Source organism: Paenibacillus sp. LjRoot153 (genome assembly GCF_964253085.1).
In the GTDB taxonomy this organism is placed as follows: domain Bacteria; phylum Bacillota; class Bacilli; order Paenibacillales; family NBRC-103111; genus Paenibacillus_E.
This window is the reverse complement of the sequence record NZ_CAXUQH020000001.1, coordinates 2,017,501-2,132,843: the sequence shown is the minus strand read 5'-3', so window position 1 is coordinate 2,132,843 and position 115,343 is coordinate 2,017,501. Positions and strand designations below refer to the sequence as shown.

General features: G+C 45.8%; 100 protein-coding genes, 4 tRNA genes, 1 rRNA gene, 1 pseudogene, 1 riboswitch and 1 other annotated feature (2 of these 108 only partly in view). Of the genes and pseudogenes, 19 read left to right on the top strand and 87 right to left on the bottom strand.

The genetic code is table 11. The features are described from left to right. The 9 genes from minD to ACSQ8P_RS09350 all read right to left on the bottom strand — a co-directional run. On the bottom strand, positions 1 to 304 hold the 5' end (the start) of the coding sequence (minD, locus tag ACSQ8P_RS09390) for a septum site-determining protein MinD (protein WP_436234931.1). 491 nt of this gene lie to the left of the window's left edge; 304 of the gene's 795 nt are visible here — the first part of the coding sequence; the start codon lies at positions 302 to 304; its stop codon lies beyond the left edge, outside the window. A gap of 38 nt (positions 305 to 342) precedes the next feature. Next, positions 343 to 1,002, bottom strand: a complete 660-nt coding sequence (gene minC, locus ACSQ8P_RS09385; protein WP_436234930.1) for a septum site-determining protein MinC — start codon at positions 1,000 to 1,002, stop codon at positions 343 to 345. 72 nt (positions 1,003 to 1,074) lie between these two features. Continuing rightward, a complete protein-coding gene (mreD, locus tag ACSQ8P_RS09380) occupies positions 1,075 to 1,602 on the bottom strand; it encodes a rod shape-determining protein MreD (RefSeq protein WP_436234929.1) in 528 nt (175 codons plus the stop codon). A gap of 13 nt (positions 1,603 to 1,615) precedes the next feature. Then, complete coding sequence (gene mreC, locus ACSQ8P_RS09375; protein WP_436234928.1) at positions 1,616 to 2,467, bottom strand: rod shape-determining protein MreC; 852 nt, start codon at positions 2,465 to 2,467, stop codon at positions 1,616 to 1,618. Between the two features lie 33 nt (positions 2,468 to 2,500). Then, a complete protein-coding gene (locus ACSQ8P_RS09370; protein ID WP_057311626.1) occupies positions 2,501 to 3,535 on the bottom strand; it encodes a rod shape-determining protein in 1,035 nt (344 codons plus the stop codon). 36 nt (positions 3,536 to 3,571) lie between these two features. Next, positions 3,572 to 4,261, bottom strand: a complete 690-nt coding sequence (radC, locus tag ACSQ8P_RS09365; protein WP_436234927.1) for a RadC family protein — start codon at positions 4,259 to 4,261, stop codon at positions 3,572 to 3,574. A 110-nt stretch (positions 4,262 to 4,371) separates the two neighbouring features. Beyond that, positions 4,372 to 4,821 (bottom strand): RrF2 family transcriptional regulator, encoded by a 450-nt coding sequence (locus tag ACSQ8P_RS09360; protein ID WP_436234926.1) that lies wholly within the window; start codon positions 4,819 to 4,821, stop codon positions 4,372 to 4,374. A gap of 121 nt (positions 4,822 to 4,942) precedes the next feature. Beyond that, positions 4,943 to 5,545 (bottom strand): Maf family protein, encoded by a 603-nt coding sequence (locus tag ACSQ8P_RS09355; RefSeq protein WP_436234925.1) that lies wholly within the window; start codon positions 5,543 to 5,545, stop codon positions 4,943 to 4,945. Between the two features lie 51 nt (positions 5,546 to 5,596). Then, positions 5,597 to 5,839 (bottom strand): DUF4321 domain-containing protein, encoded by a 243-nt coding sequence (locus tag ACSQ8P_RS09350; protein WP_436234924.1) that lies wholly within the window; start codon positions 5,837 to 5,839, stop codon positions 5,597 to 5,599. A gap of 165 nt (positions 5,840 to 6,004) precedes the next feature. Between ACSQ8P_RS09350 and ACSQ8P_RS09345 the strand changes: the two genes are divergently transcribed. Next, positions 6,005 to 7,240, top strand: a complete 1,236-nt coding sequence (locus tag ACSQ8P_RS09345; protein WP_436234923.1) for an N-acetylmuramoyl-L-alanine amidase — start codon at positions 6,005 to 6,007, stop codon at positions 7,238 to 7,240. Between the two features lie 57 nt (positions 7,241 to 7,297). Here ACSQ8P_RS09345 and ACSQ8P_RS09340 read toward each other — a convergent pair whose 3' ends face one another. The 6 genes from ACSQ8P_RS09340 to ACSQ8P_RS09315 all read right to left on the bottom strand — a co-directional run bounded on the left by ACSQ8P_RS09340 (position 7,298) and on the right by ACSQ8P_RS09315 (position 16,916). Continuing rightward, on the bottom strand, positions 7,298 to 8,638 hold the full coding sequence (locus ACSQ8P_RS09340; RefSeq protein WP_436234922.1) for a hypothetical protein: 1,341 nt from the start codon (positions 8,636 to 8,638) through the stop codon (positions 7,298 to 7,300). A gap of 163 nt (positions 8,639 to 8,801) precedes the next feature. After that, positions 8,802 to 10,142 (bottom strand): UDP-N-acetylmuramate--L-alanine ligase, encoded by a 1,341-nt coding sequence (murC, locus tag ACSQ8P_RS09335; RefSeq protein WP_436239486.1) that lies wholly within the window; start codon positions 10,140 to 10,142, stop codon positions 8,802 to 8,804. Between the two features lie 55 nt (positions 10,143 to 10,197). Continuing rightward, the gene (locus tag ACSQ8P_RS09330) at positions 10,198 to 11,571 is read right to left on the bottom strand and encodes a bifunctional folylpolyglutamate synthase/dihydrofolate synthase (RefSeq protein WP_436234921.1); all 1,374 of its coding nucleotides are present in this window, start codon (positions 11,569 to 11,571) and stop codon (positions 10,198 to 10,200) included. A gap of 70 nt (positions 11,572 to 11,641) precedes the next feature. Then, complete coding sequence (locus ACSQ8P_RS09325) at positions 11,642 to 14,302, bottom strand: valine--tRNA ligase (protein ID WP_436234920.1); 2,661 nt, start codon at positions 14,300 to 14,302, stop codon at positions 11,642 to 11,644. Positions 14,303 to 14,358: 56 nt separating this feature from the next. Continuing rightward, positions 14,359 to 14,618: a binding site (T-box leader), on the bottom strand. Positions 14,619 to 14,804: 186 nt separating this feature from the next. After that, a complete protein-coding gene (locus ACSQ8P_RS09320; protein WP_436234919.1) occupies positions 14,805 to 15,911 on the bottom strand; it encodes a LysM peptidoglycan-binding domain-containing protein in 1,107 nt (368 codons plus the stop codon). A 117-nt stretch (positions 15,912 to 16,028) separates the two neighbouring features. Beyond that, positions 16,029 to 16,916 carry an RluA family pseudouridine synthase gene (locus tag ACSQ8P_RS09315; RefSeq protein WP_436234918.1) on the bottom strand — a complete coding sequence of 296 codons (888 nt, stop codon included), beginning with the start codon at positions 16,914 to 16,916 and terminating at the stop codon, positions 16,029 to 16,031. Positions 16,917 to 17,181: 265 nt separating this feature from the next. Between ACSQ8P_RS09315 and ACSQ8P_RS09310 the strand changes: the two genes are divergently transcribed. Beyond that, on the top strand, positions 17,182 to 18,654 hold the full coding sequence (locus ACSQ8P_RS09310) for a phosphodiester glycosidase family protein (RefSeq protein ID WP_436234917.1): 1,473 nt from the start codon (positions 17,182 to 17,184) through the stop codon (positions 18,652 to 18,654). Between the two features lie 60 nt (positions 18,655 to 18,714). On the opposite strand, the gene hemL is transcribed toward ACSQ8P_RS09310, so the two are convergent. Next, positions 18,715 to 20,013: a glutamate-1-semialdehyde 2,1-aminomutase gene (gene hemL, locus ACSQ8P_RS09305; protein WP_436234916.1), complete on the bottom strand. Its 1,299-nt coding sequence runs from the start codon at positions 20,011 to 20,013 to the stop codon at positions 18,715 to 18,717. An 80-nt stretch (positions 20,014 to 20,093) separates the two neighbouring features. Here hemL and ACSQ8P_RS09300 point away from each other — a divergent pair, with 80 nt between their 5' ends. After that, a complete protein-coding gene (locus ACSQ8P_RS09300; RefSeq protein ID WP_436234915.1) occupies positions 20,094 to 20,753 on the top strand; it encodes a Crp/Fnr family transcriptional regulator in 660 nt (219 codons plus the stop codon). Positions 20,754 to 20,775: 22 nt separating this feature from the next. Here the strand turns inward: ACSQ8P_RS09300 and hemG are convergent, their stop codons facing one another. The 15 genes from hemG to lonB form a co-directional block, all read right to left on the bottom strand. Next, complete coding sequence (gene hemG / locus ACSQ8P_RS09295; RefSeq protein WP_436239485.1) at positions 20,776 to 22,218, bottom strand: protoporphyrinogen oxidase; 1,443 nt, start codon at positions 22,216 to 22,218, stop codon at positions 20,776 to 20,778. Continuing rightward, a complete protein-coding gene (hemH, locus tag ACSQ8P_RS09290; protein WP_436234914.1) occupies positions 22,215 to 23,162 on the bottom strand; it encodes a ferrochelatase in 948 nt (315 codons plus the stop codon). Before hemH ends, hemG begins: the two co-directional genes overlap by 4 nt. Before the next feature lies 1 nt (position 23,163). Further along, positions 23,164 to 24,228: a uroporphyrinogen decarboxylase gene (hemE, locus tag ACSQ8P_RS09285; protein ID WP_436234913.1), complete on the bottom strand. Its 1,065-nt coding sequence runs from the start codon at positions 24,226 to 24,228 to the stop codon at positions 23,164 to 23,166. 159 nt (positions 24,229 to 24,387) lie between these two features. Beyond that, on the bottom strand, positions 24,388 to 25,380 hold the full coding sequence (hemB, locus tag ACSQ8P_RS09280; RefSeq protein WP_436234912.1) for a porphobilinogen synthase: 993 nt from the start codon (positions 25,378 to 25,380) through the stop codon (positions 24,388 to 24,390). Beyond that, on the bottom strand, positions 25,377 to 26,921 hold the full coding sequence (gene cobA, locus ACSQ8P_RS09275) for a uroporphyrinogen-III C-methyltransferase (protein ID WP_436234911.1): 1,545 nt from the start codon (positions 26,919 to 26,921) through the stop codon (positions 25,377 to 25,379). Before cobA ends, hemB begins: the two co-directional genes overlap by 4 nt. 5 nt (positions 26,922 to 26,926) lie before the next feature. Then, entirely contained in the window at positions 26,927 to 27,871 is a 945-nt protein-coding gene (gene hemC, locus ACSQ8P_RS09270) for a hydroxymethylbilane synthase (RefSeq protein ID WP_436234910.1), read from the bottom strand. Next, positions 27,868 to 28,593 carry a precorrin-2 dehydrogenase/sirohydrochlorin ferrochelatase family protein gene (locus ACSQ8P_RS09265; protein ID WP_436234909.1) on the bottom strand — a complete coding sequence of 242 codons (726 nt, stop codon included), beginning with the start codon at positions 28,591 to 28,593 and terminating at the stop codon, positions 27,868 to 27,870. Before ACSQ8P_RS09265 ends, hemC begins: the two co-directional genes overlap by 4 nt. 26 nt (positions 28,594 to 28,619) lie before the next feature. Then, positions 28,620 to 29,450 (bottom strand): cytochrome C assembly family protein, encoded by an 831-nt coding sequence (locus tag ACSQ8P_RS09260; protein WP_436234908.1) that lies wholly within the window; start codon positions 29,448 to 29,450, stop codon positions 28,620 to 28,622. Positions 29,451 to 29,482: 32 nt separating this feature from the next. Then, positions 29,483 to 30,886 (bottom strand): glutamyl-tRNA reductase, encoded by a 1,404-nt coding sequence (gene hemA, locus ACSQ8P_RS09255; protein ID WP_436234907.1) that lies wholly within the window; start codon positions 30,884 to 30,886, stop codon positions 29,483 to 29,485. Between the two features lie 153 nt (positions 30,887 to 31,039). Beyond that, positions 31,040 to 31,576 carry a hypothetical protein gene (locus tag ACSQ8P_RS09250; protein ID WP_436234906.1) on the bottom strand — a complete coding sequence of 179 codons (537 nt, stop codon included), beginning with the start codon at positions 31,574 to 31,576 and terminating at the stop codon, positions 31,040 to 31,042. A gap of 120 nt (positions 31,577 to 31,696) precedes the next feature. Continuing rightward, entirely contained in the window at positions 31,697 to 32,104 is a 408-nt protein-coding gene (gene speD / locus ACSQ8P_RS09245; protein WP_056610310.1) for an adenosylmethionine decarboxylase, read from the bottom strand. Between the two features lie 307 nt (positions 32,105 to 32,411). Continuing rightward, complete coding sequence (locus tag ACSQ8P_RS09240) at positions 32,412 to 32,999, bottom strand: non-ribosomal peptide synthetase module (RefSeq protein WP_436234905.1); 588 nt, start codon at positions 32,997 to 32,999, stop codon at positions 32,412 to 32,414. Positions 33,000 to 33,242: 243 nt separating this feature from the next. Beyond that, positions 33,243 to 33,893, bottom strand: coding sequence for a ribosome biogenesis GTP-binding protein YihA/YsxC (gene yihA / locus ACSQ8P_RS09235; RefSeq protein WP_436234904.1), 651 nt, complete (start codon positions 33,891 to 33,893; stop codon positions 33,243 to 33,245). Between the two features lie 17 nt (positions 33,894 to 33,910). After that, positions 33,911 to 36,262, bottom strand: coding sequence for an endopeptidase La (gene lon, locus ACSQ8P_RS09230; protein WP_436234903.1), 2,352 nt, complete (start codon positions 36,260 to 36,262; stop codon positions 33,911 to 33,913). 252 nt (positions 36,263 to 36,514) lie between these two features. Next, complete coding sequence (lonB, locus tag ACSQ8P_RS09225; RefSeq protein WP_436234902.1) at positions 36,515 to 38,233, bottom strand: ATP-dependent protease LonB; 1,719 nt, start codon at positions 38,231 to 38,233, stop codon at positions 36,515 to 36,517. 182 nt (positions 38,234 to 38,415) lie between these two features. Between lonB and ACSQ8P_RS09220 the strand changes: the two genes are divergently transcribed. After that, positions 38,416 to 39,108, top strand: coding sequence for an N-acetylmuramoyl-L-alanine amidase family protein (locus ACSQ8P_RS09220; protein ID WP_436234901.1), 693 nt, complete (start codon positions 38,416 to 38,418; stop codon positions 39,106 to 39,108). A 1-nt stretch (position 39,109) separates the two neighbouring features. Here the strand turns inward: ACSQ8P_RS09220 and ACSQ8P_RS09215 are convergent, their stop codons facing one another. The 6 genes from ACSQ8P_RS09215 to ACSQ8P_RS09190 all read right to left on the bottom strand — a co-directional run bounded on the left by ACSQ8P_RS09215 (position 39,110) and on the right by ACSQ8P_RS09190 (position 45,699). Next, complete coding sequence (locus tag ACSQ8P_RS09215) at positions 39,110 to 39,913, bottom strand: divergent polysaccharide deacetylase family protein (RefSeq protein WP_436234900.1); 804 nt, start codon at positions 39,911 to 39,913, stop codon at positions 39,110 to 39,112. Positions 39,914 to 40,110: 197 nt separating this feature from the next. After that, positions 40,111 to 41,211, bottom strand: coding sequence for a flavodoxin-dependent (E)-4-hydroxy-3-methylbut-2-enyl-diphosphate synthase (gene ispG / locus ACSQ8P_RS09210; RefSeq protein ID WP_068665415.1), 1,101 nt, complete (start codon positions 41,209 to 41,211; stop codon positions 40,111 to 40,113). A 97-nt stretch (positions 41,212 to 41,308) separates the two neighbouring features. Beyond that, positions 41,309 to 42,577 carry an ATP-dependent protease ATP-binding subunit ClpX gene (gene clpX, locus ACSQ8P_RS09205; RefSeq protein ID WP_056610294.1) on the bottom strand — a complete coding sequence of 423 codons (1,269 nt, stop codon included), beginning with the start codon at positions 42,575 to 42,577 and terminating at the stop codon, positions 41,309 to 41,311. 12 nt (positions 42,578 to 42,589) lie between these two features. After that, positions 42,590 to 43,180 (bottom strand): ATP-dependent Clp endopeptidase proteolytic subunit ClpP, encoded by a 591-nt coding sequence (gene clpP, locus ACSQ8P_RS09200; protein WP_056610292.1) that lies wholly within the window; start codon positions 43,178 to 43,180, stop codon positions 42,590 to 42,592. Positions 43,181 to 43,375: 195 nt separating this feature from the next. Next, positions 43,376 to 44,677: a trigger factor gene (gene tig, locus ACSQ8P_RS09195; protein ID WP_436234899.1), complete on the bottom strand. Its 1,302-nt coding sequence runs from the start codon at positions 44,675 to 44,677 to the stop codon at positions 43,376 to 43,378. A 110-nt stretch (positions 44,678 to 44,787) separates the two neighbouring features. Further along, positions 44,788 to 45,699, bottom strand: coding sequence for a hypothetical protein (locus ACSQ8P_RS09190; RefSeq protein WP_436234898.1), 912 nt, complete (start codon positions 45,697 to 45,699; stop codon positions 44,788 to 44,790). A 161-nt stretch (positions 45,700 to 45,860) separates the two neighbouring features. On the opposite strand from ACSQ8P_RS09190, the gene ACSQ8P_RS09185 reads away from it, so the two are divergent. Both ACSQ8P_RS09185 and metE read left to right on the top strand, forming a co-directional pair. Further along, positions 45,861 to 45,934: transfer RNA gene (locus ACSQ8P_RS09185), tRNA-Arg, on the top strand. Between the two features lie 200 nt (positions 45,935 to 46,134). Beyond that, positions 46,135 to 46,334: riboswitch (cobalamin riboswitch) on the top strand. Positions 46,335 to 46,484: 150 nt separating this feature from the next. Beyond that, positions 46,485 to 48,782: a 5-methyltetrahydropteroyltriglutamate--homocysteine S-methyltransferase gene (metE, locus tag ACSQ8P_RS09180; RefSeq protein ID WP_436234897.1), complete on the top strand. Its 2,298-nt coding sequence runs from the start codon at positions 46,485 to 46,487 to the stop codon at positions 48,780 to 48,782. A gap of 59 nt (positions 48,783 to 48,841) precedes the next feature. Here metE and ACSQ8P_RS09175 read toward each other — a convergent pair whose 3' ends face one another. The 3 genes from ACSQ8P_RS09175 to ACSQ8P_RS09165 all read right to left on the bottom strand — a co-directional run bounded on the left by ACSQ8P_RS09175 (position 48,842) and on the right by ACSQ8P_RS09165 (position 49,669). Continuing rightward, a complete protein-coding gene (locus ACSQ8P_RS09175) occupies positions 48,842 to 48,973 on the bottom strand; it encodes a hypothetical protein (protein WP_436234896.1) in 132 nt (43 codons plus the stop codon). A 179-nt stretch (positions 48,974 to 49,152) separates the two neighbouring features. Continuing rightward, positions 49,153 to 49,266, bottom strand: a complete 114-nt coding sequence (locus ACSQ8P_RS09170) for a DUF4023 family protein (protein ID WP_082595252.1) — start codon at positions 49,264 to 49,266, stop codon at positions 49,153 to 49,155. Positions 49,267 to 49,312: 46 nt separating this feature from the next. Next, positions 49,313 to 49,669, bottom strand: coding sequence for a hypothetical protein (locus ACSQ8P_RS09165; RefSeq protein WP_436234895.1), 357 nt, complete (start codon positions 49,667 to 49,669; stop codon positions 49,313 to 49,315). Between the two features lie 177 nt (positions 49,670 to 49,846). Here ACSQ8P_RS09165 and asnB point away from each other — a divergent pair, with 177 nt between their 5' ends. Continuing rightward, a complete protein-coding gene (asnB, locus tag ACSQ8P_RS09160) occupies positions 49,847 to 51,691 on the top strand; it encodes an asparagine synthase (glutamine-hydrolyzing) (RefSeq protein WP_436234894.1) in 1,845 nt (614 codons plus the stop codon). Positions 51,692 to 51,759: 68 nt separating this feature from the next. On the opposite strand, the gene ACSQ8P_RS09155 is transcribed toward asnB, so the two are convergent. The 3 genes from ACSQ8P_RS09155 to ACSQ8P_RS09145 all read right to left on the bottom strand — a co-directional run bounded on the left by ACSQ8P_RS09155 (position 51,760) and on the right by ACSQ8P_RS09145 (position 54,380). Beyond that, entirely contained in the window at positions 51,760 to 52,407 is a 648-nt protein-coding gene (locus ACSQ8P_RS09155) for an XTP/dITP diphosphatase (RefSeq protein ID WP_436234893.1), read from the bottom strand. Next, positions 52,391 to 53,149, bottom strand: a complete 759-nt coding sequence (gene rph / locus ACSQ8P_RS09150) for a ribonuclease PH (protein WP_436234892.1) — start codon at positions 53,147 to 53,149, stop codon at positions 52,391 to 52,393. The genes ACSQ8P_RS09155 and rph overlap by 17 nt, the downstream gene beginning before the upstream one ends. 181 nt (positions 53,150 to 53,330) lie before the next feature. Next, positions 53,331 to 54,380, bottom strand: coding sequence for a GerMN domain-containing protein (locus tag ACSQ8P_RS09145; RefSeq protein WP_436234891.1), 1,050 nt, complete (start codon positions 54,378 to 54,380; stop codon positions 53,331 to 53,333). Between the two features lie 248 nt (positions 54,381 to 54,628). Here ACSQ8P_RS09145 and ACSQ8P_RS09140 point away from each other — a divergent pair, with 248 nt between their 5' ends. After that, entirely contained in the window at positions 54,629 to 55,591 is a 963-nt protein-coding gene (locus ACSQ8P_RS09140; RefSeq protein WP_436234890.1) for a phosphatidylglycerophosphatase A family protein, read from the top strand. A gap of 87 nt (positions 55,592 to 55,678) precedes the next feature. Here the strand turns inward: ACSQ8P_RS09140 and ACSQ8P_RS09135 are convergent, their stop codons facing one another. From ACSQ8P_RS09135 to ACSQ8P_RS09100, 8 genes are all read right to left on the bottom strand, one after another. Beyond that, positions 55,679 to 56,656 (bottom strand): MBL fold metallo-hydrolase, encoded by a 978-nt coding sequence (locus tag ACSQ8P_RS09135; protein ID WP_436234889.1) that lies wholly within the window; start codon positions 56,654 to 56,656, stop codon positions 55,679 to 55,681. Positions 56,657 to 56,666: 10 nt separating this feature from the next. After that, the gene (locus tag ACSQ8P_RS09130) at positions 56,667 to 57,398 is read right to left on the bottom strand and encodes a class I SAM-dependent methyltransferase (protein ID WP_436234888.1); all 732 of its coding nucleotides are present in this window, start codon (positions 57,396 to 57,398) and stop codon (positions 56,667 to 56,669) included. 47 nt (positions 57,399 to 57,445) lie between these two features. Next, positions 57,446 to 58,120, bottom strand: coding sequence for a DUF6483 family protein (locus ACSQ8P_RS09125; RefSeq protein ID WP_436234887.1), 675 nt, complete (start codon positions 58,118 to 58,120; stop codon positions 57,446 to 57,448). 153 nt (positions 58,121 to 58,273) lie between these two features. Continuing rightward, entirely contained in the window at positions 58,274 to 58,495 is a 222-nt protein-coding gene (locus ACSQ8P_RS09120) for a helix-turn-helix domain-containing protein (protein ID WP_028556998.1), read from the bottom strand. Between the two features lie 745 nt (positions 58,496 to 59,240). After that, positions 59,241 to 61,349: a molybdopterin oxidoreductase family protein gene (locus ACSQ8P_RS09115; RefSeq protein WP_436234886.1), complete on the bottom strand. Its 2,109-nt coding sequence runs from the start codon at positions 61,347 to 61,349 to the stop codon at positions 59,241 to 59,243. 57 nt (positions 61,350 to 61,406) lie between these two features. Beyond that, on the bottom strand, positions 61,407 to 61,757 hold the full coding sequence (gene nirD, locus ACSQ8P_RS09110; protein ID WP_436234885.1) for a nitrite reductase small subunit NirD: 351 nt from the start codon (positions 61,755 to 61,757) through the stop codon (positions 61,407 to 61,409). Positions 61,758 to 61,790: 33 nt separating this feature from the next. Continuing rightward, positions 61,791 to 64,214 carry a nitrite reductase large subunit NirB gene (gene nirB / locus ACSQ8P_RS09105; protein WP_436234884.1) on the bottom strand — a complete coding sequence of 808 codons (2,424 nt, stop codon included), beginning with the start codon at positions 64,212 to 64,214 and terminating at the stop codon, positions 61,791 to 61,793. 274 nt (positions 64,215 to 64,488) lie between these two features. Next, entirely contained in the window at positions 64,489 to 65,730 is a 1,242-nt protein-coding gene (locus ACSQ8P_RS09100) for a nitrate/nitrite transporter (protein ID WP_436234883.1), read from the bottom strand. A 464-nt stretch (positions 65,731 to 66,194) separates the two neighbouring features. Here ACSQ8P_RS09100 and ACSQ8P_RS09095 point away from each other — a divergent pair, with 464 nt between their 5' ends. Together ACSQ8P_RS09095 and ACSQ8P_RS09090 are read left to right on the top strand one after the other, a co-directional pair. Then, on the top strand, positions 66,195 to 66,845 hold the full coding sequence (locus tag ACSQ8P_RS09095) for an ANTAR domain-containing response regulator (RefSeq protein WP_436234882.1): 651 nt from the start codon (positions 66,195 to 66,197) through the stop codon (positions 66,843 to 66,845). Next, complete coding sequence (locus tag ACSQ8P_RS09090) at positions 66,842 to 67,873, top strand: anthranilate phosphoribosyltransferase (protein WP_436234881.1); 1,032 nt, start codon at positions 66,842 to 66,844, stop codon at positions 67,871 to 67,873. Before ACSQ8P_RS09095 ends, ACSQ8P_RS09090 begins: the two co-directional genes overlap by 4 nt. Before the next feature lie 65 nt (positions 67,874 to 67,938). Here ACSQ8P_RS09090 and ACSQ8P_RS09085 read toward each other — a convergent pair whose 3' ends face one another. Further along, a complete protein-coding gene (locus tag ACSQ8P_RS09085; RefSeq protein ID WP_436234880.1) occupies positions 67,939 to 68,715 on the bottom strand; it encodes a peptidoglycan-binding protein in 777 nt (258 codons plus the stop codon). A gap of 238 nt (positions 68,716 to 68,953) precedes the next feature. Here ACSQ8P_RS09085 and ACSQ8P_RS09080 point away from each other — a divergent pair, with 238 nt between their 5' ends. Next, positions 68,954 to 71,950, top strand: a complete 2,997-nt coding sequence (locus ACSQ8P_RS09080; protein ID WP_436234879.1) for an efflux RND transporter permease subunit — start codon at positions 68,954 to 68,956, stop codon at positions 71,948 to 71,950. Between the two features lie 66 nt (positions 71,951 to 72,016). Here the strand turns inward: ACSQ8P_RS09080 and ACSQ8P_RS09075 are convergent, their stop codons facing one another. The 7 genes and pseudogenes from ACSQ8P_RS09075 to ACSQ8P_RS09045 form a co-directional block, all read right to left on the bottom strand. Beyond that, the gene (locus ACSQ8P_RS09075; protein ID WP_436234878.1) at positions 72,017 to 73,171 is read right to left on the bottom strand and encodes a sulfite reductase subunit alpha; all 1,155 of its coding nucleotides are present in this window, start codon (positions 73,169 to 73,171) and stop codon (positions 72,017 to 72,019) included. 284 nt (positions 73,172 to 73,455) lie between these two features. Continuing rightward, complete coding sequence (locus ACSQ8P_RS09070; protein WP_436234877.1) at positions 73,456 to 73,755, bottom strand: hypothetical protein; 300 nt, start codon at positions 73,753 to 73,755, stop codon at positions 73,456 to 73,458. A 205-nt stretch (positions 73,756 to 73,960) separates the two neighbouring features. Then, positions 73,961 to 74,452, bottom strand: a complete 492-nt coding sequence (locus tag ACSQ8P_RS09065; protein ID WP_436234876.1) for a hypothetical protein — start codon at positions 74,450 to 74,452, stop codon at positions 73,961 to 73,963. 225 nt (positions 74,453 to 74,677) lie between these two features. Beyond that, the gene (locus ACSQ8P_RS09060) at positions 74,678 to 75,664 is read right to left on the bottom strand and encodes a LacI family DNA-binding transcriptional regulator (protein WP_436234875.1); all 987 of its coding nucleotides are present in this window, start codon (positions 75,662 to 75,664) and stop codon (positions 74,678 to 74,680) included. Positions 75,665 to 75,946: 282 nt separating this feature from the next. Next, a pseudogene (locus ACSQ8P_RS09055) lies at positions 75,947 to 76,261 on the bottom strand (cadherin-like beta sandwich domain-containing protein); the annotation flags it as partial. Positions 76,262 to 76,277: 16 nt separating this feature from the next. Continuing rightward, a complete protein-coding gene (locus ACSQ8P_RS09050; protein ID WP_436234874.1) occupies positions 76,278 to 77,951 on the bottom strand; it encodes a ribulokinase in 1,674 nt (557 codons plus the stop codon). 19 nt (positions 77,952 to 77,970) lie between these two features. After that, positions 77,971 to 79,764: an L-fucose isomerase gene (locus ACSQ8P_RS09045; protein ID WP_436234873.1), complete on the bottom strand. Its 1,794-nt coding sequence runs from the start codon at positions 79,762 to 79,764 to the stop codon at positions 77,971 to 77,973. A gap of 539 nt (positions 79,765 to 80,303) precedes the next feature. Between ACSQ8P_RS09045 and ACSQ8P_RS09040 the strand changes: the two genes are divergently transcribed. Beyond that, on the top strand, positions 80,304 to 81,293 hold the full coding sequence (locus ACSQ8P_RS09040) for a ketoacyl-ACP synthase III (protein ID WP_436234872.1): 990 nt from the start codon (positions 80,304 to 80,306) through the stop codon (positions 81,291 to 81,293). Positions 81,294 to 81,329: 36 nt separating this feature from the next. On the opposite strand, the gene ACSQ8P_RS09035 is transcribed toward ACSQ8P_RS09040, so the two are convergent. The 13 genes from ACSQ8P_RS09035 to ACSQ8P_RS08975 form a co-directional block, all read right to left on the bottom strand. Continuing rightward, positions 81,330 to 81,587 (bottom strand): hypothetical protein, encoded by a 258-nt coding sequence (locus ACSQ8P_RS09035; RefSeq protein WP_436234871.1) that lies wholly within the window; start codon positions 81,585 to 81,587, stop codon positions 81,330 to 81,332. Further along, positions 81,584 to 81,946, bottom strand: coding sequence for a hypothetical protein (locus ACSQ8P_RS09030; RefSeq protein WP_436234870.1), 363 nt, complete (start codon positions 81,944 to 81,946; stop codon positions 81,584 to 81,586). Before ACSQ8P_RS09030 ends, ACSQ8P_RS09035 begins: the two co-directional genes overlap by 4 nt. A 5-nt stretch (positions 81,947 to 81,951) precedes the next feature. Continuing rightward, on the bottom strand, positions 81,952 to 82,239 hold the full coding sequence (locus ACSQ8P_RS09025; RefSeq protein ID WP_436234869.1) for a nucleoside-diphosphate sugar epimerase: 288 nt from the start codon (positions 82,237 to 82,239) through the stop codon (positions 81,952 to 81,954). Between the two features lie 59 nt (positions 82,240 to 82,298). After that, on the bottom strand, positions 82,299 to 83,033 hold the full coding sequence (locus ACSQ8P_RS09020; protein WP_436234868.1) for a glycosyltransferase family 2 protein: 735 nt from the start codon (positions 83,031 to 83,033) through the stop codon (positions 82,299 to 82,301). Further along, on the bottom strand, positions 82,993 to 83,397 hold the full coding sequence (locus ACSQ8P_RS09015) for a glycosyltransferase (RefSeq protein ID WP_436234867.1): 405 nt from the start codon (positions 83,395 to 83,397) through the stop codon (positions 82,993 to 82,995). The genes ACSQ8P_RS09020 and ACSQ8P_RS09015 overlap by 41 nt, the downstream gene beginning before the upstream one ends. 141 nt (positions 83,398 to 83,538) lie before the next feature. After that, on the bottom strand, positions 83,539 to 83,919 hold the full coding sequence (locus ACSQ8P_RS09010) for a hypothetical protein (RefSeq protein ID WP_436234866.1): 381 nt from the start codon (positions 83,917 to 83,919) through the stop codon (positions 83,539 to 83,541). 43 nt (positions 83,920 to 83,962) lie between these two features. Then, on the bottom strand, positions 83,963 to 85,108 hold the full coding sequence (locus ACSQ8P_RS09005; RefSeq protein WP_436234865.1) for a CgeB family protein: 1,146 nt from the start codon (positions 85,106 to 85,108) through the stop codon (positions 83,963 to 83,965). A gap of 15 nt (positions 85,109 to 85,123) precedes the next feature. Next, a complete protein-coding gene (locus tag ACSQ8P_RS09000; protein ID WP_436234864.1) occupies positions 85,124 to 86,215 on the bottom strand; it encodes a CgeB family protein in 1,092 nt (363 codons plus the stop codon). Beyond that, complete coding sequence (gene rfbD, locus ACSQ8P_RS08995; protein WP_436234863.1) at positions 86,209 to 87,096, bottom strand: dTDP-4-dehydrorhamnose reductase; 888 nt, start codon at positions 87,094 to 87,096, stop codon at positions 86,209 to 86,211. The genes ACSQ8P_RS09000 and rfbD overlap by 7 nt, the downstream gene beginning before the upstream one ends. Beyond that, complete coding sequence (rfbB, locus tag ACSQ8P_RS08990; RefSeq protein ID WP_436234862.1) at positions 87,093 to 88,094, bottom strand: dTDP-glucose 4,6-dehydratase; 1,002 nt, start codon at positions 88,092 to 88,094, stop codon at positions 87,093 to 87,095. Before rfbB ends, rfbD begins: the two co-directional genes overlap by 4 nt. After that, complete coding sequence (locus ACSQ8P_RS08985) at positions 88,094 to 88,813, bottom strand: sugar phosphate nucleotidyltransferase (RefSeq protein WP_436234861.1); 720 nt, start codon at positions 88,811 to 88,813, stop codon at positions 88,094 to 88,096. Before ACSQ8P_RS08985 ends, rfbB begins: the two co-directional genes overlap by 1 nt. A 234-nt stretch (positions 88,814 to 89,047) precedes the next feature. Further along, on the bottom strand, positions 89,048 to 92,422 hold the full coding sequence (locus ACSQ8P_RS08980) for a WIAG-tail domain (protein ID WP_436234860.1): 3,375 nt from the start codon (positions 92,420 to 92,422) through the stop codon (positions 89,048 to 89,050). A 91-nt stretch (positions 92,423 to 92,513) separates the two neighbouring features. Further along, positions 92,514 to 93,704: a glycosyltransferase family 4 protein gene (locus ACSQ8P_RS08975; protein WP_436234859.1), complete on the bottom strand. Its 1,191-nt coding sequence runs from the start codon at positions 93,702 to 93,704 to the stop codon at positions 92,514 to 92,516. A 216-nt stretch (positions 93,705 to 93,920) separates the two neighbouring features. On the opposite strand from ACSQ8P_RS08975, the gene ACSQ8P_RS08970 reads away from it, so the two are divergent. The 3 genes from ACSQ8P_RS08970 to ACSQ8P_RS08960 all read left to right on the top strand — a co-directional run bounded on the left by ACSQ8P_RS08970 (position 93,921) and on the right by ACSQ8P_RS08960 (position 96,722). Next, the gene (locus ACSQ8P_RS08970) at positions 93,921 to 95,021 is read left to right on the top strand and encodes a YheC/YheD family protein (protein WP_436234858.1); all 1,101 of its coding nucleotides are present in this window, start codon (positions 93,921 to 93,923) and stop codon (positions 95,019 to 95,021) included. A 448-nt stretch (positions 95,022 to 95,469) separates the two neighbouring features. Next, positions 95,470 to 95,790, top strand: a complete 321-nt coding sequence (locus ACSQ8P_RS08965; RefSeq protein WP_436233700.1) for a transposase — start codon at positions 95,470 to 95,472, stop codon at positions 95,788 to 95,790. An 11-nt stretch (positions 95,791 to 95,801) separates the two neighbouring features. After that, entirely contained in the window at positions 95,802 to 96,722 is a 921-nt protein-coding gene (locus ACSQ8P_RS08960) for an IS3 family transposase (protein WP_436239432.1), read from the top strand. 261 nt (positions 96,723 to 96,983) lie between these two features. Here ACSQ8P_RS08960 and nagZ read toward each other — a convergent pair whose 3' ends face one another. Continuing rightward, positions 96,984 to 98,261, bottom strand: a complete 1,278-nt coding sequence (gene nagZ / locus ACSQ8P_RS08955) for a beta-N-acetylhexosaminidase (protein ID WP_436234857.1) — start codon at positions 98,259 to 98,261, stop codon at positions 96,984 to 96,986. A gap of 100 nt (positions 98,262 to 98,361) precedes the next feature. Further along, complete coding sequence (locus ACSQ8P_RS08950) at positions 98,362 to 98,658, bottom strand: transposase (protein WP_436234856.1); 297 nt, start codon at positions 98,656 to 98,658, stop codon at positions 98,362 to 98,364. 203 nt (positions 98,659 to 98,861) lie between these two features. Here ACSQ8P_RS08950 and asd point away from each other — a divergent pair, with 203 nt between their 5' ends. Beyond that, on the top strand, positions 98,862 to 99,650 hold the full coding sequence (gene asd / locus ACSQ8P_RS08945; RefSeq protein ID WP_436234855.1) for an archaetidylserine decarboxylase: 789 nt from the start codon (positions 98,862 to 98,864) through the stop codon (positions 99,648 to 99,650). Positions 99,651 to 99,679: 29 nt separating this feature from the next. Further along, positions 99,680 to 100,939, top strand: a complete 1,260-nt coding sequence (locus ACSQ8P_RS08940; protein WP_436234854.1) for an MFS transporter — start codon at positions 99,680 to 99,682, stop codon at positions 100,937 to 100,939. A gap of 58 nt (positions 100,940 to 100,997) precedes the next feature. Here the strand turns inward: ACSQ8P_RS08940 and ACSQ8P_RS08935 are convergent, their stop codons facing one another. Then, the gene (locus tag ACSQ8P_RS08935) at positions 100,998 to 102,437 is read right to left on the bottom strand and encodes an NAD-dependent malic enzyme (RefSeq protein ID WP_436234853.1); all 1,440 of its coding nucleotides are present in this window, start codon (positions 102,435 to 102,437) and stop codon (positions 100,998 to 101,000) included. A 239-nt stretch (positions 102,438 to 102,676) separates the two neighbouring features. After that, positions 102,677 to 104,377 carry a PLP-dependent aminotransferase family protein gene (locus ACSQ8P_RS08930; RefSeq protein ID WP_436234852.1) on the bottom strand — a complete coding sequence of 567 codons (1,701 nt, stop codon included), beginning with the start codon at positions 104,375 to 104,377 and terminating at the stop codon, positions 102,677 to 102,679. Positions 104,378 to 104,397: 20 nt separating this feature from the next. On the opposite strand from ACSQ8P_RS08930, the gene ACSQ8P_RS08925 reads away from it, so the two are divergent. Then, the gene (locus tag ACSQ8P_RS08925; protein WP_436234851.1) at positions 104,398 to 104,979 is read left to right on the top strand and encodes a GNAT family N-acetyltransferase; all 582 of its coding nucleotides are present in this window, start codon (positions 104,398 to 104,400) and stop codon (positions 104,977 to 104,979) included. Positions 104,980 to 105,137: 158 nt separating this feature from the next. Continuing rightward, positions 105,138 to 106,448, top strand: coding sequence for an aminotransferase class I/II-fold pyridoxal phosphate-dependent enzyme (locus ACSQ8P_RS08920; protein WP_436234850.1), 1,311 nt, complete (start codon positions 105,138 to 105,140; stop codon positions 106,446 to 106,448). Positions 106,449 to 106,638: 190 nt separating this feature from the next. Here ACSQ8P_RS08920 and ACSQ8P_RS08915 read toward each other — a convergent pair whose 3' ends face one another. The 11 genes from ACSQ8P_RS08915 to ACSQ8P_RS08865 form a co-directional block, all read right to left on the bottom strand. Then, positions 106,639 to 106,845, bottom strand: a complete 207-nt coding sequence (locus ACSQ8P_RS08915) for a hypothetical protein (protein ID WP_436234849.1) — start codon at positions 106,843 to 106,845, stop codon at positions 106,639 to 106,641. A gap of 129 nt (positions 106,846 to 106,974) precedes the next feature. Next, on the bottom strand, positions 106,975 to 107,334 hold the full coding sequence (locus tag ACSQ8P_RS08910; protein ID WP_436234848.1) for a hypothetical protein: 360 nt from the start codon (positions 107,332 to 107,334) through the stop codon (positions 106,975 to 106,977). A gap of 29 nt (positions 107,335 to 107,363) precedes the next feature. After that, positions 107,364 to 108,734, bottom strand: coding sequence for an aldehyde dehydrogenase (locus tag ACSQ8P_RS08905; RefSeq protein WP_436234847.1), 1,371 nt, complete (start codon positions 108,732 to 108,734; stop codon positions 107,364 to 107,366). 335 nt (positions 108,735 to 109,069) lie between these two features. Further along, positions 109,070 to 110,179, bottom strand: coding sequence for a GerAB/ArcD/ProY family transporter (locus ACSQ8P_RS08900; protein WP_436234846.1), 1,110 nt, complete (start codon positions 110,177 to 110,179; stop codon positions 109,070 to 109,072). Positions 110,180 to 110,214: 35 nt separating this feature from the next. After that, positions 110,215 to 110,457, bottom strand: coding sequence for a hypothetical protein (locus tag ACSQ8P_RS08895; RefSeq protein WP_436234845.1), 243 nt, complete (start codon positions 110,455 to 110,457; stop codon positions 110,215 to 110,217). A 35-nt stretch (positions 110,458 to 110,492) separates the two neighbouring features. Next, a complete protein-coding gene (locus ACSQ8P_RS08890; RefSeq protein WP_436234844.1) occupies positions 110,493 to 111,668 on the bottom strand; it encodes a Ger(x)C family spore germination protein in 1,176 nt (391 codons plus the stop codon). After that, positions 111,662 to 113,257: a spore germination protein gene (locus ACSQ8P_RS08885; protein ID WP_436234843.1), complete on the bottom strand. Its 1,596-nt coding sequence runs from the start codon at positions 113,255 to 113,257 to the stop codon at positions 111,662 to 111,664. Before ACSQ8P_RS08885 ends, ACSQ8P_RS08890 begins: the two co-directional genes overlap by 7 nt. 266 nt (positions 113,258 to 113,523) lie before the next feature. After that, positions 113,524 to 113,605 (bottom strand) — tRNA-Leu (locus ACSQ8P_RS08880). Between the two features lie 13 nt (positions 113,606 to 113,618). Continuing rightward, positions 113,619 to 113,690, bottom strand: a tRNA-Gln gene (locus ACSQ8P_RS08875). 16 nt (positions 113,691 to 113,706) lie between these two features. Further along, a tRNA-His gene (locus tag ACSQ8P_RS08870) sits at positions 113,707 to 113,779 on the bottom strand. A gap of 69 nt (positions 113,780 to 113,848) precedes the next feature. After that, positions 113,849 to 115,343, bottom strand: a 23S ribosomal RNA gene (locus ACSQ8P_RS08865) (it continues 1,544 nt past the right edge of the window).

The following is a 115,343-nucleotide window of genomic DNA, read 5'->3' as shown; positions in this document are numbered from 1 at the left end:
CTTGATCCGGAGATACGGCGTGCTTGTCTTTCGTTTGAGCGGCTGGTAATAAATACAGCTCATCAAATCGTTTATCCTTAATTAGCGCCTGCGGCAATCGGCAGCGACCTTCCGCAACGTCCACAAGGTCGTAGATAATCCGATTTTCCAATCCCATCACGACATCCAGATTACGTAAACCAATATCCGTATCTACCATGCATACTTTCTTCCCAAGAAGTGCAAGTGCAGTCCCCAGATTAGCGGAAGTCGTCGTTTTACCAACGCCACCTTTACCTGAGGTGACAACGATAGCCTCTCCCATATTCCTCACCCCAGACACAGTTTATATGTTGAAAATAATTATTTAATTGGAGCATCCGGCCAAATCCGATGAAGCTGATGCAGCTTATCGATTTCCATTTTGCCTTCTTTGACATAAGCAAATTCCATGAAAGCCTCTTCGATTCCCCACTCATCTGGAGATCGACTGATAACTCCAGCAATTCGTAATTGTGTAGGCCGCATATGAGAAGCAGCAATGATTGCTTTCTCGTCTCCATCTGACCCCGCGTGAGCCATTCCGCGAAGTGAACCCATTATGTAAATGTTCCCTGTGGAGGTAATGATTCCGCCTGGGTTAACATCACCTAAATAAAGCAAATCACCTTCGTTGTGAAGGGTTTGTCCTGAACGAATCATTCCTCTTAGCGTTGTCATGGAAACCTTGGGCTCCGGTGGAGCCTCCACCTTAGGCGGTTCACTTTCGATCGATTGAATCAAGAGATTCCCCTTCTGCTTAATCACAGCTCGAATCTCTTCTTTCTGCTCATCGGTAGCCTCGCGGTTGCCTAATTTGACATTCACATGAATAATCGGACCTGTTAATATTTGTTGATGCGTTTTCTCGAGCTTATGTTGCAGCTCTTGCAACAGCTCTTGCCAATCGCATGCGTCATTAAGTAAAAAGACAAGGCCATCTTTGACCCCTTTAATCATAACATGGTGCTTCGCTACAGACATAATGGCATGACGACCTCCCAACCTATACATTTCGGCCCTTGTTCTAAATTCTCCTGCTTATCGCCTGGAAAATTAATCTTCCTTCGCTGAAGCTGCAAGTCGCTTGCCTTCAAGCAGTTTGCGGATGGGAACGTAGCAAATCAAGGCCATAAGTAAATTGAATAGAACACTTGGGAGCATGTAATGGGTGAGAGCAAAATTCATATCAATGGCAATCAGTTTGAATAAGCGGTTGATCCCATAGTTGAGAAACTCAAATATTAATAAGCCTAAACTTGTAATAAGCAAATTGTAAAAAATAAGATTGGGCTGCTTGCGCTGCGCAAGACCTGCCAAATAGCCTACGAGTCCCATGCTGAAAGAGTAAACGCCCAACATCGCTCCATAATAAGTGAAATCGTGTAATAATCCGAACAGAAGCCCGTAAAGCAGAGCCGCATGACGATGATGAAATAGTCCAATAAAAATAATGAATACCAAAGGTAAGTGAGGTGTTACATAGACGATAGATTGCCATGAGGCTGGCAGCAGCCATACCACTAAACTGCCTTGAAGGATAAACAGACCGAGCAGGATGAGCCATAACACATGTCTATTCATTTGTTGGCTCACCTCATTTCACTTCCGGAACTTCAACGACAAACACTTCACGGATTCGGTTAAAGGATGCTTTCGGCTTCACCATTACCTTATACGTAATGCCGAATTCCCCAGGTCCAATCGAAGAGATCGTCCCAACTTCTATCCCCTTTGGAAAAACCTGCCCTAATCCTGATGTAATAATCGTATCGCCGACTTTCATATCGTCAGCATGTTCTACCTTGTTCATTACTAGCTCCCCAAGCTTGGGATCATACGATTCAATCATCCCAAATGGCTGCGACTCATTCCCTTTGACTGTGACGGCAATTGCTTTGGAGTTGTTGTCGGTATCATTCGTCTCCGAAAGCAGTTGCACATTGGAGTGGAACCCAAACACTTTACTCACTCTTCCCACTAAGCCATCGACAGACATAACCGCCATATTCTCCTTAATCCCATCTTTATCACCCAAATTAATCGTTACGGTGCTATTGTACGGATCTGGATCTATCGTGACGACCTCAGCGATTCTGTACCTATAATTGTTTGCTTCACGTTGACGTTCTGTGAAGCCAAGCTCTTCCATGAGTCGTTTGTTCTGCGATTCAAGCTCATTCAACCGCTGCGTATCCCGAGCATATTGCGTGAGCGTCAACTTCAATGTCTTGTTTTCTTCATAAATGACACGCAGCTGTCTGATGTCTTCAAAGAAGCCCGCTACCTGCGCAGCGGGCTTGTACAAGAGTCCTTGCGTCCATGATATGGAGTCTTTGACGAATTTCTCAGGCCATGTCATCGGCCCTCGATTCCCAAGTGTTAGTCCCATTAAAATAAAGAAACAGACTAAACCGGACATAAGAAAAATAAGTCGTTTATTTCCCATGAATTTAAACAAATTAGCACCTTCTAACGATAATTAACCCTTATACCTTGAACCAGATCCTGATTTGTTTTTGAATAAGTGAATATTCTCTAATGCGCGTCCTGTTCCAATCGCAACGCAATCGAGCGGATTTTCAGCAACCATAACGGGCATCCCCGTTTCTCTAGCCAGAAGTCGGTCCAAATTACGAAGCAATCCGCCTCCGCCAGTCAGCACAATACCGCGATCCATAATATCCGCCGATAACTCTGGTGGACATTTCTCAAGCGTGACCTTTACGGCATCCACAATGGCACTTACCGTGTCGGACAACGATTCCGTGATCTCAACCGACGTTACACTCATGGTTTTCGGTAACCCGCTAACAAGATCACGACCACGAATTTCTAGCGTTTCTGCCTTATCCGTGTTAAGCGCCGAACCAATTTCGATCTTCAGCGTTTCCGCGGTGCGTTCCCCAATCATGAGGTTGTACGTACGTTTAATATATTGAATAATGGCCTCATCCATTTCATCACCAGCGATACGGATAGATCGACTGGTTACAATACCGCCAAGTGAGATAACAGCAACTTCTGTCGTACCTCCGCCAATATCAACAACCATACTCCCCGTCGGCTCCCAAACTGGAAGATCCGCTCCAATCGCAGCAGCGAAAGGCTCCTCGATCGTGTAGGCTTCTCTTGCTCCCGCTTGCTTGGTTGCATCTTCAACAGCACGCTTTTCTACAGCCGTAATCCCGGATGGCACACACACCATGACATTCGGATGACGCGGAAATAACCAACGCTGCTTCTGTGCTTGTCGAATAAAGTATCGAATCATCGTTGCAGTCGTGTCGAAATCGGCAATAACGCCATCCTTCATCGGACGAACTGCACGGATATTCCCAGGCGTACGACCAATCATCTTTTTGGCTGATTCACCGACTGCTTCAATTGTTTTTGTATCTGTACGAAGGGCAACCACCGAAGGCTCCCTAACGATAATTCCTCTGCCTTTCACATAAACCAATGTATTCGCTGTACCTAAATCAATTCCCAGATCTTTCGTAAAACCACCAAACATACAAACGGCTCCTTTCCTGTTGCGTGTTCTATTATATTACATAAAGCCTTGTTCCTTCAAACTTATAAATCTCTGATCTCCAATGATAACATGATCCAACACTTCAATACCAATTATTGCTCCAGCTTCTACTAATCGACCTGTCAGACTAATATCTTCCGGACTTGGGGTCGGATCTCCACTGGGATGGTTATGTACACAAATGATCGAGGCACTGCTTCGTTTAATCGCTGCACGAAACACTTCTCTTGGATGGACAATCGAAGCGTTCAAGCTGCCCATGGATAAGGTCTCTTGCGCAATGACATGATTTTTGGTGTTCAAGAACAAGCAAACAAAGTGCTCTTTCTGTAAATAGCGAAGATCCTCGCTCATTAAATTGGCGATATCCTTGGGTGAACGAATCGTTATCCGCTCCTCATATGAGCTTTTGGCTAACCTGCGTCCTAGCTCAATACCCGCAAGAATTTGAAGTGCCTTGGCATCGCCAATCCCCTTGATCTGAGTTAACTGATCCTTGCTCATATCAACAAGACTGCGCAGCCCCCCGCTTTCACTTAGAATCCGGCTTGCCAAATGGATGGCAGATTCCGCTACCGTACCTGTCCTTAATAAAATGGCAAGCAGTTCGGCATGACTTAACGCCCCTGCCCCCTGTTGAAGCATTCGCTCCCGCGGTCTCTCTTCGATCGGAACTTCTCGCAGCATTAAGCTTGAGCTTTCCATGTTTTCCCCTCTTCCGTAATGTAGGTTATGTTACTTATTGCTATCCCATGCATGCGGGTACAAGCCCTAAAAACAATATAAAACCCCCGGATTGTGAGATCCGAGGGCTTCTAGGATAGAGATTCAGTATTCGATTTCGGACATTCAAATGCCCTTATTTGATCTAGCATACTGCCAATTGTATGACCTTCAAAGTATTTTTCCATCTGCTTCTCAGCATCGTGGAAAACTTTACCCATCAATCTATCCATTTTGGATGATATCATACAAGGTTTGGACTCGTCACCAGAGCACCAGCTCGGCTTCAAAGTACCTTGGCACGTCAAACGGTAAATCTCCCCGAGTGTGACTTCCTCAGGTTTGCAACTCAGTATAAAACCGCCACCGATGCCTTCCTTCGTTGACACATACCCTGCTTTTCGAAGAAAGCCCATAACTTTACGGATACGGGCAGAATGCGTTGATACATTAGCTGCAATTTCTTCACTAGTTGCCATATGATCAGGCAAGTGGGCTAACAGAACTAGGCTGTGGACGGCAATTGTAAATTCGCTGTTCATGGCAGATACCTCCCAGAAGAATGCGAAGTCATGTCGCTTACTGTCATTGTAACCGTTACAGATTGCTCAGTCAATCTAATTACCCTATTTTGGACTAGAATGGATAGGGTTGGAAATGACACTACAGAACTTGAATATCGAACGTCAGCAGTAAATCACTCAACAAGGAAAGTGGAAGTCCCACAACCGTGAAATAATCCCCCTCGATCCCACTGATAATCGTTGCGCCTATTCCTTGAATTGCGTAAGACCCCGCTTTATCTTTGGGTTCCCCAGTAGCAATATAGCGCAAAATTTGTTCATCCGTCATCGGCTTCATCCGCACATGCGTCACGCTATGCGAGACTACTTGTTGACCCGTAGCTGCATCCACACAGGCAACACCACTGTAAACCTGATGTATATTCCCTTGCAGACCTTTAAGCATGCGGAAAGCATCTTGCTCATCAACAGGTTTGCCTAGAATTTCCTCGTTATACACAACAACCGTGTCTGATCCAATGATAATACCATGCTGATCTTGTACCTCTAGCATTTCCTTGACTGTTGATGCCTTGCGTAAAGAAAGAAGTTCAACGAGCTCAGATGGCGTTATTTTTTGTTCGACGGTCTCATCCGCGTCACTCACACGAATTATATAAGGTAGTCCGAAAGATTGGATAAGCTCCTGCCTCCGCGGCGACGATGAAGCAAGAATAAGTCTTTGATGTTCTTTGGTTGGCACGATCAACACCTCCTAAATAATAGTCCTACATTTATAGCGTTCAAAAACTCACTAGAGTTTCCGATATAGGAGATAAGCTCCTACTAATCCAATAATGCTGCACAGGTTTAGCTTCACCAAAAGGTCGAATTGATATTTCACAACTTGTAAATCCGCTTTAGGTTCCCAAGAAATTTCAACTGATTTGGTTAAAAATGCGAGAGCAGGAACGGGTGCCAGCAGCTGGCCGATAATAACCCCAGTAATTAACCCGACGATTAAAAAAATGATTAATGTAAATGTATTTTTTTTCATTCCTGTCATCCTCTCTATGTATGTACATGCACTATTATACGAGGAATCTCCTTTTTTTTCTATTCAAAATAAGCGGCAGGCCTGATGAATAAACCGATGGTGATTCTTACCTGCTTACAGCTTAGACCAATCCTAGTAAAATAGTCACCGGAGGTAAATTCAACTATGACTCTACTCAAAAGACTGATTCTGTTCACTTTATTACTCACAATTTCATTTCCTTATCATGCATTCGCTTACAAGGTCGTACTTGATCCCGGGCATGGGGGAAGTGATCCTGGTGCAATTGGTGTTGGTGGACTCCGTGAAACAGATGTCAATCTGGACATCACGTTAAAAGTACGAGAAGCTCTTCTTGAACGAGGTTACGAGGTTATCATGACACGCACCAACGACACCTTCTTATCACTCGCTCAAAGGGTTGACTTCACGAATGAACAGCAAGCTGATTTATTCGTATCCATTCATGCCAATGCACATTCGAGCAGCAAAGCTAACGGAACCATGGTGCTCTATTATGACAACGCGTACCCACAAGAAGACTATCCAGCAAGCAGTGCGATGACTAAATTAACACCTTACAGTAAAGATTTAGCACAGCGCGTGAAGGACGCATTACTCGCGCAATCCGGTACCAAAGATTTAGGGCTGACACCAAGTGCTGTCTACGTGGCCCGAATGGGAACCATTCCGAGTATTCTAGTAGAGACGGCTTTTCTTACGAATACTAGTGATGCAGCCTTGCTTGCTAGCAGCGCTATGCGTTCTAAGATGGCGATCAGCATCGCCAATGGGATTAGTAGCTATGAACCACCTCCTTTTACCGACGTGCTTGTTCACTGGTCCAGATCATCTGTTCTTCGCATGAAGAATAAAGGCATTGTCGAAGGCGTCGGCAACAATTACGAACCAGACCGCGCGCTTACGAGAGCGGAGTTCCTCACATTGATGGATCGCGTATTTACCTTCAGCAAGCTGCCGGCTGTCTGCAGCACGAACGGAAGTGTAACTTCCAATGTGTATGGCTGCGGGACTGGCGCATCAAAAAGCTATTCGGATTTATCTGCTTCCCACTGGGCAAGCGCCGTTTTTGCCAAAGCAGCCAAATTAAACTTACTACAAGGGTATGCCGACGGGACGATACGTCCTAATCAAGCGATTACACGCGGAGAAGTTGCTTATTTATTCAATCAGCTTCTACAGATGACTTCGCCAACTGCACAACCCACGTATACAGCAGCATTCGATGATGTACCGAAGTCCATGTGGAGTGCTTCAGCCATCCTAACCTTGAAGGATAAAGGCATCATTAATGGCATATCGGACACTTCCTTTAAGCCTGATCAAACCATGACAAGGGCTGAGATTGCCGCCATGCTCGATCGTTACATCACGAAATAATTAGAAAGAAAGCCGTGTATCCCAACTCCTTAGAGTTCAGGGTACACGGCTTTCTATTTATGCTACGCTAATTGCCTTAAGCAGATTTTTCTGAGCAATAATGTACTGCATCAAGGCGGATTGCGCTTGCCACATCAAGGCCTGAGATGGCGTTTTCTTGTATTCTTCCATTGATTGAACGGCACTATTGATCGACGTTGTCATCTTTGTCAGCAACTGTTTAACATCATCACCCGCTCCGTTAGTCAGTCCTGTACCGAGTGTGATTAGTGCCTGATGCGAAGTACGAATCGACTGTAATGAGACATCCGTTAGTGCCGTGGGCTTCGTCTCAGCCAAATGAATAAGTGTCAATCCACTCATCGTAGTCACAAGTTTGTCACCCTCAGCAATATAATTGGGCAGAGACTCGGCTTTTGCTCCAGACCAACGAATGCCCGTTACCGCTGGGAAATCCACATTTTTCATAAAAACCTCAATCGTTTTATCCGTAGCCTGCACACCTTGTCTCAAGGCAATGGCATCGTCCTTCGTCTTAGCAAAGCCTACAAACACAGTAAGCTTATCGGAATTATCCAACGCGGAAGCAAGCCCCTTCTTATTGAGCGAATCCTGAACAGCCTGAGCGCCCTGAAGCGAACTGAACACCCCATTTTGCAAAAAGGTATACGATTTAGCAGGAATTTGCACAGCAGTGACAGCTACTGTTGTTGCTGGTAGAGCTACATCTCCTGTACCCGTTTGTGTTTTGGTCGTGGAGGCAGCTGCTTGCGTATTAGGTGATGGCACCGTAATTTTAGTAGGATTCGATGTCGCTATACTCGTGCTTGTATCTCGATCCGAAGAGAACATGGAGAGCACGAAGAAACCGAATGCGATTCCCGTTACCACTGCACCCGCCACAGATGTGGCTATGCGAATCCACGGCGCACCGGACGACTTCGCATAACGAGTTCCAGACCCCGATTCCCGGTAAGGCTCTTTAGGTGTCCAATTGGACCATTCCTCTCGATTGTCAGCAGGCTCAGGCTCCCTCTCTTGTCGAATAACCGTTGTTGGAATTGGAGAATTCTGCTGCTCTCGAGATATTTGGGTTTCCCTAATGATACGTTCCACACGCTCTCCTTCTGATTCAATCTGGCTGTGCCAGCTTCCAAAATCAGTGGTAAACGTATTCAGCGCATGCGGTTCAAATAATGATTCTACTTGCTCTCTTTCTGCTTGTTCATATGGTGTTACTTCCTTCGGGCTGCGATCTATCTTCGGCTCTATAACTTTATACTCTTCTTGATAGAGCGGAATGATTTTCTCCTCTTGATCATGCACCCTGGCTGCTCTGCGTGTAGATTCTGCCCCTTCCTTGGGGTCGAAGCGATATGTAATTCTAGCTTTTTTCATTCTCTTCCCTCACTCCTCATCATATATATGGCCCGAAACGGGTACAATGCCGTATTATCTTGTCCCAATCTTCTGTTACTAGAGTATGAGAGAGAGAACCATATTATGATTTTTTCAAGAAAAAAAGACCGCCTCCAGCCCATCGGCGCAAGCGATCTTCTCTCTAGGTATGTGATTCGTATTTCTTGCGCAGCGATTTAGCTAACCCATCAGCTGCCTTCCAGATGTCTCCTGCGCCCATCGTGAGAACGAGGTCACCAGGTTGAACATGGTCTTCCAAATACGTCAGTACTTCTTCACGTGTGGCAATGTGCTGAACATTCGGGTTGCTGTTGCTGCGTATCAACTCAACTAGCTTGACAGAGTCAACACCTTCAATCCGTTGTTCGCCTGCCGGCGAATAAATATCAGTAATGATCACTTCATCCGCTTCTAGGAAGGAGCGGCTGAACTGCTCGAACAAATAGTAAGTTCGCGTATAGCGTTGCGGTTGGAACACAGCGATGATACGCTTTCCTGTTGCTTTCGCAGCGGAAATCGTCGCTTGAATCTCCGTAGGGTGATGCGCGTAATCATCAATGACCAAGATATTTTCAACTTCTCCGAGTACTTGAAATCTACGCTTTGCTCCACGAAACTCTTGAATCGCTTCCGCAATGTTCTCGAAAGATAGTCCTGCTTCTAAGCAAGTAATCAGTGTCGCAAGCGCATTGTACACATTATGTTTACCAGGCACTGACAGGCTGACTTGGCCAAGGGATGAACCCTTAAACTCTACCGTAAAGGTTACCTTACGATCACCTAGTGAGATGTCACGTGCGATATAATCCGCTTCCGTCTCAATCCCGTACGTAATCACTTGACTTTGAATTTCCGGTATCATTTCGCGTAGGAATTCATCATCCTGACATACAATCGCTTTTCCGCCAGGTCTTACTTGGCTCAAGAATTGTTTGTATGCTTTCTTCAAGTTTTCGAAATCGCCATTATAATTTTCCAAATGGTCAGCTTCGATATTGTTCACTAACGCAAGAGTTGGGTGATATTGCAGGAAGGTTCCATCGCTCTCATCAGCCTCCGCAACAACATACTCTCCTTTGCCAGCTTTGGCATTGCTGCCTACATTCATAATTTCTCCACCGATGATATACGTTGGATCCGTGCCGCAAATCTCCATCACCAAAGCAATCATGGAAGAAGTTGTTGTCTTCCCGTGGGCGCCTGCTACGGCAATCCCTTTGCGTTCGTTCATCAGCCTTCCCAGCATTTGTGATCGATGAATAATGGGAATGTTCAATTGCTCAGCTGCTTGCATTTCCACATTATCTTTGGCTAACGCCGTTGAATATACAACTAAATCGGCTCCTGATACGTTCGTTGCCTCATGGCCGATAAAGACTCTGGCACCCTTAGCTTTCAGCTTATCTGTAAGCTCCTGTTGTGCAAGATCTGACCCCGAAATGCGGTATCCCATTTCGAGCATGACTTTGGCAATGGCACTCATGCCGTATCCGCCGATTCCTATAAAATGTACGTGTTCTGCTTGACTCACGCCGTTCTCACCATCCTTTTTCAGAATCGGTTTGATAGGTTATCCAAGAACGAACATCAGAGATTAAATACAGCGTGCCGGATACGACCGCCAGATCATCCTGCTCAGTTCTATTTGTTAATAAGGTTAAAGCCTGCTTCCAATCACGTTCCACAACAATGTCAACCTCACGATTCATCTCTCGAAGAAGACCACTTGCGATTTCGGCGAGTAGGGAAGCATCCCCTTTTTTATGAAAATTTGCTTCTGTAATAATGAGCGTATCCACCAATGGTAGTATATGCCTTAAGTAGCCTGTATGATTCTTCGTGGCTAGCATTCCTATCATCATGTGAAGCTTCTTATAGCTATAGACATTCTGAAGTGCTGCTGCCAACGTTGCAGCCCCCTCAGGGTTATGAGCCCCGTCAATTAGGATGCGCGGCTCCTGTGAAACCATTTCCAATCGCCCTGGCCATTTCGTCCCCTCAAGCCCCTTCTGCAAATCTACGTCCTCCACGATGGTGGCGTAATATTGACGAAGAACCTCAAGTGTCATGACCGCTACGGCAGCATTCTTCAATTGATGTTCACCGTTCAATGTAATCGACAGATTCGGAATAGGCCGAAATGGTCCGTTAAATTGAAAGCTTTGATGATCTAGCTCACTCTTCACTTCGGTCAAGTTAAATTGATCACCAAGCGAATAAAGTGTAGCTTTCTTCGCCTTCGCCGTTTCTTCAATAACACTCCAAATCGCCGCAGGCTCCACCGCTGTAATGACAGGAACTCCTGCTTTAATAATTCCCGCTTTTTCAGCTGCTACAAGCTCTAGGGTATCCCCTAGAATATCCATGTGATCATGACCGACATTCGTAATAACGGTAACAATTGGATTCACGATATTCGTGCTATCCAGCCTTCCCCCGAGTCCGGTTTCCCATACTACATAATCGGGATAAGCCACTTTCCCAAAGTATAGAATCGCCAGTGCCGTTGAAATCTCAAACATCGTTGGCGAACCAACCTCTGTGGCTGCAATCTCATCCACAATTGGCTTCATCTCATTCACTAACCGAAGTAGAACGTCATCCTCGATGTCAGCGCCATTGACTTGTATACGGTTCGTATATCTCACCAAGTACGGCGACGTAAAGGTGCCCACATCATAGCCGCAAGCTTGAAGCACGGAAGCTAAGTAAGCACATGTAGAGCCCTTACCATTCGTTCCGGCCACATGAATGAACTTCAGCCTGCGTTCAGGGTGACCCAACTTCTCCATGAGTAGATGCATACGCTGGAGGCCCGGCTTCATGCCGAGCTTCTCCATGCGTCCAACGATCCAATCAATGGCTTCCTGTGCGGATTGGAATTCACCCGCAGTGTTCTTGATTTCATCCATTGTTCTCATCCTCTTTTACTATATGAATCACCATGTAGACGAACCTAGGCAATCGTATAATTTACGTTCCTTAAGCCTTTAACTCCGCTAATCGAGCGATAACTTTATCACGTTTGTCCGCATAATCAGCAAGCTTGGCTTTCTCTTCTTCGATGACTTTCGCTGGCGCCTTAGCTACAAAGCCTTCATTACCTAGCTTTTTCTCGATGCGCTCAACTTCACCATGTAAGGATTGCAGCTCTTTGTCCAAGCGTGCAAGCTCTTGCGTGATATCAATCAAGCCCGCTAATGGTAAGTAAAGTTCAGCCCCAGTGATAATCGCCGTCATTGCTTTGTCTGGTGCTGTCATTGTAAGGTCAATTTCAAGCAGGGACGTGTTACAGAAGCGTTTCAGGTATTCTTCATTTTTGCTGAGAATGTCCTGTGTCTCTGCACTAGCTGGTTTGATCAGTAGCTCGACTTTCTTACTCATCGGCACATTCACTTCAGCACGGATATTACGAACGGAACGAATTGCTTCCATCAAAAGCTCCATCTCACGAATCGCATCTGGCGCTTCGAAGGCGGCATTCTCTGTCGGCCAAGCCGCCAACGTAATCGTATCTCCCACATGCGGTAAATGCTGCCAGATCTCCTCTGAGATAAACGGCATGAACGGATGAATCAAACGTTGCGTTTGATCTAATACATAAGCTAGAACCGATTGTGTCTGCTTTTTCGCCGCTGCATCCGTTCCATATAAGCTCAGTTTACTGAACTCAATGTACCAGTCGCAGAGATCATCCCAGATGAAGTTATAGAGCAGACGCCCTGTTTCACCGAATTCGTAGCTGTCGATCAAACGAGTGACGTCACGAACCGTCTCGTTCAAACGATGCAAGATCCAACGATCCGCTGTCCCTAATGGACCTGTCAAATCAATATCCGCTGCGTTTACGCCTTCCAAATTCATCAGAGCAAATCGGGATGCGTTCCAAATCTTGTTGGCAAAATTACGAGCTTGCTCAACCCGCTCCCAACGGAAGCGCAAATCTTGACCCGGCGTGCTGCTCGTAGAAATCATATAGCGCATGGCATCCGCACCGTATTTCTCGATCACTTCCAACGGATCAACACCGTTTCCGAGAGATTTGGACATTTTACGTCCTTCGGAATCACGAACAAGACCATGCATGAGCACATCTTTAAATGGAATTTGGCCCGTAAATTCGAGTCCTTGGAAAATCATCCGAGAGACCCAGAAGTAAATGATATCGTAGCCAGTAACGAGTACACTTGTTGGGTAGAAACGCTTCATATCTTCAGAATCATTTGGCCAGCCTAATGTGGAGAAAGGCCATAGCGCTGAGCTGAACCATGTATCCAGAACATCGTTATCTTGATTAAGATTCGAGCTTTGACAATGGGAGCAGACAGTCGCATCTTCACGAGCAACGGTGATTTGACCGCAATCCGCACAGTGCCAAGCAGGAATCCGGTGCCCCCACCATAGTTGACGAGAAATACACCAGTCACGAACATTTTCAATCCAGTTCAAATACGTTTTCTCGAAGCGATCGGGTACAAAATTAACACCCTTGCCTGATTTTTGTGCTTCAATCGCTTGATTAGCAAGCGGCTGCATTTTCACGAACCATTGCGTGGACAAGTAAGGCTCAATAACTGCCCCACTGCGCTCGCTATGTCCAACTTGATGAACGTGCTCTTCGATTTTGATCAGAACACCTTGCTCTTTCAAGTCAGCCACGATTTGCTTACGGCACTCGAAACGGTCTTGCCCTTGGTACGGGCCGGCATTCGCGTTCATCGTTCCCGTTTCGTCCATAACAAGAATTTGCGGCAGATCGTGACGTTTACCTACTTCGAAATCGTTCGGATCATGAGCCGGTGTAATTTTTACCGCACCGCTTCCGAATTCTTTGTCAACATAATCGTCTGCAATAATCGGAATTTCACGGTTTACAATTGGCAGCAGCAAAGACTTCCCAATGAGGTGCTTATAGCGCTCATCTTTCGGATGAACAGCTACCGCTGTGTCTCCTAGCATCGTCTCCGGACGCGTTGTAGCGACGACGATCGAACCCGATCCGTCTGTTGTTTCATATTTCAAGTGGTACAGTGCACCTTGTACTTCTTTGTATTCTACTTCAATATCCGAAAGAGCAGTGCGTGCCGCTGGATCCCAGTTAATAATATAGTTGCCGCGATAGATGAGACCTTTTTCAAATAAGCTTACGAAAACTTCACGAACCGCTTGCGAAAGCCCTTCATCCAAGGTGAAGCGTTCACGCGAATAGTCCAGAGAGAAGCCCATTTTGGCCCATTGCTCACGAATCGTATCCGCATATAATTCTTTCCACTCCCATACCTTCTCCAAGAATTTCTCGCGCCCAAGATCATAACGCGTTTGTCCTTGCTCGCGAAGCTTCTGCTCTACACGTGTTTGTGTAGCAATACCAGCATGGTCAGAACCAGGCAGCCACAGTGTGTCAAAACCCTGCATCCGCTTCGTACGAATAAGAATATCTTGCAGTGTAAAATCAAGTGCATGCCCGATGTGCAGCATACCCGTTACGTTCGGAGGTGGTATCACAATCGTGTAGGTTTCCGCATCAGGACGGTTGCCTGCTTTGAAGAACTCATTTTTGATCCAGTAGTCGTACCACTTACGCTCCGCTTCTTTAGGGTCATACGTAGTAGGCATTTCCGTTTGTAATTTAGTTTCGGTCATCAATAGTACCTCCATATCTGGCTAGTTGTTATAAACACAAAAAAACCTTTCGCCCCAAAAAGGACGAAAGGTATAGCTTCCGTGGTACCACCTTCATTTCATGCGACCTGCCCCAATAGCAAATAACATGACACTTAAACAGATAACGGCTGCGACCGGAAAATGCTAATGCAGACGAGAAACGAAACTCGGCGATTGCACTCACATTTACTGCTCCAGGGCGACTTCGATCGGATGTATCCTGAGGAACCTCTCAGCGCTGCAGTTCCACTCTCTGAAGGGCGTTCCGACTACTACTCCCTATCTTTGCAATTCCATATGTTGGTTTGAAAATGATTTACACTATATGATATCGAATTATCGACACATAGTCAATAATTTCGACGCTAATTATCAGGATTATTTTCTAGTATTGGGTCAAACGGTGTAATTTATACTAGGTAAAACATAAGAGCCCCCAGCCGCTATTAGCAGCCAGAGGCTCTTGCCTATGTACAGGTATTTATTTGGGCAAATAAATAACTTGACCCACTACGATATCCTGATCGCCTAGACGATTCATCAATTGAAGCTCACGCGTCGTCAGCTGATAGCGCTTCGCTATGGATTCTAAGGTGTCGTCCTTCTGGACGATACATAGTTTGAGCTTCCTGAACTCTTGCGACTCCGATCTGCTCTGAAGGAATAATCGCCGCCACTCTACCGCATCTATCCGCGATTCCGCCTCAAGAGCCGCTTGCGCCTCAGCTTCCGCAAGCCGCTTGTCGGAAAGATACGTGCCTGCCTTAGATAATAGCGATTTAATACCATACGGGTTAACCTCCACGGCGTCCGTTGCTTTTTTGCCAAAAGCAACTTTAAGCTCCTTTTTCTCCTCCGTAACGACGGTGCTATCAGCATGCGGAGTCACCTTCAGCTCGATTTGTTCCACTTCGATACCTACCGTGTCATCGCCCGAATAAGTTTCCGGCTGAGCCGCAACAATCGTTGGTTCAGGTACAGCTGCAATCAACGTTGGTGTTGGCGTAGGTAATGGGGGAGGAAGAACTGGCGCTGGCGGTGGTTGGATCACTTGTTGAACTTGTGGAACTTGTGGAACCTGTTGAACCTGTGGCTCTTGAGCAAACGGCGCCGGTGTAGGTACAGGTTCTGAAACGTAAGGCATGACGGGCTCAGAGCGTGGGTACTCAATTTGATGGACAAAAGTAACCTCTTCTTCCTCCCGCCAGCTTTCTTGTGGCACAGAAACCATTTCTACACCTTGCAAGGAAAGTACACCTGTTACATTTAGGCTTCGTGCTGATAACAGGTCGATATCAAAATTCTCGATTTCCACCTGAATATCTTCTACACGATGAATGCGATTCAAGGGCAGCGTAATTTCGACAGGAATCAAATGCTCAAGCGTGCGAGGGCTGCCGCCTTCTTCACTAGAGTAGTTACCTGTAAGTAGGAGATTCCCCTTTAAGATCGCCTGATCATCCAGCGTTAGTACTTGAATATGCGGAAGCAATTCTACTTCATTTAATTCTTGTATTGCCGCCAAATTCTCCTGCAAATGCACACGTTCATAAATATCAAATCGTAACCCAGGTTGTTGTTCAGACACCGAATGAATCCTCCCTTCCGTTAATTCGAAACATTAAAGCAGCTCCGAATTGTTGGGTGATATACTTGATTGTCTCTAAAAGTATATGGGTGGATGAGTCCAGGCATGACTACATTTTTAATTCATTGACATTTGATCCAACAACGTCTTGAAATCAAGTGGATACGGAGCGTGTACAACGACCTCATTTTGCGTAATCGGATGCTTAAAGAGAAGTCTTTCTCCATGAAGGGCTTGTCGCTGAAACAAACGTGAAGAACCTCCATATAAAGTATCACCTACTAGTGGATGACCTAAATGGCTGAGATGGACACGAATTTGATGTGTTCTACCCGTCTCCAACTCCACTTCCACGAGTGCTCCAGCTTTCATTTGTTGAAGAACACGATAACACGTAATTGCCTGATCCCCGTTGGGAGCTACTCTTCGTTTCCCCGGCTGATGCCGGTCCTTACCGATCGGTTCATCAATTCGTCCTTCCTTCTCTTTGAAAATCCCCTGAGCTATCGCAACATAGCGTCTATCAATTTGTTTCTCCCGCATAGCTTCATCCAATAGGACATGCGCCCACTCATTTTTGGCATAAAGTATTACGCCTGTCGTATCTTGATCTAGACGGTGAATATGACGAATCCCGCAGGCTTGCCCAGTCGCTTCGTAATAATGAGCCACTGCGGAAGCCAGTGTTCCACCTTGACCAACTTCGGCCGGATGAACTGACATGCCAGCTGGCTTATTTACTACTAAAGTGAACTCATCCTCAAATAAAACGTCTAATGCATAAGACTCAGGTTTAATCGCCGCCTTTTCCTGAGGAAAGACCTTTAGCCGAATCGTATTATTTTCTATGCGAATAAGTCCCTGGGAAGCTAATCGCAGGAAAAATTTGCGAGGCACCGGCAGATACGCCGCTAATTCTTCAACAGCGCCAGGTTTAAGCGGTTTCCACTGAGCATTCGGAAGCGGCAGCTCCAACCATTCTCCATTGCGCGACCAAGTGATCATGATTTCATGCCTTTACGAAATGATAGGAAGATTGCTAGCAGAATTAGTAGAAATACAAAAACAATCGCCATAAGGTCGATTGGGAAATCAAAAAAGTAATAACGTTTCATAATTAGAACGAGCTCCTTAAGGAAGAGGGATTATGTACACTTTATTTTAACAATTACCATTACCATTTGCATGCAAAAATATGATACTATAATTCTTGTATTGTTTTTTTTCGACATTTTCTATCAATTTATTAATAGAGCAGGAGAGGTTTACCTTGGGTAGTTCAATTGCAAATCATTTTCGAAATTATAGTTGGATGAAGCGGACTTTACTCGTTATAGCAGTATGTATATTTTTAAGTTCTAGCTTTCTATTTCTAACCCCGCCAGGGACATTCATTCGTGAGTATTTGGCCAAAACAGTCATAACAACGCAGCATCGCGACTGGGCTTGGATCTTTGTAGGAGCACAGCGCCGAGATCAAATGGTTCTTGAAATGCAGAATCTAACAGAAGTTAACTCGATCGAGAAACAAGATATTGATGCTGTTCAGTTTAATACAAACCGCCCTATTGAGAGTCTCGTCAAAGTAGAAGACATTTCAGGCACCCTATGGAAGGGTAAGCGGATGTATGTATATGATCCACGTTCTATCCGTGTTGTCGTTCCTGCCAAACAAGGTGAAGGTGAACGAATCACAGCCATGGTTGAAAGAACGGGAGCTGTCGCAGGTGTCAATGGCGGAGGATTTAATGATCCTGACGGCCTTGGAAACGGATTTGCCCCAATCGGTGCTATTATGTCCGGTGGTGAAATTCTTTATACCGACCAAGAAGGAAGCAATCCTCAACAAATCGTCGGTTTCACTAAAGAAGGAACACTCATTATCGGTAAGTATACGATTAATGATTTATTGAAACTAGGTGTCTCAGAAGCTGTTTCCTTCTATCCGCGAGTTATCGCGAACGGTAAACCGCTAATCACAAGCGGTGATGGCGGATGGGGACGTGCACCGCGTACAGCGGTTGGCCAAAAAGCAGACGGTACGGTTATCTTTATCGTCATTGATGGCCGTCAAACTTCAAGTGTTGGAGCTACATTGAAAGAAGTACAGGATCTATTCTTAGAAGACGACGTAATCAACGCTGGATTCCTTGATGGTGGAGCATCTTCTGAAATGGTTTATAATAATGCACTCATTACAAAACCATCTAGCCGTTATGGCGAGCGACGTTTGCCGTCAGCTTTCTTAGTATTTGATCATCCTGAGAAAGTAGAAGTGAAGAACGTGTGGGCTGGTTTGACGACGATTGATGCAGGCGGTGCTTCTACTCACCCTGAATTCTTGAAAGAACAAGCAGAACTAAGGGCACAAGGTAAATTACCTACACCAACGCCGAAAGCAACACCAACACCAAAACCAGAACATACAGCTGAATCAGGCAAAGCTGGCGGGTCATCTTCGCCTTCAAGTACCGACTCGACTAAACCGAACTCGACGGATAAGCCGTCATCCGCATCACCAACGAACACAACTAGCCCTACACCAACATCTACAGGCAACCCAACACCAACTCCTACGCCAACGCCAAATAATGGGAATAATACGGGTGGCAACACAGGTAGTACGAAGCCAACGACAACAACGTTGCCAACGCCGAGTCCCACACCGAAGCCTGCAACGATTGGAACGGAGACTTCACCAAACACATCTACATCCACTTCTCCAACTAATAAACCTAACTAATACGAAATAGGGGCTGCACTCACGTAGAACATTCTACGGAGGGCAGCCCCTTTCTTGATTTTATAGTCGTTTCAAGGCTTCGCGATGAGCCTCGATCGTCATTTCAATATCCGCATCGGAATGCACTGTAGATACAAACATGCCCTCAAACTGCGAAGGTGCAACGGAAACACCCAAATCTAACAGGTTACCGAAATAGGCATTAAATCGAGCAAGATCGGATGTTTTGGCCGTGTCGTAGTTGGTGACAGCCGTCTCCGTGAAAAACGGACAAACCATGGATCCTACGCGATTAATCGTGCTGGCAATGCCGAACTCAGCAGCATTCGCAGCAAAGCCCGCTTCTAGTCTAGCTGACTTGCGTTCCAGTTCCTCATAAACATTCGGCTCGCCTAGTAAGGACAACGTTGCGAAACCTGCTGCCATGGCAAGTGGGTTTCCAGATAACGTACCTGCTTGGTAAATTGGTCCGGCAGGAGCAATCTGCTCCATAATGTCTAAGCGGCCGCCATAAGCACCTACAGGAAGCCCGCCGCCGATAACTTTACCTAGGCAAGTTAAATCTGGTGTTACGCTGTATAAACCCTGAGCACAGTTCTTATGTACGCGGAATCCGGTCATAACCTCATCGAAAATCAGCAAGGAGCCATATTGTTTGGTAATGTCACGAAGTCCTTGCAAGAAGCCTGCTGCTGGAGGAACAACCCCCATATTCCCTGCAATAGGTTCAACGATTAGCGCGGCAATTTCTTCTCCGAACTTTTCAAATACAAGCTTCACGGAATCCAAATCATTATAAGGTACCGTAATTGTATTGGACGCAACGCTGCTTGGCACACCAGGACTATCTGGTAATCCAAGTGTTGCAACCCCAGAACCAGCCTTGATCAACAAAGCATCCGCATGCCCATGATAGCTTCCTTCGAATTTCACGATCTTGTCGCGCTTCGTGAATCCACGTGCTAGGCGCAACGCACTCATGGTGGCTTCTGTCCCCGAATTAACCATGCGAACCATATCAATGGACGGTACGCGTTCAATGACAAGCTTCGCCATTTCGGTTTCGAGCAACGTCGGAGCACCAAAGCTTGTACCTTTTACTGCTGTAGCCTGAATCGCTTCCAAAACCTTCGGATGCGCATGACCTACGATGAGTGGCCCCCATGAACCTACATAATCAATAAAGGTATTCCCATCAATATCCGTTACTCGCGAGCCGGACCCACTCTCCATGAATAAAGGTGTTAAGCCCACCGATTTAAACGCACGAACTGGACTGTTCACCCCTCCAGGAATCAGCTTTCTTGATTCTTGAAAAGCAGCCGCTGACTGTTTGTCGATTCTGCTCGAATTTCCCATTATGTAGCCCCCAATAACGTGATCTTGTGATAAAATGAGGTCATATCCTACCAATAACTACCTTAAAGGCGGTACAACCTATGCTAGAGCTAATCAAGAAAGTTCCTTTATTTGCCCAACTGGGCGAACATCAATTGAACGCCCTTATTGAAATTTGTACAAGACGTACTTATAAAGCAGGCACGATCCTATTTCAAGAAAAAGAACTCGGTTCCGTATTCTATATGGTTCTCAGCGGTTCCGTTAAGATCTTCACAACGAGTACTTCAGGTGAGGAAAAAATTCTGACGATTTGCAAAAGCAGCGAAAGCTTCGGTGAGCTTTCTCTCATAGATGGCAAACCTCGTTCTGCCTCAGCTCAAACCTTGGAAGAATGCACACTTCTTACGATTACTGGCCAAAGCTTCCTTGATCTGCTTCGTAATCATTTTGACATTAGCCTTGGAATCATGCAAGAGCTCAGTAATCGTCTGCGCGATACGAATCAGCAAGTCTATGATCTGACCTTCGTAGATGCAAGAACACGGGTCATCAAAAGCTTAATCAAAATGGCAAACTCGCATGGCCTGCGTAAAGGCACCACAATCGTCATTAAACTTGTTCTGAACTTTGACGAAATTTCCCAGCTAGCTGGTGTTCAGAAATCGACACTCATGCAAGTCATTCGTGATCTCGAAGAGAAGAAAATCTTGACCATCTCTGCCAATGAATTCACTTTGGAGTTGACCAAGCTCCGTTAATACGATTTGATTTATTTCGCCACTAGGTTCGTGTAAGAACAAGATCAGCAAGCTGATTTGCGGCTTCTTTTCCTTGCCGTATACAATCGGGAAGTCCAACACCATGAAACCCTGCACCAGTTACCAGTACTCGCGGCATGGCTGCCGTTAGTTCTTTCTTGAAATCCGCTATCGCCTCTAAATGGCCAACAGGGTATTGCGGCATAGAATGCATCAACCTCGTCACTTCAACAAAACCAGGTTCAGCCGTAATCCCAAGCAGATCACCTATATCATGTCGTGCTTTACTGATTAATTGCTCATCGGACCATGCCGGCCATTCCTGCTCGCCAGAACGACCAATATAACAACGAAGCAGCACCTTGCCTTCTGGTGCAGCATGCAGCCACTTCGCTGAGGTTAATGTACAAGCTGTAATGGTATAACCCTCATTCTTAGGAACGAGGAAACCAGAGGCATCCAGTTCAAATGGGATATCTTTACGATCGAATGCCATAATCACATTGGCTACCGATATATAATCAATCTTCGCTAGTTCGGTTGCTGCTGGCAGCTCCGAAAGCAGCTTCGCCGCTTGATACGTTGGCGTCGTCACAATGACCCCGTCAACGATCTCACGTTGACCGTCCTCAAATACAACCTCTGTTTGTCCGTCCTCTACACAACGCACGGACACAACACCAACACCCGCACGTAAATCTATCGTACTTAAAGAATCGATTAAGCCACTGACTAGCGATTGCAGCCCTCGCTTAAACGTTACAAATACGGAATTGCGAACAGCCGCAGGCAAATGCACGCTTTCCTCGGTCACATTTTTGCGGCTAGCCATCATCCCAAGAATTAAGCTGCGATTCTTCTGCTCCATAGCCCGAAACTGCGGGAAGGTGGATTTCAAGCTAAGCTTATACGTATCCCCGGCATAAATCCCTGCAAGCAGCGGCTCAACAATGCGCTCAAGCACTTCCTTACCGAGTCGGCGCTCCAGAAAATGTCCAAGCGACTCATCCGTCGAGACATCACGCTTCGGCAAAATTAAGTCCATCGCAGCGCGAAGCTTGCCCATTGGTGAAATAAGACCTGTCTTCATAAACGGTGTCATTTGAGTCGGGATTCCCAGAACCAAGCCAGGAGGCATGCGATGCAGCTTTCTCCCACGAACAATATATGTTTTCTTCGCTTTCGGATTCGTAGCTGTCAGCTCGTTCTCCAGTCCTAAATCATAAGCCAAATCAATAATGGGACGCTTACGCGCTAGGAAGGAATCTGGCCCCTTTTCAATGACAAAGCCGTCACGCTCAATCGTATGAATTTTTCCGCCAAATGACGGTGATTTCTCGACCACAGAAATACGAAAAGAGGGACATCTGACATCTGTCTCCAACTGTTTTTTCAAATAAAAAGCAGCGCTCAGCCCCGTGATACCGCCGCCTATAATCATATAATGAGGCACTTTATGACTCATTTCGAACTCGCTGCCTCTTGCCATTTCTTGTAGACAACATCGCTTAAGGTTTCCATATATAGAGGATCCGTGTTAAGCGACTCTGTTCGTTCCAAGTGGACACCAAGCTCTTTCGCCAACGCCTGTGCTTCGATATCGATATCATAAAGAACTTCTAAATGATCGGAAACGAAACCAATTGGACAGAGGAGTATCTTATCCACGCCTTCTTCTTGCTTGATCGTACGCATAACGTCCATAATATCCGGACCTAACCAAGGCATGGCTGTCTGGCCCGCACTTTGCCAACCAAACTGCCAATTCGTAAGACCAACCCGCTCAGCAAGTGCTTTGGAGGTAGCCAGCAATTGATCAGGATACGGATCCTTCATTTCAAGAATTTTCTCCGGCAAGCTATGAGCTGTAAAGATAACTCTCACGTTATCTCGATCCGCCTCAGCGAATTTCCCCAAAGCGTTCTCAACACGTGTTTGCAAAGCTTCCAGCAGCTTACCATGGAGGTGATAATCCAGAACGAAAGTCATGTTAAGACCTAGCGCTTCCGCCTTATCCTTCGCCCTCTTCACATAGCCACCGACACTCATCGTCGAGTAGTGAGGCGCTAGAACGATCCCTACAGCCTCTGTGATGCCGTCCTTAACCATTTGCTCAACACCGTCTTCTACGTAGGGCTGAGCGTGCTTAAGGCCTTGGTAGCAGACGAATTCAAGTTCAGGATGCTCTTGGCGAAGCGTAGCTTCGAGTCCTTTTACTTGTTTATTCGTATTTTCACGCAGCGGGAAGAAGCCACCGACAATAGCCTCATAACGCGTCGTTAATTCATGTAATTGCTCCGGGGTCGGCGGATGACCACGTCGGATATGCGTATAATACGCTTCTACCTGATCTAAACTTTCCGGCGTACCATACGACATCACTAAGACGCCAATGCGCGTTTTGGTCATGTTAAACACCACTCTTTCCAGCTTGCTGGGTTAAAACCGAATGCGAATAGGTATGAACAAACGTCGTTAATTCCTTCAATTTCTCCAGCGATGCTTCTGGGAATAAGCCATGTCCTAGGTTGAAAATAAACCCTGGCTGCTTCATCCCTTCATCCATAATGGCTTTCGCTTGCGCTTCAATCACACTCATCGGCGCTGTTAGAATATATGGATCTAAGTTCCCTTGTACCGCATATCGGTTCTGTAATCTTTCACGACCAACTGAAATCGGTACACGCCAATCCAAACCAATTACATCAGCTTGAATCGTTGTCAGATATGGCAGCAATTCACCTGAGCTAACGCCAGGGAAATAAATCTTCGGTTCTTTCAAATCGGACAGCTCTTTGAAAATCCGCATCATCGTAGGACGTACGTAGACGTCGAAATCGGCTGGAGAGAGCGCCCCCACCCAGCTATCGAATACTTGAACGGCTTTCGCCCCATTGGCGATATGTGCACGCAGATACGTGATAACCATATCCCCGAGCTTATCCATTAAAGCAAACCAGACTGCTGGTTCGGAATACATCATTTGCTTGGTGCGAATATAGCTCTTGGAGGGTCTGCCCTCAATCAAATAGCTGGCGATCGTAAATGGCGCACCCGCGAACGAAATCAACGGAACCTCTAATTCTTTATCTAAAATGCGAATCGTTTGAAGAATGTGGGACAAGTCCTTCTCCACATCAATTGGACGAAGTCGTTCAACATCTTGTGCCGTACGAACCGGCGTATGTATCACAGGCCCGATATCCTTCACAATATCAAAGTCAACACCCAACGAAGCCACTGGGTTCATAATATCCGAATACAAAATCGCGGCATCTACGCCAAGCTTTTTGATCGGCATCATCGTCACTTCAGCTGCAAGCTCCGGTTGCTGACAAATTTCGAGCAAGGAGTACTTTTCCTTGATCTTACGGTAGTCTGGGTCGTAGCGACCAGCTTGACGCATATACCACACCGGTAGTGTATCTACCTGTTCTTTCCGGCATGCTTTAATAAAATTATCGTTATAACTCATGAGGCACCTTCCTCTTGTTTCCATCTATTCTCATCCATTATGCCCTAATTATACCCCTCTCACAACCAAGGTAAGCTTACCTATTGCGACAAAAGTATGACAAAAAGAACCACCCGAACTCCGTAATAGATCACAGAGGACAAATGGTTCATGATCTCCTTACTTTTGCAAGTAGCGAGCGATATCTTTGGCGAAATATGTCAGGATAATATCTGCTCCTGCACGTTTGAAGCTTGTCATCGTTTCCATCACAATCGCTTCTTCATTCACCCAGCCTTGCTGAGCAGCAGCCTTCACCATGGCGTACTCTGCGCTCACATTGTAAGCGACAACTGGCAAGTCGAAGTTATCCTTCAGCATGCGGATAATATCCATGTAAGCAAGTGCTGGCTTCACCATTAAGAAATCAGCGCCCTCGACGACGTCGCTTGATGCTTCGCGAAGAGCTTCACGGCCGTTAGCCGGATCCATTTGATACGTTTTCCGATCACCGAATTGCGGTGTGGAATGCGCGGCATCACGGAAAGGTCCATAGTAGGCCGAAGCATATTTGACCGAATATGCCATGATTGGCGTGTTCTCATAACCAGCCTCATCAAGTCCAGCGCGAATGGCTTGCACATAACCATCCATCATATTGGAAGGAGCGATAATATCCGCACCCGCTTTGGCTTGAGATACAGCCGTACGAACCAGAAGCTCCAAGGAAGGATCGTTTGCGACATCCGCTTGCCCTGTAATGGGATGGTGATGAATGACGCCACAATGACCCGTATCGGTAAATTGGCATAAACACGTGTCTGCGATAATCAACAAGTTAGGGTTGAGCTCTTTAATATAACGTGTTGCTTGCTGAACGATGCCATCATCCATAAATGCGGATGTTCCAGTTGCATCTTTATAATCAGGTACACCGAACAAGAGAATCGCTTGGATGCCCAATTGCGTGATTTCATCGATTTCCTCTTTTACACGATCAAGTGAAAAATGATACACACCAGGCATCGAGGCAATTTCTGACTTTACATTGGTACCATGCGTAACAAAAATCGGTTGAACGACATCGTTCACTGTCACTTGATTCTCACGAACTAGATTACGAATGGCTGCATTTCCGCGTAAGCGGCGGTTACGAACGATTGGAAAACTCATGCTGGATTTCCGCCTCCTTGAATCATGCTTTGTACCAAAGAAGCCACTGTTGCTTCTTCAGCCGTATATGTAATCGACAGTCCTGCTTGTAAGACGGTTTCTGCCGTTTTGGGACCAATAACTGCAATCTCCACGCCTTGCAGTAGCGATAACGGATCTTCCATACCGAGTTGCTTTAGCGCTTCGAGTAAATTCGTAACGGTCGATGAGCTTGTAAAAGTTATGATATGAATGCTTTGATTTTGCAAAAGATGAATAATCTCTTCACCGTCATCGGTTGTCAGTACATTCTCATACACATCCACTTCAGTAACTTCGAGACCAAGCTCCTTCAATTTAGATGGTAAATAATCACGTGCTAAGTCTGCTGTCGGCAGCAATACTTTCTGACCTACGTTCAAATCCCCTTGAATGGCATCTAGGATGCCTTCCCCTTGATACTTGGCCGGTAGGATGTCTGCGATGATACCACGCTCAGCGAGCGCCTCAGCGGTCTTAGGACCTACTGCAGCAATTCGGGCGTTCCCCATTCTTCGAACATCAATGCCTAACTCACGCAGTCTGCGGAAGAAGAATTCAACGCCATTCGCACTCGTTAGCACAATCCAGTCAAACTCCTGCAGTCTCTCTAGTGCGAGATCCAATGCTTGCCTAGCTTCTTGGCCACTTGGCGGCTGTAACCGAATGACAGGGAATTCGACGGGTTCTCCACCCAAATCATCGATAAGATCCACAAGTTCACTCGCTTGACTTCGAGCTCTCGTGACGAGCACTCGCTTACCAAACAGCGGCTTCTTCTCCATCCATGCCAGCTTCTCACGAAGCTTCACAACCTCGCCCACAATAATGACGGCTGGAGATTTAAAGTTCGCTTCTCTTACTTTTTCTGTGATATCTGCAAGTGTACCTGTAATCGTCGCTTGATCCGCCCAAGTTCCCCAACGCACTAAGGCAACGGGCATTTCTGGCGGTTTCCCACAGCGAATTAACTCGCGGCATATTTGCTCAAGATTGGCAACGCCCATCAGGAACACCATCGTGCCAATCGCTTTGGCCAGATGTTCCCAGTTCAAGCTGGAATATGTTTTATTTGGATACTCATGGCCCGTTACAATCGCTACTGACGAGGTGAAATCACGATGTGTGACAGGAATCCCTGCATAAGCAGGAACGGCGATCGAAGAGGTGATTCCCGGGATAATGTCATAAGTAACATTGTTATCTGCCAGTAGCTCGGCTTCTTCCCCAACACGTCCGAATACACTCGGATCTCCGCCTTTAAGACGTGTTACGATCTTCCCTTGCAAAGCCAAATCCACAAGCAACTGATTGATTTCTTCTTGCTTTAATATATGTTTATCTGGCAGCTTGCCAACAAAGATGAGTTCTGCTTCCGGTCTACGATGCTTCAATAAGCGTGGATTCGCCAGTCGATCATATACGATGACATCAGCTCTTTGGATCGCTTCCATCCCGCGTACCGAGATAAGCTTAGGATCTCCAGGACCCGCTCCAACAAGAAAAACTCTTCCTTTGTTCATAGCCATCACTCCCTCACCTCAGCTAGAATCTTCTCGGCTCCTTGTGCGATGAGCTTCTCTGCGACTAACGCACCCAACGCTTCCGGATCGTTCCCGGAAGCTGTTTCTTTGAGCATGGTTACGCCATCCGGCGTCCCGACCATGCCTGTCAGGGTCAGCAGCGGAACGTCTCCGCTGCTCGTCTCGTTCACGCTCGCGTATGCGCCGAGCGGCACCTGGCAGCCTCCGTTGAGTCTGCCGAGGAAAGCCCGCTCCGCTCGCACCGCGAGCGCCGTTGGCTCATGCTGGAACTTGCCCAGCAAGTCCAGCACGAAGTCGTCGTTGCCGCGGCACTCGATGCACAGCGCTCCCTGTCCTACGGCAGGGAGGCATAGCTCGGGCGGCAAGTAGCTACTGATGCGATCTTGCCAGCCGATCCGGTGGAGACCGGCGGCGGCAAGCATAATCGCATCGAAGTTCTCTTCTTCGAGCTTGCGCAGCCTCGAATCGATATTGCCCCGGATCGACTCGATCCGGAGGTCCGGGCGGTGGTGCTGCAGCTGGCTAGCCCGGCGCAGCGAGCTTGTGCCGACGAGCGCGCCCTGCGGCAGCTCGTCGAGCGATCTGCCACCGCGCGTGATCAGCGCATCGCGCGGATCCTCGCGCTTGGGAATCGCGCCTACAACAAGACCTTCGGGCAGCTCGAAAGGCATATCCTTCATGCTATGAACGGCGATATCAATCTCGCCGTCTGTCAGCGCTTGTTCGATTTCCTTCACGAATAAACCTTTGCCACCGACTTTGGATAACGTGACGTCCAGAATCCGATCGCCCTTCGTTACAATTTTCTTAATTTCAAATTGACATTCGATACCGTGCTCTGAGGCAAGCTGCTTCAAGAGCTCAACAGCTTGCCCTGTTTGAGTCAGTGCCAAAGCACTTTGTCTTGTCCCTACAATTATCGTTTTCATACGTCTCCGCCTCCTAATACGTGCTGCCCAATCTCATTGATGAAAGACCAAGAAGGCCGTCCACGCTCTACTTGCCCTTGCGATTGCATCCAAGCTTCGCCATGTAAGGCTAGGTTGAACTTCTCTTTCCAATCTTCAAACTTTCCTTCACGGATTAAAGGCATCAGATCCCATGCCAGCATGTCTTTAAATAGGCCCTGCCTCGCTTCTTTATCCTTCACGTGCTCCTGAATGAACAAGCGAGTTTCACTGAGAAAATCCAAATAGATTTCATACTCATCGCCATAGGTCTTGTCGATCTCTTTGGCAATTTTACGCGCCGCTGATGGACTAGCTCCCCCCGTGGAGACCGTAATGACCAGCTTCCCCCGACGAACAACAGAAGGCAGGATAAACGAACTCAGCTCTGGTTGATCAACAATATTAACGAGCAAATTATGCGCATTCGCATCCTGTGCAATCTGTCTATTAACTTGTGCATCGTTCGTGGCCGCAATGACTAATGCAAATCGTGCCTCGCCATGGATTGTCCATATCGATTCATCATAGGACTGTTTCTTCACGATCACATTCTGTTGATTCCCCATCTCAAGAATTCCAGCCGTGAACGCTGGACTGACAAGCGTTACCTCTGCACCTGCTCCAAGCAACGATCGTAATTTCCGTTCCGCTATCGGACCCCCACCAACGATCAAGCACCGGCGTCTTGTTAAATTCATCATAACGGGAAAAGGATGATGCCAACCATTTAGCTCCATATCCACCCGTGAAAATCAGAAACAAGGTTTGAAACAACGAAATTCAATACGACGATGCAAAAAGCCGCAAGGTTCCACACAGCTAGCTTATTCCCCGAAATTCGCATGGACTTATGTTGAAATAAGTAAAACGCGTAGGCTGCCAACACGAAGAAAGAATTGATTACTTTGGGATCATAGAGAAGATTGCGATTTCCTTCAAGCACGACCCACACTACCCCAAGACTTAATGCCATGAGTAGCAGCGGCCCACCGATAATGACCGACAAATACGTATAATGCTCAATTTTCTCAAGTGACGGCAGTCTCATAACCGCTTGAGAAAAATTTTTACTTTTCAACCTTGCATGTAAAAATATGTACATCCCTGAAAAAATGGCGGCAATTGAAAATGCGGCATAACTGCCAATCGCTAACGAAATATGAATGAATAATAGCTCATCATTAACTTCCCAATCGGATTTGATCGGCACAACATGCGGATTTCCAAATATATTCAGTGCAAGAATCGCAAAGCCAAGTACATTCACAAAAAAAACAAACAATTCAATACGGAAAAAACGGTTGATAATCAATGATATCGTTACAATTAGCCACGAAAACATAAAGAGTACGTCGGAACGAACGAAAGCCCATTCAGTCAAATGACCATATAAACTGATCGCCAAGTAAGCGGTTTGCAAAACCCATACAAACAAAAGCAGCCCCGTCCCCATCCGTTTCGCGCTCCGGCTCGCATTCGCGAAATCCGAAAAGTAAAACAGTAGGCTCAGGGCATACATATAAATCATCGCATCAAACAACCAGCTACGTGTAACCATGGCACCTCTCCTAGGCGGTTAGCGCCTTTTTATCAAGATGGGGCTAGAACATCCGCGTTTTGCAAACTACGAACGGACAGCTTCTCATCCAACGTTTGTTTACTTTCCACCTTGTTAAAGCCTGACTCCAGCTCTTGTGCTATTTGATCTGCCTGTTCTTGTTGTTTAAGCGTATCTTCTAATGCGAAAAGCTTCGTGAAAATTTCGAGAGCATCGTCGCCATGGCGCTCTCCCGCCATTTCTTTTATCCGTAAAATCGGATCACGCAACACTTGATTCACAATACTCTTCGTTAATTTACGAATCACCTTAATTTCACGTTCATCCAGATCAGTCAGCTTATTCAGCATGTTCTCCATGGTTTCTTCGTGAATCTGATTCGCTTTCGTTTGCAAAGCGCTAATCAGTGGGCTCACGCCAAGTGTCTTCGTCCATTGGTCAAAGGCAGCGATTTCGGACGTGATCATGATCTCAATCTTAGCCGCTTCTTTCTTTCTCTCCTGCAAATGCTTATCCACAATATGCTCCAAATCATCAATATCGTAAAGGAACACATTAGGCAAACCGCTAATTTGCGGATCCAGATCGCGCGGAACCGCGATATCCATCATGAAGAGCGGACGTGTTTTTCTTTTTTGCACATAGGACTGAATATCGTTCTTCGTCAGAACGTATCCAGGCGCACCTGTGGAGCTAATGATAATATCAACCTCAGGTAAATATTTCGGCATTTCCTCAAGTGTGCTAGCCACACCGCTAAATTTGCCTGCTAAATCCATAGCTCTTTCCAGCGTGCGATTCACAACGATAACTTTGTTAGCGCCATTTGCATACAAATGCTTCACGGTCAACTCACTCATCTTACCCGCACCAATAATCATAATGGTCTTGTTCACATAGCTACCGAAAATCCGCTTACCGAGTTCTACAGCAGCATAGCTAATGGAGACTGGGTTATTACTGATGCCCGTCTCTGAGTGTGCTTTCTTCGCAAGTGTTATCGCTTGTTTGAATAACGTGTTGAAATAAGAACCTGTTGCTTTCAATTGTTGAGACGCTAAAAAAGCATCCCTCACTTGACCGAGAATCTGAGTTTCCCCAATAACCATCGAATCAAGCCCCGTTGTAACACGGAACAAATGCTCAATTGCTTTTTCATTCTCATACGTATATAAATGCTTCTGGAACTGATCCTTCGTCACATGAAACCAACGCTCAAGAAAATGCGTCAAGTAATGACTGCACAGCTGAGGACGATCCACGACGGCATAAATTTCGGTGCGATTGCAGGTGGCAACAATAACACATTCCAATATACTTTTTGTCTCTTTCAATTCAGCGATTGCCTTCGGTAAATCTTGATCTGAGAATGCAAACTTCTCACGAATTTCTACCGGGGCTGTCCGATAATTCAAACCAACTGCGATAATATGCATAGTTACCACCTGCCTTTCCTTCTATTTAGAAACATTATAGCACAGCAGATCAGACATTCCGACAAAATATTTGAATAAATTATGAAAGCTTTAGTTCTGTTCGTTAGTTTTAACAGCTCTGTGCTCCTCTATACCTCATACAGGCAGAATCCCCTATTGCAACCCTTTTTTTCTTAAAAAGGAAGTCAACTCGCGATCTAATTTCGATAACTCGGTATTTTGGGATGAAATGATCTCACCGTTCGAAGCCATCATTTTCTCATAGACCTCATACATGTGCCCAAATTGCTTTTGGGCTTCCTTCAATGTTAGTGTCTCATCCGCTTTCAGAGCTCTGACTCCACCGAGCTGCAGTCTCTGTATGTATTGGGTTAATTGGTTCATGAAGCTAAGCGAGCTTAGCTCCTCTTTTCCCCCTGCTGCCAAAATCAATCGCTCATGCGTGTATTCTGCTGAGTACAATGCTCGTCTTACTGGATCGAGCTCATTCGTACTTTTACTCTGCGAGGCTTCTTCTAAGCTGCTCTTCAATATTTCCATTTGAAATAAGGACACTTGGAACAGTAAATGCGTGGCATCGTGATCTTCCTTTTGATGACCTAACATTTGAGCGAGTTGATAAATAGGCCAAATGATCAAAAAGAGAACAACGACATACAGCACCAATTTCCTAATGATTTTATGCTTCAAGCTTCTTCCCCCACCTCAAGTGAACTGGACATGTATCGCCAATATCATTGTATGGGTGTCTGAACAAACAAATAACCACGGATTTCTCCGTGGTTATCGTTATTTTCAATTTGCAGAATTTTATTTAACAAGCTCTGCTTGCTTTATTTCAGGAGTTTCTACTTGTAATTCACCCATTCCGCGAACAAGTTTCTTCGCATAGAACGTTTCTGGTTTTAGTACGGACACCATAAAGTCGATTGCTAATTGAGGGTCGACTGTCTCACCGCATGTATAACAATCAAGTGCGGCAAAACCTCTCTCAGGATAAGTATGAATGGAGAGATGACTCTCGGACAACATAACAAGAACTGTTGCACCTTGTGGTTCAAATTGCTTGGATTGTACAGATAGAACAGTTGCTCCACATACCTCGGCAGCTTCAACCATCTGAGCTTGCAGCCATTCTGCATTGTTCAGAAGTTCAAAATCTACCCCCCAAGTATCAACAGCAACGTGTCTTCCGAAAGTTGAGTATTCTGTTTCCATCTTTCGGTTCCCCCTTCCTAGGAATAAAATGTGTGAAAAAAATTTCATCCGCTAGGACCTACGTCATTCACTTCCCGAGGGTATAATCTCTCGCAACATTCAATGTCCTGAGTGAATCCTGGTTCCTATATTGTTTCAACGAGAATAAAAATAACATCTATCGACGATAAATGCAATAGTTTTTTTTGTTAAACGCTAACTGTCACACCGACGCCATATCTAAATTATGTCGTAATGCCATTGCTTGTGCCTGAAAACAAAGAGAGACCCAAAAATGGGTCTCCACAAATATAGCATGTATGGGTGATTATGCCTCCAAAACGAACAAACGATGTGTCAGCTCATTGAGGCGAATGTCGATCTGTTGGTGTTCATCCCTGTCCTGCAGCATGTTACGCATATCAAGAAGGTGATTGATTTGATCGTAGATCATTTCGATCTCTTGCTCAACTTCTCTCTTCTGGAACATCATCTGCATGAGACCAATGGTATCTTTGTGCTCATAAACAATTGTTAATAGTTGACCTTTGATTTCCTCGATCTTCACAACGGTTCCGCGTTCATAATAATAAACCATCGTGTAGCTTGGGTAAATCCGATTGACTTTAGCGCTGCCTTTGAATTCCGATACTGCTTTACGCATTAAATTAGCTAATAAGGTATTACTTAATCTGCAGGATCCTGTGCATTCATATAGGCCCGATTTCTTCTCAAATGAAAGGACGATTTCTTGACCTTCGCCATCTTGAAAAACAACTTCTTGATTCCCGTTTTCCAAAACTTTGACTTGCAGTGTCACTTGATGGTCTACAAACATTTGAAAAAACTTCAACATATCGGCTTCTGTTAACTGGAGGCAGGTTTTGACATATTCAGTCGCTAACCTTTGTGCCATAAAAATCCCTCGATTCTTTGTTTTCAAGCCATTAACTATTACCTTGCTTATTATTATACTACAAGAGTAGCGAATATTCCTGCCGGCAATTCATGATAATCAGCCAAATATTCTGAAAAAAGCTTGATAAACTGGAATGCCATCAAATTTCCCCCAGATTACCTCGCTTTCCCGTATGCTTCTTTTTGATTTCCTCTATCTTTGAACGCTATCCTCGAAAATACGCAAAAAACCGCCCTGTGATTAGGACGGTTGCGGATCGATTATAGCGCTAGTAAGAACTTCTTCGGTTTGAGGCTCCGATTCGCCATAAGCAATCGCTTGCTCTAGAATTCCCCACAGCTCATCCTTGCCAAGCCCTAGCTCAGAAGAGAACATCAGCGGCTGTACCCCTTTATCCATCCCTAGTGTTTCACGTACAATCTTCAAATGTTTCGGCCATCTGCTCTTAGGAATCTTGTCCGCTTTGGTCGCAACAACAAGGACAGGTACATCCATGTGGCGAAGCCATTCGTACATCGCCTGATCATCTTTGGAAGGCGGATGTCTTAGATCGACTAACTGCATCACAAGGCGCAGAGGCTCTCGATTCAATAAATAGCTTTCAATGAATTTCCCCCATTGCTCGCGCTTGGTTTTGGATACCTTTGCGTAGCCGTAGCCAGGTAGATCAACGAAATATAAGTCCTGATTAATTTTATAATAGTTAAGAGTTTGCGTCTTGCCCGGTTGTGAACTGGTTCTAGCTAAGTTTTTGCGAGAAATCAAACAGTTAATGAGTGACGATTTCCCGACATTAGAACGCCCTGCCAGCGCAATCTCTGGCAAGGCATCTTCTGGATATTGGCTAGGTCCAACCGCGCTGATGATAAATTCAGCTTGATTGACTTTCATGAATATTCAACTACTTTCTAAGTCGATCCGACGTTAGCCGTCGGCTTATTTTTGATAAGCGCATGTTCCAGCACTTGATCCATGTGGCTGACAGGGATGAACGTCATCTCTGTGCGGACACTTTCTGGAATTTCGATAATGTCTTTCTCATTGTCTTGAGGTAAGAGGATTGTACGTATACCCGCACGATGTGCAGCTAGAGCCTTCTCCTTCAAGCCCCCGATTGGAAGTACGCGGCCGCGAAGCGTGACCTCTCCAGTCATCGCGACTAAGCGTGAAACAGGAATGTTCGTCAAGGCAGAGATTAATGCGGTAGCCATCGTAATCCCAGCAGATGGGCCATCCTTCGGAATCGCACCTTCAGGAATGTGAATGTGTACATCATTCTTCTCATGGAAATCTGGGGCAATCCCAAGGACTTCAGCTCGCGAACGCGTGTAACTGAAAGCCGCCTGCGCAGATTCCTTCATCACATCACCTAATTTACCTGTCAAGGTTAACTTGCCAGTACCAGGTAACACAGATACCTCAATGACGAGTGTATCTCCTCCCACTTCCGTCCAAGCAAGACCTGTAACAGCACCGATCTGATCCTTCTCTTCTGCAACATTATACTTGAACTTAACAGGACCTAAATAGTCACTTAAGTTTTCTACAGTTACATGAACAGGTGTCTCTGGGTCTGATACGATCTTCTTAGCTGCTTTGCGATTCATGCCTGCAACTTGCTGCTCTAGATTACGCACGCCTGCTTCTCGTGTATACTCGCGCACAATCTTCATCAATGCGGCTTCATCAACGACAAGTTGCTCTTCTTCAAGACCGTGATCACGTTTCTGCTTAGGAAGTAAATATTTCTTGGCAATTTGGAGCTTTTCAATCTCCGTATAACCTGGAATATATAGAACCTCCATCCGATCTAACAGAGGACGAGGAATATTATGCACAGCATTCGCCGTGGTCACAAACATCACGTTGGACAAATCAAAAGGTACTTCAATGAAATGATCGCTAAAAGTGCTATTTTGTTCAGGATCCAATACTTCAAGCAAGGCAGAGGCAGGATCTCCGCGGAAATCCATCGCCATCTTGTCAATTTCATCTAACAAGAAAACGGGATTATTCGCGCCTGCATTCTTCATGCCTTGAATGATTCTACCAGGCATAGCGCCAACGTACGTACGACGATGACCGCGAATTTCAGCTTCATCTCTCACGCCGCCTAGCGAGATTCTGATGAATTGTCTTCCCATCGATCTAGCTATTGAACGAGCAATCGACGTTTTACCAACCCCAGGAGGGCCAACTAAACAAAGAATCGGACCCTTGAGCTTTTTGACTAGCTTCTGCACGGCTAAGTACTCTAGCACCCGCTCTTTCGGCTTCTCTAGACCAAAATGATCCTCATTCAATATCTCTTCTGCTTTATCTAAGTCCAAATCGTCATCAGTCTGTTTGTGCCAAGGAAGACCTAGCAACCAATCGATATAATTGCGAATGATGCCGCCTTCTGCAGAAGTTGCAGGCATTTTCTCCAACCGATCAATCTCTTTTTCAACCTTCTCACGAACCTTATCCGGAAGCTCAGCTTCAGCTAGCTGATTTCGTAACTCATCAACTTCGCCAGCACGACCTTCTTTGTCGCCAAGTTCTTTCTGAATCGCCTTCATCTGCTCACGGAGGTAGTATTCCTTCTGTGTTTTCTCCATTTGCTTCTTGACCCGCTGACTGATTTTGCGTTCGAGTTCAAGCACTTCCCGCTCATTATTCAAAATATTAAGCATTTTCTCGAGCCGTTCACGTACGTCAACGGTCTCGAGAATATCTTGTTTATCTTTAATTTTAAGCGATAAATGACTACAAATCACATCTGCCAATCGGCCAGGCTCATCAATATCAGATACCGCGGCAAGTGTCTCAGGCGTTACTTTCTTGGAAAGATTGATGTAATGCTCAAATTGACTTAGCACACTTCTCATCAAAGCATCGATCTCAGGATCCGAAATTTCTTGCTCCGGCAATTCCTTTACGGTAACCTCGTAATACTCGTCATTCGTCAAGTACTCTACGATTTCAGCACGTAATACTCCCTCAACCAGGACGCGAATCGTACCATTCGGTAATTTGAGCATTTGCCGCACTTTCGCAATAGTTCCGATGCGATAAATATCCTCTTTCGTTGGTTCTTCTATGTTGATCTCTGATTGAGAGCAGAGGAGAATCATGCTGTCATCCACCATCGCCCGCTCGAGTGCTTTCACCGATTTTTCTCGCCCTACATCCAGGTGTAGAACCATGCTCGGATAGACCAGCAGTCCCCTAAGTGGCAATAACGGTAATCTGCGCACCTTCATTTTTCCAGGCCCCATCCTCTGCACCTCCAATAATAGGGATCCTTGAACCTACGTTCAAAGTCTCACCTTGAAATAAAGTAATAATAGGTTTCACATGATAAATCGGCTTTATTTTTAGATAAACGCACTCGTCCAGAGGACGGTGTAGCCGTTTATTTTATCTATGTGGGATTTTCTCCCTACGTTGCCCTTTACATTTTAACAAAACTCTAAACAAAACACCAATTGAGGGCTGACGCGCCATGTAAGGTAGCGAAAAGCCTCCCTTTAAGAGTCAATTGTATGCTGTGAATTGGCATGTAGAATGGGTAAAGTTGTAGCTGGAATCGTTCTTTCCATAGAGTAAGGTAATGGAATCACATTATCATGAAGCTCAATGCCGAGTGCAGCTGCAAGCACTTCCTCAATGGTTTCTACCGCGACAACTTCAACACCAGGTAAATCAACAAACAAGGCTTGCCAATTTTCCTTTGGAATAATAACACGGGTAGCTCCTGCTTGAAATGCCGCCTCTACTTTGGCCACAACACCTCCAACAGGCTTCACTTTCCCATGTATGCTCATTTCTCCTGTCATAGCTAATTTGTTATCTACAGGTATTTTATGTATGGCCGAGGCAATCGCTGTAGCCATCGAAATACCTGCGGATGGTCCATCAATCGGCACCCCGCCAGGGAAATTGATGTGGAGATCATAATCCGACGTATTAAAACCTAACTTACGAAGAACAGTTAACACATTTTCCACAGAGCCTCTAGCCATGCTTTTACGTCGAATGGTTCGGGAGCCTCCGCCCATTTCCTCTTCATCAACAACACCTGTAATATTGAATTTTCCCGTTCCTGCAACCGCAATTGGAATCGCAGTAACTTCAATCTCCAATAGAGTGCCCAAATTAGGACCATAGACAGCTAAGCCATTTACGAAGCCTATTTGTGGCTGAGCAGGCACTTTGCGCTCCGGTCTTGGCGGTATTTGTGAAGAATTCACGACCCATTCAATATCAGCTGCAGTGATAGAATCCCGTTTATCTGTAAGGGCGATACCTGCGGCTAATTGAATCACATTTACGGCCTCACGACCATTCGTTGCATATTTCGTTACAACCTCTATGGCATCTTCACATTTTTTGAAACCAATTTTATCAAGCGCTTTTCTTGCTATTTCTCCTACCTCACCAGGCAAAAGTGGTCGGAAGAAAATTTCCAAACAACGTGAACGGATGGCCGGAGGAATCTCATTCGGTGTGCGGGTTGTCGCTCCAACTAAACGAAAATCTGCCGGTAGCCCATTCTGAAATATATCATGAATATACCCTGGAATATTCGCATCCTCAGAGCTGTAATATGCACTCTCTAAGAATACCTTACGGTCTTCAAGCACCTTTAATAATTTGTTCATTTGCGTCGCGTGCAATTCACCAATTTCGTCAATGAACAAAATTCCCCCATGCGCCTTCGTTACGGCACCTGGTTTCGGTTGTGGTATCCCAGCAACGCCCATCGCGCCAGCGCCTTGATAAATGGGATCATGTACGGATCCAATCAGCGGATCAGCAATACCACGCTCGTCAAAACGAGCAGTCGTAGCATCTATCTCTGTAAACTTGGAGTCAGGTCGGAAAGGAGACTCTTGATTTTTCTTCGCTTCTTCTAATATGACGCGCGCTGCAGCTGTTTTTCCAACGCCGGGAGGGCCGTAAATAAGCACATGCTGAGGATTAGGACCACATAGTGCCGCTTTCAGAGCCTTCAACCCTTCGATTTGGCCAACAATATCCTGCACAGAAGAAGGTCTCGTTTTCTCAGACAGAGGCTTGGTTAGTGAAATGGATCTCAACTTGCGTAACTTCTCCAGTTCTTTCCTAGATTCTCTATCCACTGCAGACTTGTTCGTCTGTTGATTTCGCAGTAAATTCCAGAAATACAACCCGATTACAACTGCAAAAAACACTTGAATGACCATTAGAATGATACTTAAACTCATGTGTTGAACCTCCTTAAACACGTCATCTTCGATTAGGTACGTTTAAATGCTAGCCTATCGGCCTTTGCTAATTTCCATTATTCCCGTGTAAAAGAAGGTTAATCCAATCCATGCAAACTTTTGCATCACGTATGATAGCCCCCTTGCGGAAGAAGGATAAGAGTAGTTAATCTTGCAAAAGGATGTGGCGGGATTTGAAGAAATACTTATTGATTTTGATACTTGCGCTATTTCTTTGCGCGCCTAAATCACAGATAGCTTTAGCTGCCCATAACGATCCTCTTCTTCCATCTGCTGACATTATTCTTGACGTAGGACATGGCGGAATCGATAGCGGAACCATGGTGGGCAAATATGAAGAAAAAGATATGAATCTAGCTATCGCCAAGAAAACGTATAAATCACTTGTAAAAAAGGGGTATCGCGTTATTATAAACCGCACCGAGGACTATGCGTTGAGTGATGATAATACATGGTCATACGGAGGCAGACATCGCAAAGATCTCGCTCAACGCTCTGGTCTAGCTAATACCATTAACCCGAGAATGATGCTCAGTTTGCATATCAATTGGTCCAAAAAATCGAACACACGCGGGCCGCTCGTCATTTATCAAAATCAATCCGACAGCATTCTGTTAGCGAACCTCTTACAAGATGCTTTGAATCAAGTTTATGGTACGGAAGAGCTTCCTGTTCTTGGTAAAAAGTATTATGTACTCAAGTTTACAAAATGCCCTTCCGTCATTGTTGAATTAGGATTTTTATCTAATAAATCGGATCGTAAGCTCCTAGGCGAGAGTCATCATCAAGCCAAGCTTGCCAAAGCAATTACACATGCCGTCGAGCAATATTTCGCCATGACACATCCGAAATAGTCTATTTGACCATTTGTGAAATAGGAACAAAAGTTGCTTCCTTCTGAATACTAGGAATAGCCTCATGGATGACATGAGCGGTCTTCTTCCCAGGAGGACCTACGTGACCAATAGCAATCACTTCATCCTTGTCATGTATTAATTTTCTCAGCTTAACCATTTGCTTATTAATATGACTGAACGTATACAGATCATCGAAAAACAACTGATTGTCCGCATGCGGTACGCCACGCGAATCTGCAATCTTTCCGATTAAGCTCTTCGGCGTGGTCCTGCTATCCAGTAATATTAAATTTCGTTCTTTGCATATCTCGATAAGAATCTTCATGACTCTTTCGTCCGCGGTCGCTTTGGAACCCATATGATTATTTATACCTATGGCAAAGGGCACATCGTCGATCGCCGCAACGATCCGTTTATGTATTTCTTCGTTGGACAAGTCCGTTGTGATTGCGCCTGGCCCCAGCCAGCTCTTCTTCCCTCTCACAGGCTCCATGGGAAGGTGTAGTATGACCTCGAGTCCTCTGTCATGAGCCAACTGCGCGTCTTGCTTCGTTGAGGGCAAGAAAGGCATAACAGCCACTGTGAATGGAATGGGCAGCTTCAGCATCTCCGCTGTCCCCTCCATGTTATTGCCAAAGTCATCAATGACAATGGCTACTTTCTTCGTAATCGCTCCGGTCGGCTGTTGTGGATTTAAACTTGGCTCTGCTTGTGTAAATCCTGGATTCGCAATCAAGACAGCCCCCGTGATTAGGGTAAGCGCCACCTGTCGACATAATGCAAACGTTGGAAATAACTTCATCCTCTTCTCCTCCTTTAAGTTTTATCAGAAAACTAGTTTCGTAAGCATCCGCTATTGCTTAGAAATTCTTACTGACCATTTCCAGTTTTACTCATTATGCTTCACTTGCTGGGCAAATATGCGCTTAGACATGGGCGTACAAAAAAACCGTTAAAGACTCCTTAGAGTTCTTAACGGTTTATAATCGTTGTATTTATTTAGTGCTGCTTGCGCCCAGGGATGACCCCAGTCTGTTCGTAGGAAGCAACAATAATATCAATTTCTTTTTTCAGTTCAGCAAGCAGTTCAGCCTCAGGCACTTTACGAATCATTTCTCCGTAACGGAACAGCATTCCTTCTCCACGAGCCCCTGCGATACCAATATCTGCTTCTCTCGCTTCACCAGGTCCATTCACGGCACAACCCAAAACAGAAACCTTAATCGGCACTTTGATTTTGGCAATATAATCTTCAACCTCATTAGCGATCGAGAATAAGTCAATATCCAGACGACCACAAGTAGGACAGGAAACCAACGTCGCGGCGTTCGTAATTAATCCGAATGTCTTGAGAAGTTCTCTTGCGACTTTAATTTCTTCAACAGGGTCCGCACTCAAAGAAATACGAAGCGTGTTACCGATGCCCATATTAAGTAAAGTTCCAATCCCCGCAGCGCTTTTCACAGCCCCTGTAAAGAGGGTTCCAGCCTCTGTAATCCCCAGATGAAGCGGATAATTAAATGCTTTCGCAGCCTGAGAATACGCCGCAATGGCCATAGGGACATCAGATGCCTTCAAAGAGACGATGATATCTTGGAAATCGAGTTCTTCCAAAATGTTGATATGGAATAGGGCGCTTTCTACCATCGCTTCAGGCGTTGGATAGCCGTACTTTTCAAGAAGATGATTCTCAAGGGAGCCAGCATTAACGCCGATACGAATCGGGATACCGCGCTCTTTACAAGCCTTAACAACTGCTTCAACCTTCTCACGGCGACCGATATTACCTGGATTAATGCGGACTTTGTCAATACCGTTCTCAATCGCGGCAAGTGCCAAACGATGATCGAAATGAATATCAGAGACCAAAGGAATATGAATTTGTTTCTTAATTTCCTTGATAGCTTCAGCGGCTTCCTTATTGTTGACAGTCACACGTACAAGCTGACAACCCGCTTCTTCAAGACGAAGAATCTCAGCAACTGTCGCTTTGACATCAGCTGTTTTGGTTGTGCACATACTTTGCATGATTACTTCGTTACTGCCACCGATCGTTAAATCACCTACCCGAACGGCTCTGGTATCTCGTCTATGGAACATTTTGGTTTCTCTCCCCATGACACCAAACATCCTCCGCTCCAATTCCCAGAAATGGAAATCGGATTGGAGGCTGTGTGTTCATTTATAAAATTATAGGTTACGCACTTTCTTCCTTCTTCTTACCAGAAGGCTGTGCGCCTTCTTTGGTTGTCAGAACAGGCGTAATCTTGTTTTGTACCGTTTCTTTGGAAACGACACAAGAAGATACATCCGTTCTTGAAGGAACTTCAAACATCACATCAAGCATAATGCTTTCAATGATGGCCCTTAGACCACGAGCACCGGTATTCCGTTTAATCGCTTCTTTGGCAATCGCATCAAGTGCTTCTGCGTCAAATTCAAGCGAAACGTTATCCATCTCGAGCATCTTCTGGTACTGCTTCACGAGCGCATTCTTAGGCTCGGAAAGAATACGCACAAGCGCAGCTTCATCAAGCGGCTCTAGTGTTGAAATAACCGGCAAACGACCTACGAACTCCGGAATCAAACCGAATCTCAACAGATCCTCAGGAAGGACCATCGATAGGTATTCACCTGGTTTCAAGTCAACTTTCATGCCATCTGTGCTAAATCCAATCACTTTTTTACCTATTCTGCGTTTGATAATTTGCTCTAAACCATCAAATGCTCCACCACAAATAAAGAGAATATTCGTCGTGTCGATTTGAATGAATTCTTGATGCGGATGCTTACGCCCACCTTGTGGAGGTACGGAAGCTACTGTGCCTTCAAGAATTTTGAGAAGAGCTTGTTGTACACCTTCACCGGAAACATCGCGTGTAATGGATGGGTTCTCGGATTTACGTGCAACTTTATCAATCTCATCGATATAGATAATGCCGCGCTCTGCTTTTTCAACATCGTAATCAGCTGCTTGGATCAGTTTGAGCAAGATGTTTTCGACATCTTCCCCTACATAACCAGCTTCTGTCAATGAAGTTGCATCCGCAATTGCAAATGGCACATTCAAAATTTTCGCAAGTGTTTGCGCAAGAAGTGTTTTACCACTTCCTGTAGGCCCTAGAAGGACGATATTACTTTTTTGAAGCTCAACATCTTCAAGCTTGTTCTGCGAGTTGATCCGTTTGTAGTGGTTATACACGGCAACAGCCAAGGATTTCTTCGCTTGTTCTTGACCAATAACGTATTGATCCAAGATATTACGAATTTCCTTTGGTTTCGGAACATCTTTCAGATCCAGTTCTTCTTCATGCCCTAATTCTTCTTCCACAATCTCCGTACAAAGCTCTATACATTCATCACAAATGTAAACTCCCGGTCCGGCAACAAGTTTACGAACTTGGTCCTGGGATTTTCCACAAAAGGAACATTTGAGTTGGCCTTTTTCATCGTTAAATTTAAACATGGGATCACTCCTTTATTTCAAGTCGTTTCGAGTGATAACCTCGTCGATTAACCCGTATGCCTTCGCTTCTTCAGCGCTCATAAAGTTATCCCGGTCGGTGTCTCTTTCGATCTTTTCAAGCGGCTGTCCCGTTCGGTCCACGTAAATCTGGTTGAGTTTATTCTTGGTCTTGATAATCCAATCCGCATGGATTTTGATATCGGTTGCTTGACCTCTAACACCGCCGAGCGGTTGGTGAATCATTACTTCTGCATTCGGCAGCGCGTATCGCTTACCTTTGGCTCCTGCTGTTAACAGCAAAGACCCCATACTTGCGGCCATACCTACACAAATCGTAGATACATCCGGTTTAATAAACTGCATGGTATCAAAGATACCCATTCCAGCCGTAACAGACCCACCAGGTGAGTTGATATATAAGTGAATATCTTTTTCAGGGTCCTGGGCGGATAAAAAGAGCAGCTGGGCAATGACCAAATTAGCCACATCGTCATCAATAGCGGTCCCGATGAAGATTATGCGGTCCTTAAGTAAACGCGAGTAGATATCGTAGGAACGCTCCCCACGAGCCTCTTGTTCTACAACCATAGGAATAAGACTCATTGTACCAACTCCTTTTGCGGCAAGCGCCATGTTCTCTCACTTGAGATTCAATTACAGTTTAACACGATTGGGCAACAATGTCATTTTTCTGAAATCAGCTATGTAAGCGGTAATACATATGTACTAAGGCGTTTAGACGTAAATTAGGGTAAAAGAAAGGCACGTTGCTTGCGTACGTGCCTTTACTTACCTTATTTACACGGCTGCGGAAACATGCTTGCTATTTTGAAGCAAGAAATCAACCGTTTTTCTGATTACTAGATCGTTGCTAAGACCTTCAAGAGATCCGTTTGAAGCAAACAGCTCACGAAGTTCAGCTGTTGATTTTTGGTAAGACGGTGCATATTTCTCAAGTTCCGCGTCAACTTCTTCGTCGGAAACTGTGATTTTTTCTGCAGCTGCGATAGCTTCAAGAACAAGGTTGTTACGAACACGCTTCTCAGCATCTTCTTTCATTTGTTCTTTCAATGCGCTCTCGTTTTGACCGGAGAACTGGTAGTAGATCTCAAGCGTCATGCCTTGGGAGCGAAGACGTCTTTCGAATTCTTTCACCATGATATCAAGCTCAGCTTCAACCATCGAACCTGGAATTTCAACTTCTGCGTTAGCAGCAGCTTTCTCAACAACTGCAGTTTCAAGTGCAGCTTCGGAATCTTTCTCTTTACGCTCTTGCATACGTTTTTGAAGCTCTTCTTTGTACTCAACAAGCGTATCGAACTCACTTACGTCTTTTGCGAACTCATCATCAAGCTCAGGCAGGTTTTTGCGTTTGATATCGTGAAGTTTCACTTTAAACACAGCTGCTTTGCCTTTCAGATCTTCGGAATGGTAGTTTTCAGGGAAGCTGACGTTAACGTCTTTCTCTTCGTCCTTACCAAGACCAACAAGTTGCTCTTCGAAGCCTGGGATGAATGAATTGGATCCAAGCTCAAGGGAATACTTCTCCGCTTTACCGCCTTCGAATGCTACTTCATCAACGAATCCTTCGAAATCAATGATTACGACATCGCCGTTAGCAGCTTGTCCTTCTTCAAGAACAACCAATTCAGCATGACGTTGTTGCAAACGTGCAAGCTCTTCATTCAATTCTTCTTCAGACACAGAAGCATTAACCGCTTCTACTTCGATACCTTTGTAGTCACCAAGCGCTACTTCAGGCTTAACTGTTACTTTAGCTTTGAATTTCAAGACTTGACCTTTACCAAATTGCTCAACATCTACTTCTGGACGATCTACAGGCTCGATTTTAACCTCTTCAATCGCTTCAACGTAAACTTCTGGCAAAATGATATCCAAAGCATCTTGATACAGGCTCTCAACACCGAATTTAGCTTCAAAGATTGAACGAGGCACTTTCCCTTTACGGAATCCTGGAACATTCACTTTCGCTGATACCTTTTTAAATGCCTTATCCAAAGCATCTGCAACGCGCTCTGCCCCAACTTCAACTTCAAGAACGCCAACGTTCTTCTCTATTTTTTCCCAACTTGCTTTCATTTTATGCCTTCCCCTCCAAAAATGTACCATGACATATATTTTTCACGTTAAGCTCATTATAACCATTCTATTATACCATATAACATTTTCATTTCAAGCGAGCTTTGTTCTTAACCTGGATCTGGGCTAAATTGCTTTACAAAAGCGGTCAGCACGTTGTGCGCGCGCTTCCACTGCAGTGTCATCGCATCCACGATACCATAAGTCTCTAGCAGCTCATCTCGATCAACCGTACCAAACAATTTGTCTTGCAAAATCGCATGCAGCGCAGAGGCCCACACGTCTACCGCGCTTTCTTCTGCCCTTAGCAGCTCCGTGTAAATCGAGGTGCCGTACGCATAGGCAAGAAACTCCTGCCATGTCTGAGTTGCAAAGTAGACAAAGTCAGGTTGGCTTATTTCACTAATGTCCCCGACTCTGCGAATCATATCACGAATTCGCAATGGAAAATCCTCCGACGTAAGCGGCGTCTCATCGATTTCGACGAGAACCGTTCGGCCATTCTTGGGGAACTCAATCAACCCGTGCTCCCCCATTTGCTTAAGTGTCTGTAACGCTTTGAATTGAAGATGAGGATGTCTGGGCCTTTCGCAAAGCCATTTCTTCACGAATTGACTCACCTCAGGTTGCTCGATAAAAGCAAGCTGCTCCAAAGCACTTACTTGTCCCTCTAGCGAACCTTCTTGCAGCATGTTTTGAAGCTTCATCACAAAAGCACCGTCATCCGAAGCTGATTTATCATGAATATACTGGCGTAACAAAGCGGACTCTTCCTCCGAGTCCTCTTCCTCAGTTACGGATGATGAGAACATCGTTTCTGGAAACATGGTAAGCAGCCAGTGGCGCAGGGCTTCCCATTGATCAGACTTATTCGCATCGACATTAGGAAATTGCAGCAAAAAAGTAAGCATCTCCAGTGCTTCTTTATACTGCTCGGAGCGTAACAGCTTCGTTAACTCGTCTTCATAGAACTGCTCTGTTTTAGGAAAAAGGATGACATTATCCAAAGTAGGATCTGACATAGGGATCACCTCTGTTCATGGTCTCGCTTGTGCCAGTTTACTTCATCATCCAAATGATTGCAAAAATATTTAAAAATGAAGTTGACTCGCATTATACGTTATGATATATTAACTCTTGCTTCGCCAAACGGATCTCGTCCAGGCGGTAAGAAGTGTCATAGGTCTCAGTAGCTCAGCTGGATAGAGCACACGCCTTCTAAGCGTGCGGTCGGGGGTTCGAATCCCTCCTGGGACGTCAAAGTAAGAGGAAAGACCGCGAGAAATCGCGGTCTTTTTTTATTTCCAAAACATACAAAATAAACGGCTACACCGTCCTTCTTGCACGAGAGCGTTTATGGAGAAATATAGCCATCTTAATAGGTAAAATTTATAAATTCTATATTAAAAAAACAAAAGTCTTTGCATGATGTGCGATATCATGTATAGTATTCACAATTGCATATTGTGGGAATAGGTGCTCTTGTTTTGTCAATCAAACGAGAGCTTAAAAGGGAAGTTCGGTGTAAAACCGACGCGGTCCCGCCACTGTAACAGAGGAGTCAACGCCTCCAATGCCACTGATCGAAAGATCGGGAAGGCTGGCGTTTGACGAGGATTCTGGAGCCAGGAGACCTGCCTAATTCTGACAGCACTGTTTTACCTACGGGAGATAGGGAGGTGTTAGAGATAGTAAACACTGTATACACATACACAGGGTATCTTTAACCTTTTTTATTAAGGTTAGAGATGCCCTTTTTTGATTTCCAGAGATTCGTATACCAGCAAAATTTGAGGAGGATTACCCCATGTGCGCACTTATAAACAGTAATTTAGGATATCCAAGAATTGGCGAGAACCGTGAGTGGAAGAAAGCGCTAGAGGCCTTCTGGTCCGGCAAATTGGATGAGAACGAGTTTACAAAGCAAATTGAAGACATTCGTCTACACAACCTGCGCTTGCAGCAGCAAAAAGGGATTGATCTTATTCCTGTAGGCGACTTCAGCCTATATGATCACGTGCTGGACACATCCACAATGTTCGGACTTGTTCCAAAGCGTTTCCCGTACACAGGCGGCCAAGTGCCACTAGCGACGTACTATGCGATGGCTCGCGGCAGTCAAGGTGCGACAGCTTGTGAAATGACGAAATGGTTCAATACCAATTATCATTACATCGTTCCCGAGTTACAGGACGCTCAGCCAGAACTAACCATCAATAAACCACTTGAAGCTTACCGTGAAGCGAAGCAAAAGCTAGGTATCGAAGGTAAGCCAGTCCTTCTCGGCTTATTTACTTTCCTTAAGCTAGCCAAGGGTTATAAAGCGGAAGAAATCGATCGTTTAATCGCGTTGTTTCTGCCGCTCTATGCTCGTATTTTGACTGAGCTGTCCGAGGAAGGTGTGAAATGGGTACAAATTGATGAGCCGATACTCGTACAGTCCCTTAGCTCAGAAGATCTCGGACGTGTTAAACACATCTACGTTACTCTGGCGGCAGCTGCACCAGCACTTAAAATCAGTATTCAAACGTATTTTGATGCCGTCGATCATTACCAAGATCTGATTTCCCTTCCCGTTCATGGGATTGGTCTTGATTTCATCCATGGCTTTGATTTGAACTGGAGCAATCTCCAAACCTATGGCTTCCCAGCGGATAAAGTGCTTGGCGTTGGTATTCTAGATGGACGCAATATTTGGCGGACAGATTTGAGCAGGCAGCTTGAATTCCTTGCCCAGCTTGAAGCAATCGTCCCCTATGAGCGCATGGTGCTGCAGCCTTCATCCAGCTTGCTGCATGTCCCTGTTTCCACGCGTAAAGAAAATAAACTTGAGCCTGTATTGCGGGATGCTCTAGCATTTGCAGAAGAAAAGTTGACTGAGCTTTCTATATTGACTAAAGCTATTCAACGCCAAGATCCCATGCAATTGGAATTAGATCTGAATCAGACGGCAATCGCTAACCTTAATGCGTCCTCGTATCGTAACAAAGCCATAGTCCAGCAAGCGATCGCGAATATCGGGCAACAGCCTTCTGATCGAAACAGCTCCTTCACAACACGCAGAGGACTCCAAACAGCCAAATGGCAGCTCCCTTTCTTGCCTACTACGACGATTGGGTCATTTCCACAAACAGTTGAAGTCCGAAATGCTCGTAAAAATTGGCGTAGCGGCGAATGGACACCTGAACAATATGAAGCATTCATTCAAGAACAGATCACTGAATGGATTCATCTTCAAGATGAGCTTGGACTCGATGTGCTTGTGCACGGAGAATTTGAGCGTACGGATATGGTGGAGTTTTTCGGTGAAAAGCTGGATGGCTTTGCTTTTACATCGAACGGCTGGGTTCAATCGTATGGTTCTCGTTGTGTGAAACCGCCTGTTATTTTCGGTGACGTGGAATTCGTGCAAGAGATGACAGTTAAAGAAACGAAGTTCGCCCAATCGCTAACAAGTAAGCCAGTAAAAGGTATGCTGACAGGACCGATTACGATTCTGAACTGGTCATTTGTCCGCAGCGATATTTCCCGCGAACAAGTTGCCTATCAGATCGCCTTGGCCTTGCGCCATGAAGTAGAGGCCCTAGAGCAAGCTGGCATTGAGATGATTCAAGTGGATGAGCCTGCGCTTCGTGAAGGCCTACCTCTGAAGAAGAGAGACTGGCAAGCTTATCTCGATTGGGCTGTCCTGGCATTCCGTTTGTCTACAGCAACTGTGAACGATGAAACTCAAATCCATACACATATGTGCTATTGCGAGTTCCATGACATTATAGACGCGATCAGAGCGCTAGATGCAGACGTCATTTCGATTGAAACATCGAGAAGTCACGGTGAGCTGATTCACAGCTTCGAGGAGCATACGTATGATCAAGGAATTGGGCTTGGGGTTTATGACATTCATAGTCCGCGTGTTCCATCTGTAACGGAAATGGTTGAAATGATCGAGCGTGCACTTAAGGTCCTTGAACCTGAGCTTTTCTGGATCAATCCAGATTGCGGCTTGAAAACACGTGGTAAAGATGAGACTGTAGCCGCACTACGCGTTATGGTTGAGGCTGCTAAGCTGTTCCGTGCAAGTCGGAGTGAATTGATTCCTTCTTAAAATTGAAAAACACCCCGCTGCATTTGCAAGCAAGGGTGCTGATTGCTGTTAGATTTCGCCTACACGGATGGCCTATTTGGCTGGTGATGTCCCGGCTCCGTTGAATCGAGATTCGATTGAATGCGAGATGATTGCTTCGAGTGATCGACCGTACTTTGTGTTTTCTGCATCATACTTTTCTTTTTACCCATGGTAAGCAACTCCTTCTATTTATAGAATGAACGCCACCTTAGTATGGAGGGTTTCCGTACTGACTATGCTGGTTATCCTTTCCTTCTGTCTGGCATAAAGTTAGGTAAGCATATATGCTGGAGCGCAACAAAAAGCCTGTAGGGATCACCCTACAGGCTCTTGTTCATGCCAAACGACGTTAGTGCATCTTGTGAGGCAAATTTTTGCCTGTATGACCGTCACCTTGTGTCCTTTTATTCTTCTCGGCTTTCCTCTGCTTCTCATGCAGCTTGCTAATGAAATGACTATCCATGAGCACTCGCCTCCTGAATAAAGAATGGCATTACCCTTATAGAATGTCACGCAAGGTCAGTATTTAATCGCATTGCCAAATTAATTATTGCAGCTCTGAACTCCACATCTTTTTGTGCTTTTTCGTATAAAGATTCAAAAGTTGCTCGATTTTGTATAAATTCAGGCTCGGATTTAATCGCTGTTTGTGTCCAATTAATCAATACATTCTCAGCCTGTACCAGTTCGTTGTAGGCGCGATGCAAGCCAACCTTTTCAATAATCTCTTCCATTTCAGCTTGACCCAATTCAACGCCATCACTTTTTAAATTTTCAATTCGGTTATCCGCTTGCGAGCTAATTTGTAAAAAGTGCTCTTTCGATGCTAAATAATCAACTTGAGCTCTTGAATATTTTATTCCCATTGTCATCACCTTTGTTTATATAATGGGGTACTTTGGATTGATTGTAACAGTCTCGTGAAGAAAACACAAAAACCACGCTCTGCTAACTTTGGTCCTGTTCCGGACAGACATTTAATACCTTTCATTCGCATACCATTTATCATTATGCTCTCTTCAAAAAGAAAGGAAGGAACGTCTATGTGCGGAATAACGGGTTGGATAGATTGGCGGAAAGACTTGACCGGGTACCCGTCCATTCTAGAAAATATGACGGAAACGCTCCAACTGCGCGGACCTGATGCAACAGGTACCTGGATTTCACAGCATTGTGCCCTCGGACATCGACGTCTAAGTGTAATGGATCCTGAGAATGGCGCTCAGCCAATGGTCCGTAAACAAGGCGACTACACGTATACCATCGTATATAATGGCGAACTCTATAATGCCCCAGAGTTAAAAAAAGAGCTCGAGCTTCGCGGCCATCAATTTCGAACAACATGTGATACCGAAGTCCTTCTCGTTGCCTTTATCGAGTGGGGAAAAGCATGTATAGACCGCCTGAACGGCATCTTTGCTTTCGCGGCCTGGAATGACCAAGAGCAATCACTGACCCTAGTACGGGACAGACTCGGCGTTAAGCCTCTTTTTTATTCCCATCAGGATAGTGTACTATTATTCGGCTCTGAACCGAAAGCCATTCTAGCCCACCCTGATTTCAAAGCAGAGGTTGGCGCCGAAGGCTTTGCTGAGATATTCGCTGTCGGACCGGCTAGAACGCCTGGACATGGGATTTATCGCAACATGTCTGAGCTGAAGCCTGGTCAATTTGCTATTTTTGATCGGAATGGCTTATCCATTCGAACGTACTGGAAGCTCGAAAGCCATCAGCATCCTGATGATATCGCTAGTACAGCCGCGCAGGTACAGCAATTGCTCCGGGACACTTCAGAGCGCCAACTCGTTTCTGACGTCCCCATCTGTACGCTCCTTTCAGGCGGACTTGATTCTAGCGCACTTACCGCGCTCGCTGCGACGCATTACAAGGAAAGCGGAAAAGGACCGCTTCATACTTTTTCCGTGGACTACAAGGATAACGATAAGCATTTCAAAGCGAACTTGTTCCAACCGAACTCGGACGCTCCTTGGATCAAAAGGATGACTGAGCATTTAGGTACGGAGCATCACTACATTGAATTCGATACACCGGAGCTTGTCGAATCACTGAAGACAGCGGTGATAGCACGTGATACACCAGGGATGGCAGATGTCGACGGGTCTCTCTATTTATTTTGCCGAGAAATCAAGAAGGAAGCTACGGTTGCGATCTCTGGAGAAGCTGCTGACGAAATATTCGGCGGATACCCTTGGTTCCACAATACAGAAGCACTAGAAGCAAACACGTTCCCATGGTCACTCAAGCTCGCGAATCGGGTCGATCTGCTTGCGCCAGACTTCGTCGATTGGATTAAGCCTGTCGAATACGTCAGTAATCGATACCAGCAAGCCTTAAGCGAGGTGCCTCGCTTAGCAGGGGAAACAAAGCAGCAGAATCGGATGCGGGAAATGTCCTATTTGAATATCACGCGTTTCATGCCTACGTTGCTTGATCGTAAGGACCGCATGAGTATGGCCGTCGGCCTCGAGGTACGCGTCCCCTTCTGTGATCACCGCCTGGTTGAATACGTGTGGAACATTCCATGGGAAATTAAAACATCCGGAGACAGGGAAAAAGGCATTTTACGTCAAGCATTAAGAGGTGTATTGCCTGAAGATGTTCTGACGAGGAAGAAAAGTCCATATCCGAAAACACACAACCCGAATTATTTAACTGCCGTAAGAAAATGGGTATTGGAAATTCTAGATGATCCTTCATCCCCTATCTTGCCTTTTATTGATGTCAAAAAGATTCGCGCACTCGCCAGCTCCGAGTCGAATGATTTCGACCTCCCTTGGTTCGGTCAGTTAATGACGGGTCCTCAGCTATTCGCTTATTTAGCTCAAGTGGATACTTGGCTGCGAACATATAAGATCTCGATCCGATAGATGAGATTGCAGTGATAATGAAAAGACCTGCGTCCACGCATTCACGTGGTTGCAGGTCTTTTTGTGTTTTAGTTCGTTTGATCAGGAAGCTGATCCAAGAACATACGCAAGGCTTTGGCGCGGTGGCTCATTTCATTCTTCTCTTCCACCGTCAACTCGGCCATCGTTCTGCCAAGGGATGGGATGTAGAATAAAGGATCGTAACCAAATCCGCCTTCGCCACGCTCCTCATGAATGATAAAGCCTTGGCAGACATCCTCTGCTTCGATCACTTCATTCGCCACGGGATCAATTAAAGTGAGTGCACAAACGAAGGAAGCCTCACTAAGTAATGTAGGGTGGCCATCCCCGGCAGAGAGCTCGATCCGATCTTCCAACTCATGCAAAGCTTGAAGTAGTCTGGCATTATTGTCAGCATCCGTTGCGTCTTCTCCCGCGTAGCGAGCCGAATATACACCTGGATCACCACCTAGTGCTGTAACGCATAAACCAGAATCATCTGCAAGTACAGGTACATGAAGATGTGCAGAGATGATCTGTGCCTTGATCCGCGCGTTCTCTGCAAAGGTCTTCCCACTCTCCACAATTTCAGGCAAATCCGAGTAATCCGCTAAGCTTCGAACCTTATAACCTTTAGCTCCGAAAAGCTTGGCGAACTCTTTCACCTTACCCTCATTACGTGTTGCGATGACAACAAAATTACTTTGTAGCCGCATGCCCAGCACCTCGAATACGATCTGCGATCGGCCCTAGCACACCGGATTGCACTTCAATCATGGTGTTAATCCCCGCTTCTGCTAACGCCAGTAATTCATCAAGCTCATTACGGGAAAAAGGCGCATCCTCACCTGTTCCTTGAACTTCAACGAATTGACCTCGTCCCGTCATCACGACGTTCATATCCACTTTTGCTTTGGAATCCTCTTCGTAATTAAGATCCAGCTTCGGGGTATTTCCAATAACGCCTACACTGACAGCCGCCAGGAAGTCATTGATTGGGAACTTTACAAGGTTTTTATCATTAGCAAGCTTGTTGATTGCAAAAGCCATCGCTACGAAAGCACCAGTAATGGATGCTGTACGTGTACCGCCATCTGCTTGTATCACATCGCAGTCCAGCGTAATGGATCTTTCACCTAGCGCTTCCAAGCTGACTACCGAACGTAATGCTCGACCGATAAGACGTTGAATTTCCATCGTGCGTCCACCGAGCTTACCTTTTGCCGCTTCACGCTGATTTCGAACTTGTGTTGCCCGCGGCAGCATTGAATACTCTGCTGTAACCCAGCCTTTCCCTTGCCCTTTCATAAAAGGAGGAACACGCTCTTCAACCGTTGCTGTACAAATGACTTTCGTATCCCCGACCTCAATGAGGACCGATCCTTCTGCGTGTTTTATATAATGAGGGGTTATTTGCATAGGTCGCAGTTCTTGATCCGTTCTTCCACCAATTCTCATAAATGTCTTTCTCCTCCTGTAGCTACATCTAAAGCTCTAATCCTTACGCCCCATTGTAACAAACTCATCAAGGAAAAGCACCTTAACGCAAATGAATATAGAAAAAACCGAAAAACCACCAGGGACTCCTCCGTTTTAGAACGTCGGAATCACCTGGTGGAACGTAAGTTTATCAATGATATTAAAGCTTGATCGCAGGATTAATATGCGCTGGTCTCAGGACAGGCTTACTGTAGTTTTGATTATCTGTAGAAGTAATTTTTACAGCGCCATCCACCTTAATTTGCACTTGTTTAAATGTGGTGTTCTCCGTTAATGACAAGATGACTGATTGCAACGCATCCGCTGAAGCTTTCTGATCCGTACCCAGCAGCTTGTTGGAGAAGTCCACGGTGATTAGACCCTCGCCTGGCTTAATACTCTTCAGCTCTGTTGTTGCATTTAGGACAGCAGCAAGTCCCTTCTTCTGATCCGGACCTTTAATTAATTGCTCGACAACAGCCTTCGCAACATCATCCGTTCTCTTTATAAGGCGTGTCACAGGGACATAATATTTGTAATTTTGATCATTTTGATTTAAGAAGTAGAGAGTCACCGGTGTAGCTTGACCAAATTCGGTATCCTCTGCTTTCTCCAGATTGATCCCCATCGTGCGCGCCAATGGTGCATCTAGTGGTGTTCGGCCCTTCGGCATCTCTTTCAGGTCTTTGCCATCTACACGCAGCTGAACCTTATCGATCGTAGGGAAGTTCGTCAAGTTCCACGTGATGGCCTCAAGGAGCTTGCGCTCATCCTTCACATCATAGTTAAGGAACTCTTTCGAGAAATCAACCGTAGCACTTTTGTCTGATTTTACATTTAAGCTAATAACCTTAGTCCCCTTCGGTAGAAGAGCTTGGAAACCTGAAGGCAACTGACTCGTTTCTGGACCGCCGTCCACCATGTACTCTAAAGTCGTCTTAGCAACAGAGACTGTCTTAGGCAACGCTAGACTTAACGGTGTAACGAAGCCTTTGGCATCTTTCACATACACCGTCATTTGTGACGTAATATCTTCAGACATGTCGACTGTAACCGCAGCTGAAGTCGTCTTCACATCTACGTCTGTACCCGCCCCAGGAGGTGCATCGATGTCACTCTTCTTTCCGGTGCCCAAAATCGAACATCCCGTGGTCAGTAGAACAATCACCCCCGCTAAAGCGGCTGAACGAATCCAATGTTGATGTTTCATTTGCTTATTTCCTCCTTCGATTTTTGCTATTCGCATGGCCTGTACGATGCTTTTTCGTATTACTATGTATACGAGGCTTTGTCCGATTTATAACTACTTTTTGTCCACCTTTTTATGATTCACAAAAAAACACAATGACTAAGGGTATGATCACCGATCTTCGCCAATTCGAACTCATATGCTATACTGAATACCAGCTTATTAAGTGCAACAACTGCTTTCTGATATTTGATCAAGGAGGTCTTGTTATGAGAACATTTTTGAAGGAAAAGACCCTCATTTTCAATGAATTTCGAGAAGAGGTTTTCAGTCATTATCCACAAGCTGTCATCGAGGAAGCTGTTGCTAGATTGCTTGTTGAAATAAAAGGTATCAAGAAAATCCCCTCCGACTTGATTACAACCACCCTGCTCGGAGTATTAAGTAAGACGGAAACATTCAACGTCATGTCTACTCTGATGGAGCTTCAAAAAAAGGTGAAACATGATGCTGAGCTGCTAGCTAGCATGAAAGACCCTGCCTATAACGTACATCGCACAATTGCGATGTCGATTTGCGGATTATACGGGAGCGGTGCGATATCGCTATTCGGCTTCATCGACTGCAAATTCCGCTTCTTTTTTCCGACAAAAAGACCTAAATCCTTCATCTCCAAGGGGATTTGTGCGATTGTCGCATCAACCGCAAGTGTCATTATTTCGGATAGCGTGAAGATGGATTACTCCAAACGCAACCTGCAAATGCTCGAGGCACGAGGTGTGCTTCTGGATGATATGGTCGAGATTCTTGATCAGTTGCAACGTCCTTACAATCCAGATATGCCCCGTAGTCTCTGTGAAGAGCATATTCTGGCGGTCCTTCGCAAACAGCAAACCTTTCATGCGCTTCAGCTCGCGATCAAGATTGATACAGCTGTCGAAGCTAAGGAATTCAACCCTCAATACAATCATATTGTGGGGATGGACGAAGGACTTTTCGGCGTAGATGAAAGCATCGCAACTGCCGTCCCTCTCATGTACGGGACTATTGCACTTACGAATTTCGGCTATCTCGATAAAGCCAAAATTGGTATTATCGAAAGGCTCGACAGTGATCACACTGATGGCAAGTGCAATACGTTTATCGACGATATGGTATGCGGAATTGTGGCAGCAGCTTGTGGTCGGTTAGCGCATAACCATACACCAACGTATAGTAAGCCGTTGAAGTAACTGTTTTGGAGCAAATAGCGGATCTACCTTCCGCTATGTATAGACAAAAATCCCCCTTCAACTAGTAGCGTTGAAGGGGGATTTCATTTATTTGGATATCGCGACGTAGTACACGCGATCTGCCTGCGGATCCACCTGCTGGATACGGCCTTCGGCCTCCAGCAGAATCAAGTGCGCGATCGTCTCCGACAGCGCGAATCGCAGCTGGTGCACGCTCAGCCGGTCGCCGAACGTCGCCCGGCACACCTCATAAGCGCTCTGCGGCGCGCTTAGCTGCCCTTCCATGAGCGAAAGCCGCTCATGGTGATGGCGCACGAGCTCCTCTGCGCGCGCGCCAAATCCCTGCCATGGCTCCCGGTGCCCCGGGTAAGCCATCACAACCGGCAGCCTGCTGATCTCCTGCAGGCTGCTCAAGTACGCGCCGAGCGGGTTTTCTTCCACCTGCGGGAGGAAGGAAACGTTCGGTGATATTTGCGGCAGGACATGGTCGCCGCAAAATATCACCTGCGCCTCAGCGTCATAGAAGACGAGATGCCCCGCGGCATGGCCGGGGGTCTCGATGGCTTTATAGACGCGGTCGCCGAGGCGCACAGGTCCTTCACGCAGCAGGGTAACCTGCGGCTGCGGAGAAACCAGATCGACGAAGCTCACCATGTGCTTCGTCATCTCTTCCAGCCCGGCTTCGGGGAAGCCATGCCGGGCGAAAAGCTCGAGGAGCAGCGGAGACATCGGCTGCTCCGGGCCCCACAGGAGCTGCACCTGCGCGTATCCGGTCTCCGATAGGAGAACCGGCGCGCCCGTGCGCTCTTGGAACCAACCGGCCATCCCGTAGTGGTCGGGGTGGTGGTGGGTGAGAACGATTTGCTCTACGTGCTCATATCCGATCCCTTGCTCCTTGAGCACTTGCTCCCAAAGCACTTCCGCTTCTGGGGTGTGCAGTCCCGGATCAATCACAGTGTAACCGTTACGGCCACGTATCAGGTAAGCATTCACCCAACGCAAAGGGAATGGCAAAGGCACCTTTACTTGTGTAATTTCATCTGTATGTACGGTCACGACGTTCATATCCCGGTAGTCATCCTTCCTTATGTCCAACAAAAATCATCCGACTCGAAGCTTCTGGCGAATAAGCCTGACCTTCATAGTCACCATAGACATGATCAATATGTAATCCAGCTTTGGCCAACATCGCCTCAAACACCGGACGCTCGTACAACTTCACCTGCTCCAAATAATGCCGGTCTGGTGCACCCGCTTGCGAAATCATAATCCGTTTGCGCACACAACCGTCCTCGATTGTTCTTGACTCACGAATGGTCAAATCCTCTACCTTACGTTCCGACTGCGCAACCAAGTTCGCCTTCACATAAACGGGATTCAGAAAATCAATAATGAATCGACCTTCCTTTTTTAACAGCCGATGCATCTCATGAAGTACTTTCTCATTCTGCTCATCTTCATCAAAATAGCCAAAAGACGTAAACAAATTCACAACCGCATCAAACGGCTCACTTAGCGGCACATCCCGCATATCTCCTTGAATCCATGTCACTCGCTCTTCTCCACTCTGCTTAATTGCTTCCTGAAGCAGCACTTTCGACAAATCAACACCAGTGACGGTATAACCAAACTCTGCAAGCGCCATCGAATGCCGCCCCATCCCACAACAGAGATCCAAAAGACGAGCTCCTTGCTCTAACTCCAACCAGTTCACCATTTTCTTCACTTCATGGTACGCGCCCTGCATGTCCCTATGTTTATAAACAAGTAAATAATCATTGCCAAAACTTTCTTGGTACCACGCCATCTTTTCAACACCTTCAGCTTTATGATTAAAATTCTACAATTAAAATGTTATAAGAGCAGCCGCTGTTTCATGATCCGCAAACCCTCAATCGCTTCTTCCTTGCTAAAATTCCCAGCCTTCAATTGCTCGTCCTCAACCTGAAGCAGCTTTTCGTAAAAAAGAAGACCTTGCTTCGGCAGCTCTGACTTCTCCGGATGATCTTCCATATAATGAAACAAAACATCTTCAACTTTCGCATAATTACTTTGTTTCTGATAATGCAAAAAGAGCTGCCTCTGCATCTCTTCGGGGATTTCCCAGCCTTTAAGATGATTCAAGCTTGTAACCATCCGAGAGGAAATTTCTTCATTAACCTCATCCTCGGGCTCAACTTCTTCCGACAAAGACAAGTGCAGAAGCAAATCTAAGGACTTCAGGTACGCCCAATAGGCCTCTCCGTGCTCCTCATGCTGACTCAACAGGTTACCTTGCCCCACAAACATATCGCTAATCACTAACGCCTTCGCCGTATCAATGCTCCCTTGGTAGGATAGCAAATCCAGAATATCCTTACTGGACAATGACTGGAGGGAACGAATATTCAAACCCAATAAATGACGACTGGCTTCATCTAACTGTCTCTGCGCATCCTCAATCGGGATATGTTCCTTGTTAAAAAGAATCCGATGCAGCACCACCGTCAATTGTTCAATCTGTCGCATCAAATAATCACGCCTGAACATCCGAAGCAGCCCCTTTCGGTTTCAAATACACCTTAATTCAGCTTACCATGCCTAGCGCTGAAACTCAAAAATACAACACGATAAAAACATAAAAGCCCCCGTTTCCCTCCAACGGAGGGTGGGTGGCTTGCATGGATCCCTTTGCTGACGGAATCAGATCTTTAATTCCCCAAGCTTAATCAGTTCTACAACCGCTTGTGAACGACCCTTTACGTTCAGCTTTTGCATGACGTTCGATATATGATTCCTCACAGTCTTTTCACTTATGAAAAGCTGCTGTGCGATATCCTTTGTCGTTTTGTCCTGCACTAAGAGTTCGAATACTTCGCGTTCGCGGTTCGTAAGTAAAAATTTGTTTTTGTGGTCGCTGCCCATGGATGTGTGTCACCCCTCCTTGCTCGGGTATTGGGAATTACAAGGTTAAGGGATACAGTCAAAATTAGTTTATGAAGGGCTGCTGTCAATGGTGCGGTATCTGGAGAAAAATAGGCGGAATACTTTCAACTATTAAAAAGCGTATGCAAGGGTGCTTTAGCTGGATTATCTACAGGTAATTCCAGAGAATTTCATTGAATATTCCATTTAAATGGAAAAAATGTAGTTAATATAACCTATTTCTCTCCATATCGCTAAAGTGAGCTAGAATAACTACAGAAAATCCATCTAAATTCAATTCCGGCGCATTTCAAGCAAATTTTGATGTACAAAATCCATATAATTTACGTGGGATGTTGGTAGTTGGATAGATTCTTTGCCCAAACTGATACTTCGTTCAATGTCGTATATAGAATGAGTAGTAGGTGGATTTTGCGGGTTGCGGGTTACGGGTTGCGGTTGGCAATTTGTGATTCGCGTTATATGGCTCGTGGCTCGTGGTTTGTGGTTTGTAGTTTGTAGTTTGTAGTTTGTAGTTTGTAGTTTGTAGTTTGTAGTTTGTAGTTGGCAGTTTGCGATCTTCAGTTTTCAGTTTTCGGTTTTCGGTTTTCGGTTTTCGGTTTTCAGTTCTTCAGTCTTCGTTCCACGTTCCTCTTTCCCTTTACAACTACCACTTCACCATCTGAAACCCACCACACAACCAAACAAACACCCCAGTTGAGACTTCCAACTGGGGTGCTTCATTTCATTCCACTCGCTCAACCTTCACGGCACAAATCTTAAACTCCGGCATCCGACTCGTTGGATCCAAGGCATCGTTCGTCAACACGTTGATCGAAAGGTCGTCGCCCCAATGGAAAGGAACGAAGATGGTGCGAGGTTGAATCCCCTCGGTGACCTTGACTTGGAAAACAAGGGAGCCACGCCGGCTTGTGATCCGGATTTTTTGTTCCACGCTTAGGCCAATTCGCTTGGCCAAAGACGGATGAATTTCGGCAACTGGAACGGGTGCCTTCTTATTGAGAGCTTCGGTTCGGCGCGTCTGCGCACCGCTTAAATAATGGTTGGCCAGACGGCCCGTTGTGAGTACGAAGGGAAAGTCGCTATCAATGGGCTCTGCAGGCATTTTCGGCTGTATGCCGAATAATATGGCTTTCCCATCCGCATGATGAAAACGATCTTGGAATAATTGCGGTGTTCCCGGATGGTCGGCTGATCCACAAGGCCAGAAGATTCCTTTCTCTTTTTGCAAGCGTTCATACGTAATGCCGCTATAATCGGCTTTGCCACCTGCGGTAGCTGCGGCTAGTTCACGAAACACGTCTTCAATACCCGCATATTGAAAGTAAACGCCTCGACCTAGCGCGTCAGCCAGTTCACTGATGATGTGATAATCGAGCTTGCAATTCCCCGGAAGCTCCATGGCTTTCCTCCGATGGAACACACGCCCCTCAAGGTTGGTCATGGTCCCCTCCGCCTCAGCAAAGGATGATCCTGGCAACAAATAATGCGCAAATCGTGCCGTTTCGGTCTCGAACATGTCTACGACCACCAGTAAATCTAGCTTTTGCAAAGCTCGCTCTACCATCTTATTGTTCGGACTAGAAACTAGTGGATTAGAGCCTAGCACGATTAATGCTTTAATTTCACCTTCATCGATTTTCTGCAGCAGCTCATAAGCGGAAACACCTTTACCAGGCAGCTCATTGGGATCGATGCCCCACACCTTCGCTACATGCTCACGCGCAGCAGGATCTTCGATCAAGCGGTAGCCTGGGAGTTGGTCGGCTTTTTGCCCATGCTCGCGACCACCTTGGCCGTTCGCTTGACCAGTCACAGCGCCATAGCCGCAGCCTGATCGCCCTATTTTACCCGTGAGAAGTGCTAGGTTAATGTAATTGAGTGTGTTCTCAACTCCATTCACCTGCTGCTCCAAACCTCTTGCAGTTAGCACAATACCCGTCTCTGCCTTCGCGAAACCACGAGCGATCGTACGAACCACCGCTTCAAGGACACCTGTTAGATACTCAACCCGAGCTGGTGTAAATGATTTGACAGCCTCTTTCACTTGTTCGAAGCCAGACGTACGCGATTGAATGAACTTGTGATCAACGAGATTCTCTTCAATCATGACATGCAGCAGTCCGTTAATGAAAACGGAGTCGAAACCAGGTTGAAGCCTCACATGAATATCTGCTGTTTTGGAGGTCATGGTATTACGCGGATCAATGGTCACGATTATGGCGCCTTTTTTCTTTGCTTCTAATAGATAAGGCATCATCGTAGGCTGGCACTCCGCAATATTCGTGCCCGCTAGAATGATATATTTCGCATTAGGAATTTCCGATAAAGGCATCGTCATCCCACGATCGATACCGAAAGCTTTATTACTCGCCGCCGCAGCCGATGACATACAATAACGACCGTTATAATCGATATATTTGGATCTAAGCGCCACACGCGTAAACTTGCCAAGTAAGTAACTTACTTCATTCGTCAACGATCCGCCGCCATAGACGCCGATAGCATCATGCCCATGTTCAGCTTGCAATGCTTTAATCCTCTCCGCAATATCTGAATACGCATGAGCCCAAGATACCGACTGCCATTGCCCTACTCTTGCAATCTCCCTATGAAGAGGCTCCAGAATACGTTCGGAATGCACCACATGTTCCAAGGCGTTCAAGCCTTTTTGACATAAACGGCCTGTCGCAACAGGGAAATTCACGCTCGGTTTGATCGTTAAACCTTCTGTCTTTTCACTTGGTAATATCTCCAATCCACACTGCATACTGCAAAAGCAACAATGGGAGGAGGGCTGTTCATCCGTTAATGTAACCAGTGCTGATTTCAACGCTCCCACCCCCGCAGATCAAGCTCTCTTTATAGGTATAAAAGGGTTATATAAGGGCTAACAAGCCATTTCATTATTTATAGGAAATCCGATAAAAACTGTCCCATTATCCACTTTGGTCAGGTACGTTTTCACACAGCCTGTATCCGGAGCTTGCACGAGTCCGGAAGGCAAATGAATCTTGCGATCGTGCATAGGGCAGAACACATGGTCATCACAGACGATGCCTTCGGCAAGAACACCTTCTTTATGTGGACAACGATTCTGGATCGCTTGAAGTTTACCGCTTTTCAATTTGAACAGGGCAACCTCTTCCCCTTGATATCGGATCGTCCTCCCTGTATTAAATGCTAACTCCTCATAAGAAACGGCTTGCACCCATATCATTTGCTCATTTTGTGTTATCATCTTCTCTGCTCCTCCCGGTTTATCTCTCTATTTCTACTTCAGTTCAACAACTTCATATAGATCGCGTTGGATTTTCTTGCTATCAATAGCTTGTTTCCATGGATCTTGCGTCACTGATAGGGCCAAATCCATGCGCTCACACAATTGCTTACGTTCCGCCTCATTCTCAACAACCTCACGGATATGATCAATTCCTAGACGGTGCACCCACTCGCTCGTACGCTCACCGTATTTCCCTGTTTCGCGGTAGTATTGCAGATAAGCTTCTGTATATTCGATGATCTCTTCTTCGGTCTTAACCGTGCTCATCAAATCACCCACGCGAACCTTAACACCGCCGTTACCTCCTGCATACAGCTCCCAGCCACCATCAACAGACACGACACCTAGGTCTTTAATTCCTGATTCAGCACAGTTTCGCGGACATCCCGATACAGCAAGTTTCACTTTAGCTGGTGTATTCAAGCGTTCAAAACGCTTCTCCAACTCGATGCCAACACCCATCGCATCCCCTGTACCGAAGCGGCAGAAGGTTTCGCCGACACATGTTTTAACTGTCCGTAAAGCTTTTCCGTAGGCATACCCTGATGGCATATCCAATGCTTCCCACATGGCGGTCAAGTCTTCTTTTTTCACACCTAACAAGTCAAGTCGTTGTCCTCCAGTAAATTTCACCGTTGGTACGTTGAATTGTTCAGCAACCTCTGCTATGCGCTTAAGCTCCGTCGGATTCGTAACACCGCCATAGATCCGTGGAACAACGGAGTACGTACCGTCTTTTTGAATATTGGCATGCATACGCTCATTCACGAATCGTGACGTGCTGTCATCTTTATAAGTTTCAGGGCTAATCATACCCAAATAATAATTGAGTGCTGGACGGCATTTGGAGCAGCCCTCTTCATTTTTCCATTCAAGAACGTTCATCACTTCGCGTACATGGGATAATCCTTTTTCCCGGATAGCTGTCACAACTTCATCCCGCGTGTGCGTTGTACAGCCACAGATCGTTTCTTTTGCTGCGTTTTTATCATAAGAAGCCCCAAGAGTGAAAGCCAATAAATCACTGACTAACGGCTTACAGCCTCCACAGGAACGAGATGCCGTTGTACAGTTCTTCACTTCATCTACAGTAGTTAAGCCTTGATCCTTAATGGCCGAACAAATCGTCCCTTTCGTTACGCCGTTACAACCACAGATAATCGCGTCATCCTTCATCTCTGCAACCCCGGATGCAGCTCCGCCACCGCCAGAGGAATCCGTTAATATGGCTGTTTTCCCCATGCCGCTAATATCTGTTTCTTCCCGAATCATTTGCATAAGTCGCGTACCGTCAGCTGTATCACCAAAGAGTACGGCACCGATAATTTTATTTTCTTTAATGACGACTTTCTTATAGACACCCGTGAATTCATCGTGAATTCGAATCGCTTTGGTTCCTTCAGCATCAACGAATTGACCGCCTGAGAATACATCAACACCGGATACTTTGAGCTTCGTGTACAAAATTGAGCCTTCATACGGACCTGTTTCTACGCCGGCCAAATGTTTCGCCAGTACGGCGCCTTGCTCATAGAGCGGTGCTACTAAACCATAAGCGATGCCTCTGTGCATCGCACATTCACCAACGGCGTACACATTCGGTACGTTAGTTTGCAAGTAGTCATTCACAATGATGCCTGGGTTACATTCAATGCCAGCTTCTTTCGCAAGGGCTACATTAGGACGAATACCAACAGCCATAACAATCAGATCAGCTTCGGCAATCGTGCCATCCTTAAATTTAAGGCCCGTTACCCGTTTGTCTCCTACAATTTCTGCCGATTGCTTCTCTAACAAGAAGTTGATGCCTTGCTCTTCAAGAGCAGCTTGCAGCATTTTGGATGCCGTCCGATCAAGTTGACGTTCCATAATCGTATCAACGATATGAACGACATCGACTTTCATACCGAGATTAAGGAAGCCACGCGCTGCTTCTAAGCCTAGCAATCCGCCGCCGATGACAATCGCTTTCTTGTACTTGGTAGCCGACTCAATCATGATTTCACAATCACGGATCGTTCTGTAGGCCATGACGCCTTCTTTGTCTGCACCTGGCATAGGAATCATGAATGGATTAGAGCCTGTTGCCAAAATTAATTTATCATAGGGAACGGTCAGACCTTTATCGCTCGTTACAGTTTGGGCCAGTGTGTCAATGCCGGTGATTGTTTGATTCGTATATAAGGTAATGTTATTGTTCGCATACCATTCATAAGGGTGGATAACGATATCCTCAACTTTTGAATCGCCGGAGAGCACATAGGACAACAAGATTCTATTGTAGTTGGGATGCGGTTCACTACCGAAAATCGTAACCTCATATTTATCTGGCGTCAGTTTTAATAAATGTTCTACGGCGTTAACTCCCGCCATTCCGTTTCCGACCAGGACTAGCTTCTCTTTTTTGACTGTCATTGTGATCATCCTTCCATCCATTTACTATGGCATTCAATTGAATTTAGGTAGTTGTGAAAAAAGGGTCATTTAGGAGCAAAGCTCCCAAATGACAAATTTGGGATATGGAGCTTGAGCAGTTCAACTACGAAAGCATAAAACGTAAACTTTCGTATCTACTGCAAAGACGCTAGTCGTAACGTCTTTGCCCATACAGCCTGATGAGCAAGCTGCATGAGCAAAAACTTTACATTTGCCGCTGACCAAGTAAAATCAGCGGCGCCATATGTCTATGTTAAGCCTGAACTGTATCTATGCTTGTTGGAGCTGCTTTTACTTTGCCGCCTTCGCCAATCCAAGTACGTTTCCATTGCCCTTGAACAACCGCAATAATGACGATACAGCTGAGTGCAATTCCACTAAGAATCAGAAAGCCTGGTGTAAAAGAACCCGTGGATAGCTTTAGGTTTCCAAGAATTTTAGGCAAGAAGTAACCACCTAATCCCCCTGCTGCTCCCACAATTCCTGTCATAACACCAATTTCCGATTTGAAACGCTGTGGCACTAATTGGAACACCGAACCATTTCCCATTCCGAAAGCCATCATAGCGACAAAGAGCATGACTGTTGTCAATGAAAGTGCAGGAAGCGTTGAGATACCTGCCATCATTAAACCAACAACACCGTAAAGAACCATTAACATGCGAATTCCGCCAAGCTTATCTGCGAGCCAACCACCTACGGGACGGAAGAAGCTGCCTCCGATGACGCAAAGCGTTGTAAAATCTGCAGCACGTACAGGTGAAAGTCCATATTGCGTATTAAAGAAAATCGTAAGATAAGATGCCATTCCTACAAAACCACCGAAAGTTACACTGTAGAAAATACAGAACAACCACGAATCCTTCTGTTTCAAAACTTTACCGTACTCTGCAATCGTTTTTGGTGCTGGTTTATTGGGACTATCCTTTGCCAAAATACTAAATACAACCAGGGTTAACGCGATTGGAATCATGGCAATACCGAAAACAACGTGCCAGTCTCCATAATGTTGTGCTAACCGATTTGCAAACAAGGTAGCGAAAATCGTTCCGCTATTGCCTGCCCCTGCAATACCCATTGCTAATCCTTGATACTGCGGCGGGTACCAGCTGCTGGCGAGCGGCAGTGCTGCAGCAAAGCTTGCTCCTGCGATACCAAGCATCAGTGCTACGAAATACATGTCTCCCATTGTGTTAGCGAACTGCCATCCCCAGAATAATGGTATTAGGGTAAGAGAAAGTCCAATCTGTCCTGTTAGTTTAGGACCAATCTTATCTGTTAGTACGCCAAGTACTAATCGTAGGACCGCCCCCCCCAAAGTTGGTAAAGCAACCAAATTTGCTTTCTGTGCGGCATCCAACCCAAAATCTTTGGCAAGGATGACTGCTAGCGGTCCAAGAAGTACCCAAACCATGAAGCTCATGTCAAAATACAAAAATGAACTGAACAAAGACCCTTTGTGCCCCACTTGCATAAAACTTTTCCGATCTACCATGCAATCCCTCTCCTTTTGTGAGGCTTTTCGCCTTCTTTTTGTCCTATCCATTTTTTTGACTGCACGTTGACAGAAAAGGCCGACAAACATACCCTATCAAACACGGGATGTTTATCGGCCTCATTGCCACTGCTGCCACTTCCTCGTGAACAGCATGATAGATGTAGTTTTTTCATTACAATGAACATAAAAAGCCTATCCAGTTACGTATTTGTAAGGGGATAGGCGCCGTTGCCTTCGTCAGGTGGCACATCATTGTGCCGATTTCTTAACTTGATTATACGATGAGCTCAATCCTATGTCAATAAACTTAACACAAAAAAATTATCATAGAGAATCCATGTAGCATATCGACAAATTTCAGGTGCATATGCTATAGTATTGCCGTATAATAATACCAAATAAGACCTAAACCTAACATGTACTTGTCATGAGTTGAAGTTATTCAAGATGGAGGTATTCCCATGTTACAATCATTCATTCTGGTCGACGAGTTCATGACTACTCGCTCAGCTACCTCCGCTGAGCCCTCACATGCTGTTCGAACGGAAGACATTCAAGGAAAAGAATCTTTGCCTGATGAAATCATGAAGAATCTGGGGTTCCGCATTTATACTTCATCTAATATGAAAGAAATTTCCTTTATCATCCCCAAGGTCGATGCTGTATTATTATCAGTAGGTCCTGAACAAGTCACAGATTGGCGTGTACGCTTGCTCGCACAGCGGAGTCTTCCAATGTTCTGGTGGTGTGATACGCATACTTTTCCTTCAAATGAATGTAAGATGGATGCGGGAATTGATGGCTTGATCGGTCCCAGAATGAGCCCTTTGGAAATTCATTGTGCTTTGATACTGGGTGTGAACCATTATTTCCAACGAACCGAGTGGCATCAGGAGCGCGAACAACTGCTGTCCAAACTCGAAGAACGTAAATGGGTTGATCAGGCGAAGCGAATTTTATGCGATATCAAAGGTATCTCGGAAGCTGAGGCTTATGACTTCCTCCGTAAACAAGCTATGAATGAACGTAAGCGTATGGTCGACGTCGCAACCTCCATCGTCAAGGTATATCAGATACTACAGGATCAGAACAAAGGGGGCCGCAAACGATGATATCCTTATTAAAAGAAGTAGGCCGCGGTAAACGCGGAGCCAGAGACCTTTCCTATGAAGAAGCTGCTCAAGCAGCTGAACTCATTCTAACCGGTGCAGCCACGCAAGCTCAGATCGGTGCTTTTCTTGTAGCAGAACGAATTAAAATGGAATCACCTGATGAAATCAAAGCCTTTATTCATGCATTGCGACAACATATTAGCACTTATCCTATGCCTGGAAGTATGGACTGTGCAGGTCCCTATGACGGTCGCACACGCACGTTTATCGCGACATTACCGACCGCATTCGTACTCGCAGCATGCGGATTACCTACTACGCTGCACGGCAGCCCGAGTATGCCGCCAAAATGGGGCATCACCTTGTCCGATGTGCTTGCGGCAATGGGAGTTAATGCGCTTGAAGCATCACGCGAAGCATTGGTTTCTGCTGCAGCGCGAACAGGCTTCTTGTTTACACCGACCGAAAGCTGGTGTGGGCCGCTTGGTGAGCTGCGCGAAATCCGCAAAGAGCTCGGTTTGAGAACCGTGTTCAATACGGCGGAAAAACTGCTGCGCTTCACAGAGGCTCCTTATATGGCAGTCGGTGTGTTTCACGGAACTGTTTTTGAGAAAATCACGAATTTGCTCATTGATATAGGTGTTTCTCGCGGTATTGTGGTACAGGGTATGGAAGGCTCGGAGGACTTAGGTGTCGATAAACGTACACGAACCTACCTCATTCAAGACGGGGCAAGTGAGTTATTCATTGTAGATCCTGAAATTTATGAGCTCATGGTTGAAGTTCCCACCCTGGAATGGACGGCTGAACTGCAAGCAGAGACCACACTGTCCGTACTTCGAGGCGAGGCTGCACTTCCCTACTTGAATATGGTGCTGCTCAACAGTGCTGTTCGTTTGTGGATTTCCCAAAAAGCTGGCTCCATTGAAGAAGGCATCTATATGGCCCGTCATGCGATTGAGCAAGGTGCTGCACTTCAGAAGTATACGGAATGGACCGAAGCGATTAAACCTGTCTCCACCACATAAGCATATACGGCAAAAAGGACGTAATGAATGCTCCTGCATTCGTTACGTCCTTTTTTCATGCTATTTTATTTGCCAATAAACTGTTGTGTAAACATTTTACCGCATGGCCCGCCGTCCACAATGCCTATGCCAATATGCGTGTAATCTTTACTCAGGATATTTGCTTTATGTCCCGGAGAGTTCATTAGTGCTTCATGTGCCGCCCCAACGCTCTGGTTACATGCAATGTTCTCCCCTGCTGCATTATACGTAATTCCGAATTTCTCCATCATATCGAATGGCGAACCATACGTTGGCGAATCATGGGAGAAATATTTGTTATCCACCATATCTTGGCTTTTGAGACGAGCTGTTTTGGTAAGCTCCAAGTCCACTGTAAGTGCTGCGAGGCCGATAGCCACTCGCTCTTTATTCACTAGATCCAGCATTTGCTGCTCTTCCACCGTCAATCCTGACGTTGATGGAACCTGCGGTGCAGGTGTTGGACTTGGTGTAACCGGCGTCGGCGCCGGTGTTGGCACAGGCGTTGGCGTTGCCTTCTTTGGAATCTTCAGATTACCATAAGCCCAAAGTATAGATTGTAAGGTTTGATCGTCGACATTTCCCGTTACTGCCAAACCATATCTACTTTGAAACGCTTTAACCCCTGCTTGTGTTTGATTGCCATAATAGCCTGTAATCGGTCCCGAGTAGTAACCAAGAGATTTCAACATCCCTTGAACCGCGTACACATCAGGCCCTTTTGCTCCTTTACCATACGCAAATACAGTCGTTGTGGAAGCACTGAACAAGACCACACAGATGAGGACTATCCAGATCAACCTCTTTTTGCCTTGTAACATGCGTTACGTTCACTTCCCGTCGTCTTCAGTATCTTCGTCACACGATGGACGATAAGGGTAGCATTTCCTTCAAGGTGATCTTTTATCCAAATCATGAAAATACTATCTATTAAAGTCGTAATTTACATATATCAATCAGAAGATGGAATTCTACACCTAAGGTATTTCTTAAACTCTAGACCGAAATGAATCCAGACCCTAGCTATATTCGATTTAATATTGAAAGGGAGCGAGACGTGTGACATGGTTTACGAAATGGGCTTTTAGTAACAAAGCAGCAGTCATTTTTTTAGTGATATTAATTTTAGGAACGGGAATCGGTAGTTATTTTAAATTGCCGATGGAATTTTTGCCAAGTGCAGATTTCCCGCAGATTAGTGTCACGGTCGTTGGCCAAGGCTATGATGCCAAATCCATGCTAGATAGTGCAACTACACCTATAGAGAAAGCTGTCTCCAGTGTGCCGGGTAAGAAAGAAGTATTCTCCACATCATCCGACGGCTTCATGAAAATTGATATGACATTTGACTCGGATATTAAAATGAAGGATGCCCAAACAAGCGTGCAAGAAGCACTCTCCTCGATTGTTCTCCCTGCGGGCATGTCGAAGCCTTTCGTTATTCGATTAAATACCTCGATGATTCCACTCTCCTGGGTTTCCCTTAACTTCAAAGATGGCATTACAAAACAAAATGTCGAGCTAGCGCAAGAGAAAATTTTACCTGAGTTTCAGAAAATCAGAGGTCTTGCCAGCGTAGTACTTGGTGGCACATCCGTATCTCAAGTAATTATTCATCCCGATAAGGATAAGCTAGCGAATGCGAAATTGCCTGCCCAAGTACTGATGGGTGTCCTTCAAGGGCAGAACGTAACTGTCAATGTCGGAGAAAGACCTATCGATGGCAAAACTAGCGCCATTAAAGTCGTTGGGAACCTGGACGATCTCGATACACTTAACAATTTAACCGTAGCGCCAGGCGTCAAATTAAAAAATGTTGCGACTGTTGAAGTAGCCGCAAACAAAGATACACTAACCCGTATTAACGGCAAGGATTCCCTTACATTGGTAGTAACCAAGGATGCTAGCTCCAATGCGGTTGATATTAGTAAGGAAGTAGATAAAATCTCAAAAGAAATCGCGACGAAATATCCGAATGCGACGGCAGAAGTGATTTACTCCACGGCTGAATCCGTCGTCACTTCCGTTAACAGTATGATGAGAGAAGTGTTGCTTGGCGCTTTATTTGCGACGATCGTAATTCTGATCTTCCTTAGAAACATTCGTTCCACGTTTATTACGATTGTTTCCATTCCATTGTCACTTGGATTAACCTTGTTCCTGCTTTCCCAATCCGGTGTAACATTGAACATCTTAACCCTAGGCGGGGTCGCCGTTGCTGTAGGGCGGCTCGTCGATGATAGTATCGTTGTTATCGAAAATATTTTCCGAAGAACCCAGAAGGCCGAGTTCTCTAAAGAATTAATTATTGATGCAACACGTGAGGTCGCCAGAGCAATTACCGCTTCTACCTTAACAACCGTTGCGGTATTCCTGCCGCTTGGACTTTTGAAAGGCTCATTGCAAGCATTTCTGCTTCCTTTTGCCTTAACCGTTACGTATTCCCTGCTTTCCTCTTTGCTGGTTGCATTAACTGTCGTACCTGTGATGAGCGCTTGGTTACTTCGCAAAACGAAACTAAAAGAGCATAACGAGTCGAAAAGTCTTAGACGCATCTTATCTTGGAGTTTGAATCATAAATTCATCTCAATTCTTGTTTCGCTTATTCTGTTTGGCGGTTCGATAGCCCTTTACTTCGTCATGCCAAAAGGTGCGGTTGGCGGTTCCACGGCAAGCCAGTTGAGTGTTACACTTTCCTACACGCCTGAAACTCCGATTTCAACCGTACGTGAAAAAGCAATGGAATTAGAGAAATTCATGCTCGAACAAAGTGAGCTTGACCATCTTATTTTGCAACAAGGAAATACCGAAGATAATGCCAAATGGGGCAGCGTAGCGCCTCCAACGATTGCAACCTTCCAAGTATTCATGAAGAAAGATGTGGATACGCAGCATTTTATCGACCAAGTGATTAGCCAAAAGCCCAAATATCTCGATGCTGATTTGCAAGCAGGTGGAGGCGGCTTCGATGGAAGCAGCGGTTCTGCCATCACGGTTGATTTAACTGGCGATTCCGCGAAGAGCTTAGATCAGGCTGCTGCGGATGTCATTGCGGCGATTAAAGGTATTGAAGGCGTTGAGAAAGTTACGAGCAATCAAAATGTAACGAAACCAGGCTATACGATTACTGTTGATCCTTCACTAGCTAAACCACAGGAAATTGCAGGTACGATCCGCTCCTTGATGAACCCAACACCGATTGGTTCCATGAAACTGGAGAACAAAGAAATTCCTGTTGTGTTAGATGCTTTGATTAATCCATCGACGGTTTCAGACATATCGAATATTCAAATCATGACAGCAGCGGGTCCAGCTGCCTTGACCTCTGTTGCGAAAATCGAAAAAACAAATGAGTCCAACACGATTCTTCATAAGAATAGTCAACAATTCTTGCGTGTGACGGCACTCGTAGACTCAACTAAACTATCCAAAATCAACACAGAGATCACGAAAAATACAAAGGATCTCAAGCTTCCAGCCCATGTTGCTTTGATCGTTGGCGGAGCATCCGCTGAGCAATCCAGTGATTTTGCCGACTTATTCATGACCATGGGTATTTCCATTGGTATTGTGCTGCTGATCATGGTTATCACGTTTAAATCGTTCCGTGCACCGATCGCAAGCATGGTATCCCTTCCTTTCGCAGCCGTTGGTGCGATTGTCGGGATGATGATCACGAAAACGTCCTTCGACGTTACGTCGATCTTCGGTTTCTTGATGCTAATCGGTATCGTCGTCACGAATGCCATCGTCTTGATTGACCGTGTGAAGCAAAACGAAGAGCACATGACCATTCGCGAGTCCTTGCTTGAAGCCGCGGTTACACGGATGCGTCCCATCTTGATGACAGCAGTTGCTACCATTTGCGCGATGGTGCCGCTTGTCCTTGCCAAGGCCGAAGAAGGCAGCATCGTTTCCCGTGGCTTAGCTGTCGTGGTTATCGGCGGTCTGACTTCAGCAACACTTTTCACGCTGATAATGGTCCCAACGGTATACGAGCTTCTGCATGCCCGCAAAGCAAAACGACAAAGAAGACGACCTGTAACGATTCGATAGTCACGCTAACCACAACAAAAAAGGCGAGCAAGCTGATTTCAGCTTACTCGCCTTACCTATTTCCAATTAATAAACGTCGCGTTGGTAACGTCCTTGCTCTTGCAAGCCATTCAAATATGCTTCAGCATCTTCGCGGCTCAACTTGCCTTCTTTTTCAATAATGTCAATCAGGGTGTTGTGAACATCCTTCGCCATGTTTTGTTTATCGCCGCACACGTAGAAGTAAGCTCCGCGCTCTAACCATGCGAGTAGCTCCTGGCTATTCTCCTGCATTTTATTCTGCACATACACTTTCTGCGCCGTATCGCGGGAGAAGGCTACGTCGATTTTGGTCAGCGCGCCCGCCTTTTGATATTGCTCCAGCTCCTCCTGATACAGGAAATCTGTTGCGGAACGCTGGTCGCCAAAGAACAGCCATGCTTTGCCTGTCGCTTTGCTCACCGCACGCTCTTGAATAAAGGAACGGAATGGGGCAATACCTGTACCAGGACCTACCATGATGATATCATGCTCCGAAGACTCTGGCAGGTTAAAATGTTTGTTAACTTGAACAAAGACCGGAACGGTATCTCCTTCGTTCAGGCGCTCTGCGCACATCACGGAACAAACGCCTTTGCGCTCGCGGCCGTGCGCCATGTAGCGAACAGCACCGATCGTGAGGTGAACTTCCCCCGGATTGGCTGCAAAGCTGCTTGCAATGGAATATAAGCGTGGCGGCATTTTTCTTAATAAAGCGACTATTTCGTGTGCGGAAGCTTTCCAAGGTCCAAATTCGCTCAGTAAGTCAAGCACATCGCGGCCGTCTGTATAAGCCTTCAGCTGCTCCGTATCCGCCACAAGCTGCTTCAACGCTTCATTTTCGGAAAATTCAACTGCTTGCTGAACGATTTTCTTGGACAACAGCGTAAGCTCGAAATGCTTCAAAAGCGCTTCTTTCAAAGGGAGCGTTTCGTTCTGTTTATTAATAACAACCGCCGTGTCCGCATCCCATTTCATAAGCTCAAGGATAGAAGCGACCAACTCCGGATCGTTGTCAGGAACTACCCCTAAGCAATCGCCGGGCACATAGGACAGGCCAGAGCCTTCGAGCGAAAGTTCAATATGGCGTGTTTCTTTGCTGGAGCTTTCTCCGTTTAAATTAAAATTTTTCAACACTTTCGCTTGAAACGGATTGGTTCTGGAAAACAAGGATGGTACTTTTTCGACATCAGTAACTTGCATTTCTACTCACTCCAGAAATTTTTTTATTATTTAGAATAGCACATGCCGCTCAACTTAGAAACGTTTTTTAATTAACCATATTATGAATTTTTAACTTTTTCGAAAAAATTAAACAATTTGTCTTAATTAGAGGCCAAATAAATTACATGTCACTTTATGTAATTTATCAATTCTGTACGCTTTTCTAGAAATATTTCAGTATCTATTTACTAAACAGCTAAAAAGACAAACAGTAACCCCCTTTACTAGTCTGGTGATTACGGTCTGTCTTTTTGTTATTGAAACTAAATTTTTCTACCCATCCCATCTTTTATTTTGGCATTCAACAAATTCTGTGTCAGATGAAGAATAAAAATATACAAAATATATATACCCATATACACAATGAAGGAATACCATAATTTCCAACCTTTATACGTAAACACGTGACAAAGATCAGCTAACCATTCAAAGAATAACGAAAGGAGAGAAAAACCGATGATAAAGAGGATGCGATTCATTCCTTTCAACTTCCATTTATCATAAAAGTACAGAAATAGGTACGCGTATAAAGGATAATTAAAATAATAAATGAAAATATCCATTACCTCATATTTAGCGCTATCACTAACGTCATACATGTCAAAGGGGGTAACAGCTATAAGTGAATCGACTGTCTGTGAAAGAAATACAGTAAATACAACAAATACAGTTATTGATAGTGAAGAGAAGCGTTTTGGAAGCCATATTATTATGATTAGCAAAACAGCAAATGAAAGTAATGTAAACCATTCATTTGTGTCGAATCGCTCAGGTGGGTATAGTATCACAGTTATCACACTTTCTAAGCATTTTTCGGAACAATAAGCTAAAACATAATGATTCAACCAACACGACATACCACACGACGATTGAATACCCAAAATTCCAATCGGTTATTTTCAAAACACCTAGATAATGAAATACAACATACAATCCTGTCAAACCAAAGAACCATAGCCCTAAAAAAAGCATTTTGTTGAGAAAGCGTGTTTTATTGTAAAAAGAAAATAAAAGCCACATAGTTGCGATAGGCATAACAATTAACTGATTTAACTTATAAAAGAAAAAACTGGATAGTGTTTCTGAAAACTCAAATAAACTAAAATTATCAAAGATTGCAGAGTGTAACTGTTCAATTGCAATTACTATAACCATATAGTATGTAATTTTCTCGATAGGTTGGAAAATTTTACCCATTAATTGCAATGTATACACAATCCCAATGCATATAAAAAGCAAAACAATATTCAATATCAGCATGAGTTTAACCTCCGTGGATAAAAAAGATATTTATTGTATAAGATTCCCATGTATGAGTTCCGTATACATGAAGTGTCATCATTGAACCAAGCATTGCGCTTAACAATGCTTAGAAAATTTTAAAAAACAGGACCTATCCAATCTGAAATCGGATAGGTCCTGAATATATGTTATCGTTTACATGTCGGTATAAAAAAATAATCCATAAGATCATTATCCTAATTATTAATACAATGGAACTAGGTGCGGCATTAAGATTTTATTTTGTACAGGATCGGATTCACCGTTTAACCGTTTGATTAACAAATCACCAATCGTTTCCCCAAGCTCCTGAGGATTTTGCATAATGGCAGATAGTTTATGATGAAACAATGAAGAAAATTCAAGATTACCGAATGAAACCACTTCGATGCTGTCCAGCGGTATTCCCAATTGTTGTAAACCCAAATAAACACCGAAAGTCATTTCGTTATTTGCGGAGAAAATAGCGGTCGGCTGATCAGAAAGTTGGCTGAAGTACCGAATAGCTTCAATACCGGATTCTCTGGTGTAATCGCCTTCAATCACTAACTCCTCCGCCGGCGTAATCCCTGCTTCCTCAAGCCCAATAATCGCGCCTTGCCTTCTTTCCCTTGCGGTACTGATCGAATTAGGGCCATTAATAATCCCTATTCGCGTATGTTTCTTCTCCAGTAAATGCTCAATTGCAGACTTCGCAGCGTATATGTTGTCTTCTGTTACTGTATCCAGTTTCAGGTTGGAAAAACGACGGTCTGCCAAAATAACATGTATGCCTGAATCACTGATTGCCTGAACTTGATCCCTATTCTCACCGGTGCCGGCAAGAATGAGTGCCTCGATTCTTTTCTCCGTCAGAAATGAGAGAGCTTCCCTTTCTTTCTCCGGATTCTCTTCCGTGTCGAAAAAGAGCAACTGGTAGCCTTCCTGGAAACAGCGATGCTGAATCGCACGGGCCATTTTCATAAAATAAGGATTCGCCATATCAGGCAACACAATCCCCACACTGCGTGATTTTTCTTGTTTTAAACTTCTGGCTATCGCATTCGGTTGGTAGTTAAATTTACGGATGACTTCCAACACCTGCTGCTTGATATCCTCGCTCACATAACCGGAGTTATTCATCACACGCGAAATCGTTGCAGTAGATACCCCCGCTTCCCTTGCGATATCCTTGATTGTTAATTTACTCAAAGGGGATCCATCCTTTCATCATCGATCGTGAGTCGAATCTCCATGTTAACGTTACCACATTCATATTATCTGGAGAATTTTGTTTCGTCAATAAAGGTAAATGGTTAGTGCGCGTACAACAAAAAGATCGCCAATCTTCCCATCTTAAATGATGGCATGATTGGCAATCTTTTTTCCTTTATTCACACAAATGAAGACTACGTTCCGTTGACAATCCCATGTTGAACAGATGCAGAAACCGCTTGTTTAGCCCATGGAGCAACCCACGAGCCATCTATGAATTTAGACAGAATGGACCGAAAGTCGGGCTATTAATTGCGCACTGTCTATATTCGCTGTTAATACAGTTTGTCCAGCGATATTCACTGTGGATAAGTTAGCAATGTCTCCTTGTTGCTCATTCACAGGTGCAGGCGTATCGGTTTCCTGACTACCACTCTCAGGATCCGGATCGGTTGGCGTAGTTGCCAACGACTCTCTCGTCACATGGATCGTATACTGCTTCGTCGAAGTGTCCGGGGCAGTGACCACGACATTAATCGGATTGAGACCGACGACCAATGAGATCGTATTCGTAGCATCCCCGCTGACAACAACACCTCCTGCAGTATTTTTATGCGTTTCTGATCCGTTTCAAATTTTTCATAACACTCTCTGCATCTTTGCCGAATACATCATGAAGCCGTTTATATTGGATGAATAGGGCATCATAAATTTCAACGTTCTCAGGAATCGGTTTTATCGTTTCCTCCTTGATTCTAGCCATGAAGGACGCAGCCTCTTGGATCGAATGATATCCGCCTGCTTCGGAACCTGCAACAACCGCCGCAAACATCGCTGCACCGATGGCAGGAGTTAGATCTGTATCGGACAACTTGATTTCCATATTGTTCACATCGGCATAAATCTGCATGAGAAGCTTGTTGCGTTGTGGCAAACCTCCGCAAGCATACAATTCATTTACGTCCAAACCGCCCTTGCGAAATGCTTCTACGATTGTGCGCGTACCGAATGCTGTAGCCTCAAGAAGCGCTCGATATATATCTTCCGGCTTCGTGCTGAGTGTCATGCCCAGTATCAATCCTGTCAAGTCCGCATCCATTAATGTGGAGCGATTGCCATTATGCCAATCGAGTGCCAACAATCCGCTTTCTCCCGGCTTCAGCTGTGAGGCCTTTTCCTCCAGTAACTCATGAATGGAAATGCCTCTGTCCCCCGCTTCAGCCTGCAAGTAGGCCGGTACGGATTCATCAACGAACCATCCGAAAATATCGCCTACCGCGGACTGACCGGCCTCGTAGCCAAACAATCCAGGAATGATGCCGTCTTCCACGACGCCGCAAATCCCTTCTACGGCTCTTTCCTCCTCGGCTAGCAGCATATGACAGGTAGAAGTCCCCATCACCATGACCATTTTCCCTGGAGATACAACGCCGACAGCAGGCACAGCCGCATGCGCATCAATATTGCCAACGGCAACGGCAATTCCCGGGCAGAGATTCATTTGCTCAGCCATAGATGGAAGCAGACTTCCGGCTAAGCTGCCCAGCGGCACAACGTCTCCGCGCAGCTTCGTCTCATACAAATCGGCCAATCCGGGATGCAACTTCTCCAGAAAATCACCGGAGGGATAGCCATCGCTTTTGTGCCAGTTGGATTTATAACCTGCCGTGCAGCTGTTTCGGTTCAATTCCCCCGTCATTTGCGCGACGATCCAGTCTGCTGCCTCTACGAATAAGTCAGCCTCTGCATAGATTTCCGGGTCTTCTTTTAAAATTTGCAAGCTCTTCGCCAGCATCCACTCTGAGGAAAGCTTGCCGCCGTAACGCTGCAACCAACGTTCCCCTCGCGCTTCGGCGAGTTTGTTGATCAGCGTCGCTTCCTCTTGCGCAGCATGATGCTTCCATAGCTTCAGCCAAGCATGCGGCCGCTCCTTCCATTCAGCCTTCAGGCAGAGCGGTTGAAACTCAGCATCTACAGGCAGCATCGTGCATGCCGTAAAATCGATGCCAATGCCGATCACTTGAGCCGGATCGATCCCGGAAGCTTTGATTACCGCAGGTACGGAAGTGCGAAGCACTTCCAGGTAATCCTCCGGATGCTGCAATGCCCAATCGGGCTTCAGCTTCGAACCGTTAGAAGGTAGGAACTCATCGATGACGCCATGGCGATAAGGAGTCACATCCACAGCTTCCTCGCGTCCATTCTGGATGTCGACGAGCACCGCGCGCCCCGATTGTGTACCATAGTCAATTCCTATTGTAAAAAGCCTGCTCTTTACTGGCATAAGTACCTCCTACAAAAATTTAACGATATAACGGTCCGAAATTCGCACATGCGCGGAAATCGGCACTTGCAGGCTCCATGACGCCAAATGCTGTCCACGTGCTCGGACGGAAAATACGATCTTCCGCGACATTATGCATGCAAACCGGAATGCGCAGCATCGATGCCAGCGTAATCAAATCGCTGCCAATGTGACCGTAGCTGAGCGCGCCATGATTAGAGCCCCAGTTGTTCATTACCGTGTACACGTCCTTGAAAACTCCTTCACCTGTAAGGTTAGGAACGAACCAAGTTGTTGGCCATGTCGGATTCGAACGTTGGTCGAGCTTGTCGTGCACGTGATCCGGTAATTCCACCGTGTAGCCCTCAGCAAGCTGAAGAACCGGTCCAAGCCCTTTGATTAGATTGATTCGAGCCATTGTAACCGGCATACCTTCGCGTGTCGTAAAGTCGGTGGAATACCCGCCACCTCGGAAGAAATCCACGGCTGGACACCAATTGGTTGCTTCTAGACACTGTTTGACTTCATCCTGTGTAATTTCCCAGAACGGCTTCATGGCAGGCTTACCGTCTTTCTCCTGTCTTCCGGTTCCATCCAGCGCCGCAGGACCGGAGTTAATGAGATGAATAATGCCGTTCGCTGCTGATCCCGTCAGTTGATGTCCCGTTACGCGTTTCACCGCATCTGGACTCCAATAAGTACGCACATCGGCAAAAATTTGCGCGCTATCTGTTAAAAGATGACCGAAAAGCATCGTAATTCCGTTGAGTGTATCATTCTCTGTAGCCAACATGAAGGGTTCGCGAATGCCGTTCCAATCGAAGGAGCTAGTCAGAATTGCTTCCATGAAGTCACCGTTCGGGAAGTGATCCGTCCAGGCCCGTTGGCCTTGGAATCCTGCTGCGATCGCGTTGCGGCCGAGCGCTTCTTCGCCGTAACCCAAATGTGCGAGCTTCGGATTGCCCACCATCATATCTCGGGCGATCAGCGTCATTTTCACCACAGTTTCCCAATCGCCTTGTTTCTGATCATCTGTTCTTGTCAGATGAGGAGGGTTCACATCCTGCCCGATTTGACAGTTTTCTTTCGTCCAGCTGAGGGCTCTCTCAAACTCCTCTGGATCGTAGATACCTCGTTCCAATCTGCGCACGAATTCGCTCATATCGACGTACTCGTTTCTCATGCCCAAGTAATTCTGGAAGAAGTTCTCGTCCACGATGCACCCTGCAATCCCCATCGATACAGATCCCATCGATAGGTAGGATTTCCCCCTCATAGTTGCAACAGCAAGACCCGCTTTGGCAAATTGCAGCAATTTGGCCTGTACATCCTCAGGGATAGAATTATCCCCCATATCCTGCACATCTTTGCCGTAAATACTGAAAGCAGGCAGCCCTTTCTGGTTATGAGCGCTTAAAGCTGCCGCCAAATATACGGCCCCAGGTCGTTCCGTTCCATTAAAGCCCCAGATTGCTTTAGGCGTATGTGGATCCGTGTCCATCGTTTCTGTCGGGTAGCACCAGGAAGGAGTAACCGTAATCGTTACCCCGACGCCCGCGCGCGCAAATTTTTCTGCTGCCTGTGCAGCTTCCGCAACTCCTCCGATACAGCTGTCCGCAATAACGCATTCAACGTTCAACCCGTTCGAATGTTTCAACTGGTCACTCAAGAAACGAGCTACCGTAACGGCCATGTCCATTGTGACATCTTCTAATGACTCGCGAATCCCACCTCTTCTTCCATCAATGACAGGACGAATTCCGATTTTTGGCATAGAACCTTGCAACCGATTTTCAACTTTAACATTATTCATGTCGATCACTCCATTATTTATAAAATTTTGTGTATTACTGGTTTTTACAAGTGAAAAAAGGGAAAATTCTTCTTGATGTGTAAACGATTACGTAATCGTTTACACATATTCTAATTCCGAAAACCTTCGTCTGTCAATCCTATTTTGTTTATTCATTCCATGCATTTTTCGAGTATAAAAATAGTCTCCGCCGCCTAAAAAATTTCCCGTTACATCGTCGCTCTCTTTGCGCTTATACTGAAGTATTCGCGGGTTGTATAGATGCAAAGAAAAGTTGTTTGCATGTACCCAAACATAACTAAACAACCTCCGTTTACAAGGCTAATATTATCAGACTATTTACCAATTATCTTTGTTCGTATTTGTTATTCATTATCCATTCTTGCTATTCGCGGAAACAAATACGTACTTTGTCGGGTACGTACAATCAAAAAGCACTCACACCCATTGACAAAGTACACTTCCTTATCTTAAACTAAATTTAGTACCAAGTACTAATATCTAGTGCTAATATTTTCATTCTAAAGGAGTGTTAACTCATGCCTTCCTCCATTCCCTTACAAGCCCGAATTTCAGCCATTGGCACCTATGTGCCTGAGCACATTTTGACTAACGATGAGCTTTCCCGCATGGTGGATACGAACGATGAATGGATCATCCAACGCACTGGCATTCGAGCACGCCGAATAGCCGGAGCGCATGAGTTCTCCAGCCATTTATGTATAGCAGCCGTACAAAATTTGATCGATCGATACCCAAGTTCCCTCGACGATGTCGAACTCATCATCGTGTCCACACATACGCCGGATTTATCGTCAACGCCAGTAGCGTGTCAGGTTCAGGCGCACTTCGGCATCCAGGCCGCGGGAGCCTATGATCTCAACGCGACATGTGCCGGCTTCACCTATGCACTGCATACCGCTAGTGCACTCGTTGCCGCAGGCGTGCATCACAAGATTCTCGTAATCGGCGGCGATGCCTTATCCAAAATCACAGATTACACAGACCGATCCACCTGCATTTTATTTGGTGATGGCGCTGGCGCAGTTGTTGTTGAGCGTGAAGAGGCTCAGCCGGCCTTTCTTGCCTATCACATGGGATCAGATGGTTCAGGCGCCAAGCATGTATACCGGACAGGACTGGCTACAGAGCTAAATGGCGATCCTCTGCTAGGGGAAGGGAAGCTTGTCCAGAACGGTCGCGAAGTGTACCGTTTCGCAGTTTCAACCGTACCGCAAGGTATCGAGATGCTGCTGCAAAAAAGCGGTTTGCCGCTCACGGCGATCGATTGGTTCATCCCTCATAGCGCGAATCTGCGCATGATTGATTCCATCTGCGAGAAGAGCGGTATCCCGATTGAAAAAGCGCTGTACAGCCTTGAATACTTCGGCAACACTTCTGCGGCTTCTATTCCACTTGCACTGGATTTGGGAATTAGAGATGGGAAAGTACAGACCGGTGACACCTTGTTACTTTACGGATTTGGTGGTGGATTGACACACGCAGGTTTAATCGTACGCTGGGGTTAAGTTCGTTTGCATTCGCTTGAGGTTGTATTCATGAGGCTACAATCGCTTATTCTTCCAAGGCTTACTTGGCTTTCCACTAACACGCTTACGAGTACCCTTATTCGCTAATTTCAACATCATAGCATGTTGGTAATCGCTTATCGTCTTCAAATGATCAGCAACATGGCTGGTTAACTGCTCTGAACCCACTATGTGATCCGCCACAGATTCCATGATTCGGCATAAAGCTCGCTGGCTCCTCGCCAGCGAGATCAACATATGCAGTTCCACGCGCTCCCGGTTCCATTCCTTCACAGCTTCTCATCCTCACCAAACGGAAGCGCGCCGCCAAATCCCATATCGTCGTCGGACCCTAAGCCTATTGCGGAACCTGAAGATTGTTTCCCAAGCAACGCCTTCATCTGACGATTTAGCGCATTTTCCATCTTCGTTAAACCATCTATAAGTTCAATGACACTCTCATGAATTTGGCCAGTTACTTTCATTTTATGGTCATGCCCTTCCAGATTAGTCGTGTTGATATGCTGACAAATCCAGTTTTGCGACTTCGAAGCTTCAACGACTCTTGCTTCCAGCATCAGACTTATTTCGGATTGCAGCTTGCCTGTCGCATCTAACATTTGCATATAGAGATCCGTTCTATCCAAGGTCATTCCCTCTATTCCTCATCAGTTACATCTATTTCCTTCATAACTAATTCCGTTTGCATCGCCATAGCTTCTTCCAATTCAGCGAGGCTGTTTAAATACGCCGTTACATTTTTAGTTAATTGTAAAGCCCGCTTCTGCAGCATCTCTAGTCCTGCAAACTCAGGATGAGAATCAGGCAGATCTCCTGCAATGGCCGCCATTTGTGTAGACACATGCCGATGTGTTTCCAATATTCGTCCCATTTGGCTATGTGATGCAGCAATTTGAGAAATAATGTTCGTCACCCGCTCCTCCACACTTACTCCTCCTACAACCTTTTTCACTCTACGTTATGCTGCCAATTATGAAATGGTGCCTAAATAAACTGAAAGGGATCGACGCCCCATTTATGAATAAATTTTTTACGATTGCGTCGCAGCAGCAGGATCTTAGATCGACGGCTATTTTTTCGAAAACTAACACTTCCACGATGATAAACGAAACAATCGCCTGCTATGAGCAGCTGATAGCCCGCTAATCGCGCACGGTAGGAGAAGTCATCATCTTCGTAATAGCCAGGTGCAAATCGTTCATCCAACACACCTACCTGCTCAACCAGCTTCCGCTTAAATAACAAACAGAAGCCAACCAAGCGCTTCGTTTCCCGCCATTTCCCAGGATTTACATGATGATAGATGTGGGCCATGTTCGAAATACCAGTGAAGGGGATACGGATCTTTTGTTTGCCTTTGACATAGTTGGAGACGGGACCTACCATCCCTATGTCTTCTCGACTGTATAAGCAGTTCAGTAGCTTGGGCAGCCAATTAGGCGTTACAATCGTATCGTTATTCAAAAGCATTAACGAGTCACCTTCCGCTAAACGCAACCCGTAATTACAAGCAGCTGGAAACCCGAGATTAGCTGGCAGCGCCACAAACTTGATATTCTCATTGCGGCAGTAAGTCAATGTACCGTCCCCAGAGCCATTATCCACAACAATAATTTCATAAGGCATGGTAGTATGCTCACGGATCGATGCAATACAAGCTTTCAGCAAAGCTAGCCCATTAAACGTAGGAATAATGATGCTCGTTAATTGCAAGTTCATGCCTCCTCGCTAATGTGCCATTTTCAATTCCTATTGCTGCATTTTGAAGAGACGGAAGCAGCTCATCCGCATTAAGCACCTTGTCCCCTTCTATGAAAAGCAAGAAATCCGACCGCGATATCCTCGCAGCCAGAGCTCTTGCGACATCTGGTTCGATTCTTTGAGGATCATGAATAACAATGGCACCGGAATGTCTTCTAACCATATCTAGCGTACGGTCTACAGAACCGTGAACAATGACGATAATCTCCCTAAGCGGTAACCGTTTCAATGGCTCCAACACCTGCTCTATCGTTCCTTCTGCATTGGAAGCTATGATGATCGCACCAACAGGATGGACACTTGTCCTATTTACCCTATCCAAAGATCTCTTTCGCCTAGGAATGAATCGGCGTTTTGGTTTCTTAAGGAGCACTCGTTTGCTTCCATGCCTTAAGGAAACCTGCCCCCTCATTCGTTTCTTCCTGTTCCGTTTTTCCAACTGGGCTCACCTCATAACTTGGCTTTAAGCAATCGTTGGATGCGTAAGCTCCCATGTATATCCTTCTGAGAAGCCAATTCCATAGCCCGTATTGTAAGCTTCATTGAATGCACGATCATAGGCCAATTGGGCTCTCCTGGCTCTTGGACTTTGGATCATTCGTCGTGGGGCTTTGCGGCGACGAGCTACGATTCGACTCCCCTTGCGTCTAGGAAATCGGATCAGACGACGAACTAATCGGCGTTTCCCCTTCCGCTTTGCGAGTGGCCTCAAACGTCGAATGGTACGTCCTTTTTTTCGAACAATGATTCGTTTTTTAGGCCCCGCCTTTCTTGGTGATGCCACACGCTTTTTCTGAACCTTTCTACTCACGGTCAGCTTGCGAACCTTTCTTTTCGTGATCAAATGCTACACCTCACTTTTCTAAAATAGTTCTCTTGTCAAACCTTTATCTAGGTCCAAAAATGACGGAAAGCATCGTAATAAGCCGATTCGTATAGGTATGATCTCGCATCGTGCGATAGAGACTACGCATAGCTATTTGCTTACGCTCCTCTTCGTGATTTAAATAATGATTCATCTTGTGAAGCATTTCTTCTGGTGATGCATACGTCACGATGTCATAGTCTGGCGTATAGAAATTAACTAAATCATCCCGAATGTCCGTCAATTGAAAGGCGCCGCAACCAGAAATTTCAAATGTCCGCGGATTAGGTGAGGCAGCGCTAATGCGGCGAGAGTTGTGGTTATACGATTGGTCATCGAAGGCTCTATGCATATTAATGACAATTTTCGCCCCATTGTAGAACGTGGCGGTTTGATCTGGCGGCATCCACGTATTCAATTGAATTTGAGGTGCAAGCAGACGATATTTCTGCAGCCGTTCCCACCAAATTCCTGAGATAATGATACGTTTTCTCGCTAAAAACGGTGCAATCTGATTGAACACGCCAACGCGGTTCCAGTATGCCGAGCCAATAAAACAAATATCGCGGTGGACACCATTTGGCACTGGTCTTGGTCGAAACATTTCCGGTTGAAAGGCTAGAGGTAAATAATGAACCTGCTGACATCCCATCTCCCGATAAAACTGTACACAATTCACTTCCAAGGTAAATACATAATCATAGTGCCTCGCATAGGCAGTCGTAATATCTGTGTAATAGGGATCATCAGTTAGCCATATAGCAGTCCGGATGCCCATATGGCGAACCCGATCAACAACATTCTGGGAGAGATTCATCCCCTCTAAAACAATCATCACATCTGGTCGGTGCCTCGCTGCAAGCGTTTCGATATTGGCTTTTGGATTCCCAATACGGATCGGATCGTTGTCACAGTTTCCTATAATCAACTCGCGAACTATAGGACGAAGGCCGTTAATAACGGCGAGATCCAATGGCTCGTAGGGGTACCCTTTGCCCGATGTAACAAACAACACACGTACGTCCCAGACAGGACTTGGCGCACGATCACGAGCCGCTTTTTGCATGATCGCTTCACATTGTCCCATCCTGACTCCATTAGCGCGACCTAATTGATTACCATCAGCAAGTCCGCGCTCCCGAGCATGCGCACTATTGATAAAACTCACAACTCTCACTCCCTTCTAAGCAAATACAATGTCTAACAACTTAACTAAACGAGATGCAAACGAATGTTCCATTCGTGTTCTTCTCATTCCATTAATCGCAATACGCAATCGGTCTTCCTCATGAATTAAATAATGACTTATTTTATGAAGAAGCTCTCCTGTATGATGGAAGGTTTCGATTTCATGTCCAGGTTGATAGTGCTGTTCCAGATCATGGCGATAATCCGTTATTTGCAAGGTTCCACATCCCGCAATCTCATAGGTTCTCGGATTAATGGAACATCCCGGTATATTTCTGCTGTTTTTATTGTAGGTTTCATCGTACGTGAGTCGGTGAATATTCAGGACGATTTTGGCACCGTTATAATACTTTACTGACTCTTCGACCGGAACCCCATGCAGATTAATCCCTTGTTGAAGCAGCGCGAAGTGATCTAATTTATCCCATAGTCCCCCGGCAATGACTACTTTTTTCCCTATTAAGAAAGGGGTTAACTCATTGAAGAGGGCAATTCGGTTTGGAAAGCCCGTACCAATGAAGCAGATATCGCTCCGGTAGTTTGGGCTGATATGCTGAGGTTTAAACACAGTTGGGTTAGCCGCCAAAGGCAAGTAGTGAACTTGACCGCAACCAAGCCCCTGATAGAAGGGTACACAGGACATTTCGTGTGTAAAGACGTAATCATAATGTGGGGCTAACGGGGCCGAATGATCAGTAAAATAGGGATCGTCTGCAAACCAAATAGCGGTTCGAATTCCCATCTGTCTTACTTGATCCACTTGATTGGCATGATCAACTGGAAAAACATGAAGCCCATTCATGACAAGCACCAGATTCGGTTTAAGCTCATACGCTAAGCGAAGCATATCCGCCGCCGTTGCAGTATAGGCAACTCGAACTGTTTGCTTTAAACCCTGAATAATTCCGTTGTCAATGGCATCGAAGATGCCTTGGACAATAAATAACACACTTGCTTCTCGAAGCGGAATAGGTGCTGGATAACAGGTGTCGAGGGCAAACTGGCATCTGCCCATACGAAAGCCGCTTTCCCGACCAGCCTGAAATCCCTGACTGCGCCCCTCCGCAATACGGTTACGAATCACCATGTATCTTTCACCCTCTTAGCCCTAACAGCTGTATCGTAATAATCTACCTGTAGAAAGAAATCCAGTGCCGATCGCCAATCTCGCATTGGCTCAAACCTGTTGCTTTGCATAGCTTTGTGTGCAAATGCCGTATACATGGGTCTTTCTGCTGGCGCTGGCGGGAAAGCATGCGTAGGCACAGCCTGTAGGGAGATATGTGTCATGCCAGCCGCTTGGAGGATATGCTTGGCGAATTCATACCTAGAGCATACGCCTTGATTGGAGGCATGATAGAGACCATATCGGTCCGTCTCGATGAGTTCACGAATGAAAATGGCCAGATCCAAGCAATAAGTGGGAGATCCAAATTGATCATCCACGACGGATAGCGTCGGATTCTCACGTGCCTTCTCCAATACTTTGGTTACAAAATTGATTCCTTTCAGACCATATAACCAAGAGGTTCGTACGATAAAATGTTTCAAGCAGATCATCGCGACGAACTTCTCCCCAAGAAGCTTAGATTGTCCGTAGATATTAAGCGGATTCGGTACATCGTTCTCGTCATAGGGCCTTGACTTCGTTCCATCGAATACATAATCTGTACTGACATAAACGAGCTTGGCCCCAAGGAACTCACAAGCTGTCGAGATATGGAGGGCACCTAATGCATTCACTTGATAGGCAGACTCCTTCTCCAATTCAGCCCTATCTACATTCGTATAGGCAGCAGCATGCACTACAACGTCCGGTCGTTCGTTCAACAGCTTCTCCATGACTGCTTGCTCATCTCTAATATCCAGTTTCTCTTTCTCCCATGAGACGACCTCATGCATGGGACTCAGTACACGCTTAAGGTCATAGCCTAGCTGCCCGCCGGCGCCTGTAATGACGATTTTCAAGTGTGATCAGCTTCTTTATCTACACGGTACGAACCGTCTGCAATACGGGCGCACCACTCGGTTTCACTTACATACCACTCCAGTGTCTTTTGCAGGCCATCCTCAAATGAGTAAGCCGGCGTCCACCCTAACTCACGACGTATCTTCGAGCTGTCGATGGCGTATCGCCGATCATGTCCAAGTCGATCCGCTACATATTGTATTAATGACTCGGGTTTGCCCAACAGCTTCAAAATGCTCTGGACAACCTCCAAATTCGTTCGCTCATTCTGTCCGCCAACGTTGTAGACCTCCCCAGGCACACCCGCTTCAATCACCCGTTCAATGGCAGAGCAATGATCGTCTACATACAACCAGTCTCGTACATTCAATCCATCACCATATAGGGGTATCGTTTCATTGCGCAGCGCACGTGTAATCAATAGTGGGATTAGCTTCTCGGGAAATTGGCGGGGACCATAATTGTTGGAGCAACGTGTAATCACAGCTGGAAATCCATACGTTTCATAGTAAGCTCTTACTAGCAAATCAGAGCCCGCTTTACTAGCTGAATAAGGAGAATTCGGCGCAATTGGCGTTTCTTCACTGAAGGCTCCTTCAGACCCAAGTGATCCATACACTTCGTCTGTAGATATATGAATAAACTTTTTAACCTGACCTTGACGTGCGGCCTCAAGCAAGATTTGGGTGCCAACCACATTCGTTCTCACAAAACTGCCGGGGTCATGAATACTCCGATCCACATGCGATTCAGCTGCAAAATGAACAACCACATCGACCCCTTGCATCAGTTTCATCATGAGCACCTCGTCACCAATATCACTTTGCACAAATTGATAACCAACTTGACCATCAAACAGCCCAGCATTGTCCCTATTCCCTGCATACGTAAGTAAATCAACATTGATTATTTGATCATCTGGATGATGTTTCTTCCAATAATGAATGAAATTACTTCCAATAAAGCCCATGCCCCCTGTCACAAGCAATGACTGCATTAGCTGTACCCCTTTCTTACTAACAGAGTGGCCTGAAAGAGCGATTCATGCGTGCCCGCGTCAATCCACCAACCTGTCAAGAACATATGAGCGAGCGTGCCTGTGGCTGCATACACATTATTGACATCCGTAATTTCCATCTCGCCTCTTGCCGAAGGTGATTGTGATTTAATAATCTCAAATACAGAAGAGTCATATAAATAGATCCCCGTCACAGCAAATGGAGAGGTCGGATTCTCCGGCTTCTCTACAATGCGTTCAATCCGGTTGTACCTCATCGTTGCTACGCCATATCTGCGAGGATCTTCCACCTCTTTTAAAATGACCATAGCCCCTTCGTCCTGCTGGTAAAAGGTTTCAATCATGGGCTGAAGTGGATCTCGGAATAAATTATCTCCCAAGATAACCACAAATTTCTCACCCTCCCCCACGAAGTCTTCTGCCAATGCCAAAGCTTGCGCAATACCTCCTGGTTTCTCTTGAATCTTGTATGTCAGATTCACGCCAAACGGGTCACCGCCGCCCAAGTAGTCTACATATAAGCTCGCAGATTGTTTCCCAGTAATGACAAGAATATCCTGAATGCCTGCCTGACTTAGTTTATCAATGGCATATTGAATCATGGGCAGATCACCAACTGGAAGTAAATGTTTGTTGATAATATGCGTTAAAGGGCGTAACCGACTTCCAGTTCCTCCTGCAAGTACGACACCTTTCACAAGTCATCCCCCTTCACAAACGTTCGTATGTTTGTTTCGTATGGTGCGTAGTCACATCCATTTCTACTATCATATGCTTTCGTGATAGACGGAAATTGGACGATTACCCCTAAATTGAAAATTGGTCATCTATCTATCGAATAGCAAAAAAATAACAAAAAAACAGTAGTCTCGCATAGGGTGCGAAACACCGTTTTTTTGTTTTCTGATGCAAGGACTAGCACCTTACATCGATTAATGACTCTTACCGATTGCCATCCAATTCACAATGCCTTGTTGATCGGGTGAAAACTTGGCTCGGATAATGGACAGCACCGCGCTGTCTGTAGCCTTTTGACTGACAATGACATAACAAGCTGGATGATTCGTGATCGCTGTTAACACATAATTCGTATTCTCATATTCCTCTTCAAAATGGAGTGCCAGCTCAATGGTCTCATCCTGAATCTTCATAACAAATGGCTCAAGACCAAACTGCTGCAACACATTTCTTTGCCCGGAGGAGGTGCGCACAACACTATCTGCCAATTTCGTCACTGTAATCGAGGCATCTGCGACATGTTCATTCGTGATAACCCCAGCTTGCAGCTTAGTTCCATCAACACTGCCCGCAGCTAGATGAAAATCAGTTACCGCTCCCTGCGCCAGCTTATAACTGTCTACACTGCCATCAGCTAGTTTAGCTGTATCAATCGCGCCGTCGATAATTTTGCTGCCATCAACACTGTTAACGGATAGCTTTGATCCTGAAACAGCCTCATCTGTCAGGTGCTCGGTATTCACCGCTCCGAATACGAGTTTACTGCTGTCCACACTACTAGGAGCTAACTTATCAACCGTAACGGCTTCGTCTTGCAGGTGCTTGCTTCCAATCACTTTATCGGTCAGCTTTGAACTGTCTACACTGCTATCTTGCAGTTTCCACCCATCAATTGAACCAGGAGCAAGATGGCTGCTTGTCACAGAACCCAAGGAGAGCTTCAATCCATCAATGATAAAGTCCGATAAATGCTCTCGTTGAATCGCACCATAGATAATTTTACTGCTATCGACACTTCCTGGTGCCAGCTTGGAGGCATCAACGGCTTGATCCGTCAGATGCTCACTGTTCACAGCACCTTCAGCCAGCTTGCTTCCATCCACGCTTCCAGGCGCCAATTTGGCTCCGTACACGGCATGATCTGCAAAATGATAGTTCTGCACAGAACCAGACATCAGTTTGCTGCTATCTACCGAGTTCACAGCCAACTTTTCACTGTCAATTGCGCCCGCCAGGAGATGCTGATTACTCACGGAACCATGCGCCAGTTTCGTACCATTCACTACGCCTAGTGACAGATGTTCGTCTGTAATCGCGCCAGGCAATATTTTCGAGCTGTCTACACTTTGATTCGCCAGCTTCGTACTAACGACCGCTCCTTCTGCTAGATGCTCACTGTTGATCGCCCGAAAAGCAACCTTCGAGCTAATAACGGAGCCATCCGCCAAATGCCTGGAAACTACCGCAGCAGGTGCAAGCTTACTGCCATGTACACTTTCATTCGCCATTTTCGAGGCCGTGATAGCACCGTCAATAATATGCTCTGAATTCACCGCTTTGTTCGCAATTTTGGCACTATTTACACTTCCATTAGCAAGCTTATTGGACGTCACCACCTCATCCTCTAGCTTAGCGTTCGTTATGGCTTGATCTTCAATGATCTTCGTAGTCACTGATTCCGCCTGAAGATGCTGTGTGCCTACTGCTCCATTCGCAAGCTTCTCTTCGGTGACTGCACCGTCGGCTAAGGTTTCTGTGGAGATTGAACTTTCCATCAGTTTACTGCCAACTAAACTTCGATCTGCGAATACATCCAGGGTAATAGATCCTTGTGCCAAATGATCGGAAGTAATTGACCCTGATTTAATATGAACACCTTCGATAATCTCATCTTGCAAATGGCGTGATTCAATGGACATCGGAGCGATCTTCGCCGTTGTTACGGCTTCCTCAGCAAGCTTACTCGTCGTAATGCTTTCTTCCTGAATATGCCTAGTTGTGATGGCTTCGTCTGTAATATGGTTGCGATGAATCGCGTGCAAATCGATTTGTTTCTCACCAATCGCTCCTTTGGCGATGTGGCCCGTAGAGATAATCTCTTCCTGCAAATGAGCAGCAAGGATGGTGCGGTAAGCAATTTTATTCGAGGTGATACTCTCATCCTTTAGTTTTGAGTTGACTACACTTCCCTCTGCCAATTTATCTGTAATAACGGACCCTGCAGCAATTTTGGAACTAGTTACCACATTTTCCTCCAGATGCTCGGTCCGAATCATATGTGAACCAATATGTTTGGCGTTGATGGCACCTTGTGCCAGTTTATCCGCAGTGACCGCACCGTCTTGCAATTTGCTGCTAGAAATGACTCCATCGTTCAAGTGGACAGACTCAATAGCTTCCGGTGTTATATGTCTGCTTGCTACGATCTTCTCGCCTAATTTCGTGACGGTAATCGCTCCATCTTGAATAAGCTTCGTTTCTATGGTGCCTTCTCCAATATGTTTAGTCCGAATGGCTTGATCAGCAATGTGGTAACTAGTTACCTCAGCACCTTCAATATGAATACCCCTCACCGCGGATTGTGTGATATGCATTGAATCTACGGCATGCGGAGCAAGCTTAGCACTTGTTACAGCCTGATCGGCAAGTTTGTCACTAATAATGGAGTGATTTCTTAGATGTTCCGTCTGAATACTCTCGCCCTGAATATGCATAGAACTGATACTGCCACTCGCTAGTTTATCTTCCGTGACAGCACCCTCTCTAATTTTCGCAGAGGTGATGGAAGCGTCCATGAGCTTAGCTGTATCAACAATATAATTAGCCAAATGCTTCGTCTGTACAGCACCACTAAGAATCTTATCTGACGTGATCGCTTGTTGATCAATCAATTCACTTGTAATGATCATTTCCGATAAATGTTGTGGTAAAATGGCACCGTCTGCCAATTTCGCGCCATCCACCGACTTATCTGCAATTTTAGCCGTTGTAATACTGTTATCGAGCAGCTTTCCAGCAGGCAAAGTATTATCTTGAATTTTGTCTCCCGCAATACTGTTTGGAGCAACATGTTCATCATGAATGGCCTGGTTGGCAATTTTAGGACGAGTTACGCTTGCCTGAGCTATTTTGGAATGTTCGATGGCTCCATCCTTGATCGATCTGGCTCCAATGCTAAACGGTTTTATCTTCGTATCATCGATCGACCGGCTTGCAATTTTGTCCCATGTTACTGCTTCATTTACAATGTCGTCCGTATAGACAACTGGGTCAACGAATTTCCCCGTTTTTCGCTCCGTTAATAACAAATCAGGTGTGATTTGCTCTGTAACCTTGGAGACATGCAAGATTCTGTTTGCCTCTGGCTTCTCTGTCCTCTCTGTTTTCTCAGTCTTCTCTGTCGTCAATGGATTCGGTTTCGCGATTAGTCTGGGTTGTTCTACTACTATGTCTTGCTTTATTGGTGCTTCATCGAGCCATTTTAATTCATTCAAGTTAGAGTTTACTTTATGCACGTTCGCTTTCTGCACGTTCGCTTTCTGGGTAGTGCTACTCTTACGCTTATTCATATGACTCCTCTCCATTCGCCAAGATTTATCATTGGTAACATATTCATTCTCACCTTAATAAGTACATTAGCCCCCAAAAATGTGCACTCACCTAGACAAGAGCCGTTTCCTTCAACATTTGATTGTACAACGCTGACCTCACCTCAGCAGCTCTCTGCCACGTGAACAGTTTATCAACCCGTTTAATGCCGTTTTCCCCCAACTTGCGCTGCAGGCTTTCGTCTTTCAGTAATCGTATGACACGCTCTGAGAGCTCCGCTTCAATGGCACCCGGTTCTATTAAATAGCCGGTTTTGCCATCTTCCACAACCTCTTGGATCCCGCCTACTCTAGTTGCAACAACGGGAACACCAGTAGCCATAGCCTCCACATTGACAAGACCAAAAGCTTCCTTCCCAATCGAAGGGACAACAAATACATCAGCGATTCGCACCCATTTGGGCATTTCTTGATGCTTCACATACGGAATAAATTGGACATGGTTAGGCATCGTCTTCGCTGCTTTAACTAATTGAGATACATACTTAGTTACTTTCTTAGATCCATAAAAAGCACTCCCAACGATAACGAGCTTGGCGCTTGGTTCACTCTTTATGACACTTTTCATCGCTTTCAGCAGATGATGAACACCTTTCTTTGGAATCAATCTACCCACAAATAAAATAATTTTGCGATGCTCACAATCTAGTCCTTTACGCATTTCGCTACGAGATTTGATGCCTTCATTCGACCATTTGGAAGTAAATTGAGCAGCATCAACACCTAAATAGTGCGTAACTATTTTATGGGCAGCACTCGGTACCTTTTTTTGCAGAAACCGCTTAAGAAAGTCGCTATTAACGATAATGACATCAGCAGCACGCAAACAAACGGTTAACGATGAATTCGAAATATATGGCTTTGTGATAAATGACGTAGAGTGGAGGACGAGACTTAATATGGCGTGGGGAAATCGTTTGCGAAGAAAGGGCAGGAAGCGTGGCCGATTATCCACTTGAATAATACCAGGACTTAACGTGGAGATCTGTTTAGCTACATGGTTCATATAGGCAGTTTGCCCCTGATAAGGTACTCGCTGATACGTTACACCCTGCCGAATTTCCTTCCATGGTTGATAGGATGCTTTCCTTCCAAGTACCACTACAGGCATATACTTCACCAATTGCTCCGCAGTCTTCTGAACCACTTGCTCAACCGAGCTACTAGTCCCTGATGGTATAGGAAAGGATCCTGGTGTGACGATGACAAGACGGTTCGATTTGGGCTTCCGTTTAGTCTTCAACTTCTAACCCTCCTGGATAAAATGAGGCTCAGCTCCCCCATTTTGCTACTTCCTTCTATACATATGCGGATAAAGTGGTAAAGCATAGGCATCTGTCCTTGTTTTAGAAGAAAGTATCAGCATTTGTACAAACAAGTCGTGTTCTTTTTCCATAAACTAAGAGTGATTCCATTTTCGGCAGATATTCAAGCCCCAATTAGCGAGGGAGTGAAGTCAATGAGTAATCCCTATGTGGGTATTTTAGTTAACGATTCCTTGTTTGCAGGTATTCCTCTAGGGAACACACAGTACGAAGCCATTCGATTTTACGAGGAAGCTTGTAAACTCTATGGCCTAACGCCTTGTTATTTCCGAATTCATGATGTTCATATGAAAACAATGAAGGTACATGCCTATGTAAAGGATGGCCAACATTTCAAAAGAAAATGGTCTGATCTCCCTAAAGTCATTCATAATCGTGCCATTTATTTGGACTCATCTTCAGCGCGAATTTTGGAAGCATGGACACAGCGAGGCGTTACGCTGTTTAATCATTGGAACCGCTATAGCAAGATGCGTATACATGATATCTTAATGAAAAATGAAAGCATTCGCCCCCATCTCCCCTGTACATTTCCCGCTACAATTGAAAATGTGAAAGCCATGATGGATTCGTTTGACTCACTCATTATCAAGCCAACCAATTCAAGCATCGGACGCGGTGTGATGAAATTAGAGCGACAAGGGAATTTGTGGAAACTCGTATATCCAGTCAACCTGAAGCTTACGAACCGGACTTGGCGGACGCTCAAGTTCCGTCAACACTTACCCCAACTTCTCCGCCGTCGGATTGTACGGAGCAGCTATATGGTTCAACAATGCTTGCCTCTTGCCACGGTAGATGGATCTCCCTTCGACCTTCGCATTTCCGTTCAACGTGGGAACGATGGATCATGGGGCGTTACTGGCATCATTGCCAAGGTTGCCTCACGTAAGCATTTCCTAACGAATGTCGCACAAGGCGGGCGAGTCAAATCCTTATCCGATATTTTGAATAACCACTATCCACAGCTTGATCCAGAAACCGTATGTCTCCAGATGAAGAATTTCGCGCTCTTGGTCGCCCAGCATCTCAGCACAGAATTGCCGAACTTGGCTGATTTAGGTCTCGACATTGCTATGACAAATGATGGGTTCCCTTTATTTATCGAATGCAATGGGAAGGACCAACGTTACAGTTTCCGCGAGGCAAATATGCAAGAGTGTTGGAAAGCCACCTATTTCAACCCTATGGCTTATGCAAAATTCATCTTAGACGGCGGCACGCCCCCGTGCTAGAGAGCTGACGCAGCAAAAAACACCGTACTTCCGAGTTCACTCGGTGGTACGGTGTTTTTTGAGTTGGTGTGCCGCTATGATGGCGGGAGCGGGCGTTGGCGCAAACGGGCGAGAGCAGGAGAGATCAAGCTAGAGCACGAGTAGGCGGGCGAGAGCAGGCAGCATCAAGTGAGAGCACGCGCGAGCAAGATCAAGCGCGGGCGCGGGGTTAAATCCCCCTTCCCACCTCATATGAATCATTAGCGTGCGGTAAAGCGCCAGCTCAATGACGATAGCCCCCAGATAGCCCCCCCAAAACCACGGTGGCGATTAACAGTAAAAAATACAGCTATTTTCGCCAATAATCCCGTCCAGTGGTGAATAACTGGAAAACCCTCTTAGGCCCCCTAATGAAACTGGAGTCTTCCTACCCATTTTATTAAAATAGGGATAAGGGAGATGATCCGGTATGGGAAAAAGATTGAAGCAAGAAGAACGTCTGAAAATTGTTAAAGAAGCATTGGCTGGAGTTAAGGTTGGGGTGTTAGCTCGTATGTACGACATTCATCCTGAGACCATTCGCGAGTGGGTTAGGGAGCACCGTGACTCCATTCCACAAGAAGAAATACCTATGGCGGACGAGCATTTGCAAGAGCTTCAAAGGCTACAAGAAGTTGAAGAGCGCTATGAAAAGGCCTGTAAGGTGCTTGGTGAAAAGGAACTAGAAATTGAGATTTTACGTGAGCTGCTAAAAAAGAAGAACCCCGCTTATCTGAAAAATTTGAAGTAGCAGATCTATTTATTAAGCGGGGAAATTCAACTGCAAAGGTTCTGCGCATACTTGGATTGTCTGAATCCACATACTATGATCGGAAAAAGCGATCTGCACAATCTAGGCCGATATGCCCGACAAATGCTGTAATGGGACGCCCCGTGCCTGGTTACTCGCATACAGAAACAGGTAATAAGGTTAGTGATGAACAAATCAAAGAGTGGCTTCTAGAGCTTCTTGAAGGCGAGGAACATGTCTACGGCTATAAACTTCTAGCACAATGCATTCGCAACCAACATGGCGTGAGACTGAACAAAAAGAAGTCGTATCGCTTGTGTAAAGAGCTAGGGATCCTTCAAAAACAACGCAAACGAATTCAGACACATCCCCGTAGATTAGCGAAAAATAGATCCATAACAGGGCACAACCAGCTCTGGCAAATGGATATTAAGTATGGCTATGTCATTGGACTGGAACGTTTCTTCTATGTACTCAGTATTATTGATGTGTTTGACCGCGTCGTTGTTGGGCAATACAAAGGTCCGATTTGTGAAGCCAAACATGCCGTCCAAACATTATGGAACGCAATACAGAGCCGTATAACGGCTAGTGAGGAATTACCAGTCGTTCGAACGGACAACGGGCCTCAATTCATTAGTAAGTTATTTCAAGACACCTGTGAGAGCCTCGATTTGGTACATGAACGCATACCGCCAAAGACTCCGAACCTTAATGCATTCATCGAGTCTTTCCATAGCCTCTTAGAACGTGATCTCTTCAGTCAAAGAGATTTTATGACCTTTGATGAAGCGTACAAGAAACTCGATGACTATATGGATTTTTACAATAATCGTAAAATGCACGGTAGTTTGAGATTAATGCCTCCAAGCAAGTTTTCAGAATGGGTAAAGACACTGGAAGACTCTTCGGCATTTCATAATTCCATGTAAACGCTCGAAATAGTGAGCTTTTCTAAGAATGCACAATTACTGTAGGCTAAGACTCCAAATTAAGGGGGCCTAGCCGAACCTACAGCTAATTCCCGCCATTTTCTCTCCCCGAGGAGAAAACCGAGAAATTAGCTGCATATTTTCCATTAAATCAGAAAAAACCTTTCAAATCCTGAAATTTAGATGTAGATTTTCCAGTTATTTCAGAAAAACAACGGCATGCAGAATGTGAGATATGCCATCTCTAAGCCGCCTAAATCCCTATTTAGCGCTAAGCGGTGCAAGCACCCGCTGAACTTCAGCATTCAGCAGCTTCGGATCCGGTTCAGTCACCGGATGATCCTGAAGCTTATACTTCATCTTCAGCTTATAGACCTGTGCGACGCTCTGATCAATCGTGTCCATGGGAATCCGCCCCGCTTGAACAGCGGTACGCAATGCCTGAATAACCGCTATCGCTTTCTGCGGATCGTGCCCAACCATCACGACATTGGAACCCGCAAGAACAGACTTCACAGCGGCTTCCCCCATTTCATAATTTTCCGCAATGGCACCCATCGTCATATCATCTGTCATAATGAGCCCCTTGAAGCCAAGCTCCTTGCGCAGAAGATCCGTCATGATCGTCTTCGACATCGAAGCCGGATATTTCGTATCTATTTTTGGCAGCAAAATATGAGCGACCATAATAGCATCCGCCTGATGCTTAATGGCATCTGCAAACGGAATCAGCTCAAGCTTTCGCAAGCGAGCAAGGTCATTTTGAACAACCGGCAATCCAATATGGGAATCTACAGAGGTATCGCCATGCCCTGGAAAATGTTTCACAACCGGAACGACCTTCATCTCTTGTATACCATTCATCATCGGAATACCGAAGGAGCTGACGAGCGTTGCATTCGCGCCAAAAGAGCGATCGCCAATAACCGGGTTTTTGGGGTTGCTGTTAATGTCCAAATCAGGCGCAAAATCCATATTAAGCCCATAGGCATTCAGTTCTTTCCCAAGCAGCTGACCGATATTGTGAGCCAATTGGGTTTTACCCGATTTTCCAATCGTCTGACTTGTCGGTGTTTTCGAAATTTCATCAGGCAAACGTGTTACCCTGCCGCCTTCTTCATCGACACCAAGCCAAAGTGGAAGCTTGTTCACCGTATTCGTCTTTTTCAAATCATTGACTAGGCTCACTAATTGATTCGTATCTTTCACATTCGGCTTATACAGAATAATGCCACCTACATGATAGGTTGCAATCAATTTCCGAGATTCTTCATTCATATTGTAATCATCGATTCCCGCGATTATCATTTGACCTAGCTTCTCATCCAGTGTCATCTTTGGAAAATCCACCGATCCTGAAGGGGTTGGCGAAGGCGTAGGAGCAATCGACGGGATAGGTGTAGAGGTTGGTACCACTGTTGGCGAAACTGTTGCGGGCGGTGTACTCGGTACGGGAGATCCACTTGGCTGAGCTTCATGGCGTGTCGCACAACCTGTAATAAGGAGCATTATCCCTCCGACGGTTCCAATTCTACGCATTATTTGAGATACATCCCGGTTCATCTTGTCACCTGCCTTTACTTTCACAGTCACTATATAGAGTAGACGCTCTATGCATCGAAATCGTTGAATTGCCACTTCAGTCGCTGCGAATTCCTTTCAAAAAACAAAGCAGCAGCACATAAATCCCATATACCCCTAAATAACCACCAGTGAACAGAAACAGCTTGTTCGTAAAAACAACATGGATATTCGTCATGAAAACCGTATCATCCCGAAGGATTTGGTACACGTTCATGGAACTGATTGCACCAACTATATACGCACATAGAACCGCTGCCCCTGCGAATACATGTTTAAAGGATTGTAGTAACCAAGCACTAGCAAGCATGACTAACGGAATCAGAATAACAAAAATAACGATTATTATCGACATTGTCGCGTTCACCTCTTCAACAGCATTGACGAATTTGCTGTCGAAAATACAGAATCTCACTTGGCTAGTCCCAAGGAATTGAACAATAGGCAATTGATTCTTTTACCTTTCTGTGGCAAGATTAGCGAAGAACCGCAAATAGGAAACTTTGTGCTGATGCCAGAGTCCTTCCTAACCTACGAATGAACAGGAGTTTATGATCTATGTCTAAGCCTTTTTTCCGATTACTGACCGAGTTGTCTTCACGCAAATGGGTCTCACAACTGACAGGTGCCGTTGCCCGTTCCAAAATAAGCCGGCTCTTTATCCCTCGTTTTGCCCAAACCTATGGCATTCGCATTGAAGATGCTGAGAAACACATCAAGGAATATAAGTCATTGAATGATTTCTTCACTCGCAGATTGAAGCCAGGCTTGCGCCCGATCCACGAAGACACGACCCGTGTTGTAAGTCCTGTTGATGCTATGATTACAGGTATCGGTGATATCAAAGAGGGCTTGATCGTCAATGTCAAAGGTCAAGACTATACGATCGACGAGCTGCTAAATCGCTCGCCGCGCACAGTCAACTACAATAATGGCTTTTATTTCGTTCTGTATCTGAGTCCAACCGATTATCACCGTATTCATTCACCAATTTCCGGGGAGATCCTGGAGAAAGAGCATGTCCTTGGAAAAGTGTATCCCGTTAATGAATTCGGACTGCGTCATATGAAACGTGTACTTAGCCGAAATGAGCGATTAATTACATTCATTCAACATGCAACCGGAGAAGTAGCCGTTGTCAAAGTCGGCGCATTGAATGTGAGCTCCATCCAATATGTAACACCACTTCCAAAAACGCTTGAACGCGGTCAAGAGCTTGCCTATTTCGAGTTCGGCTCCACGGTCGTTCTGTTATTTGAAGATGGCATGTTCGAAGTACGCCCTGATCTAAAGCTCGGCTCTAAAGTGAAAATGGGCGAAGACCTCGGACGTTTCTTAGACACCTAGTCGGGAATCAGAACCTGAGAGGAGAAACCATGGCATCCATTTCAACACCATCTCCTAAGCATGGCTCGAAGAGCTTGCAAGGAACGGGAGATATCAAACCTACTGTTTATCGGATTTTATTCGCTATTGGGCTCGTTCATTTGCTCAACGATTCCATTCAATCCGTGATTCCTGCTATTTTCCCCATTTTAAAAGATGAAATGGGACTCAGCTACGCACAGGTCGGCTGGGTGCAATTCGCGATTAACTTTACAGCGTCCATTATGCAGCCTGTCGTTGGACTCTATACGGACCGTAAGCCATCGCCCTACATGCTGCCAATTGGGATGACATCGACCTTGATCGGCATGCTGCTGCTAGCATTTGCTCATTCGTATTGGGTTGTCCTTTTGTCTGTCTGTTTTGTCGGACTTGGCTCGGCTGCCTTCCATCCGGAAGGCTCACGTGTTTCGCATATGGCAGCTGGAAACCGAAAGGGTCTCGCCCAATCGATCTTCCAAGTCGGCGGTAACGCTGGTCAGTCATTGGCTCCCATTATGACCAAATGGATCTTCATTCCGCTAGGATTGTTCGGATCGATTTGGTTTACCGGTGTCGCGGCTATCGCGATCGCTGTGCAAATGTACATAGCGCGTTGGTACAAGGTTGTCCTACAAGACGCACCTGTGAAGGCCAAAACCGTTGTTAAACGTGTTGTTAGTCCGCAGCGGCGCAAGCAAGTCATGTTTGCTATCAGTGTATTGATATTCCTTGTATTTGTTCGTTCTTGGTATGGCGCGGCTATGAGCGGCTATTTCGCCTTCTTCCTTCAAGATACATACGGTATCTCCATTGACCGCGCGCAAAATTTCATTTTCTTATTCCTAGCGGCTGGAGCCGTTGGTACTTTCTTTGGTGGACCGATTGCGGATCGCTTCGGGAAGCGTAATGTCATTTTCTTTTCCATGTTAGGATCGGCACCTTTCGCCTTGTTATTACCGCATGTGTCTGTCGGTTGGGCGTACGTGTTGCTCGTTATTATCGGTGTTATTCTATTATCCAGCTTCTCTGTTACAGTCGTGTATGCGCAAATGCTTTTTCCTGGCAAAGTAGGGACCGTATCCGGACTCATCACGGGATTAGCCTTTGGTCTTGGCGGTATCGGAAGCGTTGTGTTGGGCAACCTCTGTGATGCCATCGGAACAGGACGAGTCATGGAACTATGTGCATTTCTCCCTCTGCTGGGAGTACTTACTTTCTTGCTTCCTACCGATCGTAAGTTGAAGGAATGGACAGAAGAACAGGTCTAAAACACAAAAAGCAGTTCGGCACGCTGGATCAGCGTTGTACCGAACTGCTTTTTTTCATTTAATCGTGATGAGTTTCGTTTACCTCGCGTTGACTGCGACGACGTGCAACTCCTGATTCAAAGGCCGCTTCCATAACGGCTTCTCTAACCTTCTCGACCACAGCGTGATTGAACACGCTTGGAATAATGTAGTACTCGTTCAGCTCGTCCTCATTCACGACAGCAGCAATCGCTTTGGCTGCAGCAAGCTTCATCTCTTGCGTGATCTTGGATGCTCGGCAGTCCAATACGCCGCGGAAAATTCCTGGAAAACAAAGTACATTGTTAATTTGATTCGGATAATCCGAGCGCCCTGTCGCCATTACGCGAACATAAGGCTCCGCTTCCTCTGGCGTGATTTCCGGTGTGGGATTCGCCATTGCGAAAACAATCGGATCTGTCGCCATTCGCTTCACATCATCTTGCTTCAACACGCCTGGTCCTGAAAGACCGATGAAAATATCTGCACCCGAGATGACATCAGATAATGTACCACGTTCTAGCCCTGGATTCGTATTTGCAGCGTACCACTCCCAAGCCTTGTTCGTGAATTCATCTCCTCGTACGATAGCCCCTTGACGATCCACACCAATGACATTGGTAACGCCTGCTGAGATCAGCATTTTGGTACACGCAATACCTGCAGCGCCGATACCCGTAATGACTACCTTACACGACTCCAATTGCTTTCCTACCAGCTTAACCGCATTTAACAACCCAGCTAAAATGACAACCGCTGTTCCGTGCTGATCATCATGGAAAACAGGAATATCAAGCTCCTCAATAAGGCGCTCTTCAATTTCAAAACAACGCGGCGAAGAAATATCCTCCAAATTAATACCGCCAAATCCTGGCGCAATCGCCTTCACGGTACGAATAATTTCTTCGGTATCTTGTGTATCCAAACAAATAGGGAACGCATCTACGCCGGCCATTTGTTTAAATAGCATCGCTTTCCCTTCCATCACGGGCATTGCCGCTTCAGGTCCAATATTCCCAAGCCCTAGAACAGCCGTACCATCTGAAACGACAGCAACAGTATTCCTTTTAATCGTCAAAGAATGTGCCTTGCTCGGGTCTTCATGAATCGCCATACAAACCCGGGCAACTCCTGGTGTATATACGCGGGACAAATCGTCCCTGTTTTTAATCGGTACTTTGGGGGTGACTTCAATTTTTCCACCCAAATGAAGCAGGAAGGTCTGATCTGACACGTTAATGATGCGGACACCTGGAATACCCTTTAGAGCTTTAGTTATCGTTTCCGTATGCTCGGGATCACTTACTTTGACTGTAATATCACGTGTAGTCGTCGTTTTGCTGGCTCTTGTGACGTCAATCGCCACAATATCGCCGCCTGCATCACCAATGGCCGTTGCAATTCTCCCAAAGGTTACGAGTTCTTTATGTATTTCCAGTCGCACGATGACACTTGTGCCCCCACCATTTAATCCAGCCATGAAAGGATCACTCCTACGATTTGTAATTTAATTGAACACATGTTAGATGATAACATACAACCTATTGCAAACAAAGTTATCGCCCAAAAGACTTATTTTGCACAGTGATAGAGACTTTTTATGGTAGGCGAGAAGGGATTTGGTAAAGTACGACACAGATAGAGAAAAAAGATCAAGAAAGGCCCACTGAGATTGGGCGAAAAGAGTCAGGAAATGCTACAGAGATTGAGTGAGAAGAGTCAGGAAAATCCTACAGAGACTGAGCGGAGCAAGGTGATGCCTTGCTTGATCTCTGCCTCTGTTAGATGGGCGAAACCGAAGCAGACTCCCGCTCTGCCGTCCGGGAGCGCGTAGTTGCCGGCGTCCGTCCAGGTCACGCCTACTGCCCGACATGCGGCTGCATACGCAGTATAGGTGCGCAGGTCACCGCGCCACCATCCGAACAGATGCAGCCCGCTATCGCTGTCCACCCACTCGAAGAGGGTGGACAGCTGCTCCTGCAGCAGCGCCTGCAGGAGCAAGAACTTGCTCGCGTACACCCGCCGCATACGGCGCAGGTGTCGCTCGTAGCCGCCGCTCGCCATGAAGGCGGCGAGCGAGCGCTGTTCGAGCAGCCCCGTTGGGTGCGGCTCGTATAGCCGCTTCGCGGCTACAAAAGCGTCGTGCAGGGCCTCCGGCAGCACGACATAGCCGATGCGCAGGTCCTGCAGCATCGTTTTGGAAAAGGTGCCGATGTAGACCACTCGGCCCTCTTGGTCCAGCACCTTGAGCGGCTCAATAGGCCGCCCACGGTGCCTGAACTCGCTGTCATAGTCGTCTTCGACGATGACAGCACCTTGCTCCGCCGCCCAGCGCAGCAGGAGCTGGCGGCGCTCCAGGCCCAGCACCGCCCCCGTAGGGAATTGGCGGCTGGGCGTCACGAACAGCAGCCGTGCGTTCCACGGCTGCGGGATGAGCCCTTGCCCGTCCACTTCCGCGTGGACGGGCACTCCACCAGCCGCCAGCACAGCGCGGCTGGCGCCTTGATACCCGGGGCGCTCCAGCACCACGGGATCGCCTGGGTTTACGAGCAGTTGGGTCAGCAAGGCGATCGCCTGCATTGACCCATTGACGATCACGATGCGCTCCGGGGGCGCATCGATGCCTCGCATCCGCCTCAGATGCACCGCGATCGCTTCGCGAAGCGCGTAGTGTCCCTCAGCGATGTGGGCGTCCGCTTGCGGCGACTCCGTCATCTGCCGCACCTGCTCGTACATGCCGCGGTTCCATTGCTCCCGCGGAAACTGCTCCATCTGCGGACGCGCCACGACGAACGCAATCTCTCTTCCAGCTGGCTTACCCACTAGTTCTCTCTCTTTCCTCTGGTCTTTAACACCATTAACCTTACCCTCTCGCACTTCCCCTTGCTCATTGCCACCATCAGCCTTACCTTCTCGCTTCCCCTGCTCGCTGGCCACATCAGCCTTATCTTCTCCCTTTTTCCTGCGCCCCCCAGCACCCACTCCTTCGCTCACTCGGACGCCCCAAGCCGACAATTCTATATTCTTCCCCACCTTGGTCTCATACATCACATGACCGTCCGCATAGACCACGAATGTCCCTCTGCCAACATCTGCCTGCAAATATCCCTCTGCGATTAACATATCGTACACCTGATTTACGGTTCCCCGAGAAATACCCAGTCGATCAGCCAAGTCCCGGCTTGAGGGCAATTTCGTATTCTGCTTCAACTTATTTCCCACGATCTCATCGCGAAGCGCATGATACAATGCGGCATATTTACTAGGATATCGCATGCAGTACGTTTGAAACGGCAAATAAAATGCCATACAACCACTTCTTTTCTTTTTAAAATGGTACATATAAATTGAGCTATATTGGCACTTATTATTAATCCAATCATACAGTATGCTTACTACAATCACATTAAAATCATTCACGAGTAAGGAGAAATCAAACTATGAATCTACTACCGCCAAACCTAGAAGGAACTCGTGTCAGCTTGCTTCCTTTGCATGAGTCACATATTCCTGGTCTGATCGAGGCTGCCAAAGACCCTGCTATTTGGTCATTTATGACACCTTTGCTTGATCCTGCTGAAGTTCACAAATTTGTATACCAAGCACTTAACGAGCAGGAAGCAGGACAAGGTATCCCATTCAGCGTCTATGATAAAGCTACCGATACTATCGTCGGCAGTACGCGACTATTCGATATTTCCATTCCACATCGGAATATGGAGATTGGACACACCTGGTACAATTCAAGTGTTTGGAGAACTCGTGTTAATACAGAATGTAAGTATTTATTACTTCGATACTGTTTTGAATCTCTTAGTCTTCTGCGTGTTCAGCTCAAAACAGACCTTCGAAACGAACGCTCCCAAGCAGCCATTGCCCGTTTAGGAGCCCAGAAAGAAGGGATTCTTCGTCAACATCGTGTGCTTCACGACGGTTATACACGAGATACGGTTATGTTCAGTATCCTTGACAAGGAGTGGCCGCAGGTCAAGCAACGACTAGAAGGTTTTTTGATCAAATAAACCTATGAGCAAGTGACTGGAACTCGTTCATCCATGGCACTTGCTTCTTTATTTTACGAATCATAGAAAATTTGTTTAGCGCAGTGACGTGCAGGTGTGAAAGTGATATAATAACTGGGAAAAAATGAATCGCTCATTGGAAGGAATGACCCAATCTTATGAATCCTTTGGCAAGTCAGTTAAACGAGACCCTGCAACGTGAAAATTCTCACGTACATGACATGCTTTCCGCATTAGGTAAATCGATTTACTTCCCGAAAGAAGGCATTCTCAGCCAATCGGCTGAAGCGAAGGCCAAAGCCAAGAAATTCAATGCTACTATTGGTATTGCCATCGAAAATGGTCAACCCATGCATCTGAAGGTCATTCAAGATACACTCTCCACTTACAATCCTAAAGATATATATGAATATGCTCCACCGGCTGGTAAGCCTGAACTTCGTACAGCTTGGCGTAAAAAAATGCTCGAGGAAAACCCTGGCATTGGCAGCAAGTTGATCGGTAACCCGATTGTAACGAATGCCTTGACACATGGTCTAAGTATCGCTGCTGATCTTTTTGCAGACGTAGGTGATGCCGTTATTATTCCTGATAAAAACTGGGAAAATTACGAGCTCACTTTCGAGATTCGCCGCGGTGCTCAAATCGTGAACTATCCGCTTTATAACGAACAAGAGCGTTTTAATTCCGAAGGCTTGCGTGAAGCACTTCTCGCTCAGAAGTCCAAGGGCAAAGCGATCGTTGTGCTGAACTTCCCGAACAATCCAACGGGCTACACACCTGATGTTGAAGATGGCAATGCCATTACTGCCGCGATCAAAGAAGCTGCTGAAGCTGGGATTAACGTAGTTGTTCTAACTGACGATGCTTATTTCGGTCTTTTCTTTGAAAATTCATTGCATGAATCCTTGTTCGGTCAATTGGCTGACCTGCATCCGCGTGTGCTTGCTGTCAAAATTGACGGAGCAACCAAAGAAGAATACGTGTGGGGCTTCCGTGTAGGCTTCATTACGTATGCGGGTCAAAGCGATGCACTTCTTAGTGCTCTTGAACAAAAAACAATGGGAATTATCCGTGCGACCATTTCTAGCGGACCTCATCCGTCCCAAACGTTCGTGCTTCACGCCTTGAACTCACCAGAATTCAATGTTCAGAAGCAAGAAAAATACGAAATCATGAAAGGCCGCGCGAACTGCACCAAATCCATCTTGGACAGTGGCAAGTTCGACGATGCATGGGGCTACTACCCTTTCAACTCCGGCTATTTCATGTGCTTGAAGCTCAAAACCGTTGACGCTGAAACATTGCGCGTTCATTTATTGAATCAGCATGGTGTAGGAACAATCGCTCTTGGCGAGACTGATCTTCGTGTAGCATTCTCTTGCATCGAAGAAGGCAATTTGGAAGAGTTATTCAATATCATCTATCAAAGTGTTAAAGAAATAGAGACCGTTGCCGCAAGCAAATAGGCAGGCAACACAAAAAAGAGGGCATCCCATAAGTCATGTATGTGGCGGGAACCCTCTTTTTCATTTTATAGAATCCAAACCATTCCTCGATACAAATCACCTTATTCTTCTCGTGGAAGTTTCATACGACATAAGATGTTCAGATCATCCCCTAAACTCCTCGTGTAATCGTACTTTTGAAGTAAAGCGCTCACATACCCGTCGAACATTGTGGAGGCGGAGCTACGACAAAGGTTGAACTGTTGCGTTTATATCGCCCCTGTCCTACCTTCACCTCGATTTCATCGAACTCCTCGACAAGTCCGCCGCCAATCATTTTCCCATCCAATACCACCATTATGTAAGTTCCAAACAACATCGCATTCGTAAAATCAGCATCCCGATGTATGATATTCATAGGCCCCCCGGTAAATTATTTTTCTACTATTGCTCTTTATAAGCCACTATAACTTATCCAACGTTACAGATTGGTTACACGCAACAACTCCAGCGAAATGCATGGAACGATCCTCGCCCTGTCGTCTGTTCATTTCGAAGATGCCGTCTGCAGCCACCTAACTGCAGGCAATATGAGAATTGCCACAGCAGCTAAAACGCATATCGCTACAATCCTATTCCCTAACAAGAGTTGAACAACCGAAGAAAGCACAATGCCCCCTAAATTGCCAAACAGCAGCAGCAAGCCTGTGACGGCGCCGACTGACTGCGGATCGGATTTGGCCTCTGCCAGCGAGAGCATCACGGGTGCTCGCCACCCGTCTCTTCTTCCCCCGGCTTCCTGCGTAATGGCCTTGATGTTAACATCCAATAAATCCAAATCTACGAATGCAAATGGCTTCGGTACATCTGTGAAAATCTGTTTATAGTACTCGTAGGATCCTATCATGAGATTTACCTCTTCCTAGTGAGCCGTATTTAAGGCTTAGTCAGCCTGCGTATGATTTTCAACCCGAATTTGCTAGACGGATATCGAAAAGGGATATCGAACTTCGTCGTCTGCTTTAATATACTTTTCATATGTGAAAATATTTGAAAACTCATCTCGCCATGATAACTGCCCATTCCGCTCTCGCCGACTCCGCCGACAGGCAAATGCGTTGAACCAAAATGCATCAGCGTATCATTGATACAACCGCCGCCGAATGAAATTCGCTCAAGCAAGACGTCTTGCACCTTTTTATCCTCCGAAAAAACATACAGTGCCAACGGCTTCGGCCGAGCATTGATCATAGTTACCACTTCATCGATGCTGTCATAGGTCAGGACAGGAAGAATAGGGCCGAAAATCTCCTCCTGCATGACAGGCATATCCCATGTAATCTGTTCAAGCACCGTCGGTTCGATTTGCAGCGTCCGATCGTCAGCTAACCCACCGATAGCGACCTTCCCTTCATTCATAAAATGATGCAACCGCTCGTAATGACGGCGAGAAATGATTTTGCCGTAATCGGGGCTTTGCAGCGGCTTGTCGCCATAGAAAGATTGGATAGCCTCTTGCAAATAGGCCAGTAGCTCATCTTTCACGCTCCGATGCACAAGCAAATAGTCCGGAGCAACACAGGTCTGTATCGCATTAGAGAACTTCCCGAAAGCAATACGCTGCGCCGCCAGTTTTAAATGTGCGTCCTGATGAACGATGCATGGGCTCTTTCCACCGAGCTCTAGCGTGACTCGCGTAAGTCGCTTCGATGCTGCCTCCATCACAATTTTGCCAACGGCTACGCTGCCTGTAAAAAAGATCTTGTCAAACGGTTGCTCCAGCAACGTACGACTTTCTTCCACGCCACCTTCCACAACAGCAATAAATTGCGGTTCAAAGGTAGCACATATTAGCGTGGTCATCACGGCTGACACCGCTGGCGCTAGCTCTGAGGGCTTCAACACAACTGTATTGCCAGCCGCAATCGCTCCCACTAACGGATCAAATGCCAGCATAAATGGATAATTCCACGGTGCAATGATAAGTGCCGCACCCAGTGGTTCAGGGATAATGTAGCTGCGACTCCCCGAATGCGTCATCGGCGATTTCACTTTCTTCGGCTTCATCCAACGTTTCAGATGCTTGATGACATGTGTTATTTCTTGATATACGATGCCTATTTCAAAGGCATACGCTTCCTTCTCTCCCTTATTCAAGTCGGTGCGAAGCGCCTGGATAATCGCTGATTCCCGTTCAACAATTGCTTGCTTCAGCTTTTTGAGCTGTGATAGACGGAAATCGAGTCCTCGCGTAGCACCCGTGTGATAATACTTTTTTTGCTGATCCATCAATTGGCTTATCGACATACGATCCTCCTCTCCGATATTTATATCCTGGTTGTAACCAAAACTATATGTAACCGTTTACAAATATCAATATTAAACAATTACTTAATCCTATAAGGATACCATCCCAATCCCCGCAGTGACAATATCCCGATACTGCTCTCAAACCACCATAGCCCCCTCTATCACATCAACAAAGTCCCATTGAAGATCAAGTATTTTATGCGTCCAGGCAGTGTGCGGAAGAACGCGAATACAATTAATATTGACTTCACTTTTGATCAAATACTCCTGGCAATACGATGGCGATTCACACAGCGGATTATATCCTTTCGCAATATTAGGTGACCAGTCAGCTAATCTCTTGGCACCTCGTTCCTCCGACTCTTAAACGCGGTTACAATCGTCAGCAAAAGGATAGGAACAACGCCCGCAACCGTTATAAATAATGGCCAAACCATGCCCACATGTTCACTGAATTCTAATTCGTTCCGAAACATGCTCATTGATAGCAGCAGCACCAAATTGGCTATTGGAAAAATCAGGATCCGTTCATTCGGCAGCTGAAATAATTGGCAAAGTCCCAAATTGATGGCAAACAGCACAATTGTTGCTTTCATATATGAGCCCGCGATCAATGCCAAGCCAATCACAGATTCGATTCGTTCAATCACCTCCGCGAGTTCAATCAATCGTGCAATTGTAAATAATGAAAATTTGATATTCCCAGCTGTGGCCCCCAGCGCCATGATTGTACACATAATGACTAAGGTTAGCGAAATCCCGCTGATAAGAAGCGCTAAAAACATAAACTTCCCCAAAGGTTCCTGGTCTTTTCGAACAAACGGAAGAACCATCGTGAACAGAATCAGTTCCGCGTAAGGAAATCCCCATGCGATATAGGCGCCATGTAAAACCGGTTTGAAACCATCTGGAAATAAGGGTCTGAGAAACTCCACATGGTAACTAGGAATCGTTAAAAGTAAAACGGCGACGCTGAAGAACAATATCAAGATGAGCAGTAAAGTAAACATCCTGGCCATGACCTCAATACCTGAACGAACGGTCATGGCCGCAGTGAAAAGTACTAGCAGGTGGAAGACATATGTGGGTGTTTCCCTCATCATTGTACTTTTAAAAAATCCGCCGATATCCCCTACAATATTACTCAGCATCATGAGGGACATCAAAAAGAAAGGAATGGCGATAATAAAGGTCAACAGCCTTCCAATTGCCTGTCGACTGTACTGGATGAGCGTTTGATCCGGATATTTCCGGTGCAGATAAAGAACACAGAACAACAAGAGCATCCCGCATCCGTTCGCCATCCATAAAGAAATCCAAGCGGCATTTTTTGCCGCACCAGTCAAAGGCGCTGGTATATTTACGATCGCCGAACCCGTCAGAAAGGAGAGAAACAACGTTGCCATTTGCCGAGAACTAACCGTAATCCGCTTTTTCATCATAGGAAACCCCCTCCCCCTTATTGAAATATTGATCGTTAAGATGAAAGTTTAACCGACTCTACAATTCGTTTCGCCGGATCTTTCAAGACGGAATGAATCCATTCGTCCAGATTCGACCAGTGTAGATCCAGCACATAAATAAGACATGGATATAGAGCAGCAGTCATCAGCATAAGATAAACGAGCCGCTCCCTGCCGCTAGCAAGCTTTAGATTTGGCCTGTCATATACAAAAATGGCGAAGTATACCACAAGTGAAATCATGACTTTCTGGGTCATACTTTTCTCCCCTTCGACCGCATCGTAAGTCGGGACTATTTGGCAATCGGTAAACCAAGGTTCGCACCGGTATTAATAATGTTCACCTCAACCTCAATTGTAAAAGGTATATTGGAAAACCGTTCTTCCCAATCCGGCTTCCAACGTTTCCATAGTGCGGGGTCCTGACGGTATATCCGATTTCCGATTCCAAACACATCTAATCTTTCTTTCTGAATATAAGCTAGCGCGCTTTTTAAATCCTCCTCGACTGACGATTTGACTCTTTCGTTAAACTTCATTACATCTTCCGGGGTTCGCAGAGACGTGCAGATAAGTTCGGCGGCATAACCTATTATATGAGTCGATACATGGACAGCTGCCGAATCATCCTTAATCTTTATGTCCAGTTTTGTTTTGGCCGACTCCACTTCAACGGCTTCCATTTTCTTTTTTTTTTTGCTCTGATCCGGACAATCCACTTCGATAATGCCTTGTTTATATTTGTCTAGCAGTAACAACAGGCTTTCGATATTTTTGGATGCAACCGTGTCAACCATCTTCCCATTCTTTAACAACGCCAGTCGGGTAACGGGAGAGGAGAGCGGCACATTCTTCGGATCAAAGTAGACGAACGGCATTGTGGCGACGCCCGTTTCGCTTTTCAAATCCAGCATCAGGTCCAAAAAAGAGGTTTTTGTGGTTTTGCCTGTATACTGGTAAGCCATTCTTTCTGACTCCCGTAATTGCTGACCTACGGTCGACTCAATCAATGGCTTCGTATCTTTCAAATAAATATCCGCCTTATTTTTGCCAATCATAACGCTGACTGTCGCTCGAGGTTCATTATCCCTTGCAAAAAAATCGAGGATTTCTGCGATATTCCGTTTTTTGGCAATGTCTTCCCCGATGATTAGGACCCGCATATGGCTCCACTGCGGTTTTCGACCGAAATGGATGGTCATGTCACGGATCGCTTCAAACACGGTCTCGCCTCTTGATTTAATATTGATTAAGCTTTCACCTGATGGTCCAATGCCTTTGGATTGGCCTCCTCCTGAGACAGGCTTATAGAATTGGATGGTCAGTTCAATGTTTTCTCCATCCTCAGCCTGATCGATCGCAACTCCCTGAACAAAAGCATATGTATCCAGCTCCATTCTATTCCAGCAGCCTGTTAAGAGGGAAAGGAGAACACAAGTTAACAAAGCGACGCCAAACGTCCTCACCATTTATCCTTCTTTCTTGTTTGCTGTATGCCGCTATGCTGATGCCGGTTTCGCGGTGAACGAAGAAGAGAACTCAGTGGCGCCCGGACAAACACATCATGTAATTGGCGTGGGCGAAGCGGCCCCAAAGGAGCCAGGTAGGGCTGTCCCAACGAGCGCAAACTCATCATGTGCAGCAAAAGCAACAGAAACCCGATCATGAATCCGAATCCCCCCAATGAAGCGGAAAGGAACATCAATGGAATACGTAAGATTCGAACGGCATTACCGAGATTGTATTGCGGAAGCGAGAATATGGTGATCCCGGTAAGGGCCACCACGACGACCATGATCGGAGAAGCGATGCCGGCATTGATGGCCGCTTCGCCGATAACCAGCGCCCCTACAATGCTCACGGCAGAGCCGATGGGGCGAGGCAATCGCGCCCCTGCTTCAGTCAGAATTTCAAAGAAAAAGGTCATGATCAGCGCCTCTATAAAGGATGGGAAAGGAATACCTTCGCGCGTGTTCAGTATCGCTAGCAGCAGCACGGTTGGAATCAACTCGGGATTAAAGGTGGTTAATCCAATATAAATACTTGGAAGCGTCAGTGTTATGAAAAAAGCGGCGAACCTAATCAAACGGACAAAGGACGAAAAAACCGTTCTAGAGTAATAATCTTCGGGAGAAAGCAGGAACTCAATGAAAAGACCAGGACAAATAAGAATCGACGGGCTCCCGGAAACCATCACAATAATCTTACCGTCCAGGAGGGCAGCAGCCGCTACATCCGGACGTTCCGTAACCCGGAATTGCGGTAACGGCGAATATATCGAGTCTTCAAGCAGTTCTTCGATATAGGAGCTTTCCAATATTTCCATTTCTTTAGCTTGTGAAATCCGCTCCTGAAACTCCGCCAACGTTTCCGGATTTACAGCCCCTTCAATATAAGCGTAAGCAACCTCGGAATTCGATTTCCCTCCTCCTTTAAAGAATTCCAACTTAAAGTCAGGGGTTTTCAAGCGAATCCGTATCAGACCAATATTTTTCCTTAGATTTTCTACCGTGCTCTCGTGCGGACCTCTCACCACTGGCTCAATCAAGTTCTCCGTCACTTGTCTCTCTTGAAGCGTTATCGCTCTGAAGCTCAGCGCCTTGTCCCACTGGTCGAAGAATACAACAACGTTTCCTTCTAATATATCTTCAACCGCTCTGTCCAAATCTCCGATCACATGTGCGGTTTCCTCGGAAGCCCCATGACTCTCGAAAAAGTTGATCACATCAACTGGTTTGATATCTGTTGCCGGCCCTATTTGATGAGTAACCAGATCCTGCATGACGGTTTTAAAATAATTTTCCTTTTTGTCTTGAACCAATGTTATACAATAAATGGCCATCGCCTCATATTGGAGATTGGGCCCATAATGCCATGGTATGAAAATGATGTCTTTGCAGTTCGCGAGGATTTCTTCCAACCGTTGTCTGTTATCATTCAAGCTCGGCATAATCGGTGCATTCACGTTCGAAGATTCATGCTTTATTGCATCCAGCGATTTTTCCTGGGTGAATGAAAGGGCTGTCCGATGTCTCCTGAACATTTTGAACAAATCCATTCAGACAACCCTCCTTCTTCCAGTCGTATTCGGAAACTAAAGTTATAATAACCAATAAAAGGTATTGTCATTCAACAGTGAGAAGTAACAGCCCAAATCATATAGGGGGATCCTGACAAATATTTGAAGCAAATTTTAACAAAAAAAAACCACTCCCTAATCAGAATTGATGTTCTGATAGGTAAGTGGTCTAATATATAGGAATTATGTGCAGGTATGCAAGATCTCTAAATTTAACCTTATAAAACCTGTGAAGCCTTACGGGATGCGGTCGGAGGGATTTGAACCCTCACGCCTTGTGAGCGCCACCCCCTCAAGATGGTGTGTCTGCCGTTCCACCACGACCGCTTAAGAAAGTATACTGGGGATCTAGGATTTGAACCTAGGCATGACGGAGTCAAAGTCCGTTGCCTTACCGCTTGGCTAATCCCCATTAGATAAGGGAAGAGGGCGACCGATGGGACTTGAACCCACGAATGCCGGATCCACAAACCGGTGCGTTAACCCCTTCGCCACGATCGCCACAGTAGGAATATTATTCCCTTAAAACTAGATACGAAACTTCAACGTAAAGTACTATACTTAGGAATTTTGGTTAAGCCCTCGACCGATTAGTATTCGTCAGCTGCATACGTTGCCGCACTTCCACCTCGAACCTATCAACCTCGTCGTCTACAAGGGGTCTTACATACTGGGAAATCTCATCTTGAGGGGGGCTTCGCGCTTAGATGCTTTCAGCGCTTATCCCCTCCGTACATAGCTACCCAGCGATGCCTCTGGCGAGACAACTGGTACACCAGCGGTACGTCCATCCCGGTCCTCTCGTACTAAGGACAGCTCCTCTCAAATTTCCTACGCCCGCGACAGATAGGGACCGAACTGTCTCACGACGTTCTGAACCCAGCTCGCGTACCGCTTTAATGGGCGAACAGCCCAACCCTTGGGACCTACTTCAGCCCCAGGATGCGATGAGCCGACATCGAGGTGCCAAACCTCCCCGTCGATGTGGACTCTTGGGGGAGATAAGCCTGTTATCCCCAGGGTAGCTTTTATCCGTTGAGCGATGGCCCTTCCATTCGGTACCACCGGATCACTAAGTCCGACTTTCGTCCCTGCTCGACTTGTAGGTCTCGCAGTCAAGCTCCCTTATGCCTTTGCACTCTGCGAATGATTTCCAACCATTCTGAGGGAACCTTTAAACGCCTCCGTTACATTTTAGGAGGCGACCGCCCCAGTCAAACTGCCCACCTGACACTGTCCCCATACCGGATCACGGTACTAGGTTAGAACTCCGATACGATCAGGGTGGTATCCCAACGGCGCCTCCACCCAAGCTGGCGCTCAGGCTTCAAAGGCTCCCACCTATCCTGTACAGATCGTACCAAAGTCCAATATCAAGCTGCAGTAAAGCTCCATGGGGTCTTTCCGTCTTGTCGCGGGTAACCTGCATCTTCACAGGTATTAAAATTTCACCGGATCTCTCGTTGAGACAGCGCCCAAGTCGTTACGCCATTCGTGCGGGTCAGAATTTACCTGACAAGGAATTTCGCTACCTTAGGACCGTTATAGTTACGGCCGCCGTTTACTGGGGCTTCAATTCATAGCTTCGGGTTGCCCCTAACCACTCCTCTTAACCTTCCAGCACCGGGCAGGCGTCAGCCCGTATACTTCGCCTTGCGGCTTCGCACAGACCTGTGTTTTTGCTAAACAGTCGCTTGGGCCTTTTCACTGCGGCCCCCTCGGGCTATTCACCCTACCGAGGCACCCCTTCTCCCGAAGTTACGGGGTCATTTTGCCGAGTTCCTTAACGAGAGTTCTTCCGCGCGCCTTAGAATTCTCTTCTCACCCACCTGTGTCGGTTTGCGGTACGGGCACCTTCGCCTGGCTAGAAGCTTTTCTTGGCAGTGTGAACTCATGACCTTCGGTACTTAAATTTCCCTCCCCATCACAGCCCAGCCTTACGATGTGCGGATTTGCCTACACATCAGCCTCACTGCTTGGACGAGCATCCATCAGCTCGCGTCACTATCCTTCTGCGTCACTCCATTGCTCATAACGGCTACGGTGGTACAGGAATTTCCACCTG

Coding starts and splice junctions, on each gene's coding strand:
- hemH (WP_436234914.1), bottom strand. CDS start 23,162: ATGACCAAAACGCGCATTGGCGTCTTAGTGATGTCGTATGGTACGCCG.
- ACSQ8P_RS09065 (WP_436234876.1), bottom strand. CDS start 74,452: ATGCTGATATTGAATATTGTTTTGCTTTTTATATGCATTGGGATTGTG.
- ACSQ8P_RS09130 (WP_436234888.1), bottom strand. CDS start 57,398: ATGGCGTGGTACCAAGAAAGTTTTGGCAATGATTATTTACTTGTTTAT.
- ACSQ8P_RS09140 (WP_436234890.1), top strand. CDS start 54,629: ATGAGAACATTTTTGAAGGAAAAGACCCTCATTTTCAATGAATTTCGA.
- ACSQ8P_RS09020 (WP_436234868.1), bottom strand. CDS start 83,033: ATGAACTTGCAATTAACGAGCATCATTATTCCTACGTTTAATGGGCTA.
- ACSQ8P_RS09350 (WP_436234924.1), bottom strand. CDS start 5,839: ATGAAAAAAAATACATTTACATTAATCATTTTTTTAATCGTCGGGTTA.
- ACSQ8P_RS08910 (WP_436234848.1), bottom strand. CDS start 107,334: ATGATAGGATCCTACGAGTACTATAAACAGATTTTCACAGATGTACCG.
- ACSQ8P_RS09075 (WP_436234878.1), bottom strand. CDS start 73,171: ATGCAAGTTACTGATGTCGAAAAAGTACCATCCTTGTTTTCCAGAACC.
- ACSQ8P_RS09190 (WP_436234898.1), bottom strand. CDS start 45,699: ATGTCAGATCCTACTTTGGATAATGTCATCCTTTTTCCTAAAACAGAG.
- ACSQ8P_RS09345 (WP_436234923.1), top strand. CDS start 6,005: ATGACTCTACTCAAAAGACTGATTCTGTTCACTTTATTACTCACAATT.
- hemE (WP_436234913.1), bottom strand. CDS start 24,228: ATGAGTTATAACGATAATTTTATTAAAGCATGCCGGAAAGAACAGGTA.
- ACSQ8P_RS08935 (WP_436234853.1), bottom strand. CDS start 102,437: ATGGCTGGATTAAATGGTGGGGGCACAAGTGTCATCGTGCGACTGGAA.
- mreC (WP_436234928.1), bottom strand. CDS start 2,467: ATGGGAAATAAACGACTTATTTTTCTTATGTCCGGTTTAGTCTGTTTC.
- ACSQ8P_RS09045 (WP_436234873.1), bottom strand. CDS start 79,764: ATGAATAATGTTAAAGTTGAAAATCGGTTGCAAGGTTCTATGCCAAAA.
- ACSQ8P_RS09240 (WP_436234905.1), bottom strand. CDS start 32,999: ATGGCACAAAGGTTAGCGACTGAATATGTCAAAACCTGCCTCCAGTTA.
- ACSQ8P_RS09095 (WP_436234882.1), top strand. CDS start 66,195: ATGTTACAATCATTCATTCTGGTCGACGAGTTCATGACTACTCGCTCA.
- ispG (WP_068665415.1), bottom strand. CDS start 41,211: ATGTTCCATAGACGAGATACCAGAGCCGTTCGGGTAGGTGATTTAACG.
- nirB (WP_436234884.1), bottom strand. CDS start 64,214: ATGACAGTCAAAAAAGAGAAGCTAGTCCTGGTCGGAAACGGAATGGCG.
- ACSQ8P_RS09315 (WP_436234918.1), bottom strand. CDS start 16,916: ATGATCACTTGGTCGCGCAATGGAGAATGGTTGGAGCTGCCGCTTCCG.
- ACSQ8P_RS09325 (WP_436234920.1), bottom strand. CDS start 14,302: ATGACCGAAACTAAATTACAAACGGAAATGCCTACTACGTATGACCCT.
- speD (WP_056610310.1), bottom strand. CDS start 32,104: ATGGAAACAGAATACTCAACTTTCGGAAGACACGTTGCTGTTGATACT.
- ACSQ8P_RS08920 (WP_436234850.1), top strand. CDS start 105,138: ATGAATCCTTTGGCAAGTCAGTTAAACGAGACCCTGCAACGTGAAAAT.
- yihA (WP_436234904.1), bottom strand. CDS start 33,893: ATGAAAGTCAATCAAGCTGAATTTATCATCAGCGCGGTTGGACCTAGC.
- ACSQ8P_RS09265 (WP_436234909.1), bottom strand. CDS start 28,593: ATGATGAATTTAACAAGACGCCGGTGCTTGATCGTTGGTGGGGGTCCG.
- ACSQ8P_RS09330 (WP_436234921.1), bottom strand. CDS start 11,571: ATGGATGAAATCAAGAACACTGCGGGTGAATTCCAATCCGCACAGGAA.
- ACSQ8P_RS09215 (WP_436234900.1), bottom strand. CDS start 39,913: ATGAAGTTATTTCCAACGTTTGCATTATGTCGACAGGTGGCGCTTACC.
- ACSQ8P_RS09155 (WP_436234893.1), bottom strand. CDS start 52,407: ATGCGGCTACAAAGTAATTTTGTTGTCATCGCAACACGTAATGAGGGT.
- ACSQ8P_RS08940 (WP_436234854.1), top strand. CDS start 99,680: ATGGCATCCATTTCAACACCATCTCCTAAGCATGGCTCGAAGAGCTTG.
- asd (WP_436234855.1), top strand. CDS start 98,862: ATGTCTAAGCCTTTTTTCCGATTACTGACCGAGTTGTCTTCACGCAAA.
- minC (WP_436234930.1), bottom strand. CDS start 1,002: ATGTCTGTAGCGAAGCACCATGTTATGATTAAAGGGGTCAAAGATGGC.
- ACSQ8P_RS09050 (WP_436234874.1), bottom strand. CDS start 77,951: ATGCCAGTAAAGAGCAGGCTTTTTACAATAGGAATTGACTATGGTACA.
- hemL (WP_436234916.1), bottom strand. CDS start 20,013: ATGGGAAATTCGAGCAGAATCGACAAACAGTCAGCGGCTGCTTTTCAA.
- ACSQ8P_RS09175 (WP_436234896.1), bottom strand. CDS start 48,973: ATGGGTAAAAAGAAAAGTATGATGCAGAAAACACAAAGTACGGTCGAT.
- nirD (WP_436234885.1), bottom strand. CDS start 61,757: ATGATAACACAAAATGAGCAAATGATATGGGTGCAAGCCGTTTCTTAT.
- ACSQ8P_RS08970 (WP_436234858.1), top strand. CDS start 93,921: ATGAGTAATCCCTATGTGGGTATTTTAGTTAACGATTCCTTGTTTGCA.
- rfbB (WP_436234862.1), bottom strand. CDS start 88,094: ATGCAGTCATTGCTTGTGACAGGGGGCATGGGCTTTATTGGAAGTAAT.
- ACSQ8P_RS09040 (WP_436234872.1), top strand. CDS start 80,304: ATGCCTTCCTCCATTCCCTTACAAGCCCGAATTTCAGCCATTGGCACC.
- clpX (WP_056610294.1), bottom strand. CDS start 42,577: ATGTTTAAATTTAACGATGAAAAAGGCCAACTCAAATGTTCCTTTTGT.
- ACSQ8P_RS08890 (WP_436234844.1), bottom strand. CDS start 111,668: ATGGTGAGGACGTTTGGCGTCGCTTTGTTAACTTGTGTTCTCCTTTCC.
- hemB (WP_436234912.1), bottom strand. CDS start 25,380: ATGAGTTTTCCAATCGTTCGTAACCGCCGCTTACGCGGAAATGCAGCC.
- ACSQ8P_RS09165 (WP_436234895.1), bottom strand. CDS start 49,669: ATGGGAATAAAATATTCAAGAGCTCAAGTTGATTATTTAGCATCGAAA.
- ACSQ8P_RS09145 (WP_436234891.1), bottom strand. CDS start 54,380: ATGAAACATCAACATTGGATTCGTTCAGCCGCTTTAGCGGGGGTGATT.
- ACSQ8P_RS09300 (WP_436234915.1), top strand. CDS start 20,094: ATGCTAGAGCTAATCAAGAAAGTTCCTTTATTTGCCCAACTGGGCGAA.
- ACSQ8P_RS09000 (WP_436234864.1), bottom strand. CDS start 86,215: ATGGTGATTCGTAACCGTATTGCGGAGGGGCGCAGTCAGGGATTTCAG.
- ACSQ8P_RS09170 (WP_082595252.1), bottom strand. CDS start 49,266: ATGGATAGTCATTTCATTAGCAAGCTGCATGAGAAGCAGAGGAAAGCC.
- tig (WP_436234899.1), bottom strand. CDS start 44,677: ATGAAAGCAAGTTGGGAAAAAATAGAGAAGAACGTTGGCGTTCTTGAA.
- ACSQ8P_RS09125 (WP_436234887.1), bottom strand. CDS start 58,120: ATGTTCAGGCGTGATTATTTGATGCGACAGATTGAACAATTGACGGTG.
- metE (WP_436234897.1), top strand. CDS start 46,485: ATGTGCGCACTTATAAACAGTAATTTAGGATATCCAAGAATTGGCGAG.
- ACSQ8P_RS08895 (WP_436234845.1), bottom strand. CDS start 110,457: ATGACCCAGAAAGTCATGATTTCACTTGTGGTATACTTCGCCATTTTT.
- hemC (WP_436234910.1), bottom strand. CDS start 27,871: ATGAAAACGATAATTGTAGGGACAAGACAAAGTGCTTTGGCACTGACT.
- nagZ (WP_436234857.1), bottom strand. CDS start 98,261: ATGCGTAGAATTGGAACCGTCGGAGGGATAATGCTCCTTATTACAGGT.
- ACSQ8P_RS08980 (WP_436234860.1), bottom strand. CDS start 92,422: ATGAATAAGCGTAAGAGTAGCACTACCCAGAAAGCGAACGTGCAGAAA.
- ACSQ8P_RS09340 (WP_436234922.1), bottom strand. CDS start 8,638: ATGAAAAAAGCTAGAATTACATATCGCTTCGACCCCAAGGAAGGGGCA.
- ACSQ8P_RS09260 (WP_436234908.1), bottom strand. CDS start 29,450: ATGGTTACACGTAGCTGGTTGTTTGATGCGATGATTTATATGTATGCC.
- ACSQ8P_RS08900 (WP_436234846.1), bottom strand. CDS start 110,179: ATGATGAAAAAGCGGATTACGGTTAGTTCTCGGCAAATGGCAACGTTG.
- ACSQ8P_RS08905 (WP_436234847.1), bottom strand. CDS start 108,734: ATGTCGATAAGCCAATTGATGGATCAGCAAAAAAAGTATTATCACACG.
- asnB (WP_436234894.1), top strand. CDS start 49,847: ATGTGCGGAATAACGGGTTGGATAGATTGGCGGAAAGACTTGACCGGG.
- lonB (WP_436234902.1), bottom strand. CDS start 38,233: ATGAGTTTAAGTATCATTCTAATGGTCATTCAAGTGTTTTTTGCAGTT.
- ACSQ8P_RS08950 (WP_436234856.1), bottom strand. CDS start 98,658: ATGTCGATAATAATCGTTATTTTTGTTATTCTGATTCCGTTAGTCATG.
- ACSQ8P_RS08915 (WP_436234849.1), bottom strand. CDS start 106,845: ATGAATATCATACATCGGGATGCTGATTTTACGAATGCGATGTTGTTT.
- cobA (WP_436234911.1), bottom strand. CDS start 26,921: ATGAACAAAGGAAGAGTTTTTCTTGTTGGAGCGGGTCCTGGAGATCCT.
- ACSQ8P_RS08885 (WP_436234843.1), bottom strand. CDS start 113,257: ATGGATTTGTTCAAAATGTTCAGGAGACATCGGACAGCCCTTTCATTC.
- ACSQ8P_RS09100 (WP_436234883.1), bottom strand. CDS start 65,730: ATGGTAGATCGGAAAAGTTTTATGCAAGTGGGGCACAAAGGGTCTTTG.
- rph (WP_436234892.1), bottom strand. CDS start 53,149: ATGAGAATTGGTGGAAGAACGGATCAAGAACTGCGACCTATGCAAATA.
- clpP (WP_056610292.1), bottom strand. CDS start 43,180: ATGAGTCTTATTCCTATGGTTGTAGAACAAGAGGCTCGTGGGGAGCGT.
- ACSQ8P_RS09220 (WP_436234901.1), top strand. CDS start 38,416: ATGTGGCGGGATTTGAAGAAATACTTATTGATTTTGATACTTGCGCTA.
- ACSQ8P_RS09090 (WP_436234881.1), top strand. CDS start 66,842: ATGATATCCTTATTAAAAGAAGTAGGCCGCGGTAAACGCGGAGCCAGA.
- hemA (WP_436234907.1), bottom strand. CDS start 30,886: ATGCATATTATCGCAGTTGGTTTGAATTATCGGACAGCCCCGGTAGAA.
- murC (WP_436239486.1), bottom strand. CDS start 10,142: ATGAGTGCCATTGCCAAAGTCATGCTCGAAATGGGATACCGCATTTCG.
- ACSQ8P_RS09360 (WP_436234926.1), bottom strand. CDS start 4,821: ATGAACAGCGAATTTACAATTGCCGTCCACAGCCTAGTTCTGTTAGCC.
- ACSQ8P_RS09120 (WP_028556998.1), bottom strand. CDS start 58,495: ATGGGCAGCGACCACAAAAACAAATTTTTACTTACGAACCGCGAACGC.
- ACSQ8P_RS09085 (WP_436234880.1), bottom strand. CDS start 68,715: ATGTTACAAGGCAAAAAGAGGTTGATCTGGATAGTCCTCATCTGTGTG.
- ACSQ8P_RS09030 (WP_436234870.1), bottom strand. CDS start 81,946: ATGACCTTGGATAGAACGGATCTCTATATGCAAATGTTAGATGCGACA.
- ACSQ8P_RS09135 (WP_436234889.1), bottom strand. CDS start 56,656: ATGAACGTCGTGACCGTACATACAGATGAAATTACACAAGTAAAGGTG.
- hemG (WP_436239485.1), bottom strand. CDS start 22,218: ATGAGTCATAAAGTGCCTCATTATATGATTATAGGCGGCGGTATCACG.
- ACSQ8P_RS08925 (WP_436234851.1), top strand. CDS start 104,398: ATGAATCTACTACCGCCAAACCTAGAAGGAACTCGTGTCAGCTTGCTT.
- ACSQ8P_RS08965 (WP_436233700.1), top strand. CDS start 95,470: ATGGGAAAAAGATTGAAGCAAGAAGAACGTCTGAAAATTGTTAAAGAA.
- radC (WP_436234927.1), bottom strand. CDS start 4,261: ATGGAAAGCTCAAGCTTAATGCTGCGAGAAGTTCCGATCGAAGAGAGA.
- mreD (WP_436234929.1), bottom strand. CDS start 1,602: ATGAATAGACATGTGTTATGGCTCATCCTGCTCGGTCTGTTTATCCTT.
- ACSQ8P_RS09370 (WP_057311626.1), bottom strand. CDS start 3,535: ATGTTTGGTGGTTTTACGAAAGATCTGGGAATTGATTTAGGTACAGCG.
- ACSQ8P_RS09070 (WP_436234877.1), bottom strand. CDS start 73,755: ATGGATATTTTCATTTATTATTTTAATTATCCTTTATACGCGTACCTA.
- lon (WP_436234903.1), bottom strand. CDS start 36,262: ATGGGGCCTGGAAAAATGAAGGTGCGCAGATTACCGTTATTGCCACTT.